Below are 104704 nucleotides of genomic sequence, written 5' to 3' on the forward strand. Positions count from 1 at the left end.
CGACGAGATCGTACATCCGGTCGGGAGAATGTTTGACAAGGCGGCGTGTTTCAAATTGCGGCATGAGCCGGAATTAAGGTGCACTCCGCATAAGATCAAGGAGGCGGTCCGCCTCACGTCGAGATTTCACCTGAAATATCGGAACGTGAGGACCGTAAAAATCGAAATTGCGTTCGAGGATCGGCGCGTGGCGCCTATCAAAGTTCCAGATGTAGGACTAAACTCCTTGTCGGGGAGCTGTTCTACGCAACCCACAGCCATATCGTCTCTCGTTCGTCCGCAGGTTTTGATCGCACGACTATAGACACTGTAAATACACACCACACGCGGCACGCGCATCCACAAGACAATATTCGTCCTCGGGAGCCTTAAATCAAAGCTTGATGGGTTGCTTCCATCCATCACCCAGCGATCGTTCATAACCGCCTCCGCAATCATTTCTCGCTGCTCTGAACGTCCACGCGCCACCCAGTCCGGGAGCCAGAAAAACTCCTTGTCCATTGAGATATGGGTCAATCTCAGCCTCTTTGCGACATCCCTAGCTAAGGTAGTTTTGCCCGCGCCTGACGAGCCTACGATCAGCACACGGGTCGCCTCTTGCAGCAGGGTTGCTGCTTCCGATGTGTCCGTTATGTATCTCGGCACGTCTGCCCCCTGCTCTACCGCTTCAGTTCACCGCCAATCGCCGAGTCGAGATCACTGAGAAGGCGATTCGTATCCTGGTAGCTTGTGAGAATGATGACCGGTAAATCCCTCCGGGCAGCCTCGAGATGCTGAACGATCTCAGGCGACTCAGCCTTTTCGAAATTCCAGATATAGGAGAGAAATTTTGCATCGATCTTTTCCGGACACCCTTCGGCCATTTCCGGTCGCACTTTGCCACGGTAACGAAGCCAGCGCTTCACGACGCTGGTCAACGACATCCAGCGGGGAAAGCGCAGCCAGATGACCGCCTCCGTCCGCGGCAGGCGAAGAGGCAGCGTGCCGGGGCTGTTGCCATCGATAATCCAGCGGTCTTCAGCTGCAAAGGCGGTCATGCGCTCAACAATCTCCGGCCTCGGTCTCAGCTTCCAGCCCGGCAGCCAGAAAATGTCGCGGTCACATGATATGTGTGGCAGTCCGAGCCGTTCGGACAGACGGTTGCTCAGCGTGCTTTTGCCGTTGCCGGAGCACCCTATGACAAGAAGACGGCGGGAGCCCTTGATGATTTCAGCGGCTTCTTTAGTGTCATTGACGATGATCATCCTCATCACCCCTGCATAGCAGTTCTTAGAAAATCGCTATTGCAACCCTGCTGGGTGGATTGCTATTAAATTAGAAGATTGTTTGCAGCCATGAGATGCAACCGAGCCAAGATGATCATTTTTTGGCGCGGTTTCGTGTCTGGCGCATTTTTCAACCATAAACAGGACCTAGGGTCCAGCCGAGAGATACGATGGACGACTTTGCCCACATCATCAACCTTCTCGAATCCGCCAAGCAACTCGCCTCGATGAATAGTATGCCGGTATTGGCTTACCTTATCGATGTAGCAAAGTGTGAAGCGCGCGAGAACAAGCCGGTTCTGCGCAAGCGCAAGCGCGGCGAATCGACGGTGAAGCAGGAGACCGAGGCCTGAACTACTGTTCAGTCCTTCATGCTTCATGTTAGAAAGTGGCCGCGAGGCCACTTTTTTGTTTGAGGGAAGGAGAACGCCATGCAAGCCGCATCTGTCGATCTTCGTTCCTATTCAAAGGAATGGCCGGAGGAACGCCATGCCTTTGTCCAGATCGTCGTGCCACTGCAAGGCAGCATGGACATCGAGGTTGGCGGGTTGCAGCAGCGCCTCTCGACCTCCAAGGCCGTTCTGATTACCGGCAATATCAAGCACAGCATTGTCACATCCGACAACAACCGCTCCCTGATCGTCGATCTCGACGAGCGATACGTCACAGAGGCGACGCTGGAGAGATTCTGCAACAGGCCGTTCATCGACCTCACCAATCGATCGTCTTCTATCGCGCGCCATATGCGACGATCCATCCACGATGGCGAACATGACTCATGCTCAACAAGGCTGTGGGCAGAGCTTCTGGTCGGAAGCTTCGCCGACGAAAGGGCCGACGTCGCATCTCGACTGATGACGCTCAAAGCATTGATCGAGATCGATCCCTTCCAGCCATGGACGGTGGAGCGCATGGCATCCGAGGTGGAGATCAGCACCAGCCGTCTGCACGCGATATTCCTCGATTACTTTGACGCCACGCCGCACGCCCTGCTCGCCGATGTGCGAATGAAGAAAATCTGCGCGCTACTTTCAGGCTCGTCCTTGCCGATTGCAGAGATTGCAACACGGGCCGGCTTCTCCGATCAGACGGCCTTGACGCGCGCAATGAAGAAGTCGCTCGGCACCACGCCTGCCGCCTATCGGCGCAACGCCATTTCCTGAACCGTAAGAGTTTATGTCAAGACAGGCATTTCCTGCGCATGGCACATAGAGCGCCGCGCGGCTTATTGGCCGCGCCGAGGACGCTCTATCTTTTTGAATCTACGCATCGTGCTTTTCCGAAAATAGATGCCGATTTTCGGGCCGATGCTGTAGCCCGCCATAGACGCAAGGACATGACATGAACAAGACCGGGTTGGGGCTATTTTACGGAATGCTGGCGGGCGCGCTGTGGGGCGGGATTTTTCTTGCACCGAAGCTCATCCCGGCAGGCTTCACACCGTTGCAACTCTCCACCGCCCGCTATCTGACCTTTGGCGTTATCGCGCTTGTGCTGATTGCGCCGAAGATCAAACGTGTCTCGGCGCAGTTCGGCCGTGCAGAGTGGATAGCCCTCCTGTGGCTTAGCCTTGTTGGCAACCTGCTCTACTATGTGTTCATCTCGACCGCCGTTCAATTGAGTGGAGTCGCCTTCACCTCCATCATCATCGGCTTTCTGCCGGTCGCTGTCACCATCATCGGCAGCATGGACCATGGCGCTGTCTCGTTGAAGCGGCTCTGGCCATCCCTGTTCTTTGGCGCCGTCGGTATCATCGGCATTTCATGGCAGTCTCTGATGCATGATGGGACACCAATGGATGCGCGCAAGCTCATAGGGCTTGCAGCCGCGATCGGCGCGCTGGCATCGTGGACGGCATTCGCGGTGGGCAACGCGCGCTGGCTCGTTCGCCTGCATGCTGTCAGTGCGGATGAATGGAACCTGATGACCGGCGTCGTCACAGGCGGCATCGCGCTTGTTCTTGCTGTCCCTGCTTTCGCCTTTGGCGGTGTTGCCCATCCCGCTTCGGACTGGATGCAGTTTACCATGGTTGCCGTCGGTCTTGGCATTTCGGCATCGATTTTCGGCAACGCGCTTTGGAACCGCATGAGCCGGCTCCTGCCACTTACGATGGTCGGGCAGATGATCCTGTTCGAAACACTATTCGCCCTGCTCTATGGCTTCCTATGGGAAGGCCGTGGACCGACGCTGATCGAAAGCGTCGCGATCGTCTCCGTCGTTCTCAGCGTCTTGCTGTGCATGCAGGCGCATCGGCCGCGTAAGGTGCATGGTTGAGGGCACAGCCCTCACCCAGTTCGAACTGTCACGCAATCAGGCCAGCGCCGAACTGTGCTTCATAAAGCCGGCTGTATGGTCCTTTCGCGGCAAGAAGCTCCTGATGGTTTCCGCTTTCGACGATGCCGTTGGCATCGACTACGACGATGCGCGACGCATCTCTGATGGTTGCCAGACGATGGGCGATGATGAGCGTCGTGCGGCCTTCGGCAAGTTCACCAAGCGATTGCTGAATGGCGCGTTCGGTTTCGGTGTCGAGTGCGGATGTCGCCTCATCGAGAATGAGGATTGGTGGGTTCTTGAGGAACATACGGGCAATCGCGAGACGCTGCTTCTGGCCGCCGGAGAGCTTGACGCCACGCTCGCCAATGACCGTCTCCATTCCGTCTGGCATGGCTTCGATGACCTGATCGAGCCGCGCGCGCCGTGCAGCAATCCAGATATCCTCATCGCTTGCGCCAAGCCGTCCGTACTCGATGTTCTCGCGCACGGTGCCGCCGAACATGAAGACGTCCTGTTGCACGATGCCTATCTGACTGCGCAGCGATGCCAGCGTCATCTTGCGAATATCGATGCCGTCGATGGTAATGGCGCCGTCCGTGACCTCGTAGAAACGCGGCAACAGCGAGCAAAGGGTCGTCTTTCCAGCACCCGAAGGCCCGACGAAGGCGACGGTTTCGCCGGCATCAATCGTGAGATCAATGTTGGACAAGACGCTCTTGCCGTCGGCATAGCCAAAGCTGACGTTCTTGTAGGCGATGTCTCCACGAAGCGACGGAGCCGTGATCGCATCCGGCGCGTCGGCGATATCCGGCTCGGTATCGATCAACTCGGTAAAACGACGGAACCCGGCGATGCCCTTGGGGTAGGTTTCGATCACGGAATTGATCTTTTCGATCGGGCGGAAGAAGACGTTGACCAGCAAGAGGAAGCTGACGAAGCCACCATTGGTCAGATCGCCATGAAGGACGAGCCAGGCGCCGCAGATCATGATGACCATCTGCGTCAGGCGCATGCTCATATAGCTGAGCGACGTACTGGCGGTCATGATCTTGTAGGCGTCGAGCTTGGTGCGGCGATAGCGCTGATTGTCCTTTTCGAACAAAGCGCGTTCGTGATCCTCATTGGCGAAAGCCTGGACCACCCGCATGCCGCCGACATTCTCCTCGATACGGGCATTGAAGGCGCCGACGCGATTATAGAGCGAGCGGAAATTGTTGGTCATGCGCGTGCCATACCGGCTGGTAACCCAGGCCGTCAGCGGCACGATCACAGCCGTGATCAGCGCCAATGGCACATTGACCCAAAGCATCAGCAGGAAAGCGCCGATGAAGGTCATGATCGCGATGAAAAGGTCTTCCGGTCCGTGATGCGCAACCTCGCCGATCTCCTCCAGATCCTTCGTCAGGCGGCCGACAAGATGGCCGGTCTTCTGATTATCGAAGAAGCGGAAGGAGAGTTTCTGCAAATGGTCGAAAGCGGCGCGGCGCATGTCGGTTTCGATGTTGATGCCGAGCATGTGTCCCCAGTAGGTGACGGTCGCCATCAGGCCGGTATTGAAGACATAGATCACCAGCAGGCCGAAGGATGCGGCCATGATGACCGGCCAGTTCGATGACGGCAGAAGAACGTCGACGAGAAGCTTCACCGCCATGGGAAAACCGAGTTCGAGAAGACCCGAGAGCACGGCGCAGGAGAAGTCGAGAATGAAGAGCCCCCGATATGGGCGGTAGTAAGCAAAGAATCGGCGCAGCATGATGAATAGCCCAGAACGGAGCAGGAAACCTCAGAGGTTGTAAAAGTGCCTGTTCATTCTCACATTCATGTCAGAAGTCCAAGCTTGTTGCTCAATTTTTACCAAATTCGTTCAATATGTTTTGCGACAACATAAAAGCGAAATAACGGGGGAATAGATTGCACCCCATATCTCACCTGTGACAGTGTGACCCGCTGCTCCGGGAATGCGAAAGAGACTAGAGTGAATAAAGCCGACAATCATCATCCGGATGGAGAACCCCGGTGGCTGGGCGCTGCGACCCACGCCCGCATTGCCTTGGTCCCCTCTATTTCGGCAGCGCGCTGGCTTCTGCTTTTGATTGTCGCAGCCGGGATCTACTTCTTCTACGGCTTTCTCGTTCCGGTTCTCGCCGCTCTCGTCATCGGCTTTGCAAGCTGGCCGATCTATCGGCGCCTACTGACCCGTGTGGGCGGCAACAATACGATCGGGGCGACCGTCGCAATCCTGCTGATTATCACCTTCCTCATTGTTCCGATCGTGATTGCTGCGTCCTATACGGCCGGTGAGATTCGCGAATGGTTTGGCTGGGCCGTCGAGGTCAACAAGACGGGCGCGCCCGTTCCACAGTGGATTGCAGCGCTTCCAGGTGTCGGCGTCTGGATGAGCGAACAGTGGACACGCTATGTCGGAACCCCCGGCGCGATCGGCGAAGTGATCCAGCTCGTCAGCGGCGCCAATATCGGCAACATCTATCGCGCGATCGTGGCGGCAGGTAACGGAGCATTCCACCTTGTCCTGACGCTGCTCTTCATGCTGATTGCGCTGTTTTTCGTCTATCGCAACGGTGTGGGCTTTGCCCGCCAGGTCGACCTTGTCGGCGAACGCATTCTGCCAAACCGCTGGGAGCGCATCTCACGCGTCGTTCCTGCGACGATCAGTTCCACCGTGACAGGCATGACGCTGATCGCTATCGGCGAAGGCATCATTCTCGGTATCGCCTACTGGATCGCCGGCGTCCCCTCCCCGGTTACGCTCGGTGTGCTGACCGGCGTCATGGCGCTCATCCCAGGTGGTGCGCCGCTTTCCTTCACGCTGGTATCGCTCTATCTCCTAGCAAGCGGCTCGCCCGCGGCTGGTATCGGCCTCTTTATCTGGGGCTCGGTCGAGCTCTTCATCGTCGACAAGACGATCCGTCCACGCCTTGTTGGCGGCCCTATCAAGCTTCCTTTCCTGCCAACCTTCTTCGGCCTTGTCGGCGGCGTGAAAACCATGGGTTTCCTTGGTCTCTTCATCGGTCCCGTGCTGATGGCGCTGCTGGTTGCCGTCTGGCGCGAATGGGTGCGCGAAGCAGAGATATCGGCAGGCGAACCCGTGATCGTCCATGACGTTCTTGAGGAGGAGATAGAGCTGGTGGAGGAACCTCCAAGGCCGCGAAAGGCCGCCAGCTCCGTTTAGGCACCCCGCTTAAAGACGAAGTTCCATGAACATGCTGAGCGGATCCGGCTTGTAAGGCGGGAATGGCTCGATCTCGACAAATCCGGCCTTGCGATAAAGGCCGATCGCCTCCGGCTGACTGATGCCAGTCTCGAGGCGAATGGCTGAAAGCTTTAGCGCCTGTGCGCGTTCAATCAGCGCCGCCATCATGCGTTTGCCGATCTGAAGGCCTCTCGCTTCGGGATCGACGAACATGCGCTTGATCTCCGCCGTGCCGTCTCCGGCCTCCACCAGCGCACAACAGCCGACAATAGCTCCGTCATTTCGCGCGACCAGGAATGAGACGGTGGGCTTTTCAAGCGCCTCGAGATCGACAAGGTGGTTGCTTTCGGCGGGATAGAGCGAGGCCATATAGGCATTCGACAAATCCATGAGGCGGGCGATTTCTGGCTGACGGGGTGATTCCGGATTGATTTCAACTGGCATGCTATTTCCATAATAATTGGGCGGCTTCAGCCGCAATAAGACTGCAATCATATTGAATGACACGCTGAGTAAACCAGCTCTTTCGTCCGGAGAAAAGTGAAATGCGAACCGCGCTCGTCTTGATGACAATCCTCGGCTGCGACGACACGGCATCCGATTGCCGCTACATCGCGACAATGCAACAGCGTTGGACGAGCGTTGAACTCTGCGACGCCGAGTCGGAAAAGCAGCTTGGCCAATTCACCAATGTCTCTTATCCGGTCGTCGTTGCCGTTTGTCAGATGCCGGACGCTCCCGTCGAGCAGGCAACGACCGGGCAGGATACTCCAAAGCAAACGCCGCAAACCGAGGAGCAAGAGGAGGAGAACCTTGCGCAGCGAGCAATTGGCCGCGTACGAAAAATCCTTCCCTCGACGGAAGGTGTGAGGGAGGTTCTGGGCAAACCGGTGCGCATGGTCGAAGACAGCTATTCCTGGATTGCCAGACGCCTATCCAAGTAAGGCTTTCCCCGCGGTCGTTGGACGACAGCATGTCATGCAAACGCGTGGCGCGGTTTTGCGATAACCACATGCGATGAAACGAGGACATAGAGCCAATAAGCGAATCCGAAAGATCGCGACACGCTTTAAGCGTGGTAGCTGCCTGTTCCGAAGATCAGGCGGCCTCGGCGATCAGTTCCTCGGCGAAGGAGCGTGCTCTCTGACGTTGATCGACGATCAGAAGCTTTTCAATCATCGACATCATTTCGTAGACGCTTGGATCGCTCTCAGTATTTGAGAACGTCTCGAGGAGCCGTTCGGCAACCCGCTGGACCGCTCCACCATAGGGCATCTCGGCCGCCTGGCGCCACAGACGAGTCGCCTCGATAAAAACTTCAAGGGCGCGGCCGGACAGACCGGTCGACTGGTAGAGCGCCTTGACCGCGTGGTTTCTGCCTGTTGCAAGGATCGATCGGACACGTCGCTCCTCAAGCCCGGAGAGGTTGGACATGGCCTCGGAGAAGAAGTCGAGCTTTCCGGTGCAAAGAAGCTGCAGAAGGAAGGAAGGCGTCAGCTGTCGGTGCTGGCGCAAATGCTCGACGAGATATGATCTTTCCTGACCGGATGCCTCGCCGGCAATCAGCGTAACAGCTGCGTCCGATGCATCCTGAACGATCTGGCGGGCGCGTGCCACGGTGATGACCTGACCCACGATTCCAGCAGAGGCCAGCGCCTCTCCAACCAGAAGGACGAGGGTGTGGCGTACATCGGCTGGGAGATCGTGGCGATCCAGTAGGAGATTGCGGATTTCGGACTCTTCTCCGAAACGCTCAGAGACACGCCGCAGCGTGAAGGGTGTGATCTGGGCCGATAGGTTTTCCAGCATGATCATCACTTCACATTCGCTGCCGATTTCCGCCATAGCCGCGCAAACTCCGGCGCTTAAATCGGCACGTGCCGCAATCAGCGCTCTTGTGGTCGACGATCCTCGGCCGATCAGATCCACGAGATCCGATTCCCGAAGCACGGGAGAATTGATGATCACCGGACAGGCAATCTCGGCCTGGTCTTCAGCCAGTGCGATAACGATAGGACGAGGAGCATCGTCAGAGCAGGCAAGCGCGTCTGCAAGTGCCTGACGGACTTTGGGCGATGGATCGTCCAGAAGGTAGGACATCGCCATATAGGCGCCTGCCTGTTTGTCTTTGGGCAAGGATGAGGTGACATAGGCTGCCCCCAAGGCCTTCGCAGCCTTGGCTCTATCGCCAGCACGCGCCTTATCCGTCCAGCTGAGAAATGCCTCTACGACCACCCTGCACCCCAAGAAATGTTCTTATGACCCCGCGGAGGTTATCGCGACTCGCTACCGAGCCGGCGATCACCTCCCATGGGTGAAACCTAGGGGGAAAAGGTTTACGATTGGTTCACCATGCTCCTTAACCATGGCGTAAATGGAGGCTATCAGGCCTTCGGGCGGGCCAGCTGGAAGACATCCGCGCCACCGTCGGCGTAGTCCATATAGCCCATCCGGGCGACGGGCCGCGCAAGGCCCATATCGATGCGACCATCGCGGATGATCGATTCATCGATATGAATGCCCATCACCTGCCCGAAGACCACCCAGGAGTCGGCCGCCTTGCCTTCGATATCCTGCGGCTGCACGATCTGCGTGACGCGGCACTCCAGCGCGGCAAGAGCCTCCGCCACATAGGGCGCATCGACCACCTCGCCCGCACGTGCGGTCAGGCCAGCCAGTGCGAACTCGTTGACGGCGTAATCGACAGGTGCCGACGAGGCATTCATCCGGTCCACGAGATGGCGGCTGACCAGGCTTGCGGTGAAGACACCGCTTTCGCGAACATTGCGCAGGCTGTCCTTCTGTCCGCTCGATGAGAACATCACCAGTTTGGGCTTGTCCGCGATGGCGTTGAAGAAAGAATAAGGGGCAAGGTTCAGCGTTCCATCGCTTCCCTTGGAACCGATCCAGCCGATGGGTCGCGGCGCGACGATCGCCTTGAAGGGATCGTGCGCCATGCCATGCTGGTTCGTGTCTGTGGTGTAGAACATCACGCTTCACCGACCCAGGTCACAACCTCGGCCAGTTCCGGGCGCGGACGCTCGACAGGCGGGAACGTCGTCGATCCGATATAGATAAGCCCAGCCACCTTCTCTCCATCCTTCACGCCCAACTCAGGCAGAAACTCAGGATCGTAGGACACCCATTCCGTCAGCCAGTTGGCGGCATAACCAAGCGCGTTCGATGCCATCAGCAGGTTGAGGCATACGGCGCCTGCCGACATCACCTGTTCCCATTCGGGGATTTTCACGTGAGGACCAGCCTTGCTGACCACGGCGATGACGACCGGTGCTCTGGTGAAGCGGGTTGTTTCGACCGATTGGAAGTCGGCGCTCAAGTCAGGGTTCTTTTTCAGCGCGAGTGCCAATGCGGCTTCGCCCAATCTCACCCTTTCTTCGCCTCGGATAACGATGAAGCGCCAGGGTGCAATCTTTCCATGGTCTGGAACGCGGACCGTCAGGCGAAGAATCTCCTCGAGCTCTTCACGGCTCGGGCCCGGCTCCGTCAATTGCGGCGCGGGGGTCGAGCGTCGTACATTCAGATAGTCGATGAGCTTGATGTCAGTTGTCATGGTCGGACCGTTCCATTCGCATGCAATGTAAAGACAGGCCTTGAAATAGCCTTGCGGTTCGGATTGAAGTGGTCCCACAAAAACAAGAAGTCAATCCGGTCGAGAGAAATGACGTTTACCAAAATCGGAGCAGGTCTGTGCATCGCGCTCGTCTCGGCTAGCGCGCTACCCGGTATTGCCGTCTCGCAGGATGCCTTCAAGGAATTCAAGCAGCTTGGCGGCACGCCTAAAATGCCGAAGCTGAACGCGTTCTCCGTTCCCTCGCCCAGCGAGCCGGAGCCGGCCAAATCCCGTGATATCGTGCTGGAAGCAAAGCTGACCCAGCAAGGCGAGCCGATGATGGAGGGGCTTGCGTGGCGGGTCTTCAGCCCTATTCCGGGCGCCGATGGCAAACTGCCGATGCTGGCGAGTTCCGAAGGCGGTTCAGCCGAGTTTCACCTTGAGCCGGGAGATTACTTCGTCAACGTCGCCTTCGGTCGCGCCGGTGTCACCAAGAAGCTCAGCGTTCCCGAAACCGGTAAGATCGACAAGCAGGTTCTCATTCTCGATGCTGGTGGCTTCGTCCTCAATGCCGTTGCCGGCAACGACAAGACCATTTCCGCCAATCAGTTGAAGTTTTCCATCTACGCCTCTGAAGCCTCCGAAAACGGAGAGCGGAAGCTGGTGATGACCGATGTGAAGCCGAACACCATCGTCCGTCTCAATGCTGGGACCTACCATGTCGTATCGGAATACGGGTCAGTCAATGCGGTGGTTCGCGCCGATATCCAGGTGGAAGCCGGCAAGCTGACCGAAGCAACGCTGCAGCACCATGCGGCACAAGTGACGCTGAAACTCGTCTCCGAGCATGGCGGCGAAGCCATTGCCGATACGGCCTGGTCTGTGCTGACGGGCGCTGGCGACGTGGTGAATGAAAGCGTCAGCGCCTTTTCCACCATGGTGCTCGCCGACGGCGAGTACACCGCAATTGCCCGTAACAAGGACAAGGTCTATCAGCGCAATTTCAGGGTGAAGGCCGGACAGGATTCCGATGTCGAAGTGCTGATGAAGGACCAGGCACCGGAAGACGCGACGGGCGATTTCGAATAGCCGACTCCCCACAGATCCGCGCCGCTGCGGACGTCCCTAACAAGCCCCACAGCAGCATCTTATGAAAACGGCGCCCGAAGGCGCCGTTTTCTTTGGGATCAAGCAAGCTTGGCCTTCGCCTTTGCAGCGCGCTTGCGCTTGACGTCGGGCGGTGTCGCCTCGTCGACCAGATTGGCAATCGCCTCATCCAGAGCAAACGAGGTCTGGGCCTGCGAACCGAGGCGGCGGATGTTGACCGTGCGCTCTTCGGCTTCCTTCTTGCCGCAGACGACGATGACCGGAACCTTGGTGACCGAATGCTCGCGGATCTTGTAGTTGATCTTCTCGTTGCGGAAATCGGTTTCCACCGAGAGACCGGCCTCCCGAAGAGCCTCGGCGACTTCGCGACCATAATCGTCGGCATCCGAGGTGATCGTGGCAACGACAACCTGTAGCGGCGCGAACCACAACGGCATGTGGCCAGCGAAGTTCTCGATCAGAATGCCGAGGAAGCGTTCCATCGAACCACAGATCGCGCGGTGGATCATCACCGGCTGACGCTTTTCAGACGCCTGGTCGATATAGAAGGCACCGAAACGTTCCGGCAGATTGAAGTCCACCTGGGTGGTGCCGCACTGCCATTCGCGGCCGATCGCATCCTTCAGGGTGTATTCGAACTTCGGACCGTAGAAAGCGCCCTCGCCCGGCAGAATGCCGGTTTTGATGCGGCCGCCGGATTGCTCCTCGATGGTCTTCAAGACCTCGGTCATCACGCTTTCGGCGCGATCCCAAAGGTCGTCCGAACCGACGCGCTTTTCAGGGCGCGTGGACAGCTTGACCACAATCTCCTCGAAGCCGAAGTCCTGATAGACCGACAGGATCAGATCGTTGATGCGCAGGCATTCCGCGGCCATCTGCTCTTCGGTGCAAAAAACGTGGGCGTCATCCTGGGTAAAGCCACGAACGCGCATCAGGCCGTGGAGAGCACCCGACGCTTCATAGCGGTGGACAGTACCGAACTCTGCAAGGCGAACAGGCAGTTCTCGGTAAGACTTCAACCCATGCTTGAAGATCTGAACGTGACCAGGGCAGTTCATAGGCTTCAGGGCGAAGACGCGATTGTCCGCTTCCTTGTCCTCCGGATGGGTGAAGGCATAGGCGGATTTTACCGCGAACATGTTTTCCTGGTACCAGCCCCAGTGACCGGAGGTCTCCCACAGCGAAGCGTCCAGAACCTGCGGCGCGTTCACTTCCTGATAGGTGCCTTCCAGATGGCGGCGCATATAGGCGGTCAGGGTCTGGAACATGCGCCAGCCCTTGCCGTGCCAGAACACCACGCCCGGGCCTTCTTCCTGGAAATGAAACAGGTCCATTTCGCGGCCAAGGCGGCGGTGGTCGCGCTTCTCGGCTTCCGCCAGGATGTGCAGATACTGATCCAGCTGTTCCTGCGTGGCCCAGGCCGTGCCGTAGATGCGCGTCAGCATGGGGTTATTGCTATCACCACGCCAGTATGCTCCAGCAACCTTCATCAGCTTGAAGGCCGTACCGATCTGCCCCGTATTGGCCATGTGCGGGCCGCGGCAAAGGTCGAACCAGTCGCCCTGATAATAGATCTTGAGATCCTGACCTTCGGGAATCGCGTCGACGAGCTCGACCTTGTAGTTCTCGCCCTTGGCGGCAAAGACTTGCTTGGCCTTCTCTCGCGACCAGATTTCGCGCGTAAAGGGCTTAGAACGACCGATAATCTCTTTCATCTTCTTTTCGATCTTGGGCAGATCGTCCGGGGTGAAAGGCTCGTTCTTGGCGAAGTCGTAATAGAAGCCGTTTTCGATCACAGGACCGATGGTCACCTGGGTGCCGGGCCACAGTTCCTGCACGGCTTCGGCCATCACGTGGGCGGCATCGTGGCGGATAAGCTCAAGCGCACGCTTGTCGTCGCGGGTGACGATCTCGATTGCGCCATTGGCAATCGTATCGGAAAGGTCGCGCAATTGACCGTCCAGCGCGATGGCGACGGCCTTCTTTGCAAGCGACTTGGAAATGGATTCGGCAACATCACGTCCGGTCGTACCCGCGGGATACTGACGAACGGAGCCATCTGGAAATGTAAGGGAAACGGCGTCTGACACTTTGAATTCTCCTGTCCAGTCCCGCCAACGAATGCGGGTGGGGTAACGGTCAGCCGAAAGGACTGACAATGCAGCGCGTGGATACTGAAATTTGGCTGTTCAGTAAAGTCTATTCAACTTCGGTCGAAAAACCCCAGAAAGAGAGTGCATCCGGTGAAACGGATTTGAGAAAGCTCTTCAACTTCTCCTCGTCCATGTGGAAACGCAACGCTTCTGTCACATCTTGGATAGCTGTGTCTGGTGAAAGATTATGGTCTCGCCTCAACGACATGACCTCCTCTTGCATTTTGGGCCGCGTGGCGAAAGGAACGACGGGCTCGCCCATCGTCCAGTCAGCAACGAAAAGTGCTCGCACGCACGCTTTCAGCAACCCGGCGAACGCCAGGCTTTGATCTGCCGTCAGACGCCGCCGGAAAACACGAAGCACCGCCTCAAGTGTCGTGAAGGCACGGTGTGTCGTGCTGACCATGGCTCTGTCGCGAACATCAACAAGGACAGCTTCAAAATCTCGCGATGCCTGAATGTACTCCTGGGGTACCGTCATAAACCAGCGTCACCCTTTGTGCTTTCCGACAGTCCAGAGTTTCCAGAGCTGCCAGTAACGGACCGATCGAAGACTTTCTGGCACGCCATCATATCCGCTCGTTCCACCCGGTCCGCAACGTGCGACGCGGAAAAGGCTCAGCCAACCGCCAGACCACAGGCCGTGACGGGCAATCGCTTCGTATCCATATTCCGAACAGGTCGGAATATGACGGCAAGAATTTCCGATAAAGCCGGAAAGCGTCAGTTGATAGAGCCGAATAAGGCCCATGCCGACTAGCCTGCCCGGGGTCTTTCGAAAAGGGCCAGCCCAATTGCGGGAGCGGCTTACAGGCTTGTCCGATTTATGATGACAACCGGGTTGTCCGCACATGAGATCAACTCGCTGCGGACAGAGGCTGCTTCGCCTCCAACTGATCAAGGCAATCACAGACCGCCTCGAAGGTGAGCATTGTGGAGGCGTGGCGTGCCTTATAATCCTTGACCGGCTTTAGCACCCGCATATCCTCGAAGCGTCCCTCCGGTCCCTCGCCGTTCGCTGTCAGCATGTCGATCATGTCCTGGCGCGCCTTGCGGATTTCTGCCCGGCTGGCACCCACCACATGGTGCGCCATGATCGACGAGGATGCCTGACCGAGCGCACATGCGCGCACTTCATGCGAGAAGTCGCAGACCTGGTCGCCATCCATCTTGATGTAGACCTTGACCTTGGAACCGCAGAGCTTGGAGTGCTTCTCCGCTTGCGAATCGGCATCTGCCATGCCGCCAGCGAGCGGGATATTGCCGGCGAATTCCAGGATGCGGTTATTATAGATGTCGTCCATGGTCGATATTCCAGGTAAGGCGCGGGCGGAAGGTTCCAGCGCTGTCATCATTTTCTAAACGATGTGTCGCGCTGGGAAAAGCTTTCCTGCATTTGGCCACCGTAATATGTTAACTCATTAACCGTACATCAAGGTTTGATAAAATAATGGAGGCGAGAAGCGCAAACTCTTGCCAAAATTCAGAAAAACAACCAGATAGCAGCAACGTGGCGCGCAAGCGTCGTTGCAGGGCGTGTTCAGGTGTGGCCTTGAACCATACCGGGAGATAAAAAATGGATGCAATCGTGAAGAATTTTCCTGGCGCAGGCGCGACGGACGATGTGACAAAGGCACGGCCAACGCAGGCTGAAGCCGAGGATGCCGTGCGCGTCCTTCTGAGTTGGGCTGGCGACGATCCAACCCGTGAAGGTCTGCTCGATACGCCGAAGCGCGTGGCCAAAGCCTATCGTGAACTCTTCTCCGGCTATGACCTAGATGCCAAGGACGTCCTCGGCACCTTCTTCGAAGAGGTCGGCGGCTATGACGACATCATTCTCGTGCGCGATATTCCGTTCTTCTCCCATTGCGAACACCATATGGTGCCGATCATCGGCAAGGCGCATGTTGCCTATCTGCCGAATGGACGCGTTCTCGGCTTGTCCAAGATCGCTCGCGTCGTCGAGATATTCGGTCGTCGGTTGCAGACCCAGGAAACGATGACAGCGCAGATCGCCTCCGCCATCGAAACCACGTTGAAGCCACGCGGCGTCGCCGTGATGATCGACGCCGAACATATGTGCATGTCCATGCGCGGCGTGCAAAAGCAGGGCTCGACGACGTTGACGACGAGCTTCACCGGCGCGTTCAAGAAGGACCCTGCCGAGCAGGCCCGCTTCATGTCCATGGTGCGCAGCCGCTGAACCGGCTGCCTCCCTCTCACCCAGGGGATTTCATGTCCGCCATTTTCCCAGTCGCGCCATCCGACAAGACGGCGCTGGAGGCATCTGGACCGTTCACGCCGAAGTTCGACGCGAACGGTCTCGTGACTGCAGTCGTCACCGACATCAAGGACGGTGAATTGCTGATGGTGGCACATATGAATGCGGAGGCGCTGAAGCTTACGCTGGAAACGGGCATTGCGCACTACTACAGCCGCTCGCGAGACAAGATCTGGAAGAAGGGGGAAACCTCCGGCAATCTCCAGACGGTTCGCGAGTTTCGAACCGATTGCGACCAGGATGCCGTGTGGCTCAAAGTCTCCGTCGCCGGACATGATGCCACCTGCCATACCGGCCGTCGTTCCTGCTTCTATCGCACCGTGACGATGGAAGACGGCAAAGCGGTTAATACCATCACCGACGACACGCGGCATTTCGACCCCGAAACCACCTATGGCTCACCCTCTTCGCCGTGATGAAGAGCTCAATCTTTTCGATTTCTTTGCCTTTTGCTACGATCATGTGACGAAGCCTTGAGGAGACTCAAGGGTCTCGGGAGATGCAAGTGGGAGACGTCGAATGCTTGGATGGGGAATGAACCGCGATAATCCATCGTCCGCGACGACACTCGGCACCCTGGAGAAAATCGCGCCCGCACCCAAACCGCAGCTCCCACCGAACCGCATCGCGCTGGCGCTTGGCGGAGGTGCGGCTCGAGGCTGGGCGCATATTGGCGTCCTAAGGGCGCTTGACGAAGCCGGAGTGAAGATCGGCATGATTGCCGGGACGTCGATCGGCGCTCTCGTCGGCGGCTGCTATCTCGCAGGCAAGCTCAACGAGCTGGAAGAGTTTGCCCGCTCGCTGACGATGCGCCGCATTGCCGGACTTTTGGACCTGACGATTGGCGGTAGCGGCCTGTTCGGCGGCATGCGTCTAACCAAGCGGATGCAGGAGCATCTTGAAGGTCTCAACATCGAAGATCTCGAGCATCCGTTCATCGCGGTTGCGACCGAACTGCGCACCGGCCACGAGGTCTGGGTTCACCAGGGCAATCTGATCACGGCATTGCGCTCTTCCTATGCCCTGCCCGGCATTTTCGAGCCGGTGCGCTGCAACGGCAGGACGCTGATCGATGGGGCCCTTGTCAATCCGGTACCGGTATCAGTTTGCCGCGCCTATGAGCAGGCTCTGGTCGTTGCGGTAAACCTCAACTACGATATTTTCGGCCGCTCGGCCGTGGTCAAGCACGGTGCGGGTGCCGGCAGCAAAAGCGAAGCCGAAACGCCGATCAAGGCCACATCGCGCATGGGGCTGCCAGGTGTGATGGTTCAGGCATTCAACATTATTCAGGACCGCATTTCGCGCGCAAGACTGGCGGGCGATCCGCCGGATCTCACGCTGCATCCGCGCATCAGCCATATCGGCCTCTCGGAATTTCACCGGGCGGCCGAGGCGATCGACCAGGGATACGAGGAAACACGGTCTCGAATTCCGGAATTGAAGCGCATGCAGCAGGTATTTCAACCCTGATACCATGAAAGGCAGGCTGGGTGCCTGCCCTCCTTCTACCTGCTCAAGGCGGACCGCCAATCAGCCGGCAATATAGGCCTTGATGTGCTCGGCTTCCGTCTCGATCTCGCTGATCCGGGCCTTGACCACGTCACCGATGGAAATGATACCCGCAAGGCGCCCATTGGCCTCTACCGGCAAATGACGGAACCTGCCGCCGGTCATGATCTCCATGAGGTCGTCTGTCGTGGTTTCCTCGCTGCAGCGGGTCACACTCTTGGTCATCACGTCGGAGACCCTGGTCTCCAAGGCTGCGGAGCCTTTGGCGGCCACGGCACGCACGAGATCGCGCTCTGTAAAGATGCCGAGGACTGCGCCCATATGGTCGGTCACGACAACAGCACCAATCCGATGCTCGTAGAGCGTCACGGCAGCATCGGCAATCGACATGCCGGGATCGACCGTCACGACCTCTCTACCCTTGATATCGAGAATTTCCTTTACAAAAATCGGCATGCGTACCTCCCTTGTCCGTTGCAGCCCGGCTATCGCACCCAAGTCTCCTCCCTGAGAACGAAGCACCGTCTTCAAATTTTTGCGCTCCCTCGAAAGGGAAAGCAACAGGATTTGAGGTTCGATCAAACTTCAATCGATTGAGGCAGCCTTCTCTCCCGAGGCGACTTTGGGATCGAACAGGCCGAAGAAAAGGAAGCCGAAGAAGAAGCCGAAGATGTGAGCGTCCCACGCCACCTCGCCTCCGACATCGCCGAATAGCGGGAAGCCCACGGCAATCAGCGCATTACCCGCAAGCCACGCGATCGTGAAAATCAAAACCGTTTTATTGGTCAGCGCCTGGACAATTCCCTGGCGCGGAAGAAGGTGGCCGAAGGAAGGATGATAACGTTGCCCGCGAGGTGGAAAGGCAAAGCGGCAAGCTGCACCCATCAGGGCTGAGACGACGCCGGACGCACCAATCAGAACCGTGATGCTGCTCCAATCAAGCGCCGCATGACCGAAAGCGGAAATCGCCGACGAAATTACCCAGAAAAGAATAAATCGTGTTGTGCCGATGCGGCGCGCCACGGGCGCACCAAACGCCATCAGCCATAGCCCGTTGAACAGGATGTGCTCAACACCACCATGCAGGAAGGAATAGGTCACTGGCGTCCAGAGCCATTCCAGGCCCTGCTGTGCCAGGGGAATGGTGTAGCGCGCGGGAATGAAGCCGAAGGTGAAGAGGAAGGCTTCATAAGTCGTGTCCGACATCAGGTAGGCCGAACCTATCTGGATGGCGATCATGAAGCCAAGGACAGCGACGATGATAAAGGGAAGGTTGAACACCGGTTGCTTCTGCGGCGGGGGGCGATCGTCTCGCGGCTCTTGCAATTCACCGCCGTCATGATGCGTCATTTCATTTCCATTTCATATCGTTCGACCCAGTTTCAGCCATATAGGAAGGGTCGACCAAATAAAAGCAGCCGCGAGGTACCAACACGGTCGATAAGGCTCTTTTTCAAAATCGTCGGACCCGCCAAGGAGACGATGAAAACCGGCATATTTTCCGCCTACAACAGTTTTGCTTCACAATGAGACAGTGGAGCAGAAGCTTTCGCTGATATCGCGTAATTCTCCTCAAATATTGCTGTACGACAAAACAGTCTGTTAACCCGCGCGTAGTAAATAGGGCTTGTCCTTTTCTTCATGCAACATAGCGCAGGCCATGTTTTCATCACATCTCGCACACGCCCACGTTTCGAAGTCAGTCGACACCGCCGAACCGCCGGTTACCGTCGGTCTTTCCGGACGTCTTATGTTGCCGACTGAAGATGAGTTTGACTGTACTGCCACAGAAATGACGGCGGAAAGTGCGCGGCTGACGTGCTTTGCCAGACCGAACCGGAATGACCGGATCATCATCTATCTGCAGCATATCGGTCGCGTCGAAGGCAAGGTCACACATCTCACTGGCGACGGTTTTTCGATCGCTATTGCAGCGACAGAACGCAAGCGCGAGAAACTCGCCGCTCAACTGGCGTGGATTGCAAAGCGCCAGGCGCTCGGCCTGCCTGAGGACCGGCGGCATGATCGTCTCACTCCGCGCAACCCAAATGCCACGCTTCTCCTGAATGACGGTAACACGGTCGGCTGCCGCATCATCGACCTTTCGCTCTCCGGTGCCGCTATCGAGATCGAACCTCGGCCAGCGCTCGGCACCACCGTCCGCCTCGGCAATATGGGTGGAAGCATCGTTCGCCACTTCATGGAAGGCGTTGCGATCGAGTTCGACAGTGTTCAGTCCAAGGACGCACTGATCGAGTTTCTCTGACACTTTTTCACCATCGAGTTTCACGACCGGCGACGCTAAGCGTTCGCCGGTTTTTTATTGCCTTTCGGCGGGCAGTTTCCGCTGCCGATCTTGCGGATAAGGTGCGACAGGCCGTCACCATCTCGAGCGCGCTCGTGAGTCCCGAGCCTTGTTTCCAGCGATTTATCGGTCCAACTCCCTCCATGCTGCGTAAGTACGCTTGGCAAAGGCCTTCCCAAAGGTTGGGATCACCCTGCTCCAAAGTGGGACTCCAAAGAAATTTCTGAAAAAAGCGCAGAAAAAGACGGTTGAAGTACGATTTTTTCTGCAATCAAAACAGGAATTTTCGCCGCTTTCAGCCGTTTTGAGCGCGCTTTCACCTCCAAAACAAAGTGAACGAATGGTTGAGTGTTGATCAACACTGGCTGAAATCACCCTGCCCGTTAACCCTGCTTCATTCACAGGGTGCCGGAATGTGGGCGGTTTGCAGCCTTCGGTCGACTGATGAGCTAATCGGATCGATAAAATTCTATTCAAATTCCGTTCAAACACGAATCAAATAAGCTGTTGTTTTTGCTTAATTTAAGCTCGAATTTGAGCACGCTTTTTTGCGTGCGATCAAAGTGTCGCTGGCATTGTCCTCCTCACAACGGGGAGACAAGAAATGAAAAAACACAGCCGTTTGGGACTGATCATTGCAGCACTGGCAATTGGCGCATTCGCCTCGCAGGCAGAAGCATCGCCGGGAGCAGCAATGCGCATCATCGGAAAGGCCAATCCTCCGATTGGGCATTACGAATTCTGCCAGACCTACCAGAGCGAATGCCAGCCAACCTCGGCCGATATGGGCCCGCTTCGGTTGACGGAAGAAACCTGGAAGATGATGCTGGACGTGAACTACACGGTCAACACCACCATCACGCCAGCGACCGATATGGAGATTTACGGCGTGGAGGAGCGCTGGGCCTATCCAACAACAGCAGGCGACTGTGAAGACTTCGTGCTCTTGAAGCGCAAGATGCTGATGAACAAAGGCATCTCTGCCTCCAACCTGTTGATCACGGTCGTGCTGCAGCCGAACGGCTCGGGCCATGCGGTGCTGACGGTGCGGACCGACCGCGGCGACTTTATTCTCGACAACCTCCGCAACAAGGTCATGGACTGGTCGGATACCGAATACACCTATCTCAAGCGCCAGGATTCGAACAATCCAGGCCGCTGGGTCAAGGTTCAGGATGGCCGCAACGTTAGCGCCGTCGCCGGCATCAAGAACTGATTGCAAGGGACAGAGCGCCGGAACGCCTCCCCGCAGCCCGGCGCAGTTCAATAAGCGGAAGTCGTGACGGCAAAGACGTTCGTCGCAAGTGCTTCCAAGGTTTAGGCAGGTCGCTCTACCCCGTGTCGATCCTGCCGCAGAACCGGTTCCGTTGCCCCCGGAGCCGGTTTTTCTATTTTGACATGTGCCGGCGCTTAAGAACTTAGAAGATCGCGCTAGAGAAGTCCGAGTTCCGCAAGTTCCCGTCGGAGATCGGAGGGCATGTCGTCCGCAAGGCCTGAGCCGCCCAGATCGCGTGGGGCTTCCTCATCCTTAAGATAACGCCAGCCCTGGAAGGGACGCTTTGGTGCAGGCGAGGTCTCGATGACTTCGGGTCCCAAAACCAGATCACACCGCGTGATGCCATCGCCACCAGTGAAGGAACGGATATCGAGAAGCTTCTGGCGCGCCTGTACCTGTCCCTTGATCACCCAATAGAGAGAGCCGCCATCGAGCAACTCTTCCATGCGCTTCGGGATCATGCGAGTGGTGTGAACGCTGTGCGGCTCAAGGCCAGCCGCCATAGCGGTTAGCGAACGTTGGGACACCCATTCGCGCAGATCCTCGATGGAATCCGCGCCGACGCATAGCTTGATCAGATGTAGAGCCATGCCGCTATCAATGCCGTTTCGACGGACGCGTCAAGCGCCCGTTAAACAATCGCGTCATCAAATATCAACATTCCACGACATTGACGGCGAGGCCGCCGGTGGAGGTTTCCTTGTATTTCTCGCTCATGTCATTGCCGGTCTGGCGCATGGTTTCGATACAGGCGTCGAGCGGCACGAAATGTTCTCCATCCCCCTTCAACGCGAGCGAGGCAGCCGTCACGGCCTTCACTGCGCCAAGCGCGTTGCGTTCGATGCAGGGTACCTGCACGAGACCTGCAACCGGATCGCACGTCATGCCAAGATGGTGCTCAAGCGCGATCTCCGCAGCATTTTCCACCTGTGCCGGCGAGCCGCCCATCACCGCAGCAAGACCTGCCGCCGCCATGGCAGCGGCGGAGCCAACCTCCCCCTGACAGCCCACTTCTGCGCCGGAAATCGACGCATTGTGCTTGATGATCCCGCCGATCGCCGCTGCCGTCAGCAGGAAGTCACGAACGTCGTCGACCGAGGCATCCTCGTGGAAGTGGCGGAAATAGCGAACGGTGGCGGGCACGACACCAGCCGCTCCATTGGTTGGAGCGGTCACGACACGACCGCCGACTGCGTTCTCTTCATTCACCGCTATGGCGTAAACGCTCAGCCAGTCGTTGGCGAGAACGGGGTTCAGCCGGTTGCTGCGCCATTCGGCATTGAGTTTGTCGTGGATAGAACGCGCGCGGCGGCGAACCTTGAGCCCGCCCGGCATAATGCCTTCGCCCTTCAGGCCGCGTTCGATACAGCCGTTCATCGCATCCCAGATCTGGTCAAGCCGGCTATTCAGCACGTCGCGGCTCATAACCGTCTCTTCATTGGCGCGCTTCATCTGGGCGATGGTGCGGCCGGAGCGCGCTGCCATGTCCAGCATCTCTTTTGCGGTGGCAAAGGGATAAGGCACCTTGGGACCGTTATCGACCGTCTTTCCGCGCTGGCGCATGGCGTCGAGTTCGGTGTCCGTGACAACGAAGCCGCCACCGACAGAGTAGTAGATGCGCTTCAAAAGCATCCTGCCCTGATTGTCATAGGCAGAGAAGGTCATGCCATTGGCGTGGCCGGGAAGCGGGTTCTTCTTGTCGAATACGAGATCCTCGTTCGGACGAAAGGCATAGGACGGATGACCTGCCGGCTTCACAAGACCCGTGCGCTCCACCTCAGCAATAATCCCGTCCATGGCATCCGGATCGACCTGATCCGGCTTCTCGCCCGTCAGGCCCAAGACAACAGCCTTGCCCGATCCATGGCCGATGCCCGTGAAGGCGAGCGAGCCGTGCAGGCTGACCTTGATGGCGGATACTGCTGCGCCTGAAGGCCGGGGCCAGTCATCCGACAGGATCAGTTCAAGAAAGCGGTTGGCAGCCGACATGGGTCCCATTGTGTGGGAGCTGGAAGGTCCGATGCCGATTTTGAACACGTCGAAGACGGAAAGAAACATTCTGGGATGCCCTATGTATAGACCTATTGGCTCGACTCTATCGGAAGCACACAGCACGAACCATATCAAAATGCGGCCAAAACTGTGTCGGTAGCGCTGTGGCAACTGCAGCATCGACCCGAAATCGGGACCGATTTCGGGAAAGCGCGATACGTGGAGTCTAAAACGATGGAGCGTCCTCTGTGCGTCCAAAGGAACACACGGCGCTCAAGCGGTATCGCCAAACGAAAACAACGCGGCTCTTGGGAGAGGCCGCGCTGTTTTGCGAAAAAACTTTTTAAAAAAGTGAGATGCTTACGGTGTACCAAAAAGATAGGTCAATGCGAGAAAAGCAGCGAAGCCTGCAAGTGCGCGTAACGTAACACCCCAGCAGGATTTCTGAGCGGTTTCTTCCATGATGACTCCAGCGTGTTCACTCTTCGGGCGGCTCTTGCAGCGCGTCCCGTGGCGCAACCATTTATTAAAAATGTATGACGAACGCAAATGCAAAAAGAGGCTAAACCAAGGCGAATCCTGTGACCTGCCATACGTCCAGCGCATAGGTATATGAAAAAACAAGCGCTTAATAGACGATGGTCAGCGAGGTGCTGTCAGCTTTGCGACCTCAATTCGGACACGAGTGTAAATGCTACAAGACACGCCTTGCTTTTGGTAGCTGATCGTTCGTTGAAGAGGTGCTCAGCTTGGCGCATCGCACGAGGCCGCAAAGACTGCTTGAAAAGCAACTATCTCTGCACTACCGGAAGGATACTCAAGCAGAGCGGGGGAATCATGCAGAGCGCTTCATCAGCCTTTCCAGACCGGGATACCGTGGCCTCGAAGATTTCGACGCTGAGCGCAGACGACGAGGCCTGGTTGAGACTTCTCTTAGAAAATCCACAGCAGGACGAAGCGCTGCTGGAAGGCCTTCTCGTCTTTTTAGACAGGGAATCTCAGTCGCGCTTTCTGAATGCTTTGAAGCTGGAAAAGTGCGGCAGATGGTTTGGTGACAATGCCCCTGCCCGCCTGCAGATCCGCCTTCACGAGGTCGCCAAGAGCAGCCAGCATCCCGCCTATAATGCGTTTAAGAGCGGGCTCGCCAAATCCGGCGGGCTTGAAAAAGCCTACCCCAAGTCACCTCTATAAGTCCGGTACCCGTTCCACGACAGCGATGATCGGACCCATGGGGAAAAGACTATCGCGCCTGCCCGCCGCGGGAATGTCGACGCTCGAGATTGTGCCATCCAGATAAAGAGCGTTGTCGGTCTTCAATCTGTCGCGGAACAGCGTGGCGAAATCATAGAAGCGCACCGGGTCTTCCGAGATGACGAAATGAACGATGCCGTCGGATGAGACGCCGACGCCGTTTCGGCGTTTGAAACTGTCGCTGTCGGCAAGGAAGCGCGGATGGAGTTTTCCATCGATGACGAGCATCGGGCCTGATTGCGTGGCAAGATCGGGTTTGAGATTGGCATTCAGGTAGGCGCTGGTTTCGCGCACGCCCGCTTTCCCGTCGGCAATGAAGAAAACGCCATTCGGCTGCATGTGGAAATTGCCCCAGCCCCCGGCAGTGCTGATCGGTGTCTTCTCGATCTTGTTTTCTATGTAGAGCCCGACTGGCGAGAGATCGCGGTGGTACATGCCGCCATTCATGGCGAAGACGATGAATTGATGCTGCCGCCACAGGGCCGACGACAATGCAGCAAAGCCGCCATAGGAGGCGCCCGTGACGTCGTCACGGCTAAAAAGCCGGATATCGGCTTTGCTCGGGTCAAAGCTGCAAACGGTATAGGCCGCGCCGGCGTGTTCCATTCTGAGACAGTAGGAAGGTAATTCACTACCGCGTGCTTGTGTTGCGAGAAGCAATGATAAAAAATATATTACAAAGCGGCGCATATTTTCCCTTGGCGGAAGTAAAGAATCATCGTTTCTATTGGGTGGGCGCCGGTGCGCCGCATAAGCAAGATTCAAAAGATCTGAGACGAGGCCACCTTCTTTCCAGACGGACTTTCCGCCTGAATTGAGGCCACAGCACTACAATCAAATAAGAAAACACGTTCCGTTTTATGATGAAGCGGTTGTCGATTGCGGGCGATGATACGGCTCGAACACAAGATCAGGGGTTCAGACAGTGCCAGTCATTACATTTGCAAATACCAAAGGCGGAGCGGGAAAAACAACGGCTGCCGTCATCATTGCCAGCGAGCTTGCCCGACTGGGACACCGCGTCACGTTGCTGGATGCGGATCCGCAACAGTGGACGTCCAGGTGGTACGGGCTGACGAAAGCCCAGAAAAACCTTTCCGTCATTTCGGACGTGAGCGATGAAACCATCGAAGGCCATATCAAGGGCAGCAAGAAGCGCGGCGGTTATGTTATTGTCGATCTTCCCGGCGGGCGGTCACCGCTCATGGCGAAGGCCATCGGTTTTGCCAACCACGTGCTTATTCCTGTTCAGGGCTGCGCCATGGATGCTGTGGGCGGCGCCGAAGTTCTCGGTCTTCTGAAGGACCTTGCCGAGCGTTGTGACATCCATATTCCGCATTCGGTCATCCTGACGCGCATCAGCCCAATCATCACCACCCGCTCCATGCAGGCTGTGAAGTCTTTGCTGGCGGAGAAGATGGTGCACGTGATGGGAACGCCTCTGGTAGAACGCGCTGCCTATCGCGATATGTTCGTGACCGGCGGTGCCCCGCATATGATGGATCCGGAGCGCGTCAGCAACCTGGACAAGGCGTGTGAGAATGCGCAGGCGCTTGCTCTCGACGTCCTAAGCCTCGTTCCTGCAAAGACCGTTGCGGCCAAATCCGCCAAGGCTGCGGGTGCAAAGGCCGTCGCTTCGCAGCCGGCTAAGAAAGCGGCCTGAAGTAAGTCGCGCAATAGTGCGACGCGGTCTTGCGGTAACAGCATGCGACAATAGAGGGATCGAAAGCGTGGGGAGCGAATCTGAAAGATCGCGACACGCTTGAAAAGCCAGCTTGGCACTCGCTGAAAACAGAAAAGCCGACGATTGCTCGTCGGCTTCATCATTTTCGTCAACCTACGGCACGCGGCGGTGCCATGATCGTGTCAACGGCGCGCTGCGCGGTCCACGCTGCGTCCTGCATCCTGCGTTGCATCCACGGCATTCGCTGTGTCACGGCCAACGCCGCGAATTGTGTTGCCGCAAGAGCTAAGGCTAGCGACCGTAACGAGAATGGCAGCAACGGTTGCGAGTGCACGTGTCGTCATATTTCAAAACTCCCCTTGAGCCTGCACCTGCAGGCGTGATCCGTGACGCACGAAAAACGTCGCAAACTTGTTCAGGTTCCACGCGTTTTCAAAAAAACGTGAGGGCGCAACCTATTTCACCCACGATCTGCGCCAACCTGCGCGACGTCGCGAAACGCATTGCGAATACTGTCTGCAACAGCCTGGATTGGACGGGACACTTTGTCGGTCATGATCAGGCGGATGTCGAAACTGCCAAGCGGCGGCAGTCCCTCCTTCTCTCCAAGAATGACCATGTCGTTATGGACATAGGAGCGCGGAAGCGGCGCAATCGCCAGATCGGCTTCGATTGCCGCTCTTTGTGCCATCGTGTGACCGCTGAGATAGGCAACCCGGTACGGACGATTGCGCTTATCCAGCGCGTTGATCGCCTCCGAGCGCCAGATGCAGCCATCCTCCCAAATCGAGATCGGCAATGGATCGCGCAAATGCGCGGTGCCGCATTTCGCACCCGCCCAGACAAGCCGTTCCCGCATTAAGACTTCGCCGGTATCGCGCAAGGGATGGGACGCGCAATTGACAAGCGCCAGATCAAGCCGCTGCTCATCGATGCGTTTGTAGAGTTGCGAACTGGAGTCGATCGTGACGTCCACCATGATTGCGGGAAAAGCTTCCGCAAAGCGCTTGAGGATTCCGGGCAGCAATCCACGCTGACCGAGATCATCTGGCGCACCCAGCTTCACGACGCCGGACAGCTCCGGCATGACGAAGCGAGACACGGCTTCGTTAGACAGCGCGATCATTCGTCTGGCATAGGTCAGCAGGGTCTCGCCATGCGCGGTCAGCGTCACTGAACGTGCATCTCGCAGGAAGAGCGTCGTCTTCAACTGCTCTTCGAGCTTCTTGATCTGCATGGACACTGCGGAGGGCGTTCGAAAAACCGCCTCGGCAGCCGTCGAAAAATTACCCGTCTCGGCGATCGCGACGAAGGTGCGGAGGATATCGTTATCGAGCAAGGGAAGAGGCTGGCGAAATGAAACAGTCATGACCGTGTCCGTCAATTTTTCTGAATGATAGATCGATATCATTTCGTTTGATTGAATGTCAAGTGACGTCCATTCTTCCTCACATGCAGAAACGATCGCACCTGCCATCGGAATAAAGCAACACAAAATGTCATGGATGCCATCACCGTCATTCGATTGATTGATGATTTTGGCAAGCGCATAGGTGTCGTGTCACATTCACGACAGACGCTGAAACAAAAAGGAAGGAGCGTTAAAAATGACTATGATAATCGTGCATGAGGAGACCGGTAGCTGGCTTCGGCTACGCCCGCCATCCTGGATATCCCGCGTGGTCACCGCTGGGTTCGAGCTTCGTGCTTCCTGGCAACGCAGACGCAACCTGCGCATTCTCGAGAGCCTGCCCGCAGACACATTGAAGGACATTGGATGGCCTGCCAACGACACCATCCGCAAGTGACCAAATGCTGTCGACGCTGCGTCGAGATAAATGAGTAAATGGCTCGCCAGGATATTCCGGCGGGCCATTTTTTTGCGCTGCGGAACAAACGACAGACAAGCCAGTTTCACTCGGTCACTTCATCAAGAGGAAACCCATGTCAAAGTTCGGCTCTAGCATTCAGCCCGGCGATTTCACGCGCCTGGGCGCCAATTTCGATGGCGACGGCGTAAATTTTGCAATCTTCAGCGCATGTGCACAACGGGTCGAACTTTGTCTTTTCGATGAGACGGGCAACACCGAAATCGAGCGCATCACTCTGCCTGAGTTCACCAACGAAATTTGGCACGGCTATGTTCCGGGACTGAAGCCCGGCGCCCTTTACGGATATCGCGTCCACGGCCCCTATGATCCGGAAAACGGCCACCGCTTCAACCCCAACAAGCTGCTGGTCGACCCTTACGCGCGCGAACTGGTGGGCGACATCCAATGGGGCCAGGAGCAGTTCGGCTACGACCTGAACAGCGAGGACAAGGATCTGTCCTATAACGAGGCCGACAGCGCCTCCAAGATGCCTAAGTGCCGCGTGATCGATCCCAAGGATTATGACTGGAGCGGCGACAAGCGCCCGAACATTCCGTGGTCGAAGACCATCTTCTACGAAACGCACGTCAAGGGCTTCACCAAGCTTCACCCTGCCCTGCCCGAGGAGCTCAAGGGCACCTATGAAGGGCTCGGCCACAAGGATGTCGTTTCCTACATCAAAAGCCTCGGCATCACGTCGATCGAGCTTCTTCCGATCCACTACTTCCCCGACGATTCGCATCTGCTCGACAAGGGGCTGAAGAACTTCTGGGGATACAACTCCCTTGCCTTTTTTGCACCGGCTTCGCGTTACTACGGCCCGCGTGCTATGGCAGGTTTCCGCGATATGGTGCGGGCCTTCCACGATGGCGGCATCGAAGTCATTCTCGACGTGGTCTATAACCACACGGCAGAAGGCAATGAACTTGGACCGACCCTCTCATTCAAGGGGATCGACAACTTCTCCTATTACCGCACCCTGCCCGATCAGCCCCGCTATTACATCAACGACACGGGAACGGGAAACACCGTCAATACCTCTCACCCGCGTGTGCTGCAGATGGTGACGGACTCGCTGCGCTACTGGGCCGAAGATATGCATGTCGACGGCTTCCGCTTCGATCTTGGCACTATTCTGGGTCGCGAGCCGGAAGGGTTCGATCAGCGCAGCGGTTTCTTCGATGCTGTCGGCCAGGATCCGGTGCTGTCTCGCTTGAAGCTCGTGGGTGAGCCCTGGGACATCGGCCCTGGCGGTTATCAAGTCGGCGGCTTCCCGCCCGGCTGGGCGGAATGGAACGACAAGTATCGCGACACGGTGCGCGAATACTGGAAGGATGAAGATGGCACGGCCGGCGATTTTGCCGCGCGCGTTCTCGGTTCCGGCGACGTCTACGATCTTCGCGGCCGCAAGACCTGGGCAAGTGTGAACTTTATCACTGCGCATGACGGCTTCACGCTGAACGACCTCGTCTCCTACAACGAGAAGCACAACGAGGCGAACGGCGAAGACAACAAGGACGGTCACAGCGACAATCGTAGCTTCAACTACGGCGTCGAAGGCCCGACGGATGACGAAGGCATCACCGCCGTTCGTGATCGCCAGAAGCGCAATTTCCTCGCAACGCTTCTGCTTTCTCACGGCACGCCGATGATCCTTGCAGGTGACGAGTTCGGCCGCAGCCAGATGGGCAACAACAACGGCTATTGCCAGGATAGCGATCTGAGCTGGGTGCACTGGGAGGGTCTACCGGAAAGCGCCGAAACGTTGCGCGAGTTTACCCGCCGCCTGATCGAACTGAGGCAGACCCATTCCGTGCTTCGTCGCGACAGCTGGCATGACGGCACGCACGTCACCTGGCTGAACCCAGGCGGCGGCGAGCAGACGCAGGAACATTGGGCGGACGCGGGAAGCACATCGCTCGGCCTGCGCATGACCCGAGAAGGCGGCCCGGAAGGCGACGAATGGAATGATGTCCTCATTCTCTTCAATCCGCATGAGGGCGATGTCGAGTTCAAGCTTCCCGAAGTAGAGCATGGCTGGACGACGGAACTGACCACAGCCGACCCAACCGTTGCCGGCAACCAGATTGCCAACGCGCAGAACTATACGATGGAAGCCCGGAGCCTGGTCTTGCTGCGTGCCGCGTAATCATCGATCACAGGGTCTGATTTGAGAATGAAAGCCGGAGTGACCCTCCGGCTTTTTCTATACGGGCAGAACCGGTCGTTCACCGACCGGCGCGGCACCTTTAAGGGTCAGCGTGCCGCGGCGCCGACGAGGCGCAAACCGCGGCGCTTCTTCAACAGCTTTGCCTTGGCGGCGATAGTGGAGCGCACGGCAAACAGAATGTCGTCGAAGTGATAGGGCTTGCTGAAGAAGCGGGCATCTGCCGGAAGGTCCAAGCTTTCAGACGCATGTCCCCCAGAGGTGACGACGACTGCAATGTGATGTTGAGACTTGTCTAGTGTCTCGACGAGATCGAGGCCGGACAAACCGCCCGGCATGTCGATATCGGTCACCACGGCAGCGATCTGCTCGTTCTTGCCGATCACACCCACGGCTTCCAGCACATTGGATGCTTCCAAAACGCGGTAGCCCTTCTCTTCCAGGGCATCCACAAGGGCAAATCGAATGATTGGTTCGTCTTCGACAACCAATACCGTCACGCCAGCTTCCTGCATACGCAATACTCCGCTTTAAGCCTGGACCGCCAGACACAAGACTTGGCAGTTCACGTGCTGTGGCACCCGATGGGTGGCGGTGGCTTCGACGTCCGCCATTCCATCTTTCCAACAGAACGCGCAATTCGGCGACATTGATGAGAGCATGCGGGACAAAATTGAAAACAATATTAATAAAATGCAAAATATCTCGAAACGGCATGTCGCAAATTAGATATTGCCGTTTGTCAAGCCGGTCTCACGGATTGTTTTTTTGACGTGGACGAACCCGCGTCGTATTTCTCCTTCAGGCCGTCGCATTCAGAACATACAGATGATAGTTTCCAAGCAAGAAATTGCTTTTCCGCAAAATGGGGCATGGTCGTCATGAGCAAAACTCCCAAGAAACGTTCAATCGTATTTTTCATGGTTCCTCAGTTCACCATGCTTCCGTTTACGGCGGCGGTGGAAACGTTGCGTATCGCCAACCGCATGCTCGGCTACGATGCCTATGAATGGCGCCTTGCTTCCATTGACGGCCTCAAGGTGACCTCCTCCAGCGGTATTGCGCTGGAGGCGAACACCTCTCTTGCTGAAGAGCGCAAATGCATCGGCGGCGAGAACCGCCCAAGCATGGTGCTGGTCTGTTCCGGGATCGACATCGATCAATATGTGAACAAGTCGGTCAATGCGTGGCTGCGTGAAGTCAACAATCGCGGCATTGCTGTCGGTAGTCTCTGTACGGGCGCACATGTGCTTGCCCAGGCGGGACTGCTGAATGGCAAGCGCTGTGCGATCCACTGGGAAAATCTTCCAGGTTTTTCCGAGGCTTTTCCGCAAGTCGAAGTCTATGCCGATCTCTACGAAGTGGACGGCAACATCTATACCTGCGCCGGCGGAACGGCTTCGCTCGACATGATGCTGAACCTGATCGGTCAGGATTTCGGCGAAAACCTGGTGAACCGCGTGTGCGAACAGCAGTTGACGGACCGCGTGCGCAATCCACACGATCGCCAACGTCTGCCGCTCCGCGCCCGTCTTGGCGTGCAGAACGACAAGGTTCTCTCGATCATCGAGCTGATGGAAAGGAACCTCTCTGAGCCTCTTTCGCTTCTCGATATTGCCGAAGGCGCCGATCTTTCCCGCAGGCAGGTGGAGCGACTGTTCCGCCAGGAAATGGGCCGATCACCCGCGCGCTACTATCTTGAGATCAGGCTGGATCGGGCGCGTCACCTTCTGGTGCAATCGGCCATGCCGGTTGTGGAAGTCGCGGTCGCATGTGGCTTCGTCTCGGCCTCGCACTTTTCCAAGTGTTATCGCGAAATCTACAACCGCACGCCGCAACAGGAGCGGGCAGAGCGCAAACTCGTGATCAGCGCATCGAGAATGCTAGCAGCCAGCCAGGGCAAAGCCGCACATTGAATTTGCCGTTAGCACGCGCCGCGCTAAGTCAGTGCAGCGCGTTGTCGGTCGCTTCCAAAAAGTAAGACAGCCCAGATTTTCGACCCCGTGTCGGGACGGCGATCCATTGAAAGCTCGATGGTCGGACCAACCCCGGCCATGATGCCTGAGTGCGCTTCAACCGTTCATCGCCCCGAAAAAAGGCCCGCCGAAGCGAGCCTTTGTTCGTTATTTCGAGAAGATATCGAGGCCGCTGCCCCAAGGGCCGTGCGGTTTGTCGACGCCATCGGTCCGCTCAAAGCCATGCGCGCCGAAGAAGTCGCGCTGCGCCTGGATGAGGTTGGCTGTGCCGCGACCACGGCGGTAGGCGTCGAAATAACCGAGTGCGGAGGCAAGAGCCGGGACCGGCAGGCCAGACAGGATGGCGTGCGAAACGACATGGCGCAGCGGTGCGTCCGTGTCCTGAACCATCTTGGAGAAGGCTGGCGTCACGATAAGGTTCGCTACATGCGGATCCTTGGTGAAGGCCGAGGTGATTTCATCGAGGAACTGCGAGCGGATGATGCAGCCAGCGCGCCAGATGCGGGCGATGGTGGGCATCGGCAGGTCCCAGTTGAACTCCTTGGACGCCGCAGCCATCACGGCGAAGCCTTGCGCATAGGCGCCGATCTTTGCGGCAAGAAGTGCGTTTTCCAGATCGTCGATGAAGGCCTGCTTGTCCGCGGGTGCGGCAAGCGCCTTCGGAACGCCGAAGATCTTCTCCGCGGCTTCGCGCTCGTCCTTCTGAGATGAAAGAATACGAGCAGCGACGGCGGCTTCGATAGCCGTTGCCGCGACACCCATATTCTGTGCCTCGATAACGGACCACTTGCCAGTGCCCTTCTGACCTGCCTTGTCGAGGATCAGATCCACCATCGGCTTGCCGGTAACGGGATCGGCGGCGCGCAGCACCTTCTCGGTGATCTCGATCAGATAGGAATTCAGGCGGCCCTTGTTCCACGTGCCGAAGACATCGGCAATTTCCCCGGCGCTGAGCTTAAGACCGTCGCGCAAGATGCCGTAGATTTCGGCGATCATCTGCATATCGGCATATTCGATGCCGTTATGGATCGTCTTGACGAAGTGTCCCGCGCCATCATTGCCGAGCCAGGCAACGCAAGGGTCGTTATCATATTTGGCCGAGATCGATGTCAGCACCTTTTCGACGCGCTTCCAGCTCTCTTCGGTGCCGCCGACCATGATGGACGGACCATGGCGAGCGCCCTCTTCTCCGCCGGAAACACCCATGCCAATGAAGGTCAGGCCGCTGTCTTTCAGAGTGTCGAAACGACGGATCGTGTCACGGAAGTTGGCGTTGCCCGCATCGATCATGATGTCGCCGTTTTCCAGATAGGGCTTGAGAATTTCCATCTGCTGATCGACGGGATCGCCGGCCTTGATCATGATGATGATCGGGCGCGGCGGGCGAATGGCGGCAACGAAGTCTTCAATGGTTTCGCAAGGGATGATCTGTCCCTGCAGTTCGCCGGCGTCGGCGTAAAATTTCTTCGTCGCTTCCGGGGTTCGGTTGAAAACGGCAATCTTGTTGCCTTTTTCCGCGATGTTGAGCGCCAGGTTCGAGCCCATGACGCCAAGACCGATCAAACCGATTTCTGCCTGTTCCACGGATGTGTCTCCATTTTGCATCTGATGGCGCCTGTTTTGGCACTCCCGCCTTCAAACGGCAAGGTGAGACCCAATTGAAACGGTTAAATTTTGATGACAGCGGTCACCTTTGGCGTCGCCGTCCCCAAAACCGTCAAGCGGACGGTTTGTCGTCACCATCCTCCAGCGCCCGCCAGGCGGAGCCATCCATATCCTCATACTGACCGCTTTTCAGCGACCAGAGAAAGGCGAACAGACCGAGCGCACCGAGAAGCAACGCGACGGGTATGAGGAACACCAACATGTTCATGCGATCTGCGCTCCAGTTGCCATCCCAATTTCGGCGGACCGCTGCTCAAGCTTCCGTGTCGCTTTCCGTTCGAAGCCACTGAGGCGAAGCGCGTTGGTGACCACGATGATCGAGGACGTAGACATGGCAATGGCTGCGATCATGGGCGTGGCGAGACCTGCGAGCGCAATCGGAACAGCGATGATGTTATAGCCAATCGCCAGCGCAAAATTCTGTCGGATGAGCCGCCCTGCCCGTCGCGAAATATCGACAGCAAAGGCCACGGACCTTAGATCCTCTCGCACGAAGACGAAGTCCGCGGCCTGGCGGCCAATGTCGGCTGCCGATGCCGGAGCAATGGACACATGGGCTGCGGCCAGCGCCGGGGCGTCGTTGATCCCGTCGCCCACCATCAGCACCTTGCGACCTTCGGCGGCAAGCTGCTCGCAGCGCCGCGCCTTGTCCACTGGGGTGAAGCCGCCGTTCCAGCTTTCGAGCCCGAGCTTGCCTGCCAACGCCTTGACGGCGGATGGTCTGTCTCCGGAGACGATCTCTGCGCTGAACCCGAAACCCTGCAAGGTTTTGATCGCCTGGCACGTGCCGGGCCTCGTCTGGTCCTCGAAGCGGAAGCAGGCAACTTCTTCACCCTCCAGTGACAACACCACCTCCGACGCGGTGTCTCCCTCGCTTCGCGGCGCCTCCGTCGGGCAGCAAAAGCGTCTGTTGCCCAGCCGGTAGATGCCTTTCTCTGTCCTCGCCTCCACGCCGCATCCGGGTATCTCGCTGACAGCATCGAACACTGGGAGCGCGCCGCGAACCGAGCCGTAGAGCGCCTGGGAAAGAGGGTGACGAGAATTGGCGGCAAGGCCTGCGGCAAGCAGCAAGGCGTCGTCCGGCACATCCGCCATATCGAGCAGACGGGGCTCGCCGAGCGTCAATGTACCGGTCTTGTCGAAGAGCACAGTATCGGCCTCGGCAAGCCGCTCCATTGCCGAGCCATCCTTGACCATGACACCGTTCTTGAACAGTTCCCCCGCTGCAACAACCTGCACGACGGGAACAGCAAGACCCAATGCACACGGGCAGGTGATGATCAGAACGGCAATTGCGATCAGCATCGCCTGTTTCCAGTCTCCGCCAAATATGCCCCAGGCAACGAAGGATATGAGCGCCAGGAGGTGAACCACAGGCGAATAGTACTGCGCAGCGCGATCTGCCAGGCGCCGGTAACGCGCCCTGCCCCCTTCGGCCGCTTCCATCAAGCCAATGATCTCCGCCAGGAAGGACTCACGCGCAAGCGCCGTTGCCCTGATGGTCAGTGGACCGGTGAGGTTTAGGGTACCCGCCTGAATACTCTCGCCTGGCTGGACAATGCGGGTGGCGCTCTCACCGTTGACGATGGACATGTCCAGGTCGCTGGTGCCCGCTATGATCACGCCATCCACCGGCACCCTTTCGCCCGCTGCAACAAGGATGGTATCTCCCGGAACCAACTCGGCAATTGCCCGGTATTCGCGCGCTCCACCGTTGAGGAGAACCATGGCACCGCGCGGTGACAGTCTGGCAAGACCGGCAACGGCTGACCGGGCGCGGTCGCGCATGACGTGATCGAGCGTGCGGCCGATCAGCAGAAAGAACAGCAGCGAGACGGTCGCATCGAACCAGGCATGGCTGCCGCTATGCATCGTTTCCCAAATCGAGACGGCATAGGACAGCGTGATTGCAAGGGCGATCGGCACATCCATGTTGGTTCGGCCGTGCTTCAGAGCGCGATAAGCAGACTGATAGAAGAACCGGCCACCATAGATCAGCGCAGGTGCCGCGATCAGGGCGGATATCCAGTGAAACATGTCGCGCGTGGAAGCATCCGCGCCGGACCAGACCGACACGGACAGCAGCATGATGTTCGCGGCTGCAAAACCTGTCAGACCGACCGCCCGGATCAACTGGTTCCTGAGTTCGTCGGAGGCTTCTTCGGCACTGGTAAAGAGATGGGTGTCGTATCCCGTCGAGGCGACTGCCTTGGCAAGGATGCCCGGATCGGTGCGAACGTCGGCGACTTCCTCCCGCCAAACAATGGATACGCGTTTCGAGGACAGGTTGACGCGGGCGCGCTCAACCTCGGGCAGTCTTTTCAAGCAAGTTTCGATCGTGGTGATGCAGGTACCGCAATAGACGCCGGGCACCGAGAGATCGATCTGTCGTAACCCCTGCCCGAGATCGCGACTGGCGAGCATCATCTCTTCCGACGACGGCAAAGCCTTTCTCAATCCCGCTTGGTCGAGAGCACTTTCGGTGCCAGGCGCGCAGCAGCTCATCTCACGCCCCCGGCAATATCGATGCGGGTGCCTTCATGAACGATGATCTTGCCATCCTTCACGGCGACGGCCTCGACGATCCAGTCTCCTGGCGCCAACTGATGGTGGGCCGCAAACCCATTCACCGATTGTTTTTCCAGAACCAGAGAGAAATCCTGTTTCTCCCCAACCGGGCGGCGAAAATTGAGCGTCACGGCATCGGTCTCGACAGGCCCCCTGGTGGGGTGGGTTACCTCATAAGCGATGGTATCGCCATCGAGTTTGAGCTTGCCGACGATGCCGCTTGCCGCACGCGCCTTGGCGGCTTCCGCCTTGCCGTTGAACTGCTGGCTGGCAACATAGGTGTTTTGCACCACAAGCCCGCTCCAACTCGAAACCGCGTTCCACGCCATGGTGACATTGACCGCAATCACGGTGCCGAAGAACAGCACCATGATGGTAAGCATGTGCCAGCCGGTGAAGAGAAAGCCTGGCTTTTCCCGTCGTTCGATCGTCATTTCTTTGCTCCCGGCCCATTGAAGACGGCCTTGTAGTGTGCGGTCTCTGAGTTTTCAGCGTCCGACGCGAGGAATGTGAAATCGCTTGCTGTTTTGGTGGCGCCGGCGGGCATGGTCACGAAGAGCTTGAGGCTTGTGACTTCGTCTGGCTTGACCTTGATGTCGAAGCTTCGCGCAGGCTGATCGACCAGACCGTTGATCTTCATCACCGCCCCAGGTAGCCCATCCAGTGACAAGGTGATGGTGCGCGGCTGCGCGATCATGTTGAGAAGCCGGACGGTGTATCCGTTGCGAATCGAGCCATCCGATTCCAGCACATATTGCGGATTGCGATCGTGAATGACGTTGACCGCAAGGCGCTCGCGGGTGGCCAGCGTCACCAGCATGACGACACCGACCAGACACCAGACTGTCATGTAAAAGATCGTGCGTGGACGCAAAATGATCCGCCAATTGAAATGGCGTACGGCATTGACGAAGCGGCCATCTGGATTGCGGACAGCACTCGGCTGAATGTCATGCGCGCCATTGCCGGTCGCCAGCGCCATGTTTGCATCGTATTCCTGAAGCGTGGCATAGGCGATCAGGCCGCGTGGCTTACCGACCTTGTCCATAACGCCATCGCAGGCATCGATGCACAGCGCGCAGGTGATGCACTCCATCTGCTGCCCGTCGCGGATATCGATGCCCATGGGACAGACGGCAACACAGGCATTGCAGTCCACGCAGTCGCCCACCGGCTCACCTGCGGCAACCGCCTTTTTGGCGTGACGCGAGCGGGGTTCGCCGCGCCAGTCGTTATAGGTGACCACCAGCGAATGCTCGTCCAGCATCGCACCCTGGATGCGGGGCCAAGGGCACATATAGGTGCACACCTGCTCGCGCATCAGACCGCCAAAGACGTACGTCGTCGCCGTCAGGATCGCCACGGTGTAATAGGCGACCATCGGCGCCTCGCCCGTCACGAACTGCTTCAGCAGGGTTGGAGCATCGGCGAAGTAGAATATCCAGGCACCGCCCGTCATCACACCGATCGCCAGCCAGATGAGATGCTTGGAGACGCGCTTTCGCAGCTTGTCCAAGCTCCACGGCGCAGCCTCGAGCTTCATGCGCGCGTTTCGGTCGCCCTCGATGGCGCGCTCTACCACGAGGAAGAGATCGACCCACACCGTTTGAGGACAGGTATAGCCGCACCAGGCGCGGCCGATTGCTGACGTGATGAGAAAGAGGCCGAAACCCGCCATGACCAGAAGCCCGGCAACGTAGTAGAATTCCTGCGGCCATATCTCGATGAAGAAGAAGTAGAAACGCCTGCTGGCGATATCGACGAGCACCGCCTGATCGGGCGCATAGGGACCACGGTCCCATCGGATCCAGGGTGTCAGATAGTAGATGCCCAATGTGATCAGCATCACGATCCATTTGAAACGACGAAACTGTCCCTCCGCCCGCTTCGGGAAAATCTTCTTGCGCGCCTCGTAAAGCGGCTTCCTGTTTTTCGCAGAATTGACCGGTTCGGCATTCAATCTCTCGACAGGCTCGGAGCCATTGCCGGGGTCGCGGGCGGTATAAAGGTTCATGATCGCAAGGTCCGTTTCTGTCCTTGCGTTTTGACATCCTGCGTGTCCATCATCCTTGACTTAGGTCAAGTCGGGACAATGTGGCGCAGGCGCTGCGGACGGGAGAGGAACGATGGCGACGATGATCTCACGGATCGTGCACCTGGCAATCGATCGGCCATGGCGGGAGGTCTACGCCTTTGCTTCAGATCCCAACAGGATGCCGCGCTGGGCGGCGGGTCTGGCAAGTGGATTGCGGCAGGATGGTAAAGACTGGATCGCTTCAGGGCCGCTCGGAGACGCCCGCGTGCGCTTTGCTGAGCCGAATGATTTTGGCGTCATCGACCACGTAGTGACGCTGCCGGATGGGATGCAAGTCTACAATGCGCTTCGGGTGACACCGAATGGTGAAGGGGCGGAAATTGCCTTCACCGTTCTACGACTGCCGGGCATGACGGAAGAGGATCACGACCGGGATGCCGCCGCCGTGTTGGCGGATCTGAAGACTTTGAAGGGCCTTCTGGAGCATCAATGAAAAGGGCCGCACGACGCGGCCCCTATTGCCTTTTAAGTCGCCCTATTCACCACCACCCAGCGAGTGGACGAAGAGCGCCAGTTGCTTGACCGTGGTATCTCCCAGACGCTCGCCCCAGGCGGGCATGACACCATGTTTGGGTGCCCGGATCTGGGCAACGACGCCCTCTTCGCCATGCGCCTTCAGCCAGATTGCGTCAGCGAGGTTTGGCGCGCCCATATCGCGGTTGCCCCTGGCATCGTCCCCATGACATGAGGCGCAGTTGTCGGCAAAGATCTGCTTACCCGCCTGAATCATGGCCGGATCATGCGGCGTTCCTGTCAGGCTGACAACATAGGCCGCGACGGCACGGATTTCATCGCTCTTCAGCACATCGGCAAAGGCCGGCATTTCCGACACGCGTGTTTCCGGATCCTCGGTGAAGCGTATGCCGTGGGTGATGGTCGTGTAGACATCCTCTGCCTTACCACCCCACAGCCAGTCATCATCGTTGAGGTTGGGATACCCATTGCCGCCCTCAGCACCAGAGCCGTGGCACTGGATGCAGTTGACCTTGAAGGCCGCGGCGCCACCGGCAACGGCAAACTGCATGAGTTCGCTGTCGGCCTGGATCTCCTCCAGTGACAAGGATGCGATCTTGTCGAGGTAGGCGTTCTGGCCTGCCTTGGCACTGGCCATCTCGGTCGCGACAGTGGCGCGGCTGCTCCAGCCGAGAACGCCATGCGTCGCACCGCTGATCAGCGGCCAGGCGGGAAAGGCAATCGTGTAGCCGATGGCCCAGACGATGGTGGCGTAGAACGTCCACACCCACCAGCGGGGCATGGGGTTGTTCAGCTCTCGAATGCCGTCCCACTCGTGGCCGGTGGTTTCGACGCCGCTGATCTGGTCTATGTGTTTGTCCGACATGATATCAATCCTCCTTGAGAGGAATCTTGGCGGCGTCGCTGGCGGCCTTTCCGCCACCGGGACGCAAGGTGAAAAGGACGACGCAGAGGAAGAAAAGCGTCATGACGAGCAGGCCCCAGCTATCGGCGAAGTGGCGCATGGCGGTGTAGGTTTCCATCTCATGCTCCTCCTATCGGTAACCGGCAGCGTCGTCGTAGGTCGAAAAATCGACCAACGTGCCGAGCATCTGCAGATAGGCGACCAGCGCGTCCATTTCGGTCAGCTTCGTCGGATCACCGTCGAAATCTCCTATCTTTGCCTTGGGATACCGCGCCTCCAGGGCCGTCGTGTCGGCGTTCGGATCTGCCTGCGCTTTCATGTCGGCCTCGGCGTTCTGCAGCATGTCGTCGCTATAGGGCACGCCGACGGCCCGGTTGGCTTTCAGCTCCATCGCCACATTCGACACCTGCAGCGGTGTCGTCTTCAGGAAGGCATAGCTCGGCATGACCGATTCTGGCACGACGGAGCGCGGCGCGCTCAAATGCTGGACATGCCATTCGTTCGAATAGCGATCGCCCACACGCGCGAGATCCGGTCCGGTTCTTTTCGATCCCCACTGGAACGGATGGTCATACATGCTTTCTGCAGCAAGGCTGTAATGGCCGTAGCGTTCCACCTCATCGCGGAAGGGGCGGATCATCTGGCTATGGCAGACATAGCAACCTTCGCGGATGTAGATGTTGCGCCCCATAAGCTCCAGCGGCGAATAAGGCCGCATGCCCTCTACCTTTTCGATCGTGTTTTCGAGATAGAAAAGCGGCGCAATCTCCACGATGCCGCCAATCGAGACGACCGCCAGCGATCCGACGAGAAGCAAGGTGGCGTTGCGCTCGATAATGCCGTGTTTGTCCAGAATAGACATGATCGATCTCCTTACTCGGCCGGTTGCAGCTTGGGCGCTGCAGCCTTGCCGGTATTCTCTTCGCGCATATGGCCGAGAATGGTTCTGGTGATGTTGTAGGCCATGACGATTGCGCCACTGAGGAACAGCAGGCCGCCCATCGCGCGCAGCAGATAGTATGGGAACATGGCAGCGACGGTTTCCGCGAAGGAATAGACGAGGAAGCCCTGCGCATCATACTCACGCCACATCAGGCCCTGCTGGATGCCGGCAACCCACATGGAAGCGGCGTAGACGACGATACCGAGTGTGGCGAGCCAGAAGTGCCAGTTGACCAACACCAGGCTGTAGAGCCGTTCGCGATGCCACAGTTTCGGGACGAGGAAATAGACCGCGCCGAAGGTGATCATGCCGTTCCATCCAAGCGCACCTGAATGCACGTGGCCGATCGTCCAGTCCGTATAGTGGCTGAGGGAATTGACGGCCTTGATCGACATCATCGGCCCTTCGAAGGTCGCCATGCCATAGAAGGCAACCGCCATGATCATCATGCGCAGGATCGGGTCGGTGCGCAACTTGTCCCATGCCCCAGAGAGCGTCATCAGACCGTTAATCATGCCGCCCCATGAGGGCATCCAGAGCATGATCGAAAACACCATGCCGAGCGTCTGTGCCCAGTCGGGCAGCGCTGTGTAATGCAGGTGGTGCGGACCAGCCCAGATATACATGAAGATCAGCGCCCAGAAGTGGATGATCGACAGGCGGTAGGAATAGACCGGGCGGTTCACCTGCTTGGGAATGAAGTAGTACATCATCCCTAAGAAGCCGGCGGTCAGGAAGAAGCCGACGGCATTGTGGCCGTACCACCATTGCGTCAGCGCATCCTGGACGCCAGAGAAGACCGAATAGCTCTTCACGCCAAGGAACGACACCGGCACCGCCAGATTGTTGACGATGTGGAGCATCGCGATGGTAACGATGAAGGAAAGGTAGAACCAGTTCGCTACATAGATATGCGGCTCCTTGCGCACGAAGATGGTGCCAAGGAAGGTAATCAGATAGGCCACCCAGACGATGGTTAGCCAGATATCGACATACCATTCAGGCTCGGCATATTCCCTGCCCTGCGTGATGCCGAGCAGGTAACCGGTCGCTGCCATGACGATGAAGAGATTGTAGCCCCAGAAGACGAACCAGCCGAGGTCGCCGCCGAACAGTCTGGCGCGACAGGTGCGCTGCACCACGTAAAAGGAGGTTGCGATCAGCGCATTGCCACCAAAGGCAAAGATGACGGCGGAGGTATGTAGCGGACGGACGCGGCCGAAATTGAACCATGGCTGGATGTTCAGGTCCGGATAGGCAAGCTGAAGCGCAACGATCACGCCCACCAGAAAACCGACGACGCCCCAGAAGACCGTGGCGATCACCCCATAGCGGATCACGTCATCGAAATATTCGGTCTTCCTGCGTGCCTGGACTGCCGGATCGACAGGCGCGAAGGAGACACGGCGCAGCATCACGACCGTGCCGACAAGGAGCACGAAGAACAGCACCCACATATGGGCGGCGAAAAGATTGTCGTGAGCGAAGGCCGCCCCGAGCAAAGCGAGGAAGGCCCCTACGGCCACCATCGCTATTCCTAAAGTAGAGTTCATTGTTGGCTTCCCCCAACCTCACATCAGATATGACGCGGAGCGAAGGAACCGGAATCACAGCGGCAAACATGCTTTCGCGTCGTTTGCAGCTTTGCCACCCGCAACGGCAAGCGACCTTGATCCAAATCAAGACCGCAGCCTCAAAGGACGGCCGCGAGGTCACCCGATCAACGAGCGATAGCGGGCGGCGGGAAGCTCAGGAGCGCGGCCTTATAGTTCTCGATGACGAAGCTGATCGGGGTCCCATCCGGCTTCGTGAGAACGGCTTCATTTGTGATCAGAGTTTGGGGGATATCCAGTGCGGTGCTGTGGCCGGCGGGAATTGCCTGTCCCATTTCCCAATGCTCTGGAAGAGGCTGCCAGATTAGCTGGGAGGACACGGTGTGGCGCTGGAAATGAAGTGGTAGCACGACCTTGCCGAAGGGCGTATCCGTGGTGTCCAGCGTCTGGTTCATGTCCGTCGTCAACCGATCCGGCACATACCAGTTATCCGCTTCCGAAAGCACCAGATCGCCGCATTTCAGCAAAACGTGCCGGTACCCGAGCGGGTCGGAGGCGGAAACGTTCAATTGGTGGCGCACCTCATCCGGTGCTGTCTTCACGTCCCTGAGGCGGACCGCCGAGATTTTCGCGGGTTCGGCAAGCTTATGGTCGGCGCACCAATGCTCTAGTGTCAAGGTCGCGCTGTCCTGGCTGAGCAGCTGGACGCTCAGATCCTGAACGGTGGCCAGCGCCGCGAGACGGCCGACAGGCGTGTCCGGCCAACTCGCTTGCGCGGCAAGGGCTTTCCCGGAGATGGAGATGGCTAGGCCGCAGAGAAGGGCTTTGAAGGCGGAGGATGACATGTGCTGCTGGCTCCGGATCGATTTGATTGGATAAAATCGCATCAAGCAGTCGGCATCAAAACGATGCAGACGCAGCAAATCACGATGCCTCTGTGGCGGATTTGTGGGAGGTCCAGAGAGACACGACAGCAAAGGCCCGAAAATAGAACTCGATTTTCGGATCAGCACGACGCGTAGATTTAAAGAGTTGGAGGGCCGCGCCGAGGCAAATCCGGGCGTGCGATGGGCGACCTACCCTTTCATCTTCAAAGGCAAGCCGGCCGCGATGAAATAAACTTCCGAGGCCGCAGCAGCGATCCTCTGATGCAGCCGGCCAGCGTGATCGCGAAAGTCTCTCGCCATGCGATTCTCGGGCACGATGCCGAGGCCTACCTCGTTCGAAACGAAGACAATCTTCGCTTTGGCTTTCACCACATGTTCAACGAGCGGAGGAAAAGCTGCTTCAACATCCCGCCCCTCTTCCATCATCAGGTTCGTGACCCAAAGGGTCAAGCAATCAACAAGGATGGTGTTGGACGCGTCATCCAGTCGTTCCAACGTGTCGACCAGATGCAACGGTTCCTCATGCGTGATCCATTGATCCCCGCGCTGAAGACGGTGGCTGGCGATACGAGATTTCATTTCCTCATCCCAGGCGCGGCCTGTTGCCACGTAGTGGGCGACACCCTCAGACGAGAGCACTAGCCGTTCAGCGAAAGCGGACTTGCCCGAGCGTGCGCCGCCGAGCACCAAGACGGCACGAGATATCTCGCTCATTCAGAACCTGCAGGGAGAAGAATTAAAAGCGATCCGACCGCCAGTTCGGACTGTGCCGAAAGCCTTGAGGCGCCAGACATGAAAAGAGAACGATTCGTAGATATGGAGGCGTTCTCCCGGTCGATCATGCTGGATCGTCGCGGTAACCGTCATAAAAGACTAATGCCCGTCCGCACTGCGCGGTCAAGTCGACATCGGCTCTCATGGGGAAAGCGTCGGATCGCTGAAATGAAGGTAGGATGCGATGCGGCTCTTGTCAAATTTCGAGAGAGGAAAAAGCCGCTGAAGACACGCTTTCCGCTCTCGGAATGAGGGGAAACAAGAAGACGAGGCCCGGTACTCAATACCCGCTCCGGAGCCCCGCCGATCTGTCTAATGGTATAAGCTTACCGGATGGTTAGCGCGCGCTAAAATGGATTGGATTTTTCCGCCAGCATGTCTCGATTGCCTTGCAATCATTTCTTGGTATGACAACCTTCGAAAACACGCCAGGTCGTTGCCTGGCGGAAAAGGCGAGAAGCGGGTTACGGGCGGGACCGACATGACGACAATGGACTACATCGCGCTCGTCATATTCCTGGTTCTGTGGGTGTCCTATGCCTATATCACAACCGCACGATCGCCCTTTGGCAGAACCAGCCTCAATCAAGCCATGGCCGACCGGCGCAGACGGTGGATCTACAACTCTCTGTCGCGCGATCTGAAGATGATCGATACGCAGATCATGGCAGGCCTTCAAAATGGCACGGCCTTCTTCGCATCGACCTCCATCTTCGCGATCGGCGGGTGCTTCGCGCTCCTCGGCGCCACCGACCGGGTCGAATCGGTGTTTCGCGACATGCCATTCGTCTATTATGGCGGACGAACCGCTTTCGAGTTGAAGGTTATCGGGCTGACCTGTCTTTTCGGCTACGCCTTCTTCAAGTTCGGTTGGTCTTATCGGCTCTTCAACTATTGCACCATCCTCTTCGGTGGAATGCCGATGATGCATGAGGCAAATGCGGATAGAAAAGCGGCCGAGCGCGCGGCGGAAAACGTCATCCGCATGAATGTCATTGCGGCAAAGAATTTCAATGATGGCCTCAGAACCTTCTTCCTGTCGATCGGTTATCTTGGCTGGTTTATCAACGCCTATGTCTTCATCGTCATGACCGTCATCATCATCGTCGCGCTGTTGAGACGTCAATTCTACTCGGAAGCGCGTCTCGCCATCATGGACGATCATTAATCGCCTGTCATGAAATCGCCCCACTTTGCGGGCGAAGCGCAGGCAAAGCCCCCTCACCGTTGCGAAGGAAATCACAGAATGAATGAGGCAACCGCAACGGTTACCAAGTCCGGCCGTATCGGCTTTCTCGACACATGGCGCGGCATCGCGCTCATCGCCATGGCGAGTTACCACTTCACCTGGGATCTTGCGATGTTCGGCTATATCCCGCCGGAAACGCCGACCGAGGGTTTGTGGCGTCTTTACGCGCGAGCGATTGCCAGTTCGTTTCTGTTTCTCGCAGGTTTCAGCCTGTTTCTGGCGCATCGAAAGGGTATAAACTGGCCGGCCTTCGGCAAGCGTTTTGCGATGGTTGCGGGCGCGGCGCTGCTGATCTCGGTTGCGACATTCTTCGCCGTTCCGGGTGGCTGGATCTTCTTCGGCATTCTGCACAATATCGCCGTCGCGAGCCTGATCGGTCTCATATTTCTGCGCTTGCCTGCGGTTGTGACGTTGGCCGTCGCTGTTCTGGCCTTTCTCGCGCCGATCTATTTCTCGTCGGATGCCTTCAACTCGATCTGGCTGTCCTGGATCGGATTTGCCACAGCACCTCCCCGCTCCAACGACTATGTGCCGGTGTTACCGTTTCTGGCGCCGTTTCTTGTCGGTCTTGGTGTCGCGCAAATCGCCGTGCCGCGCGGGTGGCTGGATCGGTATCGCAAGCCTAGCGGCAAGCGCAACCTGCTTGCCTTCTTCGGCCGCCACAGCCTGTCCTTCTACCTCATTCACCAGCCGGTGCTGATCGCGCTGGTCTATTTGGGATCGATCACTTTCCCGCCCCCGCCGGTGGATCAGGTGGAGGCTTACAAGAAGAGCTGCGAAGCGAGCTGCATGCAGACCCAAAACAACCTCGATCTCTGCCAAAGCTTTTGTGGCTGCACCTTGGAGAAACTGCACAGCGAGAATGTCTTCGACGCGATGATCGCGAATACAGCCAGTATCGAGCAGCAGAGCAAGATTAGGGATGTCGCAGCCCAGTGCTCGGCGGAGGTTCAATAATCCGGGGTGAGCTTGAGGTCGCAGTCAGGCGCTGATCGCTTCAAGACGGTAATGCTGAGCAGTGTGACGATCCGACATCCAACGGATGAGACCGTCCGCAGCAATCGGCTTTGACAACCAGTAGCCCTGGAGCTCATCGCATCCCATGACGGTCAGCAATTCGGCTTGCTCGCGCGTCTCCACACCTTCCGCCACGACCTCGTAACCGAGCGAGTGGCAGAGCGTGATCATGGACTGGACGAGGACGCGCTCTCGATTGCCTTCCTGCATATCGTTGATGAAGCTGCGATCAATCTTGACGGTTCTGACCGGCAGCTTTTGCAGATAGGATAGGCTGCTGTAACCAGTGCCGAAATCGTCAATTGATAGCTGAATGCCCGATGCGGCAAGCGTTTCGAGCAGGTCCTGCGACCCTTTCGTCTCCATCATCATCGCCGTCTCGGTTATTTCGAATTCGATCTGATCGTGATCGATGCCGAAGCGAGCCAGATCGACGCTCAGCCGATCCCAGAAGTCGGCCTCCTGAAGATTGGTGGCTGACAGGTTGATGGAAAGCTTGATGGGAAAACCTGTGGAATTCCATTTGGAAAGTTGCTGGAGGGATGTCGCGATGACCCACATGGTCAATTCACGAGCATAGGCTGACGCTTCGATAACCGGGATGAATTCGGCAGGCGAAATTGGGCCAAGCTCCGGGTGGGTCCAGCGCAACAGAACTTCCGCACTCTTGAAAAGGCCACTGGCGGCGTCCACCCGCGGCTGAAATACGAGCGACAGCTGCGCGTCGTCGATGATCGCCCGTGGAAACTCGCGCTGGATCATGAAGTTGCGCTGATGCTGCACATCAAGAGATGGGCAAAAAAAGGCGATTTTCGATGGATGAATACGCGCGTCCTGCACTGCACTTTGCAACGACCGTAAAATTTCCTCGGCACTGGTCTCGCCAGGGCGGAAAACCATCGAGCCGATGGACGGCGTCATGGTGATCTGGAACTCGACCTCGTTATAAAGCGCACGCATGATCTGCTCTAGAAACGGTCGATAGTCTTCGACCTTCGTACCCTTGGGGACAATGAATGCGAATTGCGTCGGGCCGATATGGTAGGCGAATGTTCCTCCATCCAGATGCTCCCTTAGAATGCGCGCCACCTTGGTCATCAGACCATCGAGATAGGAAATGCCGACCACGCGCATCATTCGGTCGAACTGCGTGGTCTGTGCAAGGTCAATTAGGCTGATGATCTGCTCTGAACCTTTTTCGTGAAGAGCAAGGTCAGAGAGATCACTCATCAACTGGTGACGGTTTGGCAATCCGCTCGACGGATCAATCCGTCCCATCGAATGGTGCAACTCAATCTGATCCATGACCATAGCAGCAAGATCGGAGAGGGTCGCCATCTGTTCGTCGGTGACTTCGAAAGGCTCGATCCCCAAGACACAGAGTGCACCAAGGCCGTAGCCATCCGGTGTTACAAGTGGAACGCCGCAATAGAAACGAATTCCGGCCTGACCTAGCGTGCTGTCGGCATAATAATCGTCTTTCTGCAAATCCTTCACGACCACGGGACGCTTGTGTTCCGCTACCTGCGAACAAGGCGCTTTGTGCCGAGGTATCTCGTTGTGTTCGACGCCCACTTTCGACTTGAACCATTGGCGGTCCGTGTCCGTCAACGAGATGGCTGCAATCGGCAAACCAAAGTAATTTGCCACCAGTCGCGTGATACGATCGAAATTCTCGCTCGGCATAGTATCGAGTAAGCGCATATTCTTAAGCGCGGAAATACGCTCATGCTCGTCCAACATAAATCTATATACCCATGCCACGCACGAGGATGGCGCGGCGTCGCCGTTGATCAGGGAAACATTTTTTATCAGCCCTGCGTCACGCGAACCGACAGACACAGTCGGTTGCAGTCACCATTGCGAGCATCATGCCCGGGCTTGAAGATCCGATTTAAAACTAACGCTATAAAACAGTTATATGACTTAACCGTTCCAAAGGGTCTTCAAGCGTGGTTAGCGAAGGATTAATTACGACGGTGGGGAGCATGAAGCTAGAATGAAGGTGGGCGCCAGATTGGCGCTACTGAAAGATTTGAGTGCCCAACTCTCAACAGCAAAAGGCGAAGCGGTCCGTCAGGTTCCGACGCCGATTTCTGCCAATCGTGTGAGGCAGGCTTCCTCAACATTGTCGAGCTCGGCAAGCGTCTCTTCAATGTCGCGGCGCTTCTGACGAAGGTCGGCGCGCTTCTCATCGACTTTCTTCATCAGAAGCTCGAGCTGGCCGGATTCACCCGGCGGCTCCTTGTAAACCTGGATGATTTCGCGAATTTCGGCGATCGTAAAGCCGATGCGGCGACCACGGAGGATTTCCTGAATGAGCCTGCGATCGGCGGCGCGGAACAAGCGCGTACGGCCACGGCGCTCCGGATGGATCAGGCCCTCATCCTCGTAAAACCGAAGAGTGCGGGTGGATACACCGAATTCGCGCGTCAGTTCCGTAATGCTATAATACTTATTCAAGGCTTTGTCCGATTCTGGCTGCCGGACATTATGTTTGACCTTCACGTAAAAGTCAATTTTCGATCATCATCCTGATATGCCGAACCACCAGGTTGCCAGGCCGAGAAATGAGAAGAAGCCGACGATATCGGTCACTGCCGTGACGAAAACGGCGGAAGAAACGGCCGGATCGGCGCCAAACTTATCGAGGAACAGCGGAATAAGAATGCCGGCCAAAGCTGCTGCAAGCATGTTGATCAGCATGGCTGTTGCGATGATGCCGCCGATATTCACGTCGTGGAACCAGATGCCGGCAATAATGCCGATCGCGCAGCCGAAGAGCGCGCCGTTCAAAAGGCCCACACCTGCCTCACGTCGGATGATGCGCGCCGCATTATGGATATCGAGGTTTTTGGTGGCGAGAGCGCGCACCGAAACCGTCATCGTCTGCGAGCCAGCGTTTCCGCCCATGCCCGCGACAATAGGCATCAGGATCGCAAGTGCCACGACCTGCTGGATGGTGGCGTCGAAAAGTTCGATCACCGAGGCTGCCAGGAAAGCCGTCATCAGATTGATGCCAAGCCAGGGCACACGCGATTTGGACGTGCTGGCTATACTATCGGACAATTCTTCGTCGCCGACACCGCCGAGGCGAAGCAAGTCTTCCTCCGCCTCTTCCTGGATCACGTCCACCACGTCATCGATGGTGAGCACGCCGACGAGGCGACCGTTGCTGTCCACGACGGCCGCAGACAGAAGGTCATATTGCTCGAAGAGCTGGGCTGCCTCTTCCTGGTCCATCTCCGCTGGAATGGGATGGTTTGTTTCGTGCATGATGGTTTCGATCTTTACCTGCCGCTTTGAGCGCAGCAGCCGATCGAGATCGAGCGCGCCGACAAGCTTGAAGGTGGGATCGATAACGAAAATCTGAGAGAAGGATTCGGGCAACTCCTCCTCTTCACGCAGGTAATCGATCGTCTGGCCGACCGTCCAGAATGGCGGCACGGCGACGAACTCGGTCTGCATGCGGCGACCGGCAGAGCTTTCCGGGTAGTCCAGCGCCCGCATGAGCCTCACACGTTCGGTGAACGGCATCTGCGAGAGAATGTCTTCGCGGTCCTCGCGGTCGAGGTCTTCCAGAATGTAAACGGCGTCGTCCGAATCGAGTTCGCCGATACCGGCAGCAATCTGCTCGTTCGGCATCTGCTCAACGATATCGAGGCGGATTGCTTCATCCACCTCGGTCAGTGCCGTCATGTCGAAGTCGGTGCCCAGCAGTCGCACAAGTGCGTGGCGCTGCTCCGGCTGGATCGATTCCAGCAGGTCGCCCAGTTCGGATTCATGCAGGCGAGCCACGTTTTCGCGCAGGAACAGCACGTCGCGATCGGCGATCGCAGCGCCGACCATGGCGAGAAAGTCTGACCGGATCGAGCCGTCCTCGGCATAGATGTCGGCCATCACTTCCGGACGCTTGGCCTCTTCCGTTGCGGGATGATCGTGGTCGGCTTTTGTCAACTTGCGCCCCCTTCTCCGGTCATTGGCCTGCTTTGCAAACGGGCTGGAGATTGTCGTTTAGAACAACAATGTCAACAACCCGTTAGGCAAGAACTGGTTTCATCTTCTTCCTTCCCACCATCGCACCGCAGCGACGGGTGGCTCCGTGTCGTCAACGCGCGGACAGGGTGTCGCTAATGGGAAAACGAAACGCGCATCCGTGCAACGCAGAGAATTGATATATGCTAGGTAAGCGCCTATCTGAACAGTTATGCTGCAGTGCAAACTAAGGATCGGGTGAGTCTGTCTTGGCACCGATCGAGACGAAGCCTTCAAGGAGAGACGTTATAATGGGCAAGATGGATTTCATCGGCAAGCCCTCATCCGCGGCCGGCGGCTGGGGCGCGCTGAAAAGCGTTGGCAAGCGCCTGCTGGAATCCGGAGCACCCCTCTCCAATGCGAAGGCGCTTCTTAAGACCAATCAGCCCGATGGCTTCGATTGCCCCGGCTGCGCCTGGGGCGACCCGGAGCATGGCTCATCCTTCGAATTTTGCGAAAACGGTGTGAAGGCCGTTTCCTGGGAAGCCACGGAGGCACGCGTTGCGCCGGAGTTTTTCGCCGCGAATAAGGTCTCCGCGCTGAGCCAATGGTCGGATTACGAACTTGAGAAACAAGGCCGCCTGACGAACCCTCTGCGTTACGATCGTTCGTCCGACCGATACGTGCGCGTGTCCTGGGACGATGCATTCCGCGAGATCGGCACCATCTTGCGCGGACTCGACAGCCCGGATCGCGCCGAGTTCTACACATCCGGTCGGGCATCCAATGAAGCTGCCTTCCTCTATCAGTTGATGGTCCGACTTTACGGCACGAACAATTTTCCAGACTGCTCCAACATGTGTCATGAAGCGAGCGGCGTCGGTCTGAAAGCCTCTATCGGTGTCGGCAAAGGGACCGTGCTTCTGGAGGATTTCGAGAAGACCGATGCGATCTTCGTCATTGGCCAGAACCCCGGCACCAACCATCCCCGCATGCTGGGTGATCTAAGGCGAGCGGCAATTCGCGGCGCGCGCATTGCCGTCTTCAATCCGATCAAGGAAAAGGGTCTGCAGCGCTTCAGTGATCCGCAGGACAAGCTGGAGATGATCACCGGCGGTAACACCAAGATTGCCACCAATTACTATCAGCCACGCCAGGGCGGTGACATGGCCGCTATTCGCGGTATCAGCAAGGTGGTGTTCTCGGCCGATGAGGCGGCGCGTGCCGCGGGTCAACCAGCCATCATCGATTACGACTTCCTCACCGACCATGCCGTGGAGTTCGAGGCATACCGTGCTGCCGTGGATGCAACGAACTGGGAAACCATTCTCGACCAGTCGGGTCTGACACGTGAGGCGATCGAGGAAGCGGCCTCCATCTACATGAATGCCAGTTCCGTCATTGCCACCTGGGCGATGGGGGTGACGCAGCACAAACACTCCGTCGCTATCGTTCGCGAGATCACCAATCTGATGCTGCTGCGGGGCAATGTCGGGCGGCCCGGTGCCGGCCTCTGCCCTGTCCGCGGCCATTCGAACGTACAGGGCGATCGCACCGTTGGCATCGACGAGAAGGCACCGCCTGCCCTGCTTGATGCGCTCGAAAAGGAATTCGGCGTGATGATGCCGCGCAACCGTGGGCACAACACGGTGGAAGCGATCAGCGCCATGCTGGATGGCAAGGCGCAGTCCTTCATCGCGCTCGGTGGCAACTTCCTGCGCGCCACGCCCGACAGCCCGCTGATCATCGAGGCGTTCAAAAAGCAGAAGCTGACCGTCAACATCGCGACCAAGCTCAACCATTCGCATCTTGTGCCGGGAGAAACCTCGTTCATCCTGCCATGTCTTGGCCGCACCGAGATCGATCGCAATTCCGCAGGCCTGCCGCAGATCGTGACGGTGGAGGATTCCATGAGCATGGTCCATGGTTCTGGCGGCATAAACGAGCCGGCATCGCCTGAACTGCGTTCCGAAGTTGCCATCATTGCCGGTATCGCGGAAGCCACGCTTGGCAGTGACCTTGTCAACTGGAACGCTCTTGCCGATGATTACGATCTGATCCGAGACATGATTGAGCGGGTTATTCCGGGATTCCACGAATTCAATGAGCGCGTGCGCGTGCCGCGCGGCTTCCATCTGCGCAACGCGGCAGCCGAGCGTGAATGGCATACACCGGAAAAGAAAGCGGTCTTCTTTACCGGCCCCCTGCCGGAAATGACGGAGCATCAGGCTGCATTGTCGAAAGAAGGTCTTTTCGTGCTCCAGACTTTCCGCAGCCACGATCAATATAACACCACCATCTACGGCCTCGATGACCGCTACCGCGGCGTTTACGGCGAACGTCAGGTGATCTTCATGAACCCGAAGGATATGGAGACGCTCGGCGCCCACGCCAAACAGCGCGTCGATGTGATCGGCGAATATGGCGATGGCGTCGAACGGATCGCGAAGGATTTCCGTCTGGTGCCCTATGACATACCGCAGGGCAGCGTCTGCGGTTACTATCCCGAGCTCAACGTTCTCGTGCCGCTACACAGTTATGGAGAAGGCAGCTTCACCCCAACCTCCAAATCCGTGCTGGTGTCGGTGCGACTGCGGGGCGAGGCCGCGGCGGCATAATGGACGAGGAAGACACCGCAACGCGCTTCATGGCCGCGGTGGACGAACTGCTCCAGGTCGCGCCGGCTGGACTTCAACCGACAGGCGCTGCGCTCATTGTTGCGGTCCATATCGGTCTTGGCAGTGACAGTCGCAGCCTTTCAAACAAGCTTGGTATTGCCCATGCTTTGGTGCTACGGGAGATCAGCGCGCTTTCCGGCACACTGCTCCATATCGTTCGCCGCGAAGACCGAACACAGCGGACCTTCGTAGAATTGACGGAAAAGGCGAAAGCGCTTGCGACCACCGCATCCAACACTTTGAAGCCTTCATCTTTGAGTTCGAATACGTCATGACCGTTCGTACCATCGTCCGATACCCAGCCACCGCCCTTGCCACCCCATGCGAGCCGGTCGCGACGTTTGGCCCCGACCTCGTCATCCTACAGCAGGACCTAGTCGACACCATGCGTGCAGCACCCGGTGTCGGGATCACGGCGTCACATATAGGCGTCTTTCAGAGGGTTTTCGTGCTGGAGCTTGAGCCCGGCAAGATCCTGACCTACGTCAATCCTGAGATCATCCACAGCTCGACAGACACGATGCGCCATGTGGAGGGCAGCGTTTCCATGCCGGGAATCACAGAGGAACTGGAACGTCCCCGGCAGGTGACGTTGCGGTTTCAGGATTTGACGGGCGCTAAGCGGGAGGAGACCGCGGATGGTTTTCACGCCGTCTGCATTCAGCATGAGATCGATCAGCTCGACGGCATCTTCTGGATCAAGCGCCTATCGAAGCTCAAGCGCGACCGGCTGATCCGCAAATGGGAAAAGACGCAGCGCTGATTGATCGCCATCACAGTTCGGAACGGGATCAGGCGATAGACAGATGAAAGTCCGCCTCGCTGCGCAGCGTATTGCTGACGGTGCAAATTCTCTCCGCTTCATGGGCAATTGCCTGCTTCGTCGGCTCGTCAAAATCACCGCTGATCGTCAGCCGCATGTCGAAGCGGAGAATGCGGGCGGGTTCACCCTCAGACTTTTCTCCCGTCACGTTCGCCTCGACCGCCTCGAACCTGTTAAGCACGCCCATGCGGCTTGCGGCAATGCGCGCGCTCAAGGCCAGGCAGGCGGCGAGCGAGGAATAGAGAAGGTCGAGCGGATTGAAGCCCGGCTCCGACGCGGCCGTCACCACGGAGAGATTTCCGCCGGTCGGTGTTGCAATTTGCGGATGACCATTGCGTCCCAAGAGGGCTGTCGCGCCGACGTCCCGCTTCTTAACCCGTAGCTCGCTCACACCATACTCCTTATGCGGTGTTACGATCTTTCAGATTCGCTTCCACCGCTTCCATCTGTGTCCTGTCGCATGTTGGTATCGAAAGACCGCGCAGAACTTTTGTGCGACGTGCTCTCAATCTACATTTCCCGCAAATTCATTTTGCACAATGGAACCAAATTCTAAATTGCGGCTTTTACTCACGCAACGGTGATCGGGCCGTTCATCGAAACGGAAATAGGAGCTGGGACATATGGTTACCTCGACGCTAGTCAGCATTCTGATCACCTTTCTGGTCATCGTACTGGTGCTGTGGCTTATCGCACGCCTGCCGGTTGGCGGCAGTGCAAAGCAGATCGCTCAGGTCATCGTGATCATCATCGGTATTATCTCGCTGCTGAAGTATCTCGCAGTCTTCTGATAACGATTTTGTCCGACCCGCTGCATCCATATGCGCGGGCAAGACTTGGAAAAGCCCGTCGCTCCATCGGCGGGCTTTTGCTTTTTCGGCATGAGCTTTGAGGATGACGCCTCAATAAGAAAGGGCGCGAAAAACGGATTGCGCGCCCTTTCTCATGTAAAAACTTCGACTTACTGCGGCAGCTTGTCGTCTACGCCTTCAACGTAGAAGTTCAGACCGAGCAGAACGCCGTCTTCAGCCTTCTCGCCCACCTTGAGCCACTCCGTGCCATCCTGCTTCTTCACAGGACCGGTGAAGGGGTGAAGTTCGCCGGACTTGATCTTCGCCTCGGTGTCCTCAGCCATCTTCTTCACGTCGTCCGGCATGTTGGTGTAAGGCGCCATCGTCAGAATGCCGTCTTTCAGACCATCCCAAACCGACTCCGACTTCCAGGTGCCATCAAGAAGCGCCTGTGTGCGCTTGATGTAATAGGCGCCCCAGGTGTCGACGATCGCGGTCAGCTGTGTCTTGGGGCCAGCCTTGATCATGTCGGAGGCCTGGCCGAACGCCTTGATACCGCGCTCTGCAGCAACCTGCATCGGTGCCGTCGTGTCGGTGTGCTGCGTCAGGATATCGACGCCCTGGTCGATCAGAGCCTTGGCCGCATCGGCTTCCTTGCCGGGGTCGAACCAGGTGTTGGCCCAGACGACCTTGACCTTGAAGTCCGGGTTGACGGAACGTGCGCCAAGCAGGAAGGCGTCGATGCCCATCACGACTTCCGGGATCGGGAAGGAGGCGATGTAGCCAGCGACACCCTTCTGCGACATCTTCGCAGCGATCTGGCCCTGAATGTAACGGCCTTCATAGAAACGAGAGTTATAGGTTGCGAGGTTCGCCGCTGTCTTGAAGCCGGTCGCGTGTTCGAACTTCACCTTCGGGAACTTCTGCGCAACCTTGACCGTGGCATCCATGAAGCCAAACGACGTAGTGAAGATCAGATCGCAGCCTGAACGGGCCATGCGTTCGATTGCGCGCTCGGCATCCGGGCCTTCCGGAACGCTTTCAAGGAATGGCGTCTCGATCTTGTCGCCGAAATGCTTCTGCAATTCCTGACGGCCTATATCATGCGCCTGCGTCCAGCCACCATCCGTGCGCGTACCGACATAGACGAAGCAGACTTTTTTGGCGTCGGCAGCTTGCGCTGCGGGAACGACGCCGATGATAGCCGCGGCGGACGCGGCCAGTGCGATGATGAGTCTTTTCATTTTTACCCCTGCTTGGTTAGGCATGACTTTCGGATTTTTAGCGATCCGGCACGAACGGTTTGCCGAGCGATGCCGGTGTATTGATCAGCGTCGTGCGCCGATTATGGGAGATGATAATCAACACCACAATAGTTGCTACATAAGGAAGCGCTGAAAGTAGCTGTGACGGCACCCCAATGCCGAAGGCCTGTGCATGCAACTGGCCGATCGTCACTGCGCCGAAGAGATAGCCGCCCACCAGCACCCGCCATGGCCGCCAGGACGCGAAGACGACGAGCGCCAGCGCAATCCAGCCACGACCGGCAGACATGTTTTCCACCCATTGCGGCGTGTAGACGAGCGAGAGCTGCGCGCCCGCAAGACCCGCACATGCGCCGCCGAACATCACGGCAAAATAGCGCGTGCGGATGACGTTGATGCCAAGCGCGTGGGCTGACGAATGGCTGTCACCGATCGCGCGGATTTTCAGCCCGGTTCGGCTTTTGAACAGGAACCAGCTGATACCGAAGACGAGCGCAATCGAGATGTAGAAGATCAAATCCTGGCGGAAGAGGATCGGGCCGATAAAGGGAATATCCGAGAGCACAGGAAAGACGATGTTCGGCAGCTTGACGCCGGGCACGCCAACGAAGCTTTCTCCCAACATGCCGGAGACGCCGAGACCGAGAATAGTGAGCGCGAGCCCGGTCGCCACTTGGTTGGTGACAAGCGTGAGCGTCAGGAAACCAAAGAGCAGCGAGAACAGCGCACCCGCCGCGATCCCGGCGAGAATGCCGATATAGGGCGAACCACTCAGATGCGCGGCGGCGAAGGCGCAGACCGCACCGATGACGATCATGCCTTCGACACCGAGATTGAGGACGCCGGCGCGCTCAGTGACGAGTTCGCCAAGGGCCGCAATGACCAGCGGCGTTGCGGCAGTTATGACGGTGAGAAGGATCGCCTGAAACATATCCATCATGCGGCTCCTTCACGGGCAGCGCTGCGCGACCAGCGGATGCGGATTTTGTAGAGGATCAGCGTGTCGCAGGACAGGACAAAGAAGAGCAGCAGTCCCTGGAAGACCCGCACGACTTTATCAGAAATCTGCAGCGACATCTGCACCGCCTCACCACCGAGATAGGTCAGCGAGAGAACCAGCCCTGAGGCGATAATGCCGAGTGGGTTCAACCTGCCAAGGAAAGCGACAATGATAGCGGTGAAGCCGTAGCCTGGTGAAATCGAGGGCTGCAAATGGCCGATGGAGCCGGAGACTTCCGAAATCCCGGCAAGGCCTGCCAGCGCGCCGGACAGGAGCAGCGAAAACCAGACCATGCCGCGAGAGGAAAAACCGGCAAAGCGCCCTGCCCGCGCCGATTGGCCGAGCACGGTTACCTCGAAGCCCTTCAGCATGTAGCGCATCATGAACCAGAGCGCGACGGCGGCGACGAGCGCAAAGACGACGCCCCAATGGGCACGCCCCGAATCCAGTAGTTCAGGCAGAACGGCGCTTTCGTTGAAAGGCTTGGTCTGCGGGAAGTTGTAACCCTGTGGATCGCGCCAGGCGCCGCGCACCAGCCAGTCGAGAAAGAGCTGCGCGACATAGACCAGCATGAGGCTGGTCAGGATCTCGTTGGTGTTGAACCGCGTCTTCAAGAGCGCCGGGATACCGGCGTAAAGCGCGCCGCCTGCGGCCCCCATGACAAGCATCAGCGGCAGGATCATGGGAGACTGCCAATCGGGGTTCAGCACAGGCAGGATGGAGCCGGTGATCGCGCCGATTGTGAACTGACCTTCCGCGCCGATATTCCAGTTGTTCGACCGATAACAGATGGCAAGCCCGACCGCGATCAGGATCAACGGCGCTGCCTTGACGGCGAGTTCATGCAGGGACCAGACTTCCAGCAACGGCTCGATGAAGAAGCTGTAGAGCGCGCCGACGGGCTCTTTGCCGAGCGCTGCAAAGATGATGGCACCGACGACAAGCGTCAGCACCAGAGCCAGGAGCGGTGAGAGAATGGCAAAGAGCTTGGAGACCCCTGCGCGTTTTTCAAGTTCAATGCGCATGAACGACCTGCTCCGTATGCCCTGCCTGCTCTGTGCTTCCCGCGTGTACGCCGCCCATCAACAGGCCGATCTTCTCACGCGTCATCTCCTTTGCCGGATAGGCGCTTGAGAGCTGCCCGTCGGAAATAACGGCGATGCTTGATGCAACCTCGAAGATTTCGTCGAGATCCTGGCTGATCACGATGACAGCGGATCCGGCCTTCGCCATGTCCACGAGCGCCTGGCGAATACGGCTTGCCGCCCCCGCATCCACACCCCATGTCGGCTGATTGACGACGAGAACCGATGGCTGTCGATCGAGCTCCCGACCGACGATGAATTTCTGCAGATTTCCGCCGGAGAGCGAACCGGCGAGTGGGTCTTCGCCGCTCTTGCGCACATCCATCTGTTCGGAGATGCGCTTGGCGGCGTTCTTGATCACCGAATGACGGACGACTTTCAGGAAACCGCCGGTGAGAAATGCCTTTTTGTCGGATCGACAGCGCGCCAGGAGAAGATTGTCAGAGAGGCTCATATTCGGCACGGCGGCATGGCCGTGGCGCTCTTCCGGGACGAAGCCTGCCCCCAGCAGCCGGCGGCCATTGATGCCCATGCGACCGACGGGCTTGCCACGCAGGAAGATCGCGTCGTCCTTCGAGACGGGATATTCACCGGATAGCGCGTCGAACAACTCGCCCTGTCCATTGCCCGCAATACCTGCGATGGCAAGCACCTCGCCCGCGCGCACCTTCATGGCGATATTCTTGAGCGACACGGCAAAGGGTGTGCGTGCCGGAACAGAGAGACCGATGATTTCAACGGCGACATCGCCGATCGTGCATTCGTCGTCGCGCTGAATGCCAGCGACGTCGGAGCCAACCATCATGCGCGCAAGAGAGGCCGGTGTTTCCTGGCGCGGATCGCAGGCCCCCGTCACCTTGCCGTGACGCAACACAGTGGCGCGATCGCAGATGCGTTGCACCTCTTCCAGGCGATGACTGATGTAAAGCACGGAACGCCCTTCGGCTTTCAGCTTCTCCAGCGTCTCGAACAGCCTGTCCGCCTCCTGCGGTGTCAGCACGGAGGTCGGTTCATCCAGAATGATAAGCCTTGGGTTCTGCAAAAGAGCGCGAACGATCTCGATGCGCTGGCGCTCGCCCACCGAAAGATCGGCAACATGGGCGTAAGGGTCGAGCGGCAGGCCGTAGGCCTTGGAGAGTGTTTCAGCTTCCCGCGCAATTTCCTTCAGAGAGATCTTGGGATCGAGCGAGAGTGCGATGTTTTCAGCGACGGTCAGCGCTTCGAAGAGGGAGAAATGCTGGAACACCATGCCAATGCCCAGCTTGCGGGCTTCACCCGGCGAACCGATCCGCACAGAATTTCCGTTCCAGACGATCTCTCCGCTGGAGGGCTCCAGCACGCCGAAAAGCATTTTGACGAGGGTGGATTTTCCGGCACCGTTCTCACCGAGAAGAGCGTGAATCTCGCCAGGTGCAATATCGAGATCGATCGCATTGCATGCGGCGAATGTTCCAAACAGCTTGGTCAGCTGGCGCACGGACAAGAGGGGCAAAGCCCCAGACGCAACCGTTTCCGTCACCTGTTCCCCTTTTCACCGATCGCCGCACTTCTATGAGGCTTAACGAGCGGATCGACACCCTTGCACTAAAATTGAGCACTGCTCTTTCTGCGTACTAAATCCTTTTTTGTGACGCTGTACAACCGAAAAACAACGATCCAGGGATGGTTTTAAACCACTGTTTTTCTCAGCGGGTTTTCGCCCCAAGAGACGGTGCGAACTGCATAATACCGCCAATGCAATAGAGGTAGATGCCCGTGATGACGACCCCGGCAACAAGCCAGTCCGGCGACTGAAAATGCAGCAAAAGCGAGTATCCACTCAGCACGCACCAGAGCAGGAAAACCGCCATGTTCAGCCACCGGAGCCGCTTCACTCTGACTGGATGCAGGAAGTTGATTGGCAGGAAAGTCAGGATCACCGACACCGTCACGATGATCATGGCGGTGGTGGCGCTGGCATCGATGACGAAGAGCGTGAACACCACCATATTCCAGACGACCGGGAAGCCCGAGAAGAAGTACTCGTCGGTTTTCATGCCCATATCGGCATAATAGATCGCGCTGGAGACCACGATCATGCCAGCAGCGACGAAGGACCATGGCTCCCCGATCATGCCACTCTGATAGAGAGCGAACGCAGGAAGCAACACATAGGTGACGTAGTCGATGATGTTATCCAGCGTGTCACCGGACCAGTTGGGCAAGACTTCCTTGACCTGCACCTTGCGGGCGATCGGCCCGTCGATGCCATCGACGAGAAGCGCGAGGCCGAGCCACCAGAACATGTCGACGAAACGATGTTCAGCGGCGGCGACGACACCAAGGAAGGCAAGAAAGGAACCGGAGGCTGTTAGGATGTGAACGGAGAACGCCCGGATTTCGGCATAGGGTACGCGTCTGTAGTTGAAGATCTTCATGACAGCGTAACGGCCCCGCTCTTATTCATTCTCTCTATCCGATATGCGACCATTCACCGCTCTTTGCAACCATGCGGGAATGCTTATCCTCGAACTTAATCAGCATCCGGCTACGCCGATATGGCAATCTCTGACCAGATGGCTTCTGGATTCAACCGCGCAAAGCCACTATGTGTTGAGCCTCGACTGCAGGAATGGAACAGGACGATGAAGAACTTCGAAGTTGCCGTTGTCGGCGCTGGACTTGCAGGACAAATCGCAGCTCTTGCCATTGCACGCGCTGGCCGAAACGTCGCGCTCATTGCGCCTCAAACCGACAGGACCGACCGCCGCACGACGGCTCTGATGGATCAGTCCATCCGCTTTCTCGACAGGCTTGGGGTTTGGTCCAAAATCGAACCATACGCTGCGCGGCTCTCTACGATGCAGATCATCGATGGCACGGACCGTTTACTGCGCGCGCCGACGGTCGCCTTCCGCTCGTCGGAGATCGGACTTGCCGCCTTCGGCTGGAACATGCCGAATAGCGCACTGCTCGGCGTTCTTTCGCAAGCTGTTGCGCAGGAGAACAACATCACCCTTATCGATGCGAGTGTCGATACGGTGGAAGTCGGATCTCATGACGTCTCACTCATGCTGAAAAACGGAGAGACGGTTTCAAGCAGCTTCGTCATAGGCGCGGATGGCAGACATTCCAAGGTTCGCGAGGCGGCAGGGATCGGAGTTCGAAGCTGGTCCTATCCGCAGACTGCCGTCGTTCTCAATTTCTCGCACACCCGCCCGCACGGCAATATCTCAACAGAGTTTCATACCCCAACCGGACCCTTCACCCAGGTTCCGCTACCCGGCGATCGCTCCAGCCTTGTCTGGGTCGTCAAACCAGAGCAGGCAGCCGAACTTGCAGCCTTGCCGCTGGAAGCGTTAAGCAAGCGCGTTGAAGAGCGCATGCAGTCCATGCTCGGCACGGTTTCCGTCGAAGAGGGCGTGCAGACATGGCCGCTTTCCAGCATGACGGCCCGCGCCTTCGGCAAGGGACGCGTCGCGCTCATTGGCGAGGCTGGGCACGGATTTCCGCCGATTGGCGCGCAGGGGCTCAATCTCAGCCTTCGCGACATCATCGTCTTGACCGACATGCTCGGCACATTGACCGGTGGCGCGATCCCGGCAGATGCTGGCGCGACATTCGATCGCCGACGTCGCGCCGACGTGTTCAGCCGCACGCTGAGTGTCGATCTTCTCAACCGGTCACTTCTGTCCGGCATGCTGCCGATGCAGATGGCCCGTGCGGCGGGACTGCATGTTCTCGGTAATGTCGGGCCGCTTCGAGGGCTCGTGATGCGCGAGGGCATCGAGCCGGGCCGCGGTATCAAGGCCCTGCCCTCGCTGATTATGGGAAGCCTCAGACGCTCGTTGCGCGAATGACATAAAGCACGAGCGAGACCGTGAAGACGGAGAGCACGGTGGAGATCAGAATGGTCGCCGATGCGCGTTCTTGCCACACCTGATAATGCTGACCGATGACGAAGACATTCGTGGCCGTCGGCAGTGCTGCCAGAAGAACCGCCGTCGACACCCAGATGGGGTCGAAGCTGCCGAAGGATGACATCAGAACGTAAGCCAGCAGCGGATGCAGGATCAGCTTGGCCGGCACGATATAGCTGATCTCTATCGGTACCCGCTTGAGCGGCCGGAGCGCCAACGTCACGCCCATGGCAAAGAGTGCGCAGGGTGCTGCCGATTGTGCCAGATAATCCACCAGTTGCTGCACCGGCTGAGGTGGCCGCCAGGAAAACACGGCAGCGACGAAACCGACAATTACCGAGATGATGAAAGGGTGCGTCAGCACCTTGCGGGCGACATCGCCTGCGAGTTTCAAGCGGGATCGCTTGTCGTCGCCGGCAATGGCCATCAGGGCCGGCGCGGCGATGAAATGCGCGGCGTTTTCGAGACAGACAATGAGCGCGACAGGAACAGCCGCGCGCTCTCCAAGTGCCAGCAAAGCAAGCCCCGGGCCCATATATCCGATATTGCCATAGGCGCCTGCGAAGCTCTGTATGGTGCAATCGGCAAAGCTATTGCGCCGTACATAGTAGCCGATGAGGAAGAGGCAGAGAAAGATCGCGTAGGTGGCGGCAAGGCTCAGCACGACAAAATCCATCCTCGCCAATTGATCGACGGGTGTTCGAGCAACAAGCTTGAAGAAGAGTGCCGGAAGTGCGGCATAGATTATGAAGGTGTTCAGCCAACCCAGTGCTTCGGCGGGCTGGCGCGTGACCCGCGCCGCCACATAGCCGATCAGGATCAGCCCGAAAAACGGAAACAGCAATCCGGCGATTTCAGCCATGGCCCCCTCGCCGTGCAGCTCGTCTTCTTTGAGGGTCTAGCCGATTTTCATCAGGATTGGAAAGCTCTCCTGAAACCAGATCGCCACATTGGTGATGAAGCCGGACATGAAAGCGATACCAGTCAGGATCAGCAGGACGCCCATGACTTTTTCAACAAGCCCCAGATGGCGGCGGAAGCGAGCAAGAAAGCGCATGAAACTGCCGGAAAAGGCAGCCGCTATCCAGAAGGGGATGGCAAGACCCGCGGAATAGACGGCAAGCAGCATCGCGCCCTCGCCGACCGTGTTACGCGAGGCCGCAATGCCGAGGATCGCGCCAAGTACGGGACCGATGCAGGGCGTCCAGCCAAAGGCAAAAGCCAATCCCATGACATAGGCGCCGGAAAGCGTGGCGGGCTTGCCGCCGCTTTGGAAACGCGCCTCGCGCGAGAAGACGCCAATCCGGAAAACGCCGAGGAAGTTCAATCCCATCAGGATAATGATGAGACCGCCGATCTTGGCGAGAATGTCGAGATTTTGGCGCAGCACCATTCCAATGGTGGACGCACCGGCACCGAGCGCCACGAAGACCGTGGCAAAACCCAAGGTGAAGAACAGCGCCGCCAGAAGCACCGCCTTGCGAACCTGCGGCTTTGCCTCGAAGCGCTCATCCCTGAACTGCTCCACCGAGATGCCCGCCATGTAGCAAAGATACGGCGGCACGAGCGGCAGCACGCATGGAGACAGGAACGACAACGCACCGGCGAAAAGCGCTGTGAGGAGGGAAATATCGGCGATGGACAATGCGGCACTCCGGACGGTTCACGATGCCTTGTAGCCCCACCAAACCCTTGCCACCAATCACCTTTTTGCGGTTGCGGCAAAAAAACGCGGAAAGATGATATAATCCTGTTTTTTTGGGTTGACCGCAAACGTGCCTCTACCTATGTTCCGCCCACTTCCGAGGGGCGCTTCGCCCCCATTTGGGAGAGCGTAGCTCAGCCGGTAGAGCAACTGACTTTTAATCAGTAGGTCCAGGGTTCGAATCCCTGCGCTCTCACCAACAATCCTCCATAAAAATCAGCTACTTCAGAGACGATGACTCTCTTCTTTGGGCTTTTTCGGTATCGAGGAGTCATAAAGGAAGTCGTCCGTAGGTGAGGCTTAATGTCGCCCTTTTTGACCAACCGGCCATTTATCAGGACACAGCGGAGCTTCGCTTTCAAGCCTGTCTGAAGCCGCATATTTGGTTGGCACTGAGACCATCCAGCAGATCTGACATCTGATCCTGGTCCCACTTTTCATCACCAGAACCCTCCACAATACTCGCAAACCGTGTATCAGGTTGCGTATTTACAATCCCAAATTCTTCACCTTACATCAATGTCCCGTCCGTCCGCTGGAGACTCAATGATGAAAGCACGCCTCCTTAGTTTCGCTCTTCTTTTCTTCCCTGCCTCCGTCGCGTTGGCGGACTGTCCGGCGCCGGCAGATAGCAGCTTTGCAGCCGCCGCCAAGGCCAAGTTCGACTGTTCCAGCAGCCTGCCGCTGAAGGGGCGTGAGACGGATCGCAAGTTTCAGATCCATTATGATTTTCCCAAGACATTGCCAGACAACAGCAAGCTACCCTGGTTGGCGGTGGATCCGTTCAAGAATCCTGCGGACTATATGCAGTCGATCCTCAACTACGTCACTAAGGTCAATGCGCGGCCGGATGTGGATTGGCGGATTGAGGACAATAAGGAAGAGCAGTGGTGTGATGCGCCTTGGTTCTTCATGTTGCGCGAGCCCCTGCGCGGGATGACGACCGAGCGGTGGTCTCGGCCGAAGGAACTTCACGCGCTACAAATGGACTGGGAGCGCAATTTTGCGGTCGGCATCTATAATGATGTGGCGTGCTATGGCTTCGGTCAGATCTGGGGCGATCCCGCCTTCCCTAAGACCCGGGATTTTACATTTGCGGAAGGGGCGGTGTCGGCGAAAATGCTGTTCACCACTGCCACACCCTCCAGCGTTCCTTATCTTGCGGGCTCGAAAGAGTGGGATGTTGCCGGGCAGAAGGATGGCGGGGTAATGACCATGCGCCTTCTCCAGCTGGACCTTTCGGTCAAGGACAAGCGCTCGCCGAACGGCTGGTTCTTCGGGACCTTCATGTACAATGCCATGCAGCCAGGCAATACGCCTTATGAGCGATTGGTGCCTGTCGGACTGATCTGGGGCAGCGACCCGGAGCTCAATGCCAAGGCTTATCTGGAGCAGGCAGCGACGCCAAAGGAAAGCTGGGTCAATCCGGACGTCGCCTCAATGTTCTACGCCCTTCCCCGCCAGAACCTTGGACTCTTCGGTCGCGCAAATGGCCCTGTCGATAATCCCACCTCGGCATGCATCACCTGCCACCAGCGTGCCAATGACTGGGGCACGGCCGTGCTGCCGGATACGCCTGAAGCGACCCAAGCGGCAGCACTTTTGCCTGATGTGCCAGCCAACCCTTACGACGACGCGGCCATTGCCGCCTACTTCCGCAACATTGGAACGAATTCGCCGGTCGCGAACACGCAGTCGCTCGACTACGTGCTGCAGGTCTCAAAGGGAATCGCGGCATTTCGCAACTGGGTGAAGACCGATTTCCCCGATCACGCTGCCTCGACGACCGATGTCACGCCCTACCCGTTCAAGCCGGCTGAAGCGCGCCTGCTGGCACCAGCCGATGCCAACACTGCACGGCCGGACGAAAATGAGCAGGATCCAACGGGAAGGCTTTTCCTTCGCTAATATGACCTGATATGCATAGGTGTGATTTGCCTTCGGAGGGCGCGCCTATGCTGTCGTTAAACGTCTTTGGTCGATTCCGGATCGCTGATCCGGATGGGAATGACCGGGGTCCGCGATCGGCCAAGGCTCGCGGCCTCCTCGTTCTTCTGGCGACGGCGCCGCATTACTCCCGAAGCCGTGTATCGCTGCAGGACAAGTTGTGGAGCGATCGCGACGCCAAAAAGGGTTCAGACAGCCTGCGTCAAACGCTTGTCGAAATTCGAAAGGCGTTCGGGCCCTATCAAGACATCTTGCAGGCCGACCGTGAAAAGGTCGCGCTCGACTCGTCACGGTTCAAAGTCAGTTACCGCCTTGTCGAGTCACCGGGCGATTGGAGCGACGAGCAGGACGCCTTCGCCGATATCGACGTCCCTGATCCGGAGTTCGAGGAATGGATTCGCGATACGCGGTCGTCACTCGCTGAAAAGGCCCGCGTCAGCGCTTTTGAGGCGCCGCGTCAATCAGCACCGCCGAAGCCAGCCATCTTCTTTCAGTTTCACTCCGACAATCAGTCGGCGAGCGAGTTGATCAACGCCCGCATGATGACGCTGACGACGGCGTCGCTTCATGACTTGGACGACTTTCAAATCTTTCCCCATATCCCGCATGCATCGCCGGCTGTTGCGCGTCAGCCTGTCAGCGGTCTTGCCGTCTCCATCCGGACCGCGACGATGGGGCGGCATAGCCATATCACCTTCACGATCAGCCATGCGGAGACCGGTAGGCTCTATGCTTCCCGTACTGAAAAGCTCGTCAGTTCCTCGGAAGAGGCGTTGCACCATTGGTGCGGAACGTTGGTTCAGGCCATTCTCATCACCTTGCGTGAACGGAAAGATGACCTCGCCATCTCGAACTGCGCAGCGCTTCTGGCAAGCAACGCTCGCAACCTCATCTTCCGCTTCGACCGCCAAAGCCTGTCTGAGGCAGACAGGCATCTGAGCTATGCCTATGAGCGCGACCCTCGTCCGCAATATGTCGCGTGGCGGGCTTTTCTGCGCAACATGGCGCAATTCCAGCATCGCAGCACGGCATTCCTGGGCGACGAAATCACCTCCACGGAACTCGTACAAGAGGCATTGCGCCAGGACGGCAATAGCCCGGGCATCCTCAGTATCGGCGCCCACCTGGAATATCTGGGTGGAGGATCCAGCCGCGGATCTCTGAAGCTCGCTGAGCGGGCCGCTGAGCTTGATCCGCTCAACCCGATCAACATGGCGATCCTGTCCAATGCCGAACTCGTTCTCGACAAGTTGAAGGCAAGCCGCAGGTCTGCAACAAAGGCGCTGGAATTGACCGGAGGTGGGGAACATCGCGCATTCGTCGAGTTCTTTTGCTGCATGTCAGCCGCTGCTGTCAGTGACTATGATGCAGCCATCGGCCATGCGGAGGCCGCGCTCATTCTGCGACCTGCCTTCCGCGCGCCTCTGCGCTACCTGATTGCCCTCTACATCCAAAAGGGGATGACGGCGCATGCGGCACGAGCGATCGAACAGTTGCGGTTGCTTGAGCCAGACTTTACGCCAGCTCGTTTTCTCGACGACGATTATCCTGTCACCACGATGCGGCGCATCCGATTGATCGACACTATTCCCGTGTAAGCCCAGATATCCCTGACACCCTTGGTTGATTCACGCTGCAATCACGATGATGCGCTAATTTTAGCGCGTTAAGACATATGAGGGCAGACTATGAGTGACACCAATATCGTGATGGACCATTTGCGCGCAGCCTTGCTTGCCACGCCGAAGGAGAGCACGTTTCTCACCTATCTCATTCAGATGGCGCTGATCGAGGGAGGAACCCTCTCCCAGGGTCGTGTCGCAAACCAGAGCATCGCTTTGGATGATGAGGCAGACGCCAGCCGCGGAACATACCCGATTGCGTCGGACCCAAGCTATCGCGCTCCTGCCTACGCGTCTTAAGCGGACGGCGATGCTGACATGAATCGATCTTGGCGATCAAATTTCGACAAGATTTTTTCGGTCGACATCTTCATAGCTGAGCGACAAGGCGCAGGCGTGCGCGCTTTTCTCATCCTCCGAAGCAACTTGTATGAAATAGAAAAAGCCCGGGGAGCACATGCACCCGGGTTTTTTATCAAAATGTCTGTATTACCGACACAATCTTAGCCGAGCCAAGGCGCTAAGCCTCACGTGCGCTCGATGCGGATCACCTGCGGTTCGCTGACCAAATACTTTTCGCTCTTGATCGCTTTGACCGCCTTGCGGATCGCATCTTCCATGGTCGCATGCGTGACGAGGATGATGGTCTGAGCCCCCTCCTCCGTCGGCACCTGAGAGCGCTGAACGATCGATTCGAGCGAGATATTGTTTTCCGCCATGCGGGTCGCGATGGAGGCAAACACACCGGCCTTGTCCTTGACCGTCAGACGGATGAAGTAGCCGCCTTCGTGGCTCTTCATCTTGGCACGACGATAATCCGTCAGTGACTTGGCTGGTCGACCGAGAACCGGCACCTGCTGGGCACCTGGGCGGCTCTTGGCGATATCGGCGACATCGCCCAGCACCGCAGATGCCGTCGCATTGCCGCCGGCCCCTGGACCAACCATCAGCAATTCACCGAGAATATCGGATTCCACCGCAACGGCATTGGTGACGCCATCGACCTGAGCGATGACGGAATCGAGCGGCACCATGGTCGGGTGGACGCGCTGCTCGATGCCGGACTCGGTCAGTTGCGCGACACCAAGAAGCTTGATGCGATAGCCAAGATCGGCGGCTGCCTGAATATCTTCGATCGAGATATTGGTGATGCCTTCAAGATAGATATCGTCGGCGGCAATCTTGGAGCCGAAGGCGAGCGTCGTCAGGATCGCAAGCTTATGCGCCGTGTCGTTGCCTTCGATATCGAAAGCCGGGTCCGCCTCCGCGTAGCCAAGCCGCTGCGCTTCCTTCAGGCAGACTTCGAAGGACAGGCCTTCCTTCTCCATCTTGGTCAGGATGTAGTTGCAGGTGCCGTTCATGATGCCGTAGACGCGCGATACGTGGTTACCGGTCAGGGATTCACGCAGTGCCTTGATGATGGGGATCCCACCGGCGACAGCTGCTTCGAAGTTTAGCAGAGCGCCCTTTTCTTCCGCCATCTTTGCCAGTTCTACACCATGCTTTGCCAGCAGCGCCTTGTTTGCTGTCACCACATGGAGACCGCGCGAGAGAGCCGCCCGAACGGCTTTTTCCGCAGCACCTGAGGCGCCACCGACCAGCTCGACGAAGACATCGATATCGGCCTTCTCGGCCATGTCTTCAGGCGTATCGAACCAGGTAATACCCGAGATATCAATGCCGCGGTCGCGCGAACGGTCGCGCGCGGAAACAGCAATAATCTCAATTGCGCGTCCGCAGGTAATCGCAAGTTCGTTGCTTCTCTGCTGGAGGATGCGCACGAGCGAAGAGCCGACAGTGCCGAGTCCCGCTATGCCGATTCTCAATGAATCTGCCATGGGTATATTCCTGATTTGCTTTAATGAAAGAGGTGGCCGGAACCGGCCACCTTGGCGGGTTGCCCTTATCTGTGGGCGTTGAGCGAGACGACGTTATGCAACGTATCGTCCGCAGTCGACAGGAAGCGCTTGAGATTGCGCGCGGCCTGACGAATTCTGTGCTCATTCTCGACGAGCGCGAGGCGGACATAATCGTCACCCATCTCGCCGAAGCCGACACCCGGAGCAACCGCAATGTCGGCCTTCTCGATCAAGAGCTTGGAAAATTCAAGCGAACCGAGATGACGGAATTTCTCCGGGATTTTCGCCCAGGCGAACATGGTGGCAGCCGGAGGCGGAACCTCGAAGCCGGCCTTGCCGAATGTATCGACCATGACGTCGCGACGGCGGCGATAGACATTGCGCACTTCTGCAATATCAGAGCCGTCACCGTTCAGAGCGTGCGTGGCAGCAACCTGGATCGGCGTGAAGGCGCCGTAATCGAGGTAGGACTTTACGCGGGTCAGTGCGGCGATCAAACGTTCGTTGCCGACAGCAAAGCCCATACGCCAGCCGGGCATGGAGAAGGTCTTCGACATGGAGGTGAATTCCACCGATACATCCATGGCACCCGGCACTTCCAGGACCGATGGCGGCGGGTTCTTCTCATCGAAATAGATTTCCGAATAGGCAAGGTCGGACAGCACGATCAGATCGTGTTTCTTCGCAAAAGCGATCACGTCCTTGTAGAAATCCAGAGACGCCACATGTGCCGTCGGGTTGGATGGGTAGTTGATAATCAGTGCCAAGGGCTTCGGGATCGAATGGCGCACGGCGCGCTCAAGCGGGCCGAAGAAGGTTTCATCCGGCTCGACATTCATCGAACGAATGACGCCGCCTGCCATCAGGAAGCCGAAGGCATGGATCGGATAGGTCGGGTTCGGACACAGGATCACGTCGCCTGGTGCGGTGATTGCCTGCGCCATATTGGCGAAGCCTTCCTTTGAACCAAGCGTGGCGACAACCTGTGTATCCGGGTTCAGCTTCACGCCAAAACGGCGCGCATAATAAGCGGCCTGGGCGCGGCGAAGGCCTGGGATGCCCTTGGAGGAGGAGTAACGATGCGTGCGTGGGTCCTGGACGACTTCGCAAAGCTTGTCGACGATTGCCTTGGGTGTCGGCAGATCCGGATTGCCCATGCCAAGGTCAATGATATCCGCGCCACCCGCTCGCGCGCTCGCTTTCAAACGGTTGACCTGTTCGAAGACGTATTGCGGCAGACGCTTGACCTTGTGAAACTCTTCCATCTCTTTCCTCATGGAAATGGACCGGATCGTCCGGCCCACAGTAGCGTTCGTTTTTTGGTTTGAAACATAAGCCGACACGAACAAATCGGACCTGTGCTGTTTATTGTAGCGCAAGCGCCGGAAAACACGAATTGGTTTTCCCGAAACGCCACGCGATCACCGTGCTTCGCCGAAACATTTGTCGTGACGAGTTTGGCGCAGAACGCGGCTTGCGCCAGTCGTGCTTGCATAACGCCAGATTCTGATAAAATGCAAGGCAAAGCCGCCGCGCGAACGGCGGCTCAATTCAATCAGCCACGTTCACCGCGCACAATTGCAGAGCGAATGACCGACAGTACACGATCCGGCTCGATCCTGGTGCAGACTTTCTGGCTTGGATAATTGTCCCAATTGCCCGGTGGGAAGGTGACGCCGTCGGGCTTCTGGATGGTCTGCCCGTCCGCAAGACCGCCACAAACAACACGGATTGCGCCGCTTCGTGTTTCGAACAGCTCAGGATTCGTCAGATAGACGCAGGCACAGGAATCGTGAACCACCATGCCGTCGCCGGTGCGCATGTTGTAGAAGTTGATATAGAACTGCGAGAGATCCGACAGAAGTTGCACAGCCGCGCCATTCTCCTTGACCATATCCGCCAGGAAACCGGAGGTCATCACGGTTTTCGTCGTGACGTCCAGGCCGATGACGGTGACGGGCCAAGCTGCGGTGAAGACGAGATCAGCCGCCTCCGGATCACCGTGAATATTCGCCTCTGCCGCAGGGCTGACATTGCCATTGATGTCGAAAGCGCCCCCCATGATGATAACCTCTTTCACCAGAGCAGCGAAATCGGGATCGGTCTTCAGCGCAAGCGCCAGATTGGTCATGCGACCGACCGCGATCAGCGTCACTTCACCGGGATTGGCCTTGACCGTGTCGATGATGAAATGATGGGCCGCGCGCGGATCGAGCGGCACATTGACCGTTTCAGGCACGCCGATATTGCCAAGCCCATCATCGCCGTGGATGAAGGTGGGGAAGTGGCCGTCCGGACGCGAGGGATCGAACGTCTTGCCGGCGCCCTGTGCTACGGGCGCATCAATCATCCATTGCTGTTTGAGGAACTGCGCATTGCGAGTGGTAATCTCGATCGGCGCGTTGCCGAAAACGGTCGTGACGCCGATAAGATCGATATCAGGGTGGCGGTGCAGAAAAAGCAGCGCCATTGCATCGTCAATACCCGGATCCGTGTCGAAAATTACTTTATGCATATGTGTCCTCATTCAAATGCGTCGGCATGCTTCGCGTTAGCGTTCGGCGCACAATAGCTTCCTGCGCGGCCTGCGCAATCATTTCCATTCGCTCAATAAGGCGCCGCGCATCCTATTGGACGCACGGCGCTTTATATTTTTGAATCTACGCATCATGCTTTCCGAAAATCGAGTCGGATTTTCGGGCCGATGCTGTAGCCTTGCCCGCAAAAGCGGTTGCGGGGCAAGGCATTCGGTGCCACAAGCGGCCAGCAAAACCCTCCGGATCCCTCCCCAGTGCAAGACGTCGCTCTCCAGCTTTTCATCATACTATTCTTTGTTGCCGTCTTCGCCGGCTTCGTCGATTCTATTGCTGGCGGCGGAGGGTTGATCGTATTGCCGGCCATGCTGATCATGGGCGTACCGCCGCTGGAGGCGCTCGGGACCAATAAGCTGCAGGCTCAGTTCGGCTCCGCTTCGGCAACCATTGCCTATGCGCGCAAGGGCCACGTCAATCTCAGAGAACAATTTCCGATGGCGCTGATGGCCCTGCTCGGGGGGATGGCTGGAGCATTTACCGCATCCTTTGTTCCGGCCGACGTTTTGAGGGCAATCATGCCGTTCCTGCTCGTCGCCATCGCCATCTACTTCGCCTTCAAGCCAAACCTCAGCGACATCGACAGCCAGCGCCGTATCACGCCGTTCGTTTTTGGTCTGACGGTGGTTCCATTGATTGGTTTTTACGATGGCATTTTCGGTCCGGGAGCTGGCTCCTTCTATATGCTGTCATTCGTCGCGCTTGCCGGCTTCGGCATGCTGAAGGCGACAGCGCATACGAAGCTCCTGAACCTTGGCTCGAATTTCGGTGGCTTCCTGGTGTTCACGCTCAATGGTGCGATTCTTTGGAAGCTCGGGCTGGTCATGGGATTTGGGCAGTTCCTGGGAGCCCAGATCGGGTCCAGACTGGCTATGAGGAATGGTGCAAAGATCATCCGCCCGCTCCTGGTGATATCCTGCCTTGCCATGGCGGCCAGACTTATTCTGGATACGAATGCGCCCTACTCGCTCGGTTGGATCATCGGTAAGCTTAGCGGCGCGTGATAACGACGCAGAGCGAGGGCTCATGGCCCTCTCTCAACCACATTCCAGTGTCGCCATCTCATCGATATTCCTTAACACCACAACGGCACCCATGACGTGATTTTTGGGTCCGCGCAGCGGCGTCATCCGGCATCGGGTGGCAAATCTCTGCCCGTCCCGGTACGCATGATGAATGTATCCGATCTCCTCACCTGCAAAGCAGCGATCAAGGGCCGGCTTTGCCTGGAGGTAAAAACCATCTTCACCAATGAACTCGGTGACGTGGCAACCGATCAGCGATAAGCGGGTCCGGTTCTTCAATTTTGCGTAGGCATTATTGGTATAAAGATAGCGATAATCGTTTGTGACGACGATGATCTGATCATCCAGACTATCGAGGATTGCTTCGTTAAAAAGCGGCTGCTCATAATAGGCCGGTGCTGGAGCCCTGGCTGGTCGCGCGATTGCCGGAGACAAATCTACTTCGGACGAATCTGAGTGATCACGGAAATATCGGTCGATCAGCCCTGACATCATCACGCTTCGGCGCACAACCGCCAGCCGGTCGTCGGCTTCGTCACGAACCAGCGTGCAGAGAAACTGGAATTGTCTGTAGAGCTCTTCGCGGTTAGACGCCTGGTAGGCCAGAATGTCGTTGACGATCGCCTGGAGCTCCCTGTCAAACAACTGAACCAGTTCATCCTCACTTTGGTTGATGGCGTATCGCAATTGACTGCTTTTGATCGCAAAAGCTTGAAAAAAATCCTGGAGCACAGTGTCCATCCACGCTTACTCCGAAAAACCGGAACTATCCCCCGGCCAACCTCAGGCCGTACAACTACGGTACACCAGTACCGAGTGTTTCTCCGCCGTCAATATACGATTTATAGTAGTGCCGCGATAAAAAGCGCATTGTGGACTGCAATGCGGCATTCGCGGCACATCGCGTGCTTTACGCAACCACGCGTGTACGACGATCTTCCAACTCCTTGACCACCACGATAGCGCCAACGAGTTTGTAGGATGGCGAGTAGCACGGCGACATCTCGAAAGACTTGACCACCGTATGCCCAAGGGCGTCCTCGGCATAGGTATACTTCTCAGCCTCTCCCTTGAAGCACGCATCGAGCTTCTCGCGAAATGCCTGCTGGAAGTGATGGATGCCGACAAACTCGGCAATATGCTTGCCGATGATCTCACTGCGATCCGAGTGGAGCGAGGCGGCATTGGCGGAGTTAGTATAGTTGATGCGGTAACCGGGAGACACGACGACGACGCGATCGTCCAGGTCTTCCAACCGGTCTTCATCCAGAATGATGTAGGGGCTCCACGGCGCGTCCTCACCATCCGGAGTGCTGCCGTCGCGCGGAAGGCCAGCACCGATGTAGCGATCGACAAGCTTACGCAGGACGTCGGCGTTTCGCTGGACACAGCCGATGTCCTCGGCTTCCTCGTTCAGGAGGTCGATGGCGAAACGAAACTGTTCGAGAATTTCCGACGACGAAGCGTTCTTTCTGCCGATGATGCTATCGAGCAGAGTTTCGAGCTCTTTATCAAGAGCGGCAACCTTGGGCGCTTCATTGCGAATGACTGCGCTTTTCAGTTCCGCGTAGTTCTGCCAGAACAATTCGATTTTTCTTTTCAACCCAAACACTCCCGAGACGCAGGCATTCCAGTTGCCCAATCCTCCCCGGGCGCACGCGCGACTATCTGCACGATGTGCCCGTAAAGCATGATGTAAGGAGTTGCAAGATCACCACACCAGCACATTCACCCATATCACAATCGGCTATGTTATTACAAATCCGAGAAATAGTAAGGAAGAATAAGCACGGTATTGTCTCGCGACACGCCGACTAAATCATCACATCACGTCAACCGGCCGGTATTTTGTGGTTTAGTAATACCCCACCGATCGATCAAAGTTATTAAAATTGACCGTTTAGTCTTCAACCGTCCGTCTTGACCTGATCCTTGATATGCCAACGGTCGTGGTACCACAACCACTGGCCGGGATATTCGCGCACCCAGCTCTCGACCTTGTCGTTCAAAAGCTGTGCGGTCTTTTGAATATCGACACTGCCTTTTTCATTGAGCGGTATCTCGACCTTGGGTTCGATTTCCAGACGGTAGCGATTGTCCGGCAGGCGGATGCATCTTGCCGGATAGACGTCGCAGCCAAACTGGCGCACCAGCTTGGCCAGCAGAGGATTGGTCTGGACATTATGTCCGAAGAACTTGGTGAGGAGACCCTTACGGAACTTCTGATCGACCAGCACACCGACGCCCGCACCACGTTCCAACTGCCGCGCAAGCGCGAAAGACGAGCCCGCATGCGAGGGAACGAGCTTGCCCATGCGCTCCTTGCGGAAATTGTAGATCTTCTCTGCCACGTAAGGATTGTTCGGCGGGCGGAACAGCACCGTCACATCGAGGCCGAAGGCCGATCCCGCCACAGGCAGAAGCTCGAAGTTTCCGGTATGGGCCGTAAAGACGATGAATGGACGCGGATTGTCGCGCAACTCCAGAAAGTTGTCGATGCCGACGACTTCGATACGGCCGGGCTTCGTCTGCTCCGGGTCGTAATCGAACAGGCGGTCGAGGAAAACATATTCTGCGGCGAGACGCCCCATGTTTCCCCAGCTGTCGAGCGCGATTTCCAGGCGCTCTTCTTCGGTCTTTTCCGGATAGGCGCGAGCGAGGTTGAAAAGCATCAGCTTATGACGCGGCGTCTTGGGGCCGAGTTTACGCGCAAGGCGATCGGCAAAGTGAATTGCTGGATCGGCCGGCAACAATTTCAGCATGTTCAGAAAGCCGAACGCAATGGTCGCGTTCAGCCACTGGCGAAAGTTCTCAAGCGCCAGAACAATGCGCGTAATAAAAAGCTTCACTGATCAATCCATTCGCAGAACGATCTTACCGAAGACCTGACGGGTCTCCATGCGTTCCAGAGCCTTGTCGATATCGTCGAAGGTTACTTCGGTATCGATCACCGGATGTACAAGACCGCGCGCCATTTTCTGCATGGCATCGGCCATGTTCTGCATGCGGCAGCCAAAGGAGCCGAGCAACTTGAGCTGCTGCTGGAAAAGCATCATCAGGTTGATTTCGGTCGAGACACCGGAGGTCGAGCCGCAGGTGACGAGGCGACCGCCGCGCTTCAGCGAGAACATGGAACCGGCCCAGGTATCCTTGCCGACATGCTCGAAAACGACATCGACACCCTTCTTCTTGGTAATCTTGCGCACAACGCCCTCGAAGCGGTCCACGCGGTAGTTGATGACGTGATCGGCACCCAACGCCTTGGCGCGTTCGATCTTGTCGTCCGAACCGACCGTGGTGATGACCGTGCAGCCCATCTTCTTCGCCAGCTGAATGGCGGCTGAGCCGATACCGGAACCGCCGGCATGGACAAGGATCGTTTCACCGGGCTGAAGTTTGGCGTTGTCGAACAGCATGTGTTCGACGGTACCGAAGGTCACAGGTGCAAGGGCGGCTGCCACGGCATCGACGCCGGGCGGAGCCAGCACCAGCTGGCGGGCCGGAATGTTGATCTTTTCCTGGGCGAAGCCATCCAGGTGGAAACCATGAACGCCGCCGACATTCTCACAAAGGTTGTCTCGTCCGGCGACACAGTGGTGGCAACGACCACAGATGCGCGCGCCGTAAATGGAGACGAGCTGACCGGGAAGAACGTTGGAGACACCAGGACCGATGGCTTCCACGACGCCCGAGGCTTCGGCACCAATCGTCAAAGGCATCTTGCGCTTGGCAAAGGCCATGCCGCGCCAGCCCCAAACGTCGATGTGGTTCAGCGCAACGGCTTTCACGCGCAAGGTGACCTCACCCGGCGCCGGCGCTTCTGGCTCCGGCAGATCCACTTTCTCGAGCTTACGGTCGTCGACGAGTTGAAGAGCGCGCATAATAGAAGTCCTTCGCCCGAAGGCGTTAAAGCGTTTTCGATTGAGAGCGCCGCTCATCCAACTGGGACACGCGAGGACAGCTCTCCTTCACTCAAATAGACATCGCCCACTTGCGGACAGATGCGTTGGGGGAACCGCTTAAGCCGGTTCCCGCGTCATGACAAGGCTTGCGTTCTGGCCACCAAAGCCGAAGGAGTTCGACAGCACGGCGCTGACCTGGGCATCACGCTTCACATTCGGCACGACATCCAGCGCGATGGTCGGATCGGGATTGGTGTAGTTGATCGTTGGCGGAAGGGTACCTGTCAGCATGGTCTGCAATGAGAACACGGCTTCGACCGCACCTGCTGCTGTCAGCGTATGGCCGATCATCGACTTGTTCGAGGAAACCGGGATCGCCTTCAGACCTTCACCGAAGACCGCCAGCATGGAGCTGTACTCCATCTTGTCGTTTTCCGGCGTGGACGTGCCATGTGCGTTGACATAGCCGATATCGCTTTCGGAGAAGCCAGCATCGGCAAGCGCTGCGCGAATGGTGGCAATTGCCGGGCCGCCATCGGGCGACGAGCGCGTGCGGTGGAAGCTGTCTGCCTTTTCGCCTGCGCCCTTGATAATGCCGAGCACCTTTGCACCGCGAGCAACAGCTGCTTCCAGCGATTCCAGAACCAGGGTCGCCGCACCTTCTGCAATCACGAAGCCATCGCGGTCCTTGCTGAAGGGCTTGGATGCCTTTTCGGGCGGATCGTTCTGTGTCGACAAGGCAGATAGGAGCGAGAAGCGGATCAGCGCTTCGGCGCTGACGGATCCGTCCGTCGCAACGGTCAGTGCGCGATCGGTGCGGTCCTGGCGGATGGCTTCAACACCAAGTTGGATGGCCGTCGCACCCGAAGCACAGGCCGTCGAAAGCGTGACCGGGAGGCCGCGTGTACCGAACTGATCGGATAGACGCTCCGAGATTGCACCAAAGAGCGCGGCCTCCTGAAAGGCTGGATCGGGGCGCTGACGAAGAGCGGCCATGAAGCGATCATAAGCGTCGCCCGGCTTCGCAGCAGGTGGAGACCGATCGGCAAGCTCGAAGCGGGCGCTCCATTCCGGCTCGATCGGCGGCGCAGCGAGAAACAGCGGACCGTTGAAATCGCCGGATAGTCCGGCTTGAGCCAAAGCTTCGATCGTGGTTTCGCGCGCAAATGCGAAGGACCGCTCGACGGAATTGGGTGCGGGGATATCGATGAAATCAACCGTGCCGCAGATCTTGGTCGAGAGATTGTCGGTCGGGAAGCGGGTAATCTTGTGGATACCGGATTTGCCGGAGGTCAAAGCCGCCCAGTTATCCGAGAGCCCCTGCCCGAGCGAGGTTATGATGCCCATACCGGTGACGGCAACGATGGGGCGTCCAAGGTGATCCTTGAAATTGCTGGATGCCATGGTCTGAACTCCTCAAGCGTCTTTGGAAAGAACGGCGACACCTTCGCCGCGCACATGGCCAACCGTGGTCACGACCGCTTCCGTTGCGGCAGCCGCCATCGGTTTTTCGACAGCGCTATCAAAGGCCGGAACCGTCGCACCGCTTTCAAGCGCAAGTGCTGCAAGCGCCAGACCCAGCGGAAACTGCGCTTCAAGTCCATGGCCGGTAACACCGCCAAAGCCGCGAATTGCAGCATGTGGCAAGGTCTTTTCGAGAATGTCCTTTTCACGGGACGTCAGGCCGTCATAACCGCTGGCGCCGGAGAAGACGACGGTTTCAGCCGCATCCTTGGCAGGCGCGAGGAGGCGTTCGAGACGCGCCTCTAGCTTGCCATCGTCGCGGTTGCCACGATCGCCTTCGATCGCGTCGATACGCGCGTAAATCTTCGCGCCACGCGCTTCGGCGCGCTTGCGCGCTTCCAACACGAGGAAGGCGCCGACGGATCCGGTGATCATGCCACCGCCCTCGCCTTGCGTGCGCGACCAAAGCGGCTGCCAGCCACCTTGAGCATGCGCGCCAACGGCTTCGAAAAGCAGCGTCATGTCCGGACGTTCGGCCGCAAATGCACCGCCCACAAGGGCATGGCTCGATTCGCCTGAGCGAATACGATAAAATGCGGTCTCGACGGCGGAGATACCGGCACCTTCTTCACCCATAAACGTCCGTGAGGAACCGGTGACTTTGTGCACGATCGAAATATTGCCAGCCATCAGGTTGGAAAGCTGGGCAAGAAACAGCGTCGGGCGAAGCTCCGTCGTCAGCTTTTCATTGAGCATCACTTCGCGGTCGTTGCGCTTCAGGCCTTCGTCGACAACCAGCGTATCGACATTGATGTCGCGTTCGCCGCCACCGGCTGCCACGATCATGTCCATCGTCCCACAGGCGTCCGCGTCTTCTTTCAAACCAGCATCGTCCAGCGCGAGACCGGCGGCAAACACGCCGAGGCGCTGCCAGTTTTCCATCTGGCGCTGATCCTTGCGACCGATTTGCGCAGACCAGTCAATTTCCGGCAGCGGATGAATGGGATAAGGCGCAAACTTTTCCGTCTCGACGATCGCCTCTGGCGTCGTGGTGCTGGAGAGCAGCGCAATATGGGCATCTTTACCGACACCATGACAGGTCACGATACCGACCCCGGTAATCACCACATCATTGTCAGACTTCATCATCCGTGATCCTTCGTCGCTTTTTCGGAACGCAGTCCCGGGCCAGCTCTCAAAAACGGCAGGGACGCCGCACTTGCCATGCGGAATAATGCGCGCGATGCGGCTTTGCAATGGCGAAAGCCCATCGGACCTTCCGCATCGCATGACTTTTCAGCATTTTAAACGCGAAGATAGCGCTTTTTCGATCAGGCGGAGGTATCGGCAGCGATCGCCGCCATGAGGCCCACTTCCTCGGCGCGCTTCTTGACGATCGGCGCAAGCGGAATTTCAGAGAAAGGCATGGTGCGAAGCTTCAGCTGCGCGTCGCAGACCTTCTTGCCGCCTGAGGTAATCTTTGCCTTGGTGACGGCAAAGCCCGATCCATCATGCTCCAGATAGGCCTCGATATCGAGAACGGCATTGGGCTCGACAAAGGTCCGCATCTTGGCGCTGTCGACCGACATCAGGAATGGCATGGCGGCAAAATCCGTCATGGCAAGAACCAGCATCCCGGACGTCTGCGCCATGGTTTCGATCAACAGCACGCCTGGAACCAGCGGCATCCCCGGAAAATGCCCCTCGAAAACCGGGCTCTTGTCCGGCACGACCGATCGCGCCTTCAAGATGCGAGCTGATCTGTCGATAGACTCGATTCGGTCCACCATCTGGAAATATTCGAGAAGCATATCTTGTCCGTGAAATAGGCCAGGCTGTTTCGCCCCAAGACAGCGTCAGATGGGCAAACGTCCTCAGGCACATCCTGAGGATCGAGCTCTGTCAAAAAGCAGCATGCAGGTCCCATTTTGCTGGAACCCGCAGAAGCGGAACGAAAAGATCAGCCCTTGGCTGCCTTCAACTCGTCAATTTTGGCGCAGAGGTTCTTCAGAACGAAGTATTCTTCGGTCGAAACCTTGCCCTCGTTGACTTCCTGCGTCCACTGCTCGAGCGGGATCTTGATGCCGAATTCCTTGTCGATGGCGAAAACGATATCGAGGAAGTCGAGGCTGTCGATGCCGAGGTCGTCAATCGTATGGCTTTCCGGCGTAATGGTTTCGCGATCGATTTCGCTGGTATCAGCGATGATGTCGGCAACCTTATCGAATGTAGCTGTCACGCCCGTAATCCTTTGTGTTCTTAATTATAAAGGTCTCTTCAGACGCACCACATAGGGAAGTTGCACCAAAAAGCCAATGCTTTCGTGATGCTTCGCTCTATTTTGGACGATGTGTGTTGCCTACACCCTACACTCAAACCGCCAGAGAATGACGCCCTCGCCCGTTGGAGAGATAGGTATCAAAGGTTGCGGCAATGCTGCGAGCAAACGGCTTGCCCGTTTCCGTCAGGGCAAAACGACCGGCCTCGAGATGGACAAGCCCGTCGCGATCACCTTCCGCAAATTGCTGGGCTTCCTCCACGGCTGGAAGAGACGCCGGACCGAAGAGCGCGGCAAGCGCCGACAGATCGAGCGAGAAATCGCACATGATCCTTTCAATCACGAAGGCCCTCACCCGGTCTTCGACAGAAAGTGCAATGCCACGAGCGATACAGAGACCATCGGCTTCAGCCATGCGTTCATACTCCCCCGTCGCAACCATGTTCTGGACGTAGCCTTGCGGCAACTTGCCAATGGACGAGGCACCAAGCCCGATCAGAGCGTCGGCGCTGTCATCGGTATAGCCCTGGAAATTGCGGCGAAGCTCTCCCTCTTCCATCGCTTTCGCCAGTGTGTCACCTGGCTTGGCGAAGTGATCAATGCCGACCGCCTCATAACCCGCCTGCACCAGCATTTCGCCTGCTGTTTTCATCTGCCTGTATCGCGCAATCGCATCCGGCAGCGCCTCTTGCGGGATCATCGTCTGGTGTTTCTTAATCCACGGCACATGGGCGTATCCAAAGAGAGCCACACGATCCGGGTCCAAAGAGATAATCTTGTCGACGGTATCGCGCAGTGTTTCGAGCGTTTGATACGGCAGGCCATACAGCACGTCGCAATTGACAGAGTGCACGCCACGCGCCCTGATCGCATCCACCACCGATCTCGTCTGTTCGAATGTCTGTAAGCGGTTGATTGTCTTCTGCACTTTCCGGTCGAAGTCCTGCACGCCGAGGCTTGCCCGCGTCATGCCGATTGCGGCCAGGGCATCGTAGCGCCCCTGATCGAGATCGTTCGGGTCCATCTCGACGCTGATTTCGGCGTTATCCGAAAATGAGAACGTCGAGCGCAGCGCGTCCATCAGCGCAATCAGGTCCTGCGGCCTGACCATCGTTGGCGACCCCCCACCAAAATGCACGGCGGTAACGCGGACGTCCTTCGACACCAGCCGTCCGACCGCTTGAATTTCGCAGTGAAGCGCTTTGAGATAAGCGGCAATCGGCTCGTAACGAAGCGTGTGTTTGGTGTGGCAGGCACAGAACCAACAGAGCCGGTCGCAATAGGGAATATGGATGTAAAGCGAGAGGCGATGCTGCGAATCAAGGGCCCGCAGCCAAGAGGAATATTCGTCGGCTCCTATACCCAGATGGAAGTGAGGCGCCGTTGGATAACTCGTGTAGCGGGGAACGGCCGCGGAATACTTCTTCAACAAATGCTCAGCCATCGCGCGTGCTTCCTGACATGTATCAATTGTGCGACTTAGGGATACATGCTGCGACAGTTTGCAACTTTGACTTCGATCAAATTAGCTAATAAACAAAGGTATCAGAAGCGATGTGGGGACATGGGCTTCGGGGGCTTGATTTGACGGGGATTTTTGAGATCGCGCCTGCGATCGGACCCGTTCGACTTGGACGTGACGCGATGGACACGCTGCAGAGAACTATCCACAATTCGGACATGCCCGTCGTGTGCCGTTCCTGCGAGGCGCGCCATGGCGGCCTTTGTGGTGTTCTTACGCCAGCGCAGCTTCTGGAGCTCAACCGTCAGTCCAGCCGCAAGAGGTTCGAGACCGGCAACGAACTGCTTGGGCAGGGCGAACTCGTGCCCTACTACGCCAATATTCTCAGTGGCGTCATCAAGCTGTCGAAGATGATGTCGGACGGCCGGCAGCAGATCGTCGGCCTGCAGTTCGCACCTGATTTTCTCGGGCGCCCTTTCAATGCCGAAAGCAGCATGACCGCCGAAGCCGCCACCGATGTGGAGATCTGCCTGTTTCCACGGCGTGTGGTGGACCGGATGATCGGCGAAGTGCCGAATATGGAACGCAAGCTTCACGGCCAGTCACTGAAGGAACTGGACGAAGCACGGGACTGGATGCTGACGCTCGGTCGCAAGTCCGCGCAGGAAAAGGTCGCAAGCTTTCTGCATCTCATTGCCACGCACATCGATCCTGAAAAGGGTGACGTGTCCTGCTTCGACCTGCCCCTGTCACGCGCCGATATTGCGGACTTCCTTGGTCTTACGATCGAGACCGTCAGCCGTCAGATGACCAAGCTAAAAAAAGAGGGCATTATTCAGATCGAAAACAACCGGCATATCACGGTGCCCGATCTCGACGCGCTTAACGACGCCGCCGGTAACGACTGACGGGCCTTACTTATCCCAGTGCAAATGTGTCAGCGAGGCGCCAAACATGTAAGGCGCCTTGGCTTCTGCTGGTGTAAACACCGTTGCGGTCAGGATCAAAACTACAAATAAGCACTTCATCATCACGCTCCCCAGCGCCTGCCATCAAGTGGCCTCCCTGGAAACAAGTTTTAGACGATAAGATACTCTTTTCGTTTAAGAAAATTGGTTGTCGCCAGATTGGCGGGATGGGTCAAAAACAGCAGATCCAAGTAGGATTTCGTTAACGGACAGCCATGGTGCTCCGGGTGTTTCAGCAAAACGATGCCGGTTGCAGCACGTCGACATCTCGATTATAGAGCAGTTATCCACAAGGACCCGGTGAAAATCCGGGTGGCTCTTCTGGCCGCCGATCCGCCAGACAACACAGCAACGCAACCTGTTTCATCTTTTGAGGACCGAGTTCTGCTCGGCCCGTTGCATCAACTGTGGTAACTCATCCATGCGAACTTTTTTACACTACCGTCAGGAGTGGTTCTCCAATATTCGTGGAGACGTGCTCTCCGGCATCGTCGTCGCGCTTGCGTTGATTCCGGAAGCGATCGGTTTTTCCGTCATCGCCGGCGTCGATCCCAAAGTCGGCCTTTACGCCTCGTTTGCGATTGCCTGCGTCGCAGCTTTCGTCGGGGGACGTCCCGGCATGATCTCCGCTGCAACGGCTGCGACAGCCGTGGTCATGGTCTCGCTCGTCAAAGACCATGGGCTTCAATATCTTTTCGCCGCAACCATCCTGATGGGCCTAATCCAGATCGTTGCAGGCTGGCTGAAAGTCGGCCGCGTCATGCGCTTCGTCTCTCGCTCGGTCATTACCGGCTTCGTCAATGCACTCGCCATTCTCATCTTCATGGCGCAGTTACCTGAACTGATCGGCGTTCCGGTATTGACCTATGTGATGATCGCGGCGGGTCTCGCCATCATCTATCTCTTTCCATACGTCACCAAGGCGGTCCCCTCACCGCTCGTTGCCATCGCCGTCCTGACCATTGTCGCATGGTGGACGGGGATGGAGCTTCGCACTGTAGGCGACCTGGGCGAACTACCATCGAGCTTTCCAGTGCTAATGATTCCGCAAGTCCCGCTGACATGGGAGACGCTGCAGATCATCTTCCCTTATTCCATCACGCTCGCAGCCGTCGGTCTTCTTGAGTCCCTCCTTACGGCTCAAATCGTCGACGACATGACGGATACGCCGAGCAAAAAGAGCCAGGAATGCGTTGGCCAGGGTGCCGGCAATATCGCCTCCGCCTTGATCGGCGGCATGGGCGGATGCGCGATGATCGGCCAGTCGGTGATCAATGTGACTTCCGGGGGACGCGGGCGGCTCTCGACCTTTGTCGCTGGCGCGTTTTTGCTTTTTCTCATCGTTGTGCTGGACGACCTTGTTCGCATCATTCCGATGGCAGCACTCGTCGCGGTGATGATCATGGTGTCGATCGGAACCTTTTCCTGGCGCTCGATCCTCGAGCTGAGACGCAACCCGCTATCATCCTCCGTCGTCATGCTGGCAACGGTCGTGACCGTGGTGGCAACGCACGATCTCGCCAAAGGCGTTATCGTCGGCGTCCTGCTGTCTGGCATTTTTTTTGCCGGCAAGGTCTCCAAGCTCTTCCGCATCACGCGGAGTAACGATGCGACCACGAGGACCGTCACCTATACTGTCGAGGGCCAGATTTTCTTTGCCTCGGCGGAGAACTTCATCCATGCCTTCGATTTTGCCGAGCAGGCGGACAAGATTGTCATAAATGTTTCCGCCGCCCATCTCTGGGACATCACCGCAGTCGGTGCCTTGGATAAGGTCGTCTTAAAGTACCGCAATGCTGGCGTCGAGGTTGTGGTCACGGGCTTCAACAAGGCCAGCGCCGATATGGTCGACAGGTTCGCGCTTCACGACAGACAAGAACGGCTGGCGGCGAGTGCTTCCCTGCATTGACAAAAAATAGGGGCCGCGGCAATGCAGCGGCCCTTTTCAGCTCCGTGCAGATGTGACGATGAATGTCGGTTTCGTTCGCTTACTGTGAGGCAGCGGGCGTTGACGTCGGCTGCTGTTGCTCTGCGAGCGCGCGAAGCTCCGCAACGCGACGCTTATACTCCGCCTCAGTGATCTGGCCGCGGCGGCGGGCAGCGCCGAGTGCGGTCAGGTTCTGCTCCATGGTCGAGGCTTCGTTCTCTTCCATCTGCGGCATGGCAGCCGTCATAGGCTTGGCGAAGGTCGGGAAATTACCGGTGTCGCGCTTCTGCAACGGGCCACTGCTGACCGGCTGCGGACCGACGATCTGCGCCTTGGGCCGCTCCATATGAGCCGGATTGACAATAGGCTTCGGCGTGGTGCAGGCAGCCAGAGGAAGGACCAAGCCGCAAACCAACAGCACAGATGCTGTTTTTACGCTTCCCGAATGCTTGCCCATTATCCTGCCCCACCTGTAAGCTATCTGTCGCTTGTCGAACGCAATTTGCCAGCGTCCGTGTTGCTGGAACTTGTATTCGTTTTCGTACAGAATGTGCAAATACAAAAATCGCCGCGGAGGAGAACGTATGGCCGGCATTGGAGGCGGACCCAACGATCCTGAGGACAAAGGGTTCAGTTTCGATCCCAAATCTGCCGATGCCTATATTCTTCGCGATCCGCAGGCCTTCGCCATGAACATCGCCAGAGCTGTGGAAAATCTCGGCAAGGCTGCTTCAGAGTGGCTGGCACCCAGAGAGCGCGGCGAGATTCCGCGCACCAGCACGAGCCCGATGAGCGATGTCTTCCAGACGCTGTCCGATGTGGCGGAATATTGGATGGCCGAGCCGCAGCGCTCCGTCGAGGCGCAGACCCACCTTTTGTCGAACTACTTCGATATCTGGCAAGAATCGCTCCTGCGACTATCCGAACAGCAAGGGAAAGCTGGAGAGAAAAAACCACAGGCCGGAGCCAAAAGCGGCCATAAACGCTTCGCCGACAACGACTGGCAGGCAAACCCGTTTTTCGACTTTCTGCAGAAGGTCTATTTCGCTACCGCCGACTGGGCGGAGAAAATGGTGACAGAGGCTGACGGGCTGGACGAGCGGACCCGGGAAAAGGCACGCTTCTATATGCGGCAGGTGACTGAGGCGATGTCTCCAGCCAACTTTGCCTTCACCAATCCCCAGGTGTTTCGCGAAACGGTTGCCACGAGTGGAGCCAACCTCGTCAAAGGAATGGCCCAGTTGGCGGAAGATATGGCGGCTGGTAAGGGGCATTTAAGGCTTCGCCAGACCGACTATAACCAGTTCGTAATCGGCCAGAACATCGCCGTTTCTCCAGGTAAGGTGATTGCGCGAAGCGATCTTTGCGAGATCATCCAGTATGCCCCCTCGACGGAAAAGGTGTTCAAGCGCCCTCTTCTTATCATCCCGCCATGGATCAATAAATTTTACATTCTCGATCTCAACGCCCGGAAATCCTTCGTCAAGTGGTGCGTCGACCAAGGCCACAGCGTCTTCATGATCTCCTGGGTCAATCCGGATGTACGTCACGCAGAAAAAGGATGGGACGACTACATTCAGGAGGGCATCGACTTTGCGCTTGCCACGATTGAAGAGGCGACGGGAGAACAGGAGGCCAATGCGGTGGGCTACTGCATCGGCGGCACGCTTCTGGCTGCCACCCTCGCCCTGCATGCACAGAAGAACGATCATCGCATCCGCAGTGCCACGCTGCTTGCGGCGCAGACCGACTTTACCCATGCGGGCGATCTGAAGATCTTCATTGACGAGCCACAGCTTGCTGCGCTCGATGCCCATATGAAGGCGGTCGGTTACCTCGATGGCGCGATCATGGCGAGCGTCTTCAACATGCTTCGCGCATCCGATCTGATCTGGCCCTATATGGTCGACAACTATCTGCGCGGCACCCAGCCGCCTCCCTTTGACCTCCTCTATTGGAACTCTGATTCCACCCGCGTCGCAGCCGCCGTGCATTCCTTCTATCTGCGCAATTGCTATCTGGAAAACAATCTGGCCGAAGGACGGATGGTGGCGGATGGCAAGGTACTGAACCTAAAGGATGTCACCATCCCGATCTATGATCTTGCCACGCGCGACGACCACATAGCTCCGGCGAAATCAGTCTTCGAGGGCGCAAAGCCGTTCGGTGGGTCGGTCGAGTTCGTGCTGGGTGGTTCGGGCCATATTGCAGGCGTGGTCAACCCGCCCGATGCTGGCAAATATCAATACTGGACCGGAACGTCACCCGTCGGTGATTTTGAAGAATGGCAGCAGCAAAGCAGCGTTCATACCGGATCCTGGTGGCCGCATTGGCAGAACTGGCTTGAGGCACAGAGCGGAGAAAAGGTCTGGGCGCGCATTCCGGGAGATGGCAGGCTCACTCCGCTTTGCGACGCGCCAGGCACCTATGTTCTTGAATGACCAGGGCGATGCGAAGACACTCGCGCCATGCGCTTTGATTCTCCCCTCGTGCCCGCCACGCTCGTCTCTCGTTATAAACGCTTCCTTTTCGATGCCGTTCTGGACAACGGAACAGCGATCACCGGATCATGCCCCAATACGGGTTCTATGCGTGGGCTGACGACGCCGGGTTCGCGCATTTGGCTTTCCGAGCATGACAGTCCGACGCGTAAATATCGCCACATGCTGGAAATGGTCGAGGCGGATGGAACGATCGTTGGCATCAACACAGGAATGCCGAACCGGCTGGCAGAGGAGGCTATTCTTTCGGATAGGATTCCCTCGCTACGTGGCTACAATGTCTTGAAGCGCGAGCAGCGATATGGCGTCAATTCCCGCATCGATTTCCTGCTTTCGGCGTCTGGAAGACCGGATGCCTATGTCGAGGTCAAGAACGTGCATTTCATGCGCGAGGCCGGACTTGCAGAGTTTCCGGACACGGCGACGAAGCGGGGCGCCAAACACCTCGAAGAACTCGGCGACGCGTCAGAAGCCGGTTATCGCGCTGTCATGCTCTATCTGATCCAGCGCGCCGATTGCCATCGGATGCGCATCTGCTCCGATCTTGATCCGGTCTACGCCGTTGCGTTTCAGCGCGCGATGAAGCGTGGCGTAGAAGCCTATGCCATCCGTTGCGAGGTTTCGCCGACGGAAATTGTCGCGAACCGGATGGTTGCAATAGACGACTGGCACCCTGCTGATTTATGAACGCAGGTGAAAGTAAGACAGAAAGCGATAGTATGGTCACCTATATCGATGCGGCATCGGCCCCCATGAAGAATACGGGCGTTATCCGACTCTATAACTCCGAAGATTTTGAGGGCATGCGCAAGGCAAGTCAGCTAACGGCGCGCTGCCTCGATGCGCTCGCCGACATGGTCAAGCCAGGAATCACGACCAACGCAATCGATCGCTTCGTCTTCGAATTCGGAGCCGATCATGGTGCCCTGCCCGCGACGCTCAATTATCGCGGCTATACCAAATCCGTCTGCACCTCGATCAACCATGTTGTTTGCCACGGCATTCCTGACGACAAGCCGCTTCGTGAAGGCGATATCGTCAATATCGACGTGACCTATCTCCTGGACGGCTGGTATGGCGATTCGAGCCGCATGTATCCGGTTGGACAGATCAAGCGGTCTGCCGAGCGCCTGCTCGAAGTCACCTATGAGTGCCTGATGCGCGGCATCGCTGCGGTAAAACCCGGCGTGCGAACCGGCGCCATCGGTGCCGCGATCCAGGCTTACGCGGAATCGGAGCGCTGCTCCGTCGTGACGGATTTCTGCGGCCACGGCGTCGGGCGTCTTTTCCATGATACGCCGAACATTCTGCATTACGGCAAGGAAAGCGATGGTCCGGAAATCCGTGAGGGCATGATCTTCACCATCGAGCCGATGATCAACCTCGGCAAGCCGCATGTGAAGGTTCTCTCGGATGGATGGACGGCGGTGACTCGCGACAGATCGCTCTCCGCGCAATATGAACACGCCGTCGGCGTCACCGCGACGGGCTGCGAGGTCTTCACCCTGTCGCCGGGCGGCTTCCACCGGCCCGGCCTGCCGCCGCTCTAAGAGGAGAGTTATCGCCAGATGGCCAAAGGTCCCTCGCCCGACACCGGAAAAACATCAGCATTTGGCGAAACATCCCGGGCGAGCGACCTGTTTGGCAGTCCGATAGACCTCGTCGCTCCCGGCGAGATAACACCTCTACCTCACCCGACCAAGGCGAAGACAAAAGACAGCGTAGAGGTCCCACACTACCATGGTCACCGGGAAAGATTGCGGGCAAAATATCGTGATATCGGCGACGTGGCGCTCGCGGACTACGAACTCCTTGAGCTTTTGCTCTTCAGGCTCATTCCGCGCCGCGATACCAAGCCTATCGCCAAGGCGCTGATCGCCCGCTTTGGAACCCTTGGCGGAGTCCTCGGCGCGCCGCTATCGCTTCTGCAGGAAGTGAGTGGCGTCGGAGAAGCTGTGGCACTGGATCTGAAACTCGTCGCTTCCGTCTCGCAACGGATGCTGAAAAGCGAAATCCGCAACAAGCAGGTGCTCGGTTCGTGGTCTTCGGTCATCGATTACTGCCATGCTGCCATGGCCTACGAAACGCGAGAGCAGTTCAGGATCCTGTTTCTGGATAAGCGCAACGTTTTGATTGCCGACGAGGTCCAGGGGCATGGCACCGTGGACCACACCCCGGTCTATCCGCGTGAACTGGTGCGGCGCGCCCTCGAACTCTCTTCGACAGCCATTATCCTGGTGCACAATCATCCCAGTGGAGACCCGACACCGTCCAAGGCCGATATCGATATGACGAAAACCATCATTGATACGGCAAAGCCGCTTGGGATTGTCGTGCATGATCATATCATCATCGGCAAGGACGGGCATGTGAGCTTCAAAGGCCTGCGGCTGATCTGAAGACTTTAGAAAATATTCGATAGTTATTGCGGATAAGTATTACTTATCATCTCGCCATTTGTGAAGGTATATTGGTACCATCCCAAAGTGACACACAACCCAAAGCTTTTCCATTAAGAAAAAAACAACTTCGCCACATTAGAATCTCCAAAGATATAAAGCATCAAGCGTATCGGAGGATGCCATGGCACTTATGGCAAGAATGCTTCGTAATCGTGCAGGCTCATCTGCCGTCGAATTTGCGATTATTGCCCCCATCTTTCTGCTGGTCCTACTGACCATGATCGCTTACGGCATCTACCTGATGACCGCCTATTCCGTGCAGCAGGTGGCGGCGGATGCCGCCAGAACCGCAGTTGCCGGACTGAACAACAACGAACGTGAGGCGCTGGCCAGGGACTTCGTGTCCAGAAGCGCCCTTAGCTACGCCTTCATGGACAAGCGCTATTTCCATGTGACGGTCGGCAGCGATCTCAGCAATAGCAATCAGTTCACCGTTACGGTCGAGTATGATGCCACTGAGCTGCCGATCTGGAGCCTCTACTCCTACGCCCTTCCGGAAAAGACCATCAAGCGTTTCTCGACAATCCGGATTGGAGGGGTCTGACATGAGAAAAGCAGAATTTCCGCAGTCGCGATTTTGGAAAAACACATCCGGCAATATCGCCATCATGGCCGGGCTTACCGCGCCACTCTTTGCCGGCATTCTGGCCCTCGGTGTGGATTATGGGGCGCTGACATTGCAAAGGCGAGAGCTTCAACAGACCGCCGACCTTGCCGCCATTTCTGCTGCAGGTGCTCCCAATCCGGAACAGGCGGTGTTGCAGCACTTCAAGCTCAACGGCAAAAAGCTCGGCGTCAAGATCCCCGAGGGCGTGTTGACCGATACAGGGATAGTCCCCCTCGACATCAACGGCGAAGTACCTGGCATGGACGGCTATGCCGAGATCACCAAGGGCCGCTATGTGCCCGATCCAACTACCGATGTCGGTCAGCGGTTCGTTGCCAACGCCACACCGCTCAATGCGGTGAAGGTGGATATCGTTGAACGAGGAACGCTCTTTTTCGCATCGAGTTTCACCACGCCACCGAAGGTTTCCGCAGTTGGAACGGCGGCAGCACAGCGTATAGCGGCCTTCTCCGTGGGATCGCGTCTGGCGTCACTCAATGAAGGCATCCTCAACGCGCTCCTCAGCGGGCTCTTGGGCTCGTCTGTCAGTCTCAAGCTGATGGATTACCAGGCGCTCGTCAGCGCCGACGTCAATCTGTTAAAGGTCATCGACGTCCTTGCTGTCGATCTCGGTCTACAGGCTGGCACTTATCGGGAAGTGTTGGCGACTGATGTCACCGTCAGTCAGTTTCTCAGCGCGCTTGGCCGCACAACCGGCCTGTCGCCATCTGTGACGGCAGCGGTCAAAACGCTGGAACGGACGGCCAACAAAAGCCGTATCAGCCTTCCTCTTGAGAAGATCGTCAACCTCGGTCCGTTTCTGGACTCGATGGTCGGCAACAGCGAAAACCTCAAGGTCACGGCGGGTGTCTTCGATCTGGTCTCAGCGGCAGCGGTTGCAGGCAACGGAAGCCAACAGATTGCGATCAATGCGGGCGCATCCGTTCCTGGGCTTGCGGCAACCAAGATCACGCTGGCAGTGGGCGAACCTCCTGTCAGCACGCCCCCACTGGCCGTCGGCGCATCCGGCACGGTCGTTCGAACGGCACAGACACGCCTTGCCATCGATACGTCGGTGGTTGGGTTGAAGGCGCTTCTCGGTCTACAGATTCACATCCCTCTGTATGTCGAAGTGGCCAACGCAGAAGCACGGCTTGCCGACATCCGGTGCATGACGCCCGGCAACGGCGCGGTCGATATCGATGTGGTGCCGGGTCTTGCTGAGATTTCGCTCGGCAATGTCGACACCAGTGCATTCAACAATTTCGGCCGCACACCGCGTGTTACCAAAGCATCGATCGTCGATTCTGCCGTGGTCAAGATCAACGGTATGGCGCAGATCAACAGCGGCAATCTGACGAAGAGCCGACTGACATTCTATCAATCGGAAATCCAGCTTGGCAGGATCAAGCAGGTGTCGACGAAGGATGTCACCACTTCGCTCGTCACCTCGCTTCTGAAGAAGCTTGATCTCGATATCAACGTGCTGTTCCTGACGATTGGCTCACCCACGGTTCTCCAGGCAGCGCTTGCCGATACGTTGGGCGCTGCGACAAAACCCATTGATGAGCTGCTCTACAATACCTTACTGGTCCTGGGTGTGAAGATCGGCGAAGCGGATGTGCGGGTGACGGATCTGCGCTGCATGCAGCCTGTGCTGGTTCAGTGACCCCTGCTCAAAACAAGAAAGCCGCCGGATCGCTCCAGCGGCCTCATCACTTCTAAATCTTAGTTCGCTCAAGCGTTGGCGACGGCCAGGCGCTTTTCGTCGCGACCGCTCTTCATCCGCTCGGACAGGAGGAACGCCAGCTCCAGAGCCTGGTCGGCGTTGAGGCGCGGATCGCAGTGCGTGTGGTAGCGGTCGGACAGGGAATCTGCTGTCACGGCGCGCGCACCACCGGTGCATTCCGTCACGTCCTTGCCGGTCATCTCGATGTGGATGCCGCCCGGATGCGTGCCTTCGGCGCGGTGGATCTGGAAGAAGCTTTCCACTTCCGACAGAATGCGCTCGAATGGACGCGTCTTGTAGTGGTTGAGCGTGATCGTGTTGCCGTGCATCGGGTCGCATGACCAGATGACCTTACGGCCTTCCTTCTCGACGGCGCGGATCAGCTTCGGCAGATGGTCGGCGACCTTGTCATGACCAAAGCGGCAGATCAGCGTCAGGCGTCCTGCTTCGTTGGCGGGGTTCAGCGCGTCGATCAGCTGGATCAAATTGTCCGGCTGGAGCGACGGGCCGCACTTCAAACCGATCGGGTTCTTGATGCCGCGGAAATATTCGACATGCGCGTGGTCGAGCTGGCGCGTGCGGTCACCGATCCACAGCATGTGGCCGGAGGTCGCGTACCAATCGCCCGATGTGGAGTCGATGCGGGTCAATGCTTCTTCATAGCCGAGAAGCAGCGCTTCATGGCTGGTGAAGAAATCCGTTTCACGGAGGCTCGGATTGTTATCGGCGCTGATGCCGATCGCCTTCATGAAGTCCATCGTTTCGGAGATACGACCGGCAAGCTTGCGGTAGCGATCGGCCTGCGGGGAATCCTTGACGAAGCCGAGCATCCACTGATGCACGTTCTCCAGATTGGCATAGCCACCCATGGCGAAAGCGCGAAGCAGGTTCAGTGTTGCAGCCGACTGACGGTAGGCGTCCAGCTGGCGCTCCGGGTTGGGAATGCGCGAGGCTTCGTTGAACTCGATACCGTTGATGATGTCACCACGGTAAGACGGCAGCTCCACGCCATTTTGCGCTTCGATGTTGGACGAGCGCGGCTTGGCGAACTGGCCTGCAATGCGGCCAACCTTGACGACGGGCAACTGCGCGCCATAGGTCAGGACAACGGCCATCTGCAGGAAGGCGCGGAAGAAGTCGCGGATGTTGTCGGCACCATGCTCCAGGAAGCTTTCGGCGCAATCGCCACCCTGCAGAAGGAAGGCTTCGCCTTCTGCAACGCTGGCAAGCTGCTTCTTCAGGCGGCGTGCTTCGCCGGCAAAAACCAGCGGGGGATAGCTTGCAAGCTGGGCTTCCGTTGCTGCAAGCGCAGCAGCGTCCGGATATTGCGGAACCTGCTGGATGGGCTTCTGTCTCCAGCTACCGGGCGTCCAATTCTGTGCCATTCTACTCACCTGTCTCCCCGCCCGAAAAATTGCGCGGGCGTGCGCACCTTTAAAAATTGAGCGGCTTATAAACCTTTGCAGGGAGCTTGCCTAGTCAATTACCGACGCTTTTGGACCTGCGGAAAGTGCTTGGAATTCTGGATTATCCTAGAATTGAATCCCGTTTGCGTCACGTCGTTGTTTCTGCAGCTAATCGCGACTGCACAACCGCTGCGCTACGCGCCAGAGAAACAAGCCGAAATGGTCGAGACGGGTCGATGGCCATGTCTCCCATCGGTGATCATCGCCACTTTTCCTCTCTTTGACCTGGTTACGCGTCATCCTCTCCATTGCAAACATCGTTTCCGGCAACATGATCTTTCTCCTGTGTTCCCGACATGAGGTAAGGCAGAGGCGGCGACAGGCGTAGATGCAGGAATGAAAGGCGCGTTTCACCGGCAAACGATGCAAAGCCAGATGGATCCGGCTATAAATGCCCCTATCAGCCGGAGAGCCTTCCATGACAGACGTGAACTGGGACGATCTGAAACTCTTTCATATCGTTGCGACCGAAGGTGGTCTGGCAGGTGCGGCAAGCCTGACCGGCATCAGCGCGCCGACGATCGGCCGAAAGATGCTCTTTCTTGAACGGACGATGGGACGCACGCTCTTTATCCGCAGCCAGCAGGGCTACAAGCTGGCGCCCGACGGCGTGATCCTGTTTGAACGCGTTCAACATATGAGGCGGACGGCAGCAGAGATCAGCCAGTGGCACGGCGATGCCTTTTCGCTACCGATCGTTTCGATTTCCTCCAACATCTGGCTGATGGGTTTCATTGCCGAAAACACGAGCGCCATTCGCGGATCGGACGATGCCTTTCGACTTTGCTGCAAGCACTTCGGTCCCGACGATGATCTGACCTACCGACGCGGAATGATCGGGGTCTTTGACGCATCCCCGCAGCACGGCAATTTCGCGGTGCGCAAATCCGTTACGGTCAATTACTGCGCCTACCGGTCGAAGGAACTGGCACCGACTGCATCCGCCCCCTGGATTTCAATCGGCACGGAAGTCGCGGCGTCGGATGCGGAGAAGTGGGTCTTTCGCAATCGGGAGCAGATGATCCACACATGGACAAATGCGCCAGCGCTCTTGCCGCGCCTGATCCAGAGCGGGGCCGGCAAGGGCGTGTTGCCCGCCTATATCGGCGACACTCTGCCAGGCGTGGTGCGAGACGGTGAGATCATTGAGGAGCTCGCTCACAACCTGTGGATCACCGTCAACGACGATGATCGACACACAGCGGAAATGCGGGTTGCCATCGATCGGCTCGCTGCGCTGTTGAAGCGCAACGAGCGACTATTCGAAGGCATGCAAGCCGAGCCTGTCGACAGGCAGAGCCCGGTTATACTCTTTCCCCGTTCTTGATGCGGTAGCTTGGCGAATACATCGTCACCAGTTCCTCCGCAGCCGTCGGGTGGACGGCCATGGTGGCGTCGAAGTCATCCTTCGTGCAACCGGCCTTCAGCGTGATGCCGAGAAGCTGCGCCATCTCACCGGCCTCATGACCCAGTATATGCGCGCCGACGACCTTTCGATCGGCCGCGTTCACAAGAAGCTTCATGATCGTCTTTTCCTGACGACCGGAAAGCGTTGCCTTCATCGGGCGGAATTGCGCGCGGTACACCTCGACCTCTTCGAACTTCGAAGCCGCCTGCTCTTCCGAAAGCCCGACCGTGCCGATTTCGGGCTGGGAGAAGACTGCAGTCGCAATCAGGTGATGATCGGGCTTTGTCGGGTTGTTCTTGAATTCCGTCTCGATGAAGCACATCGCTTCATGAATGGCGACAGGCGTCAGCTGTACCCGGTCGGTGACGTCGCCAAGCGCATAGATATGCGGGACAGTGGTGCGCGAATAGTCATCGACAATGATCGCGCCCTTCTCATTGATCTCGACTCCTGCCTTTTCAAGCCCGAGCCCCTTGGTGTTGGGATCGCGACCAAGCGCCAGCATGACGAGACCAACATGGACCGACGCGCCCTGCTTGGTGCGGGCCACGAAGCCGCCTGCCCCGTCCTTGCTCACGTCCTGGATCACGTCTTCCAGGATGATGCGGATGCCCTTGGCTTCCATCGCTTCATGCAGGCCCTTGCGCATGTCGGCATCGAAGCCGTTCAAAATTTCCTTGCCGCGATAGATCAGCGTCGTTTCGACCCCGAGACCATGGAAGATATTGGCGAATTCGACAGCGATATAACCGCCACCGGCAATCAGGATGGATTTCGGCAGTTCTTCCAGATGAAACGCTTCGTTGGAGGAAATTGTCAGTTCATGGCCTGGCAAGGATGTGTGAGCATTTGGCGTGCCGCCGACGGCAATGACGATGCGCTCTGCCGTCACCGTCTCTCCGGTGCTGATAAGCTTCACCGTGTGTGCATCGACAAGCTCTGCACGGCTATCGAAGATCTCGGCTTTGGCGTTTTCCAGACCCTTGCGGTAAAGACCCTCAAGGCGCTCGATTTCCTTGTCCTTGGCAGCGATCAGCTTTTTCCAGTCGAAGGTGCTTTCGCCAACAGTCCAGCCAAAGCCTTTGGCATCGTCAAAATGCTCAGGATATTGCGACGCGTAGACAAAGAGCTTCTTCGGCACGCAGCCTCTGATCACGCAGGTGCCGCCATAGCGATATTCCTCGGCAATGCCGACACGCTTGCCAAGCGACGCTGCCACCCGGGCGCTGCGCACACCGCCGGAGCCGCCGCCAATAACAAAAAGATCGTAATCATAGGACGTCATCATAAACCCCTGTCATCGGCCGAGCCGCTCGAACGACGTACACTATCGACTGTCGCAGCGTGGAAAATCAGCCTGTTAAGCGAAGCTGGGCGCCTTATGAGCGCGCGATGCCGAGGCATCTTCTTGATGCTCATATAGGTGCCGGTAGCGGCAAAAGAAAAGCCCGGAATCTCTTCCGGGCTTTGAAAAATACTGAATGATCAGCCAGCGATCATGGCTTTGGCGCAGGAGCTGCAGGTGGAGCAGTTGTCGCTCCGGGAGCGCCGCCAATGTTGGATGCGTTTGCAGGAAGTGGCTGAAGATCAGCGCCGGCAACCTTCTGGAGCTCTGCCATGCTGGAGGCGTTGAGATCGCGGTTGATACCAGCTGCCCAGATGTCGGCGGCCTTCATCAGCTCACGCGTGGCGATCGGTCCATCCTTGAGAAGCTTCTTGCCTGCATCGCTGCTGTAGAAGGTGGAAATGGCCTTCAGCTCTTCGACCGAGAAGGCGCGCGCATAGGTGAGCGCTGCTTCGCGTTCCAGGTCGGCACGGCGTGGTGCGAGTTCCAGTGCCTTGGCGTCGACCGTCGCAGTGATCTGGTCTTCGACGTTTGGCGACGACTGAATGAGTTCAGACTTCAGACGCTCAGCAAGACCCGGCAGAATGTTGTCGAAGCGATCGGTCACGCCCAGTGCCGTGATTGCCTGCTTTGCAGCAGCGATATGCTCTGCAGAAATTTCCTGCGCACGTGCGGCAGTGCCGAACACGAGGCCGGAAATAAGGATCGAAGCAGCGGCAGCTTTGCCCAGTCCCGCTATTTTACCCATGAACTCTCTCGCTCCTATTATATTTTCGCCTGCATAACGCGGGCGCCATCCGGCCCTGCTATGATGGCAAGCGATGCCAAATTAATGAAAAGTCCGTGCTCGACGATCCCGGGAATCGTATTCAGCTGACGTGCCAGCGCTTCTGCATCAGGAATACGGCCAAATGATGCGTCGAAAATGAGATGACCACCATCGGTTTTAAACGGTCCGTCCTCGGAAGAACGTAGCTTCAACTCGCCCGAAAGGCCCATTTTGGAAGCCAGTTTCTCGATTGCGATACGGGTTGCGATCTGGCCGAAGGCATTGATTTCGATGGGAAGCGGAAAGGCTCCCAGCGTCTCGACCACCTTCGTCTGATCCGCAATCACGATCATGCGGGCCGAAGCGGCCGCGACGATCTTTTCGCGTAGCAGAGCACCGCCGCCGCCCTTGATCAGACGAAGACCGTGATCGACCTCGTCGGCGCCATCGATCGTCAGATCGAGTTCGGGCAGTTCATCCAGAGATTTCAGCGGAACACCAAGCTCGACGCAAAGACGCGCGGTGCGTTCCGATGTCGGGACCCCCTGGACTCTCAAACCGTTCGATACTTTTTCGGCAAGCAGGCGGACAAACTCTTCCGCGGTGGACCCCGTACCAATGCCAAGACGCATGCCGTCTTCAACATGGGCAAGGGCAGCCTCTGCTGCCTTGATCTTCATTTCGCGGGCATCCATACGCCTGCAACTCCGATTGACTCATGGGCTGCGCGGTGACTATCCGCACCAATTCGCCCTGGTGGTTGTGCGTCGGAGAGGACAGATGACTGGCCTCACTTTTGCGACTGCGTGTGTTTACACGTCTAGAAACTCAAACGAAAGCCCCTTTTGCTGCTTCGAAATGGACCATTCAAGGGTTTCGTTCGAAACGAGATTACGTCCTGCACTGGATCGTCGAGAGAAAGTCCCAAAGCTCTGCTCAGACCTTGAAACGACACATCGTGCTTTTCCGAAAATCGGTTACGATTTTCGGGCCGATGCTGTAGGTTCTCGCAATATTGACACAGACAGACGAGGTTTCCTCTTTGACTTCACCCCTTGTTATTTTCGATCTCGACGGCACACTGGTCGACACCGCCCCCGACCTGATCGACAGCCTGAACCACACGATCGCTGCCGCAGGCCTTATGCCCGTCACCTTCAACGACCTGACGCATCTCGTCGGCCAAGGCGTTCGTGTCATGGTCCAACGCGCCTTTGCGCTGAGGAACAAGGAGTTGCCAAAGGAAGACGTGGAGCCGCTGCACCAACGGTTCATTGCGCATTACAAAGAAGAGATGCCGGGTCAGAGCAAACCTTATCCCGGCGTTCCCGAGGCTCTGGATCGGCTGACTGCGTCAGGTTTCCGGCTTGCCGTCTGCACCAACAAGACGTCTGATCTCGCCCTTCCCCTGCTTGAAAAACTCGGATTGAAGGACCGCTTCGAGACGATTACCTGCGGCGACACCTTCGAGTGGCGCAAGCCGGATGCCCGGCATATCCTCGGAACCATCGAGAAAGCCGGTGGCGATGTGGCCCGTAGCGTGATGGTGGGCGACAGCGTCAACGATATCCTGGCAGCCAAGAATGCCAAGATCCCCTCCATCGGCGTAACCTTCGGCTACACCGATGTTCCGATGGCAGAGCTTGGACCGGATGTGACGATCGATCGCTACGACACGCTGGATGCAGCGCTTGTCGAAAGACTTCTGGCGCAGCGCGTGGCCGCGGCCTGAAGGCGCGGCCGACCGTGAAAGTCCTTGGCCTCGCGCCAAGGACTGAAATTCTCCCATCACAAAATGCGCACAAAAAAGCCGGCCACAGGGACCGGCTTTTTTGCTGAACTTGGACGCGGATTAACGCGAGTAGAATTCGACGACCAGATGCGGTTCCATGATGACGGCGTAAGGCACGTCAGCGAGAGCCGGTACGCGAGCAAACGTCGCGGTCATCTTGTTGTGATCGACTTCGATGTAGTCAGGAACGTCGCGCTCTGCGAGTTGAACAGCTTCGAGAACGATTGCGAGCTGCTTGGACTTCTGGCGAACTTCGATAACGTCGCCAACCTTGCAGCGGTAGGAACCGATGTTGACGCGAACGCCGTTAACCGTGACGTGGCCATGGTTGATGAACTGGCGAGCCGCGAAAACGGTCGGTACGAACTTGGCGCGGTAGACGATGGCGTCCAGACGCGACTCGAGCAGACCGATCAGGTTCTCGGAGGTGTCGCCCTTGCGGCGGTTGGCTTCGTCATAGGTTGCACGGAACTGCTTTTCGCGGATCTCGCCGTAGTAACCCTTCAGCTTCTGCTTGGCGCGCAGCTGCGTGCCGAAGTCGGACATCTTGCCCTTACGGCGCTGGCCGTGCTGGCCTGGGCCGTATTCGCGACGGTTAACCGGGGACTTCGGACGACCCCAGATGTTTTCGCCCATGCGGCGGTCAATTTTGTACTTGGACGATTCGCGCTTGCTCATCGTATTTCCTTCTCAACAGTTTATACCGATCTGTTGCCAGATCGGATTAAGGAAACACGCCCTCCTCTGAGGTTCTGTTGAAGAACCTCTGACAGGCTTCTCACATGCGATATGGAGAGACCACGGGACATGTCGGTGATGTTGACCGCCGAACGTCAGCTATTTACTGCAAGGCAGTCAACGAAACACACCGGGCATTGCTACCCGGCGTTGGAGCGGCTTCTAGGGGTGCTTCATAAAAATGTCAACAATAAAACGATGAAAGCCTCTTGAAACCTGCGCCGCGCCTCCCATTTCATCTTGGTGATCAGGACTCGGGCCCCTCTGGCGTATTACCGGACAATACGCGATGTCGAGTCTCCAAGGTTGGGGCGTCGTCTATTTCTCATCACGTTCCCGACCATTGAGCCAACCTCGTCCGGACAAAGGTTGACTGATGGACTTTCTGTTTACGGATTTTCTCGGTACCCCCACATGGATGTGGGGCATTTTCATCACTCTCGTTTTAGGCCTCCTGGCGCTCGATCTTGGCGTTCTGCATAAGAACTCCAAGGAAATCGGCATCAAGGAAAGCCTGCTGATGTCAGGTTTCTACATCGCCATCGGCTTGGCCTTTGGCGGCTGGATCTGGTTCCAGTCCGGTCAGCAGCCGGCGATGGAATATGTCACGGGCTTCGTGGTGGAAAAAAGCCTGGCGATGGACAATATCTTCATCATCGCCATGATTTTTTCCTACTTCTCGATCCCGCGCCAGTACCAGCACCGCGTGCTGCTCTGGGGTATTCTCGGCGTGATCGTCCTGCGCGGTATCATGATTGCCGCCGGTGCTGCGATCGTCGAAAACTTCCACTGGGTTCTCTACCTCTTCGCCGCCTTCCTGGTGTTCACGGGCATCAAGATGCTGTTCTCGGCAGATCACGAGGAACAGGACATTGGCAAGAACCCGATCCTGAAGTTCCTGCGCTCGCGCCTGCCTGTCACCGAAAAGCTTCATGAGGAGCGTTTCTTCGTCAAGCAGCCCGACCCCAAGACTGGCCGGTTGAAGACCTTCGTAACGCCGCTTTTCCTGGCGCTTGTCATGGTCGAAATCGCCGACCTGATCTTCGCGGTCGACTCGATCCCGGCGATTTTCGCGATCACCACCGATCCGTTCATCGTCTACACGTCGAATATCTTCGCGATCCTTGGACTGCGCGCCCTCTACTTCGCGCTTGCCGCCCTGATCCACCGCTTCGCATACCTCAAATATGCACTGGCCGCGGTTCTGGTCTTCGTCGGCTCGAAGATCTTCCTGGCGGACATGCTGGGCATCGCAAAGATCCCGCCGTCCATCTCGCTCGGTATCACCGTTGCGATCCTTCTGACAGGTATCGTCGGCTCGCTGTTTGCTACGAGAAACGACAAGAAGGTCATCGACGAAGTTTAAAAGACTTCACCTTCAAGACCTGGAAAGGCGGGGCGACCCGCCTTTTTCTATGGGTGGATGACAGCGTAGCGATTTGGAGACTGACAAGGTCGACGTTATTCCGCGGCCAGGCTCACATCGCCGTCGGGCGCATCTGCATCGCCGGGCGCGGTCTTGGCGTCAAGCTCGGGGAAAGCCACGATGCGCTTGCCGGAAAAGTCCGCATGCACCACGACCAGTTCCTTTTCCTCAAAGTAGCCGAGCAGTCGTCTTGCGCGGCGCGCCGAATGAGTACCGTAGGCGCGTGCAATCCGCGCATCAGAGGGGCATGGCTCTTCGGCAAGAGCTGCCTTCACCAGAAGCAGGAAGACGCCCTGCAGGTCATCGGAGACACTGCGGGAAAGCTCCAGAGCCTTCTGCCAATTTTCGCTTGCCGCCATTTCCACATCTACACCAGAGCGCGTAATCGCGATCTGGCGACGGAACTCCGATAGCGCCATCGGCGTGCCGGGAATACGGCGCATGCGGGCGCGAACGAGAAAGTCCTGATAGAGGACGGCGTCGGTGCGATAGGCCGATTGCGGGTCATCGAGGATTTCGGTCAGAACAGCCGTGATCTTTTCCTCGCGCTCTTCCGGCGTCAATTCCGGCTGGCTCGAACGTGAAGGTGGTTCGGAGGTCGGTGCGATGGCCGCTGGTGTCGAGCGCGAGAGTTCGGCAAGAATGTCAGTCGTGGGACGCGGCGCTGGCGGCGTACGGCGAACGGCGGGCCTGGTAAACTCTTCCGGGTCTGGCGTGAAGATCAAATCCTCCACATCCTGCGGCGCGTCCGGCAGCGGCATGAGTTTCGGCGACGAGGAGCGTGCCGATGTTTCCACCGGGCCGATAACGATCGGCAGCGGACGGCGCGACAGAGCCGGTCCGAGGGCGACGAAATTGCCGCGCTGAAGATCGCGGAACATTTCCGCCTGGCGACGGTCCATACCGAGAAGATCGGCGGCGCGCGCCATGTCGATATCGAGGAAGGTGCGGCCCATGAGGAAGTTGGAGGCTTCGGCCGCAACGTTCTTGGCAAGTTTTGCCAATCGCTGCGTGGCAATCACACCGGCAAGACCGCGTTTACGCCCGCGGCACATAAGGTTGGTCATCGCGCCGAGCGACGCCTTGCGGGCATCCTCGGTGACTTCGCCACCGACAGAAGGCGCAAACATTTGCGCCTCATCCACGACGACCAGAACCGGATACCAATATTCGCGATCGGCATCGAACATGCCATTGAGGAAGGCGGCGGCGGCGCGCATCTGCTGCTCGATATCCAGCCCCTCCAGCGTGAGCACGCAGGAGACACGGTGCTGGCGAATGCGGTTGGCAATCCCTGCAAGTTCGGCTTCGGTGCGCTCCCCATCCACCACAACATGACCGAACTTGTCGGCCAGCGTGACGAAATCACCTTCGGGATCGATGATGACCTGTTGCACCCAAGGGGCCGATTGCTCCAGCAAACGGCGCAGCAGATGCGACTTTCCGGAACCGGAATTGCCCTGCACCAGCAAACGCGTGGCGAGCAGTTCCTCAATATCGAGCTTGGCACTCTGCCCGCCCGAAAGCGTTCCCATGTCGATACCGACCTGCACGTTGACCCGTCCCTGCACTGCAATGATCAAAAGCGCCGCTTTACCGCGCGGCGAACACTCTCTTTACCAAAGTTTTCCACAAATGCCCCGCCGCATCGCAACAATGCACAGGGAATTGCAGATCGCTCTCACGCGTTGCCGGATGGCGCACGACCGAAAGACAGCCGGCGGCCGAACACATTCAGTGCCAGCCCGGCAACGACAAGCGCACTACCGACAATTTCCAGCGTGGTGATGTGTTCGGCGAAGGCAAAGTAAGCGCCAAGGAAGCCGACGATCGGCACCAGCAGAGAAAACGGCGCGACGGTTCCTGCCGGATAACGCAGCAGAAGAAAGCTCCAGATCCCTGCCCCGACAATCGTCGCGCCATAGGCCATATAGGCAACGACGGCGACCGTCATCATGTTGGCATTTGCCAAACCTTCGCCGATCGCCTGCGGGCCTTCGAGCAGCAGCGAAAGCGCGATCAGCGGCAGAACCGGTGCGAGACTTGTCCAGGCAACGAAGGAGATCGCGTTGACCCGTCCGACCTTGCGATTGACGATATTGCCGATGGCCCAGCTGAAAGCTGCACCAACACACATGAGGAGAGGCACAAGAGCGGTTAGTTCCAGACGTTCAAGTCCGATCACCGCAAGACCGGAAAAGGCAACGGCGGCACCAGCGATATGGGACTTCAGCGGAATTTCACCGAGCATCGTCACGGCCAGCGCCATGGTGAAAAAAGCCTGCGACTGCATGACGAGCGAGGCAAGCCCTGCAGGCAGGCCCCACTTGATCGCCGTATAGAGCAGGCCGAATTGCGCGCAGCCCATGACCATGCCGTAGACGACCATGTGCTTCCACGGAACCTTGGGACGCGGCAGAAAGAAGATCAGCGGCACGGCTGCGAAGAGGTAGCGCAAGGCTGTGAGAAACAGCGGCGGCATATCCATGACGCCGACCTTGATCACCACGAAGTTGAAGCCCCAGAGAAAGACGGTGACCAAGGCAAGAAGAATGTGCGGCACTGACATTGATATATTCCAGAACTCGGCGCCGCACGGAATGGCGACGGTTTAAGCGACGGCTTTCTTCCAGCCCGCCGCGAGCAGTCCTGCACCGATCAATAGTCCGCCACCGGTGCGATTGACGACGCGCTGGACGGAGGGCTTGCGGATGGTGTTGCGGGCCGCACTTGCCAGCAACCCATAAAGAGCGGCGTTGCAAGTCGCAAGCACTAGAAAAGTAACTTCGAAAATAAGCACCTGCGGCCAGAACGGCAGGGTCGGCACCAGGAACTGCGGCAGGAAGGCGACGAAGAAGATGATGCTCTTCGGGTTCAGCGCCGTGACGATGTAGGTGTGGAGGAAGATCTTCAGTGGGCGTTCACGACCCGTCACGTCACCCTCGCCTTCAGCCGACGTGCCGACAGGCGCGCGCCAGAGCTTGATTCCGAGATAGATCAGATAGGCAGCGCCCACCCACTTCAAGACAGTGAAGAGAGCGGCGGAGGTCGCGAGCAGTGCACCAAGACCCAGCATGGACGCCGTCATGGCGGTAAAGTCGCCAAGCGCCACACCGGCAACGGTGGCGCTGCTTGCCTTGCGACCGTGACCAAGCGCGTAAGAAATGACCAGCAAGATCGTTGGTCCTGGAATGGCGAGCATGATGGCGGATGCGGCAACGAAGGCCAGCCAGTTTTCAATCGGCATAATATGATCCCCTCTCGAAATGAGAGTGAACTAAGCCACCCGCCATGAGGACTGGCAAGTGGATTTTTGGGTCGTAATACGCCTGCCAGAAAGTCGGCTCTTTGCTATTTCTCGCCCCACCGGTCTTTGAAAATCAGCTCGTCCAGCGGCAAACGCTGACGCCAGCCCTTCACCGCCAACTCAGGCTCGGCATAGAGTTCCGAGACATAGCCGACGCAGAGCCATGCGACGATTTCGATATGCTCAGGGATACCCAGGATCTTTCGAATATCGTCGTCATGGAAGATGCTGACCCAACCGACGCCGACCCCTTCGGCGCGTGCCGCCAGCCAGAGGTTCTGCACGGCGCAGACAGTGGAGTAGACATCCATGCGCGGATTGTGCGTTCGCCCCAGCACGACATCGCCACCCCTTGTCGGATCGCAGGTGACGCAGATGGAGAGCGGCGCCTTCCGGATGCCCTCCAGCTTGAGGCTTCGGTAGAGCGACTGCTTATCGTCGGGAAACATCAAGGCCGCTTCCTCATTGGCGCGGCTGAAAGCCTGCCACACAGCATTTTTGATGTCTGCATCGCTGACGAGGGTAAAATTCCATGGCTGCATGAAGCCCACCGAGGGCGCGGCATGGGCGGCGGAAAGCAGCTTGTTGATCAGTTCATCAGAAAGCGGATCGGATAAAAACTCGTTGCGGACATCACGGCGGGTTTCGATGGCGCGGTAGACCGCAGCCTTTTCGTCCCTGGCAAATTCATAGGCCGGCACCGGGCCATGTGCAGTATCATCAGGTCGCATCGTCAATCCCCAACAATGCAGAAAGATGACGTGCGCGCCTTAGAGCGTCCTTTGTGCGTCCTAATGGACGCACAAAGGACGCTCTATCTTCTTTGATCTACGCATCGTGCTTTCCGAAAATCGATTTCGATT

General features: G+C 57.6%; 103 protein-coding genes, 1 tRNA gene, 1 pseudogene and 1 other annotated feature (1 of these 106 cut by a window edge). Of the genes and pseudogenes, 40 read left to right on the forward strand and 65 right to left on the reverse strand.

The genetic code is table 11. The annotated features are described in order from the left end of the window. From EYC79_RS22835 to EYC79_RS22845, 3 genes are all read right to left on the reverse strand, one after another. Positions 1-64 carry the 5' portion of a type II toxin-antitoxin system RatA family toxin gene (locus EYC79_RS22835; protein ID WP_130979605.1) on the reverse strand. It extends 386 nt beyond the left edge of the window, so the window shows 64 of its 450 coding nt (coding positions 1-64); its start codon is at positions 62-64; its stop codon lies off the left edge, out of view. A 62-nt stretch (positions 65-126) separates the two neighbouring features. Then, positions 127-645, reverse strand: coding sequence for an AAA family ATPase (locus tag EYC79_RS22840; RefSeq protein WP_335625488.1), 519 nt, complete (start codon positions 643-645; stop codon positions 127-129). A gap of 14 nt (positions 646-659) precedes the next feature. Next, on the reverse strand, positions 660-1244 hold the full coding sequence (locus tag EYC79_RS22845; RefSeq protein ID WP_130979606.1) for a P-loop NTPase family protein: 585 nt from the start codon (positions 1242-1244) through the stop codon (positions 660-662). Between the two features lie 191 nt (positions 1245-1435). On the opposite strand from EYC79_RS22845, the gene EYC79_RS22850 reads away from it, so the two are divergent. The 3 genes from EYC79_RS22850 to EYC79_RS22860 all read left to right on the forward strand — a co-directional run bounded on the left by EYC79_RS22850 (position 1436) and on the right by EYC79_RS22860 (position 3539). Beyond that, the gene (locus tag EYC79_RS22850; RefSeq protein ID WP_130979607.1) at positions 1436-1618 is read left to right on the forward strand and encodes a hypothetical protein; all 183 of its coding nucleotides are present in this window, start codon (positions 1436-1438) and stop codon (positions 1616-1618) included. A gap of 78 nt (positions 1619-1696) precedes the next feature. Then, positions 1697-2428, forward strand: a complete 732-nt coding sequence (locus EYC79_RS22855) for an AraC family transcriptional regulator (RefSeq protein ID WP_130979608.1) — start codon at positions 1697-1699, stop codon at positions 2426-2428. 178 nt (positions 2429-2606) lie between these two features. Further along, the gene (locus EYC79_RS22860; RefSeq protein ID WP_062425357.1) at positions 2607-3539 is read left to right on the forward strand and encodes a DMT family transporter; all 933 of its coding nucleotides are present in this window, start codon (positions 2607-2609) and stop codon (positions 3537-3539) included. Between the two features lie 28 nt (positions 3540-3567). Here the strand turns inward: EYC79_RS22860 and EYC79_RS22865 are convergent, their stop codons facing one another. Next, positions 3568-5295 (reverse strand): ABC transporter ATP-binding protein, encoded by a 1728-nt coding sequence (locus tag EYC79_RS22865; protein WP_130979609.1) that lies wholly within the window; start codon positions 5293-5295, stop codon positions 3568-3570. A gap of 222 nt (positions 5296-5517) precedes the next feature. On the opposite strand from EYC79_RS22865, the gene EYC79_RS22870 reads away from it, so the two are divergent. Continuing rightward, the gene (locus tag EYC79_RS22870; RefSeq protein WP_062437529.1) at positions 5518-6732 is read left to right on the forward strand and encodes an AI-2E family transporter; all 1215 of its coding nucleotides are present in this window, start codon (positions 5518-5520) and stop codon (positions 6730-6732) included. A 9-nt stretch (positions 6733-6741) separates the two neighbouring features. On the opposite strand, the gene EYC79_RS22875 is transcribed toward EYC79_RS22870, so the two are convergent. After that, positions 6742-7197: a GNAT family N-acetyltransferase gene (locus EYC79_RS22875; RefSeq protein WP_062438880.1), complete on the reverse strand. Its 456-nt coding sequence runs from the start codon at positions 7195-7197 to the stop codon at positions 6742-6744. Between the two features lie 101 nt (positions 7198-7298). On the opposite strand from EYC79_RS22875, the gene EYC79_RS22880 reads away from it, so the two are divergent. Continuing rightward, on the forward strand, positions 7299-7697 hold the full coding sequence (locus EYC79_RS22880) for a hypothetical protein (RefSeq protein ID WP_111850632.1): 399 nt from the start codon (positions 7299-7301) through the stop codon (positions 7695-7697). A 154-nt stretch (positions 7698-7851) separates the two neighbouring features. Here EYC79_RS22880 and EYC79_RS22885 read toward each other — a convergent pair whose 3' ends face one another. The 3 genes from EYC79_RS22885 to EYC79_RS22895 all read right to left on the reverse strand — a co-directional run bounded on the left by EYC79_RS22885 (position 7852) and on the right by EYC79_RS22895 (position 10324). After that, on the reverse strand, positions 7852-8988 hold the full coding sequence (locus tag EYC79_RS22885; RefSeq protein ID WP_130979610.1) for a DUF2336 domain-containing protein: 1137 nt from the start codon (positions 8986-8988) through the stop codon (positions 7852-7854). A gap of 149 nt (positions 8989-9137) precedes the next feature. Beyond that, positions 9138-9743, reverse strand: coding sequence for a flavin reductase family protein (locus tag EYC79_RS22890; RefSeq protein WP_113226122.1), 606 nt, complete (start codon positions 9741-9743; stop codon positions 9138-9140). Then, positions 9743-10324, reverse strand: a complete 582-nt coding sequence (locus EYC79_RS22895; protein WP_130979611.1) for a nitroreductase family protein — start codon at positions 10322-10324, stop codon at positions 9743-9745. Before EYC79_RS22895 ends, EYC79_RS22890 begins: the two co-directional genes overlap by 1 nt. A 108-nt stretch (positions 10325-10432) precedes the next feature. Here EYC79_RS22895 and EYC79_RS22900 point away from each other — a divergent pair, with 108 nt between their 5' ends. Continuing rightward, positions 10433-11413: a hypothetical protein gene (locus EYC79_RS22900; RefSeq protein ID WP_062425363.1), complete on the forward strand. Its 981-nt coding sequence runs from the start codon at positions 10433-10435 to the stop codon at positions 11411-11413. A gap of 98 nt (positions 11414-11511) precedes the next feature. Here EYC79_RS22900 and thrS read toward each other — a convergent pair whose 3' ends face one another. The 4 genes from thrS to EYC79_RS22920 all read right to left on the reverse strand — a co-directional run bounded on the left by thrS (position 11512) and on the right by EYC79_RS22920 (position 14888). Beyond that, positions 11512-13521 carry a threonine--tRNA ligase gene (thrS, locus tag EYC79_RS22905; RefSeq protein WP_130979612.1) on the reverse strand — a complete coding sequence of 670 codons (2010 nt, stop codon included), beginning with the start codon at positions 13519-13521 and terminating at the stop codon, positions 11512-11514. Between the two features lie 109 nt (positions 13522-13630). Beyond that, positions 13631-14065, reverse strand: coding sequence for a DUF2267 domain-containing protein (locus tag EYC79_RS22910; protein ID WP_130979613.1), 435 nt, complete (start codon positions 14063-14065; stop codon positions 13631-13633). 9 nt (positions 14066-14074) lie between these two features. After that, a complete protein-coding gene (yidD, locus tag EYC79_RS22915; RefSeq protein ID WP_130979614.1) occupies positions 14075-14437 on the reverse strand; it encodes a membrane protein insertion efficiency factor YidD in 363 nt (120 codons plus the stop codon). Between the two features lie 4 nt (positions 14438-14441). Further along, complete coding sequence (locus EYC79_RS22920; protein ID WP_130979615.1) at positions 14442-14888, reverse strand: iron-sulfur cluster assembly scaffold protein; 447 nt, start codon at positions 14886-14888, stop codon at positions 14442-14444. Between the two features lie 272 nt (positions 14889-15160). On the opposite strand from EYC79_RS22920, the gene folE reads away from it, so the two are divergent. The 3 genes from folE (at position 15161) to EYC79_RS22935 (ending at position 17335) form a co-directional block, all read left to right on the forward strand. After that, positions 15161-15787 carry a GTP cyclohydrolase I FolE gene (folE, locus tag EYC79_RS22925; protein ID WP_062425368.1) on the forward strand — a complete coding sequence of 209 codons (627 nt, stop codon included), beginning with the start codon at positions 15161-15163 and terminating at the stop codon, positions 15785-15787. A gap of 32 nt (positions 15788-15819) precedes the next feature. Beyond that, positions 15820-16281 carry a phosphoribosyl-AMP cyclohydrolase gene (gene hisI, locus EYC79_RS22930; RefSeq protein ID WP_113260635.1) on the forward strand — a complete coding sequence of 154 codons (462 nt, stop codon included), beginning with the start codon at positions 15820-15822 and terminating at the stop codon, positions 16279-16281. Between the two features lie 103 nt (positions 16282-16384). Further along, the gene (locus EYC79_RS22935; protein ID WP_111850624.1) at positions 16385-17335 is read left to right on the forward strand and encodes a patatin-like phospholipase family protein; all 951 of its coding nucleotides are present in this window, start codon (positions 16385-16387) and stop codon (positions 17333-17335) included. A 60-nt stretch (positions 17336-17395) separates the two neighbouring features. On the opposite strand, the gene EYC79_RS22940 is transcribed toward EYC79_RS22935, so the two are convergent. After that, positions 17396-17830, reverse strand: a complete 435-nt coding sequence (locus EYC79_RS22940) for a CBS domain-containing protein (RefSeq protein ID WP_130979616.1) — start codon at positions 17828-17830, stop codon at positions 17396-17398. A 129-nt stretch (positions 17831-17959) separates the two neighbouring features. Further along, on the reverse strand, positions 17960-18724 hold the full coding sequence (locus tag EYC79_RS22945) for a rhomboid family intramembrane serine protease (protein WP_130979617.1): 765 nt from the start codon (positions 18722-18724) through the stop codon (positions 17960-17962). A 310-nt stretch (positions 18725-19034) separates the two neighbouring features. On the opposite strand from EYC79_RS22945, the gene EYC79_RS22950 reads away from it, so the two are divergent. Next, complete coding sequence (locus EYC79_RS22950) at positions 19035-19640, forward strand: PilZ domain-containing protein (RefSeq protein ID WP_130979618.1); 606 nt, start codon at positions 19035-19037, stop codon at positions 19638-19640. 227 nt (positions 19641-19867) lie between these two features. Here EYC79_RS22950 and EYC79_RS23580 read toward each other — a convergent pair whose 3' ends face one another. Beyond that, the gene (locus tag EYC79_RS23580; RefSeq protein ID WP_165457107.1) at positions 19868-20041 is read right to left on the reverse strand and encodes a hypothetical protein; all 174 of its coding nucleotides are present in this window, start codon (positions 20039-20041) and stop codon (positions 19868-19870) included. A gap of 242 nt (positions 20042-20283) precedes the next feature. Here EYC79_RS23580 and EYC79_RS22955 point away from each other — a divergent pair, with 242 nt between their 5' ends. Further along, complete coding sequence (locus tag EYC79_RS22955) at positions 20284-20895, forward strand: transglutaminase-like cysteine peptidase (protein ID WP_130979619.1); 612 nt, start codon at positions 20284-20286, stop codon at positions 20893-20895. 215 nt (positions 20896-21110) lie between these two features. On the opposite strand, the gene EYC79_RS22960 is transcribed toward EYC79_RS22955, so the two are convergent. Together EYC79_RS22960 and EYC79_RS22965 are read right to left on the reverse strand one after the other, a co-directional pair. Continuing rightward, complete coding sequence (locus EYC79_RS22960) at positions 21111-21545, reverse strand: DUF1489 family protein (RefSeq protein ID WP_062437550.1); 435 nt, start codon at positions 21543-21545, stop codon at positions 21111-21113. 64 nt (positions 21546-21609) lie between these two features. After that, the gene (locus tag EYC79_RS22965) at positions 21610-23013 is read right to left on the reverse strand and encodes an L-serine ammonia-lyase (protein ID WP_130979620.1); all 1404 of its coding nucleotides are present in this window, start codon (positions 23011-23013) and stop codon (positions 21610-21612) included. 771 nt (positions 23014-23784) lie between these two features. Between EYC79_RS22965 and EYC79_RS22970 the strand changes: the two genes are divergently transcribed. Continuing rightward, on the forward strand, positions 23785-24138 hold the full coding sequence (locus EYC79_RS22970) for a hypothetical protein (RefSeq protein ID WP_062425377.1): 354 nt from the start codon (positions 23785-23787) through the stop codon (positions 24136-24138). On the opposite strand, the gene EYC79_RS22975 is transcribed toward EYC79_RS22970, so the two are convergent. Further along, the gene (locus tag EYC79_RS22975) at positions 24133-24888 is read right to left on the reverse strand and encodes a phosphodiester glycosidase family protein (protein ID WP_130979621.1); all 756 of its coding nucleotides are present in this window, start codon (positions 24886-24888) and stop codon (positions 24133-24135) included. The genes EYC79_RS22970 and EYC79_RS22975 overlap by 6 nt on opposite strands. Before the next feature lie 235 nt (positions 24889-25123). Here EYC79_RS22975 and EYC79_RS22980 point away from each other — a divergent pair, with 235 nt between their 5' ends. Continuing rightward, entirely contained in the window at positions 25124-25861 is a 738-nt protein-coding gene (locus EYC79_RS22980; protein WP_130979622.1) for a ParA family protein, read from the forward strand. Between the two features lie 203 nt (positions 25862-26064). Here the strand turns inward: EYC79_RS22980 and EYC79_RS22985 are convergent, their stop codons facing one another. After that, complete coding sequence (locus EYC79_RS22985) at positions 26065-26226, reverse strand: entericidin domain-containing protein (RefSeq protein WP_062425379.1); 162 nt, start codon at positions 26224-26226, stop codon at positions 26065-26067. Positions 26227-26342: 116 nt separating this feature from the next. After that, a complete protein-coding gene (locus tag EYC79_RS22990; RefSeq protein WP_186330186.1) occupies positions 26343-27293 on the reverse strand; it encodes a LysR family transcriptional regulator in 951 nt (316 codons plus the stop codon). A gap of 196 nt (positions 27294-27489) precedes the next feature. On the opposite strand from EYC79_RS22990, the gene EYC79_RS22995 reads away from it, so the two are divergent. After that, positions 27490-27690 (forward strand): hypothetical protein, encoded by a 201-nt coding sequence (locus EYC79_RS22995; protein ID WP_062598358.1) that lies wholly within the window; start codon positions 27490-27492, stop codon positions 27688-27690. Positions 27691-27826: 136 nt separating this feature from the next. Further along, positions 27827-29902 carry a glycogen debranching protein GlgX gene (gene glgX, locus EYC79_RS23000; protein WP_130979623.1) on the forward strand — a complete coding sequence of 692 codons (2076 nt, stop codon included), beginning with the start codon at positions 27827-27829 and terminating at the stop codon, positions 29900-29902. 107 nt (positions 29903-30009) lie between these two features. Here glgX and EYC79_RS23005 read toward each other — a convergent pair whose 3' ends face one another. Continuing rightward, a complete protein-coding gene (locus EYC79_RS23005; protein ID WP_245495348.1) occupies positions 30010-30420 on the reverse strand; it encodes a response regulator in 411 nt (136 codons plus the stop codon). Between the two features lie 381 nt (positions 30421-30801). Between EYC79_RS23005 and EYC79_RS23010 the strand changes: the two genes are divergently transcribed. Further along, positions 30802-31836, forward strand: a complete 1035-nt coding sequence (locus EYC79_RS23010) for a GlxA family transcriptional regulator (RefSeq protein WP_130979625.1) — start codon at positions 30802-30804, stop codon at positions 31834-31836. Between the two features lie 207 nt (positions 31837-32043). Here the strand turns inward: EYC79_RS23010 and gndA are convergent, their stop codons facing one another. From gndA to ccoG, 5 genes are all read right to left on the reverse strand, one after another. Continuing rightward, positions 32044-33480, reverse strand: a complete 1437-nt coding sequence (gene gndA, locus EYC79_RS23015) for an NADP-dependent phosphogluconate dehydrogenase (RefSeq protein ID WP_116493860.1) — start codon at positions 33478-33480, stop codon at positions 32044-32046. 133 nt (positions 33481-33613) lie between these two features. Continuing rightward, a complete protein-coding gene (gene ccoS, locus EYC79_RS23020; RefSeq protein ID WP_062437559.1) occupies positions 33614-33769 on the reverse strand; it encodes a cbb3-type cytochrome oxidase assembly protein CcoS in 156 nt (51 codons plus the stop codon). After that, on the reverse strand, positions 33766-36066 hold the full coding sequence (locus tag EYC79_RS23025) for a cation-translocating P-type ATPase (protein ID WP_130979626.1): 2301 nt from the start codon (positions 36064-36066) through the stop codon (positions 33766-33768). Before EYC79_RS23025 ends, ccoS begins: the two co-directional genes overlap by 4 nt. Further along, positions 36063-36563, reverse strand: a complete 501-nt coding sequence (locus tag EYC79_RS23030) for a FixH family protein (protein ID WP_130979627.1) — start codon at positions 36561-36563, stop codon at positions 36063-36065. Before EYC79_RS23030 ends, EYC79_RS23025 begins: the two co-directional genes overlap by 4 nt. After that, complete coding sequence (gene ccoG / locus EYC79_RS23035) at positions 36560-38143, reverse strand: cytochrome c oxidase accessory protein CcoG (RefSeq protein WP_130979628.1); 1584 nt, start codon at positions 38141-38143, stop codon at positions 36560-36562. Before ccoG ends, EYC79_RS23030 begins: the two co-directional genes overlap by 4 nt. 112 nt (positions 38144-38255) lie before the next feature. Between ccoG and EYC79_RS23040 the strand changes: the two genes are divergently transcribed. Then, positions 38256-38657, forward strand: coding sequence for an SRPBCC family protein (locus EYC79_RS23040; RefSeq protein ID WP_116493698.1), 402 nt, complete (start codon positions 38256-38258; stop codon positions 38655-38657). Positions 38658-38699: 42 nt separating this feature from the next. Here the strand turns inward: EYC79_RS23040 and ccoP are convergent, their stop codons facing one another. From ccoP to cobU, 6 genes are all read right to left on the reverse strand, one after another. Beyond that, positions 38700-39563 carry a cytochrome-c oxidase, cbb3-type subunit III gene (ccoP, locus tag EYC79_RS23045; protein WP_130979629.1) on the reverse strand — a complete coding sequence of 288 codons (864 nt, stop codon included), beginning with the start codon at positions 39561-39563 and terminating at the stop codon, positions 38700-38702. A 4-nt stretch (positions 39564-39567) separates the two neighbouring features. Continuing rightward, on the reverse strand, positions 39568-39720 hold the full coding sequence (locus tag EYC79_RS23050) for a CcoQ/FixQ family Cbb3-type cytochrome c oxidase assembly chaperone (protein ID WP_062425388.1): 153 nt from the start codon (positions 39718-39720) through the stop codon (positions 39568-39570). 12 nt (positions 39721-39732) lie between these two features. Beyond that, positions 39733-40464 (reverse strand): cytochrome-c oxidase, cbb3-type subunit II, encoded by a 732-nt coding sequence (gene ccoO, locus EYC79_RS23055; RefSeq protein WP_062437571.1) that lies wholly within the window; start codon positions 40462-40464, stop codon positions 39733-39735. Between the two features lie 11 nt (positions 40465-40475). Then, the gene (gene ccoN, locus EYC79_RS23060) at positions 40476-42098 is read right to left on the reverse strand and encodes a cytochrome-c oxidase, cbb3-type subunit I (protein WP_130979630.1); all 1623 of its coding nucleotides are present in this window, start codon (positions 42096-42098) and stop codon (positions 40476-40478) included. Between the two features lie 167 nt (positions 42099-42265). Further along, the gene (locus EYC79_RS23065) at positions 42266-42943 is read right to left on the reverse strand and encodes a hypothetical protein (protein ID WP_130979631.1); all 678 of its coding nucleotides are present in this window, start codon (positions 42941-42943) and stop codon (positions 42266-42268) included. A gap of 231 nt (positions 42944-43174) precedes the next feature. Continuing rightward, positions 43175-43699: a bifunctional adenosylcobinamide kinase/adenosylcobinamide-phosphate guanylyltransferase gene (gene cobU / locus EYC79_RS23070; RefSeq protein ID WP_130979632.1), complete on the reverse strand. Its 525-nt coding sequence runs from the start codon at positions 43697-43699 to the stop codon at positions 43175-43177. 541 nt (positions 43700-44240) lie between these two features. Here cobU and EYC79_RS23075 point away from each other — a divergent pair. Together EYC79_RS23075 and EYC79_RS23080 are read left to right on the forward strand one after the other, a co-directional pair. Beyond that, a complete protein-coding gene (locus EYC79_RS23075) occupies positions 44241-44927 on the forward strand; it encodes a DUF599 domain-containing protein (RefSeq protein ID WP_062425392.1) in 687 nt (228 codons plus the stop codon). Between the two features lie 78 nt (positions 44928-45005). Continuing rightward, positions 45006-45965 (forward strand): acetyltransferase domain-containing protein, encoded by a 960-nt coding sequence (locus tag EYC79_RS23080; protein ID WP_130979633.1) that lies wholly within the window; start codon positions 45006-45008, stop codon positions 45963-45965. 24 nt (positions 45966-45989) lie between these two features. On the opposite strand, the gene EYC79_RS23085 is transcribed toward EYC79_RS23080, so the two are convergent. The 3 genes from EYC79_RS23085 to mgtE form a co-directional block, all read right to left on the reverse strand. After that, a complete protein-coding gene (locus EYC79_RS23085) occupies positions 45990-47768 on the reverse strand; it encodes a bifunctional diguanylate cyclase/phosphodiesterase (protein WP_130979634.1) in 1779 nt (592 codons plus the stop codon). A gap of 333 nt (positions 47769-48101) precedes the next feature. Further along, positions 48102-48488, reverse strand: a complete 387-nt coding sequence (locus EYC79_RS23090; RefSeq protein ID WP_062426111.1) for a MerR family transcriptional regulator — start codon at positions 48486-48488, stop codon at positions 48102-48104. Positions 48489-48554: 66 nt separating this feature from the next. Continuing rightward, positions 48555-49925, reverse strand: coding sequence for a magnesium transporter (mgtE, locus tag EYC79_RS23095; RefSeq protein WP_113266447.1), 1371 nt, complete (start codon positions 49923-49925; stop codon positions 48555-48557). 386 nt (positions 49926-50311) lie between these two features. On the opposite strand from mgtE, the gene EYC79_RS23100 reads away from it, so the two are divergent. From EYC79_RS23100 to EYC79_RS23110, 3 genes are read left to right on the forward strand one after another with little or no spacing between them, the layout of a single operon-like run. Continuing rightward, complete coding sequence (locus EYC79_RS23100; RefSeq protein ID WP_130979635.1) at positions 50312-52618, forward strand: FdhF/YdeP family oxidoreductase; 2307 nt, start codon at positions 50312-50314, stop codon at positions 52616-52618. Continuing rightward, entirely contained in the window at positions 52618-52953 is a 336-nt protein-coding gene (locus EYC79_RS23105) for a hypothetical protein (RefSeq protein ID WP_130979636.1), read from the forward strand. Before EYC79_RS23100 ends, EYC79_RS23105 begins: the two co-directional genes overlap by 1 nt. Further along, complete coding sequence (locus tag EYC79_RS23110) at positions 52950-53441, forward strand: peptide deformylase (protein ID WP_130979637.1); 492 nt, start codon at positions 52950-52952, stop codon at positions 53439-53441. Before EYC79_RS23105 ends, EYC79_RS23110 begins: the two co-directional genes overlap by 4 nt. 28 nt (positions 53442-53469) lie before the next feature. Here the strand turns inward: EYC79_RS23110 and EYC79_RS23115 are convergent, their stop codons facing one another. After that, entirely contained in the window at positions 53470-53892 is a 423-nt protein-coding gene (locus EYC79_RS23115) for an OsmC family protein (RefSeq protein ID WP_130979638.1), read from the reverse strand. 232 nt (positions 53893-54124) lie between these two features. On the opposite strand from EYC79_RS23115, the gene EYC79_RS23120 reads away from it, so the two are divergent. Continuing rightward, a complete protein-coding gene (locus EYC79_RS23120; protein ID WP_111850603.1) occupies positions 54125-54292 on the forward strand; it encodes a Thivi_2564 family membrane protein in 168 nt (55 codons plus the stop codon). A 170-nt stretch (positions 54293-54462) separates the two neighbouring features. On the opposite strand, the gene EYC79_RS23125 is transcribed toward EYC79_RS23120, so the two are convergent. From EYC79_RS23125 to pcsA, 5 genes are all read right to left on the reverse strand, one after another. Then, positions 54463-55536 carry a BMP family ABC transporter substrate-binding protein gene (locus EYC79_RS23125; RefSeq protein WP_130979639.1) on the reverse strand — a complete coding sequence of 358 codons (1074 nt, stop codon included), beginning with the start codon at positions 55534-55536 and terminating at the stop codon, positions 54463-54465. Between the two features lie 37 nt (positions 55537-55573). Next, complete coding sequence (locus tag EYC79_RS23130; RefSeq protein WP_130979640.1) at positions 55574-56494, reverse strand: ABC transporter permease; 921 nt, start codon at positions 56492-56494, stop codon at positions 55574-55576. Beyond that, complete coding sequence (locus EYC79_RS23135) at positions 56494-57582, reverse strand: ABC transporter permease (RefSeq protein WP_111850602.1); 1089 nt, start codon at positions 57580-57582, stop codon at positions 56494-56496. Before EYC79_RS23135 ends, EYC79_RS23130 begins: the two co-directional genes overlap by 1 nt. After that, positions 57572-59161, reverse strand: a complete 1590-nt coding sequence (locus EYC79_RS23140; protein ID WP_165457108.1) for an ABC transporter ATP-binding protein — start codon at positions 59159-59161, stop codon at positions 57572-57574. Before EYC79_RS23140 ends, EYC79_RS23135 begins: the two co-directional genes overlap by 11 nt. A 166-nt stretch (positions 59162-59327) precedes the next feature. Continuing rightward, entirely contained in the window at positions 59328-60059 is a 732-nt protein-coding gene (gene pcsA, locus EYC79_RS23145) for a phosphatidylcholine synthase (protein ID WP_062598080.1), read from the reverse strand. A gap of 207 nt (positions 60060-60266) precedes the next feature. Between pcsA and EYC79_RS23150 the strand changes: the two genes are divergently transcribed. Next, the gene (locus EYC79_RS23150; RefSeq protein ID WP_130979641.1) at positions 60267-61481 is read left to right on the forward strand and encodes a UbiH/UbiF family hydroxylase; all 1215 of its coding nucleotides are present in this window, start codon (positions 60267-60269) and stop codon (positions 61479-61481) included. On the opposite strand, the gene EYC79_RS23155 is transcribed toward EYC79_RS23150, so the two are convergent. Continuing rightward, positions 61459-62403: an AEC family transporter gene (locus EYC79_RS23155; RefSeq protein WP_130979642.1), complete on the reverse strand. Its 945-nt coding sequence runs from the start codon at positions 62401-62403 to the stop codon at positions 61459-61461. The genes EYC79_RS23150 and EYC79_RS23155 overlap by 23 nt on opposite strands. Positions 62404-62439: 36 nt before the next feature. Then, the gene (locus EYC79_RS23160) at positions 62440-63186 is read right to left on the reverse strand and encodes a cytochrome c biogenesis CcdA family protein (protein WP_130979643.1); all 747 of its coding nucleotides are present in this window, start codon (positions 63184-63186) and stop codon (positions 62440-62442) included. A 183-nt stretch (positions 63187-63369) separates the two neighbouring features. On the opposite strand from EYC79_RS23160, the gene EYC79_RS23165 reads away from it, so the two are divergent. The 4 genes from EYC79_RS23165 (at position 63370) to EYC79_RS23180 (ending at position 67115) form a co-directional block, all read left to right on the forward strand. Beyond that, a tRNA-Lys gene (locus tag EYC79_RS23165) sits at positions 63370-63445 on the forward strand. 347 nt (positions 63446-63792) lie between these two features. Continuing rightward, positions 63793-65154: a hypothetical protein gene (locus tag EYC79_RS23170; RefSeq protein WP_245495349.1), complete on the forward strand. Its 1362-nt coding sequence runs from the start codon at positions 63793-63795 to the stop codon at positions 65152-65154. A gap of 47 nt (positions 65155-65201) precedes the next feature. Beyond that, positions 65202-66791, forward strand: a complete 1590-nt coding sequence (locus EYC79_RS23175) for a hypothetical protein (RefSeq protein WP_130979644.1) — start codon at positions 65202-65204, stop codon at positions 66789-66791. A gap of 90 nt (positions 66792-66881) precedes the next feature. After that, positions 66882-67115 carry a hypothetical protein gene (locus EYC79_RS23180; RefSeq protein ID WP_130979645.1) on the forward strand — a complete coding sequence of 78 codons (234 nt, stop codon included), beginning with the start codon at positions 66882-66884 and terminating at the stop codon, positions 67113-67115. Between the two features lie 227 nt (positions 67116-67342). Here EYC79_RS23180 and EYC79_RS23185 read toward each other — a convergent pair whose 3' ends face one another. From EYC79_RS23185 to EYC79_RS23195, 3 genes are all read right to left on the reverse strand, one after another. Further along, positions 67343-68653: a homoserine dehydrogenase gene (locus EYC79_RS23185; RefSeq protein WP_130979646.1), complete on the reverse strand. Its 1311-nt coding sequence runs from the start codon at positions 68651-68653 to the stop codon at positions 67343-67345. Positions 68654-68718: 65 nt separating this feature from the next. After that, positions 68719-69939 (reverse strand): LL-diaminopimelate aminotransferase, encoded by a 1221-nt coding sequence (locus EYC79_RS23190; protein ID WP_062425410.1) that lies wholly within the window; start codon positions 69937-69939, stop codon positions 68719-68721. Positions 69940-70229: 290 nt separating this feature from the next. Then, positions 70230-71189 carry a nucleoside hydrolase gene (locus EYC79_RS23195; protein ID WP_130979647.1) on the reverse strand — a complete coding sequence of 320 codons (960 nt, stop codon included), beginning with the start codon at positions 71187-71189 and terminating at the stop codon, positions 70230-70232. 276 nt (positions 71190-71465) lie between these two features. Here EYC79_RS23195 and EYC79_RS23200 point away from each other — a divergent pair, with 276 nt between their 5' ends. After that, on the forward strand, positions 71466-72269 hold the full coding sequence (locus tag EYC79_RS23200) for a TSUP family transporter (protein WP_112358445.1): 804 nt from the start codon (positions 71466-71468) through the stop codon (positions 72267-72269). A gap of 33 nt (positions 72270-72302) precedes the next feature. Here EYC79_RS23200 and EYC79_RS23205 read toward each other — a convergent pair whose 3' ends face one another. The 9 genes from EYC79_RS23205 to hemN form a co-directional block, all read right to left on the reverse strand. Further along, a complete protein-coding gene (locus EYC79_RS23205; RefSeq protein ID WP_130979648.1) occupies positions 72303-73031 on the reverse strand; it encodes a PAS domain-containing protein in 729 nt (242 codons plus the stop codon). Between the two features lie 169 nt (positions 73032-73200). Continuing rightward, positions 73201-73893, reverse strand: a complete 693-nt coding sequence (locus EYC79_RS23210) for a PAS domain-containing protein (RefSeq protein ID WP_062426114.1) — start codon at positions 73891-73893, stop codon at positions 73201-73203. A gap of 304 nt (positions 73894-74197) precedes the next feature. After that, positions 74198-75139: a lipid A biosynthesis lauroyl acyltransferase gene (locus tag EYC79_RS23215; protein ID WP_062425414.1), complete on the reverse strand. Its 942-nt coding sequence runs from the start codon at positions 75137-75139 to the stop codon at positions 74198-74200. Positions 75140-75142: 3 nt separating this feature from the next. Then, positions 75143-76171, reverse strand: a complete 1029-nt coding sequence (locus EYC79_RS23220) for a zinc-binding dehydrogenase (protein ID WP_062425415.1) — start codon at positions 76169-76171, stop codon at positions 75143-75145. 138 nt (positions 76172-76309) lie between these two features. Next, complete coding sequence (locus EYC79_RS23225; protein WP_130979649.1) at positions 76310-77596, reverse strand: beta-ketoacyl-ACP synthase; 1287 nt, start codon at positions 77594-77596, stop codon at positions 76310-76312. A gap of 12 nt (positions 77597-77608) precedes the next feature. Next, complete coding sequence (locus EYC79_RS23230; protein WP_165457109.1) at positions 77609-78805, reverse strand: beta-ketoacyl-ACP synthase; 1197 nt, start codon at positions 78803-78805, stop codon at positions 77609-77611. Positions 78806-78987: 182 nt separating this feature from the next. Then, positions 78988-79467, reverse strand: coding sequence for a 3-hydroxyacyl-ACP dehydratase FabZ family protein (locus EYC79_RS23235; protein ID WP_062598091.1), 480 nt, complete (start codon positions 79465-79467; stop codon positions 78988-78990). Positions 79468-79616: 149 nt separating this feature from the next. Next, complete coding sequence (locus tag EYC79_RS23240) at positions 79617-79895, reverse strand: acyl carrier protein (protein ID WP_027675812.1); 279 nt, start codon at positions 79893-79895, stop codon at positions 79617-79619. A gap of 133 nt (positions 79896-80028) precedes the next feature. Beyond that, positions 80029-81378, reverse strand: a complete 1350-nt coding sequence (gene hemN / locus EYC79_RS23245) for an oxygen-independent coproporphyrinogen III oxidase (RefSeq protein WP_130979651.1) — start codon at positions 81376-81378, stop codon at positions 80029-80031. Between the two features lie 200 nt (positions 81379-81578). Between hemN and fnrN the strand changes: the two genes are divergently transcribed. Continuing rightward, the gene (fnrN, locus tag EYC79_RS23250) at positions 81579-82304 is read left to right on the forward strand and encodes a transcriptional regulator FnrN (RefSeq protein WP_112519264.1); all 726 of its coding nucleotides are present in this window, start codon (positions 81579-81581) and stop codon (positions 82302-82304) included. 350 nt (positions 82305-82654) lie between these two features. After that, positions 82655-82710: a sequence feature (sul1 is cis-regulatory element that is thought to sense ions involved in sulfur or methionine metabolism; They are found in Alphaproteobacteria), on the forward strand. A gap of 75 nt (positions 82711-82785) precedes the next feature. Beyond that, a complete protein-coding gene (locus tag EYC79_RS23255) occupies positions 82786-84273 on the forward strand; it encodes a SulP family inorganic anion transporter (protein WP_130979652.1) in 1488 nt (495 codons plus the stop codon). Between the two features lie 79 nt (positions 84274-84352). Here EYC79_RS23255 and EYC79_RS23260 read toward each other — a convergent pair whose 3' ends face one another. After that, complete coding sequence (locus tag EYC79_RS23260) at positions 84353-84694, reverse strand: hypothetical protein (protein ID WP_245495350.1); 342 nt, start codon at positions 84692-84694, stop codon at positions 84353-84355. 181 nt (positions 84695-84875) lie between these two features. On the opposite strand from EYC79_RS23260, the gene EYC79_RS23265 reads away from it, so the two are divergent. The 6 genes and pseudogenes from EYC79_RS23265 (at position 84876) to EYC79_RS23290 (ending at position 91530) form a co-directional block, all read left to right on the forward strand. Then, the gene (locus EYC79_RS23265; RefSeq protein WP_130979654.1) at positions 84876-86732 is read left to right on the forward strand and encodes a PHA/PHB synthase family protein; all 1857 of its coding nucleotides are present in this window, start codon (positions 84876-84878) and stop codon (positions 86730-86732) included. Positions 86733-86759: 27 nt separating this feature from the next. Further along, positions 86760-87479 carry a DNA/RNA nuclease SfsA gene (sfsA, locus tag EYC79_RS23270; protein ID WP_130979655.1) on the forward strand — a complete coding sequence of 240 codons (720 nt, stop codon included), beginning with the start codon at positions 86760-86762 and terminating at the stop codon, positions 87477-87479. Between the two features lie 32 nt (positions 87480-87511). Beyond that, entirely contained in the window at positions 87512-88342 is an 831-nt protein-coding gene (gene map / locus EYC79_RS23275) for a type I methionyl aminopeptidase (RefSeq protein WP_130979656.1), read from the forward strand. A 180-nt stretch (positions 88343-88522) separates the two neighbouring features. Then, positions 88523-89191: pseudogene (gene radC, locus EYC79_RS23280) on the forward strand (RadC family protein); the annotation flags it as partial. Positions 89192-89375: 184 nt separating this feature from the next. Next, positions 89376-89798, forward strand: a complete 423-nt coding sequence (locus EYC79_RS23285; RefSeq protein ID WP_130979657.1) for a TadE/TadG family type IV pilus assembly protein — start codon at positions 89376-89378, stop codon at positions 89796-89798. A 1-nt stretch (position 89799) separates the two neighbouring features. Further along, the gene (locus EYC79_RS23290; RefSeq protein WP_130979658.1) at positions 89800-91530 is read left to right on the forward strand and encodes a TadG family pilus assembly protein; all 1731 of its coding nucleotides are present in this window, start codon (positions 89800-89802) and stop codon (positions 91528-91530) included. Between the two features lie 68 nt (positions 91531-91598). Here EYC79_RS23290 and EYC79_RS23295 read toward each other — a convergent pair whose 3' ends face one another. Continuing rightward, positions 91599-92975 carry a class II 3-deoxy-7-phosphoheptulonate synthase gene (locus EYC79_RS23295; RefSeq protein ID WP_130979659.1) on the reverse strand — a complete coding sequence of 459 codons (1377 nt, stop codon included), beginning with the start codon at positions 92973-92975 and terminating at the stop codon, positions 91599-91601. Between the two features lie 499 nt (positions 92976-93474). Here EYC79_RS23295 and EYC79_RS23300 point away from each other — a divergent pair, with 499 nt between their 5' ends. After that, the gene (locus EYC79_RS23300; protein WP_130979660.1) at positions 93475-94383 is read left to right on the forward strand and encodes a LysR family transcriptional regulator; all 909 of its coding nucleotides are present in this window, start codon (positions 93475-93477) and stop codon (positions 94381-94383) included. On the opposite strand, the gene gor is transcribed toward EYC79_RS23300, so the two are convergent. The 3 genes from gor to rpiA all read right to left on the reverse strand — a co-directional run bounded on the left by gor (position 94361) and on the right by rpiA (position 97273). Continuing rightward, positions 94361-95749, reverse strand: coding sequence for a glutathione-disulfide reductase (gene gor, locus EYC79_RS23305; protein ID WP_130979661.1), 1389 nt, complete (start codon positions 95747-95749; stop codon positions 94361-94363). The two genes, EYC79_RS23300 and gor, sit on opposite strands and share 23 nt — an antisense overlap. A gap of 211 nt (positions 95750-95960) precedes the next feature. Continuing rightward, positions 95961-96557 (reverse strand): DUF2059 domain-containing protein, encoded by a 597-nt coding sequence (locus EYC79_RS23310; RefSeq protein ID WP_062437632.1) that lies wholly within the window; start codon positions 96555-96557, stop codon positions 95961-95963. A gap of 17 nt (positions 96558-96574) precedes the next feature. Next, entirely contained in the window at positions 96575-97273 is a 699-nt protein-coding gene (gene rpiA, locus EYC79_RS23315) for a ribose-5-phosphate isomerase RpiA (RefSeq protein WP_113179546.1), read from the reverse strand. A 347-nt stretch (positions 97274-97620) separates the two neighbouring features. On the opposite strand from rpiA, the gene gph reads away from it, so the two are divergent. Next, a complete protein-coding gene (gph, locus tag EYC79_RS23320) occupies positions 97621-98310 on the forward strand; it encodes a phosphoglycolate phosphatase (RefSeq protein WP_130979662.1) in 690 nt (229 codons plus the stop codon). A gap of 120 nt (positions 98311-98430) precedes the next feature. On the opposite strand, the gene rpsD is transcribed toward gph, so the two are convergent. Next, positions 98431-99048: a 30S ribosomal protein S4 gene (gene rpsD / locus EYC79_RS23325; protein ID WP_062425433.1), complete on the reverse strand. Its 618-nt coding sequence runs from the start codon at positions 99046-99048 to the stop codon at positions 98431-98433. A gap of 436 nt (positions 99049-99484) precedes the next feature. Here rpsD and EYC79_RS23330 point away from each other — a divergent pair, with 436 nt between their 5' ends. Next, positions 99485-100474: a TerC family protein gene (locus EYC79_RS23330; protein WP_112952470.1), complete on the forward strand. Its 990-nt coding sequence runs from the start codon at positions 99485-99487 to the stop codon at positions 100472-100474. A 95-nt stretch (positions 100475-100569) separates the two neighbouring features. On the opposite strand, the gene EYC79_RS23335 is transcribed toward EYC79_RS23330, so the two are convergent. The 4 genes from EYC79_RS23335 to bluB all read right to left on the reverse strand — a co-directional run bounded on the left by EYC79_RS23335 (position 100570) and on the right by bluB (position 104572). Beyond that, positions 100570-102087 carry a helicase HerA domain-containing protein gene (locus tag EYC79_RS23335; protein WP_165457111.1) on the reverse strand — a complete coding sequence of 506 codons (1518 nt, stop codon included), beginning with the start codon at positions 102085-102087 and terminating at the stop codon, positions 100570-100572. Between the two features lie 128 nt (positions 102088-102215). Beyond that, on the reverse strand, positions 102216-103103 hold the full coding sequence (locus EYC79_RS23340; protein WP_062425435.1) for an EamA family transporter: 888 nt from the start codon (positions 103101-103103) through the stop codon (positions 102216-102218). 42 nt (positions 103104-103145) lie between these two features. After that, entirely contained in the window at positions 103146-103781 is a 636-nt protein-coding gene (locus EYC79_RS23345; RefSeq protein WP_130979663.1) for a LysE family translocator, read from the reverse strand. Between the two features lie 104 nt (positions 103782-103885). After that, positions 103886-104572, reverse strand: coding sequence for a 5,6-dimethylbenzimidazole synthase (bluB, locus tag EYC79_RS23350; RefSeq protein WP_130979664.1), 687 nt, complete (start codon positions 104570-104572; stop codon positions 103886-103888). Positions 104573-104704: the final 132 nt, after the last annotated feature.

Origin of the sequence: Agrobacterium cavarae (assembly GCF_004310285.1) — a bacterium.
Lineage (GTDB): Bacteria > Pseudomonadota > Alphaproteobacteria > Rhizobiales > Rhizobiaceae > Agrobacterium > Agrobacterium cavarae.

What these genes read in the sequence shown, in the direction of transcription:
- EYC79_RS22955 (WP_130979619.1), top strand. Translation starts at nt 20,284, where the DNA reads ATGAAAAAACACAGCCGTTTGGGACTGATCATTGCAGCACTGGCAATT.
- EYC79_RS23110 (WP_130979637.1), top strand. Translation starts at nt 52,950, where the DNA reads ATGACCGTTCGTACCATCGTCCGATACCCAGCCACCGCCCTTGCCACC.
- EYC79_RS22960 (WP_062437550.1), bottom strand. Translation starts at nt 21,545, where the DNA reads ATGGCTCTACATCTGATCAAGCTATGCGTCGGCGCGGATTCCATCGAG.
- rpiA (WP_113179546.1), bottom strand. Translation starts at nt 97,273, where the DNA reads ATGGATGCCCGCGAAATGAAGATCAAGGCAGCAGAGGCTGCCCTTGCC.
- EYC79_RS22950 (WP_130979618.1), top strand. Translation starts at nt 19,035, where the DNA reads ATGTTTTCATCACATCTCGCACACGCCCACGTTTCGAAGTCAGTCGAC.
- EYC79_RS23220 (WP_062425415.1), bottom strand. Translation starts at nt 76,171, where the DNA reads ATGCGCGCTCTTCAACTCGTCGACGACCGTAAGCTCGAGAAAGTGGAT.
- fnrN (WP_112519264.1), top strand. Translation starts at nt 81,579, where the DNA reads ATGGACACGCTGCAGAGAACTATCCACAATTCGGACATGCCCGTCGTG.
- EYC79_RS22935 (WP_111850624.1), top strand. Translation starts at nt 16,385, where the DNA reads ATGCTTGGATGGGGAATGAACCGCGATAATCCATCGTCCGCGACGACA.
- EYC79_RS23185 (WP_130979646.1), bottom strand. Translation starts at nt 68,653, where the DNA reads ATGGCAGATTCATTGAGAATCGGCATAGCGGGACTCGGCACTGTCGGC.
- EYC79_RS22865 (WP_130979609.1), bottom strand. Translation starts at nt 5,295, where the DNA reads ATGCTGCGCCGATTCTTTGCTTACTACCGCCCATATCGGGGGCTCTTC.
- EYC79_RS23130 (WP_130979640.1), bottom strand. Translation starts at nt 56,494, where the DNA reads ATGGATATGTTTCAGGCGATCCTTCTCACCGTCATAACTGCCGCAACG.
- EYC79_RS22970 (WP_062425377.1), top strand. Translation starts at nt 23,785, where the DNA reads ATGCAGAGCGCTTCATCAGCCTTTCCAGACCGGGATACCGTGGCCTCG.
- yidD (WP_130979614.1), bottom strand. Translation starts at nt 14,437, where the DNA reads ATGTGCGGACAACCCGGTTGTCATCATAAATCGGACAAGCCTGTAAGC.
- mgtE (WP_113266447.1), bottom strand. Translation starts at nt 49,925, where the DNA reads ATGGCCGACATCTATGCCGAGGACGGCTCGATCCGGTCAGACTTTCTC.
- EYC79_RS22895 (WP_130979611.1), bottom strand. Translation starts at nt 10,324, where the DNA reads ATGACAACTGACATCAAGCTCATCGACTATCTGAATGTACGACGCTCG.
- EYC79_RS22910 (WP_130979613.1), bottom strand. Translation starts at nt 14,065, where the DNA reads ATGACGGTACCCCAGGAGTACATTCAGGCATCGCGAGATTTTGAAGCT.
- ccoO (WP_062437571.1), bottom strand. Translation starts at nt 40,464, where the DNA reads ATGTCTATTCTGGACAAACACGGCATTATCGAGCGCAACGCCACCTTG.
- EYC79_RS23040 (WP_116493698.1), top strand. Translation starts at nt 38,256, where the DNA reads ATGGCGACGATGATCTCACGGATCGTGCACCTGGCAATCGATCGGCCA.
- ccoP (WP_130979629.1), bottom strand. Translation starts at nt 39,563, where the DNA reads ATGTCGGACAAACACATAGACCAGATCAGCGGCGTCGAAACCACCGGC.
- EYC79_RS23065 (WP_130979631.1), bottom strand. Translation starts at nt 42,943, where the DNA reads ATGTCATCCTCCGCCTTCAAAGCCCTTCTCTGCGGCCTAGCCATCTCC.
- EYC79_RS23190 (WP_062425410.1), bottom strand. Translation starts at nt 69,939, where the DNA reads ATGGAAGAGTTTCACAAGGTCAAGCGTCTGCCGCAATACGTCTTCGAA.
- ccoN (WP_130979630.1), bottom strand. Translation starts at nt 42,098, where the DNA reads ATGAACTCTACTTTAGGAATAGCGATGGTGGCCGTAGGGGCCTTCCTC.
- EYC79_RS23105 (WP_130979636.1), top strand. Translation starts at nt 52,618, where the DNA reads ATGGACGAGGAAGACACCGCAACGCGCTTCATGGCCGCGGTGGACGAA.
- EYC79_RS23195 (WP_130979647.1), bottom strand. Translation starts at nt 71,189, where the DNA reads ATGCATAAAGTAATTTTCGACACGGATCCGGGTATTGACGATGCAATG.
- EYC79_RS23150 (WP_130979641.1), top strand. Translation starts at nt 60,267, where the DNA reads ATGAAGAACTTCGAAGTTGCCGTTGTCGGCGCTGGACTTGCAGGACAA.
- EYC79_RS22995 (WP_062598358.1), top strand. Translation starts at nt 27,490, where the DNA reads ATGACTATGATAATCGTGCATGAGGAGACCGGTAGCTGGCTTCGGCTA.
- EYC79_RS23310 (WP_062437632.1), bottom strand. Translation starts at nt 96,557, where the DNA reads ATGGGTAAAATAGCGGGACTGGGCAAAGCTGCCGCTGCTTCGATCCTT.
- EYC79_RS22985 (WP_062425379.1), bottom strand. Translation starts at nt 26,226, where the DNA reads ATGACGACACGTGCACTCGCAACCGTTGCTGCCATTCTCGTTACGGTC.
- EYC79_RS23205 (WP_130979648.1), bottom strand. Translation starts at nt 73,031, where the DNA reads ATGGACACTGTGCTCCAGGATTTTTTTCAAGCTTTTGCGATCAAAAGC.
- EYC79_RS22845 (WP_130979606.1), bottom strand. Translation starts at nt 1,244, where the DNA reads ATGATCATCGTCAATGACACTAAAGAAGCCGCTGAAATCATCAAGGGC.
- bluB (WP_130979664.1), bottom strand. Translation starts at nt 104,572, where the DNA reads ATGCGACCTGATGATACTGCACATGGCCCGGTGCCGGCCTATGAATTT.
- map (WP_130979656.1), top strand. Translation starts at nt 87,512, where the DNA reads ATGGTCACCTATATCGATGCGGCATCGGCCCCCATGAAGAATACGGGC.
- pcsA (WP_062598080.1), bottom strand. Translation starts at nt 60,059, where the DNA reads ATGAAGATCTTCAACTACAGACGCGTACCCTATGCCGAAATCCGGGCG.
- ccoG (WP_130979628.1), bottom strand. Translation starts at nt 38,143, where the DNA reads ATGAACCTTTATACCGCCCGCGACCCCGGCAATGGCTCCGAGCCTGTC.
- EYC79_RS23135 (WP_111850602.1), bottom strand. Translation starts at nt 57,582, where the DNA reads ATGCGCATTGAACTTGAAAAACGCGCAGGGGTCTCCAAGCTCTTTGCC.
- EYC79_RS23075 (WP_062425392.1), top strand. Translation starts at nt 44,241, where the DNA reads ATGACGACAATGGACTACATCGCGCTCGTCATATTCCTGGTTCTGTGG.
- EYC79_RS23340 (WP_062425435.1), bottom strand. Translation starts at nt 103,103, where the DNA reads ATGTCAGTGCCGCACATTCTTCTTGCCTTGGTCACCGTCTTTCTCTGG.
- EYC79_RS23125 (WP_130979639.1), bottom strand. Translation starts at nt 55,536, where the DNA reads ATGAAAAGACTCATCATCGCACTGGCCGCGTCCGCCGCGGCTATCATC.
- EYC79_RS23230 (WP_165457109.1), bottom strand. Translation starts at nt 78,805, where the DNA reads ATGATGAAGTCTGACAATGATGTGGTGATTACCGGGGTCGGTATCGTG.
- EYC79_RS23010 (WP_130979625.1), top strand. Translation starts at nt 30,802, where the DNA reads ATGAGCAAAACTCCCAAGAAACGTTCAATCGTATTTTTCATGGTTCCT.
- EYC79_RS22965 (WP_130979620.1), bottom strand. Translation starts at nt 23,013, where the DNA reads ATGTTTCTTTCCGTCTTCGACGTGTTCAAAATCGGCATCGGACCTTCC.
- EYC79_RS23080 (WP_130979633.1), top strand. Translation starts at nt 45,006, where the DNA reads ATGAATGAGGCAACCGCAACGGTTACCAAGTCCGGCCGTATCGGCTTT.
- EYC79_RS23345 (WP_130979663.1), bottom strand. Translation starts at nt 103,781, where the DNA reads ATGCCGATTGAAAACTGGCTGGCCTTCGTTGCCGCATCCGCCATCATG.
- EYC79_RS22860 (WP_062425357.1), top strand. Translation starts at nt 2,607, where the DNA reads ATGAACAAGACCGGGTTGGGGCTATTTTACGGAATGCTGGCGGGCGCG.
- EYC79_RS22900 (WP_062425363.1), top strand. Translation starts at nt 10,433, where the DNA reads ATGACGTTTACCAAAATCGGAGCAGGTCTGTGCATCGCGCTCGTCTCG.
- EYC79_RS22850 (WP_130979607.1), top strand. Translation starts at nt 1,436, where the DNA reads ATGGACGACTTTGCCCACATCATCAACCTTCTCGAATCCGCCAAGCAA.
- sfsA (WP_130979655.1), top strand. Translation starts at nt 86,760, where the DNA reads ATGCGCTTTGATTCTCCCCTCGTGCCCGCCACGCTCGTCTCTCGTTAT.
- cobU (WP_130979632.1), bottom strand. Translation starts at nt 43,699, where the DNA reads ATGAGCGAGATATCTCGTGCCGTCTTGGTGCTCGGCGGCGCACGCTCG.
- glgX (WP_130979623.1), top strand. Translation starts at nt 27,827, where the DNA reads ATGTCAAAGTTCGGCTCTAGCATTCAGCCCGGCGATTTCACGCGCCTG.
- EYC79_RS22890 (WP_113226122.1), bottom strand. Translation starts at nt 9,743, where the DNA reads ATGTTCTACACCACAGACACGAACCAGCATGGCATGGCGCACGATCCC.
- EYC79_RS23265 (WP_130979654.1), top strand. Translation starts at nt 84,876, where the DNA reads ATGGCCGGCATTGGAGGCGGACCCAACGATCCTGAGGACAAAGGGTTC.
- gor (WP_130979661.1), bottom strand. Translation starts at nt 95,749, where the DNA reads ATGACGTCCTATGATTACGATCTTTTTGTTATTGGCGGCGGCTCCGGC.
- EYC79_RS23025 (WP_130979626.1), bottom strand. Translation starts at nt 36,066, where the DNA reads ATGAGCTGCTGCGCGCCTGGCACCGAAAGTGCTCTCGACCAAGCGGGA.
- EYC79_RS23255 (WP_130979652.1), top strand. Translation starts at nt 82,786, where the DNA reads ATGCGAACTTTTTTACACTACCGTCAGGAGTGGTTCTCCAATATTCGT.
- EYC79_RS23155 (WP_130979642.1), bottom strand. Translation starts at nt 62,403, where the DNA reads ATGGCTGAAATCGCCGGATTGCTGTTTCCGTTTTTCGGGCTGATCCTG.
- hisI (WP_113260635.1), top strand. Translation starts at nt 15,820, where the DNA reads ATGTCCGCCATTTTCCCAGTCGCGCCATCCGACAAGACGGCGCTGGAG.
- EYC79_RS22940 (WP_130979616.1), bottom strand. Translation starts at nt 17,830, where the DNA reads ATGCCGATTTTTGTAAAGGAAATTCTCGATATCAAGGGTAGAGAGGTC.
- EYC79_RS22875 (WP_062438880.1), bottom strand. Translation starts at nt 7,197, where the DNA reads ATGCCAGTTGAAATCAATCCGGAATCACCCCGTCAGCCAGAAATCGCC.
- EYC79_RS22945 (WP_130979617.1), bottom strand. Translation starts at nt 18,724, where the DNA reads ATGACGCATCATGACGGCGGTGAATTGCAAGAGCCGCGAGACGATCGC.
- EYC79_RS23175 (WP_130979644.1), top strand. Translation starts at nt 65,202, where the DNA reads ATGCTGTCGTTAAACGTCTTTGGTCGATTCCGGATCGCTGATCCGGAT.
- EYC79_RS22855 (WP_130979608.1), top strand. Translation starts at nt 1,697, where the DNA reads ATGCAAGCCGCATCTGTCGATCTTCGTTCCTATTCAAAGGAATGGCCG.
- EYC79_RS23235 (WP_062598091.1), bottom strand. Translation starts at nt 79,467, where the DNA reads ATGCTTCTCGAATATTTCCAGATGGTGGACCGAATCGAGTCTATCGAC.
- folE (WP_062425368.1), top strand. Translation starts at nt 15,161, where the DNA reads ATGGATGCAATCGTGAAGAATTTTCCTGGCGCAGGCGCGACGGACGAT.
- EYC79_RS22880 (WP_111850632.1), top strand. Translation starts at nt 7,299, where the DNA reads ATGCGAACCGCGCTCGTCTTGATGACAATCCTCGGCTGCGACGACACG.
- EYC79_RS23285 (WP_130979657.1), top strand. Translation starts at nt 89,376, where the DNA reads ATGGCACTTATGGCAAGAATGCTTCGTAATCGTGCAGGCTCATCTGCC.
- EYC79_RS23120 (WP_111850603.1), top strand. Translation starts at nt 54,125, where the DNA reads ATGGTTACCTCGACGCTAGTCAGCATTCTGATCACCTTTCTGGTCATC.
- EYC79_RS23170 (WP_245495349.1), top strand. Translation starts at nt 63,793, where the DNA reads ATGATGAAAGCACGCCTCCTTAGTTTCGCTCTTCTTTTCTTCCCTGCC.
- EYC79_RS22990 (WP_186330186.1), bottom strand. Translation starts at nt 27,293, where the DNA reads ATGATATCGATCTATCATTCAGAAAAATTGACGGACACGGTCATGACT.
- EYC79_RS23050 (WP_062425388.1), bottom strand. Translation starts at nt 39,720, where the DNA reads ATGGAAACCTACACCGCCATGCGCCACTTCGCCGATAGCTGGGGCCTG.
- EYC79_RS23030 (WP_130979627.1), bottom strand. Translation starts at nt 36,563, where the DNA reads ATGACGATCGAACGACGGGAAAAGCCAGGCTTTCTCTTCACCGGCTGG.
- EYC79_RS23100 (WP_130979635.1), top strand. Translation starts at nt 50,312, where the DNA reads ATGGGCAAGATGGATTTCATCGGCAAGCCCTCATCCGCGGCCGGCGGC.
- EYC79_RS23225 (WP_130979649.1), bottom strand. Translation starts at nt 77,596, where the DNA reads ATGGCATCCAGCAATTTCAAGGATCACCTTGGACGCCCCATCGTTGCC.
- EYC79_RS23085 (WP_130979634.1), bottom strand. Translation starts at nt 47,768, where the DNA reads ATGTTGGACGAGCATGAGCGTATTTCCGCGCTTAAGAATATGCGCTTA.
- EYC79_RS23290 (WP_130979658.1), top strand. Translation starts at nt 89,800, where the DNA reads ATGAGAAAAGCAGAATTTCCGCAGTCGCGATTTTGGAAAAACACATCC.
- rpsD (WP_062425433.1), bottom strand. Translation starts at nt 99,048, where the DNA reads ATGAGCAAGCGCGAATCGTCCAAGTACAAAATTGACCGCCGCATGGGC.
- EYC79_RS23295 (WP_130979659.1), bottom strand. Translation starts at nt 92,975, where the DNA reads ATGGCACAGAATTGGACGCCCGGTAGCTGGAGACAGAAGCCCATCCAG.
- EYC79_RS23180 (WP_130979645.1), top strand. Translation starts at nt 66,882, where the DNA reads ATGAGTGACACCAATATCGTGATGGACCATTTGCGCGCAGCCTTGCTT.
- EYC79_RS22975 (WP_130979621.1), bottom strand. Translation starts at nt 24,888, where the DNA reads ATGCGCCGCTTTGTAATATATTTTTTATCATTGCTTCTCGCAACACAA.
- ccoS (WP_062437559.1), bottom strand. Translation starts at nt 33,769, where the DNA reads ATGAACATGTTGGTGTTCCTCATACCCGTCGCGTTGCTTCTCGGTGCG.
- EYC79_RS23330 (WP_112952470.1), top strand. Translation starts at nt 99,485, where the DNA reads ATGGACTTTCTGTTTACGGATTTTCTCGGTACCCCCACATGGATGTGG.
- EYC79_RS23300 (WP_130979660.1), top strand. Translation starts at nt 93,475, where the DNA reads ATGACAGACGTGAACTGGGACGATCTGAAACTCTTTCATATCGTTGCG.
- hemN (WP_130979651.1), bottom strand. Translation starts at nt 81,378, where the DNA reads ATGGCTGAGCATTTGTTGAAGAAGTATTCCGCGGCCGTTCCCCGCTAC.
- EYC79_RS22920 (WP_130979615.1), bottom strand. Translation starts at nt 14,888, where the DNA reads ATGGACGACATCTATAATAACCGCATCCTGGAATTCGCCGGCAATATC.